The organism is Thiohalospira halophila DSM 15071, from assembly GCF_900112605.1.
Taxonomy (GTDB): domain Bacteria; phylum Pseudomonadota; class Gammaproteobacteria; order Thiohalospirales; family Thiohalospiraceae; genus Thiohalospira; species Thiohalospira halophila.
Window position 1 is genome coordinate 137,716 of sequence record NZ_FOMJ01000001.1, and the last position, 108,998, is coordinate 246,713.

The 108,998-nt window shown below is 68.2% G+C and carries 124 protein-coding genes and 1 pseudogene (2 of these 125 only partly in view); 85 read left to right on the forward strand and 40 right to left on the reverse strand.

What is annotated here, in order from left to right:
- On the forward strand, positions 1–731 hold the 3' portion of the coding sequence (locus BM272_RS00675) for a type IV pilus twitching motility protein PilT (protein ID WP_093426836.1). The gene continues 304 nt to the left of window position 1, outside the view; only the last 731 of its 1,035 coding nucleotides appear in the window; the start codon falls outside the window, past its left edge; the stop codon is at positions 729–731.
- A gap of 22 nt (positions 732–753) precedes the next feature.
- Here BM272_RS00675 and BM272_RS14140 read toward each other — a convergent pair whose 3' ends face one another.
- The 10 genes from BM272_RS14140 to BM272_RS00725 all read right to left on the reverse strand — a co-directional run bounded on the left by BM272_RS14140 (position 754) and on the right by BM272_RS00725 (position 10,401).
- Positions 754–1,179, reverse strand: coding sequence for a prepilin-type N-terminal cleavage/methylation domain-containing protein (locus BM272_RS14140; RefSeq protein ID WP_159432972.1), 426 nt, complete (start codon positions 1,177–1,179; stop codon positions 754–756).
- 428 nt (positions 1,180–1,607) lie between these two features.
- The gene (locus tag BM272_RS00685; protein WP_093426838.1) at positions 1,608–1,988 is read right to left on the reverse strand and encodes a type II secretion system protein; all 381 of its coding nucleotides are present in this window, start codon (positions 1,986–1,988) and stop codon (positions 1,608–1,610) included.
- Between the two features lie 110 nt (positions 1,989–2,098).
- Entirely contained in the window at positions 2,099–2,587 is a 489-nt protein-coding gene (locus tag BM272_RS00690; RefSeq protein ID WP_093426839.1) for a hypothetical protein, read from the reverse strand.
- 8 nt (positions 2,588–2,595) lie between these two features.
- Complete coding sequence (locus BM272_RS00695; protein ID WP_093426840.1) at positions 2,596–3,822, reverse strand: type II secretion system F family protein; 1,227 nt, start codon at positions 3,820–3,822, stop codon at positions 2,596–2,598.
- Between the two features lie 3 nt (positions 3,823–3,825).
- On the reverse strand, positions 3,826–5,682 hold the full coding sequence (locus tag BM272_RS00700; protein WP_093426841.1) for a GspE/PulE family protein: 1,857 nt from the start codon (positions 5,680–5,682) through the stop codon (positions 3,826–3,828).
- Complete coding sequence (locus tag BM272_RS00705; RefSeq protein ID WP_093426842.1) at positions 5,679–6,218, reverse strand: tetratricopeptide repeat protein; 540 nt, start codon at positions 6,216–6,218, stop codon at positions 5,679–5,681. The genes BM272_RS00700 and BM272_RS00705 overlap by 4 nt, the downstream gene beginning before the upstream one ends.
- A 2-nt stretch (positions 6,219–6,220) precedes the next feature.
- Positions 6,221–7,846, reverse strand: coding sequence for a pilus (MSHA type) biogenesis protein MshL (gene mshL / locus BM272_RS00710; protein ID WP_093426843.1), 1,626 nt, complete (start codon positions 7,844–7,846; stop codon positions 6,221–6,223).
- The gene (locus BM272_RS00715; RefSeq protein WP_093426844.1) at positions 7,843–8,199 is read right to left on the reverse strand and encodes a hypothetical protein; all 357 of its coding nucleotides are present in this window, start codon (positions 8,197–8,199) and stop codon (positions 7,843–7,845) included. Before BM272_RS00715 ends, mshL begins: the two co-directional genes overlap by 4 nt.
- Positions 8,192–8,848, reverse strand: coding sequence for a hypothetical protein (locus BM272_RS00720; RefSeq protein ID WP_093426845.1), 657 nt, complete (start codon positions 8,846–8,848; stop codon positions 8,192–8,194). The genes BM272_RS00715 and BM272_RS00720 overlap by 8 nt, the downstream gene beginning before the upstream one ends.
- Positions 8,845–10,401 carry a PilN domain-containing protein gene (locus tag BM272_RS00725; protein WP_093426846.1) on the reverse strand — a complete coding sequence of 519 codons (1,557 nt, stop codon included), beginning with the start codon at positions 10,399–10,401 and terminating at the stop codon, positions 8,845–8,847. Before BM272_RS00725 ends, BM272_RS00720 begins: the two co-directional genes overlap by 4 nt.
- Before the next feature lie 91 nt (positions 10,402–10,492).
- Between BM272_RS00725 and BM272_RS13925 the strand changes: the two genes are divergently transcribed.
- The 13 genes from BM272_RS13925 to BM272_RS00790 all read left to right on the forward strand — a co-directional run bounded on the left by BM272_RS13925 (position 10,493) and on the right by BM272_RS00790 (position 22,013).
- Positions 10,493–11,026: a prepilin-type N-terminal cleavage/methylation domain-containing protein gene (locus BM272_RS13925; protein WP_093426847.1), complete on the forward strand. Its 534-nt coding sequence runs from the start codon at positions 10,493–10,495 to the stop codon at positions 11,024–11,026.
- A 2-nt stretch (positions 11,027–11,028) separates the two neighbouring features.
- Positions 11,029–11,490, forward strand: coding sequence for a type II secretion system protein (locus BM272_RS00735; protein WP_093426848.1), 462 nt, complete (start codon positions 11,029–11,031; stop codon positions 11,488–11,490).
- A 2-nt stretch (positions 11,491–11,492) separates the two neighbouring features.
- Entirely contained in the window at positions 11,493–12,374 is an 882-nt protein-coding gene (locus BM272_RS00740) for a PulJ/GspJ family protein (protein WP_093426849.1), read from the forward strand.
- On the forward strand, positions 12,346–12,750 hold the full coding sequence (locus BM272_RS00745) for a hypothetical protein (RefSeq protein WP_093426850.1): 405 nt from the start codon (positions 12,346–12,348) through the stop codon (positions 12,748–12,750). Before BM272_RS00740 ends, BM272_RS00745 begins: the two co-directional genes overlap by 29 nt.
- 2 nt (positions 12,751–12,752) lie before the next feature.
- A complete protein-coding gene (locus BM272_RS13475) occupies positions 12,753–15,218 on the forward strand; it encodes a DUF6701 domain-containing protein (RefSeq protein WP_317622784.1) in 2,466 nt (821 codons plus the stop codon).
- Between the two features lie 69 nt (positions 15,219–15,287).
- Positions 15,288–15,749, forward strand: coding sequence for a Na+/H+ antiporter subunit E (locus BM272_RS00755; RefSeq protein WP_159432973.1), 462 nt, complete (start codon positions 15,288–15,290; stop codon positions 15,747–15,749).
- Positions 15,746–16,024: an MrpF/PhaF family protein gene (locus BM272_RS00760; RefSeq protein ID WP_317622781.1), complete on the forward strand. Its 279-nt coding sequence runs from the start codon at positions 15,746–15,748 to the stop codon at positions 16,022–16,024. Before BM272_RS00755 ends, BM272_RS00760 begins: the two co-directional genes overlap by 4 nt.
- Entirely contained in the window at positions 16,017–16,319 is a 303-nt protein-coding gene (mnhG, locus tag BM272_RS00765; RefSeq protein ID WP_093426853.1) for a monovalent cation/H(+) antiporter subunit G, read from the forward strand. Before BM272_RS00760 ends, mnhG begins: the two co-directional genes overlap by 8 nt.
- Entirely contained in the window at positions 16,307–17,230 is a 924-nt protein-coding gene (locus tag BM272_RS00770) for a hydrogenase subunit MbhD domain-containing protein (RefSeq protein WP_205407715.1), read from the forward strand. Before mnhG ends, BM272_RS00770 begins: the two co-directional genes overlap by 13 nt.
- Positions 17,227–17,502: an NADH-quinone oxidoreductase subunit K gene (locus tag BM272_RS00775; protein WP_093426854.1), complete on the forward strand. Its 276-nt coding sequence runs from the start codon at positions 17,227–17,229 to the stop codon at positions 17,500–17,502. The genes BM272_RS00770 and BM272_RS00775 overlap by 4 nt, the downstream gene beginning before the upstream one ends.
- Entirely contained in the window at positions 17,499–18,890 is a 1,392-nt protein-coding gene (locus BM272_RS00780) for a complex I subunit 5 family protein (protein ID WP_093426855.1), read from the forward strand. The genes BM272_RS00775 and BM272_RS00780 overlap by 4 nt, the downstream gene beginning before the upstream one ends.
- The gene (locus BM272_RS00785; protein WP_093426856.1) at positions 18,887–20,380 is read left to right on the forward strand and encodes a proton-conducting transporter transmembrane domain-containing protein; all 1,494 of its coding nucleotides are present in this window, start codon (positions 18,887–18,889) and stop codon (positions 20,378–20,380) included. Before BM272_RS00780 ends, BM272_RS00785 begins: the two co-directional genes overlap by 4 nt.
- The gene (locus BM272_RS00790) at positions 20,373–22,013 is read left to right on the forward strand and encodes a complex I subunit 5 family protein (RefSeq protein WP_093426857.1); all 1,641 of its coding nucleotides are present in this window, start codon (positions 20,373–20,375) and stop codon (positions 22,011–22,013) included. The genes BM272_RS00785 and BM272_RS00790 overlap by 8 nt, the downstream gene beginning before the upstream one ends.
- Positions 22,014–22,031: 18 nt before the next feature.
- Here the strand turns inward: BM272_RS00790 and BM272_RS00795 are convergent, their stop codons facing one another.
- The 4 genes from BM272_RS00795 to amrB are packed head-to-tail and all read right to left on the reverse strand — an operon-like array spanning position 22,032 to position 24,187.
- Complete coding sequence (locus tag BM272_RS00795) at positions 22,032–22,331, reverse strand: YciI family protein (protein WP_093426858.1); 300 nt, start codon at positions 22,329–22,331, stop codon at positions 22,032–22,034.
- Positions 22,332–22,341: 10 nt separating this feature from the next.
- On the reverse strand, positions 22,342–22,731 hold the full coding sequence (locus BM272_RS00800; RefSeq protein ID WP_093426859.1) for a DUF2237 family protein: 390 nt from the start codon (positions 22,729–22,731) through the stop codon (positions 22,342–22,344).
- Between the two features lie 30 nt (positions 22,732–22,761).
- Entirely contained in the window at positions 22,762–23,370 is a 609-nt protein-coding gene (amrA, locus tag BM272_RS00805; RefSeq protein WP_093426860.1) for an AmmeMemoRadiSam system protein A, read from the reverse strand.
- Complete coding sequence (gene amrB / locus BM272_RS00810) at positions 23,363–24,187, reverse strand: AmmeMemoRadiSam system protein B (RefSeq protein WP_093427417.1); 825 nt, start codon at positions 24,185–24,187, stop codon at positions 23,363–23,365. Before amrB ends, amrA begins: the two co-directional genes overlap by 8 nt.
- Positions 24,188–24,305: 118 nt before the next feature.
- Here amrB and amrS point away from each other — a divergent pair, with 118 nt between their 5' ends.
- The gene (gene amrS, locus BM272_RS00815; RefSeq protein WP_093426861.1) at positions 24,306–25,409 is read left to right on the forward strand and encodes an AmmeMemoRadiSam system radical SAM enzyme; all 1,104 of its coding nucleotides are present in this window, start codon (positions 24,306–24,308) and stop codon (positions 25,407–25,409) included.
- A gap of 6 nt (positions 25,410–25,415) precedes the next feature.
- Here the strand turns inward: amrS and BM272_RS00820 are convergent, their stop codons facing one another.
- From BM272_RS00820 to hpnD, 3 genes are read right to left on the reverse strand one after another with little or no spacing between them, the layout of a single operon-like run.
- Positions 25,416–26,159: a YciK family oxidoreductase gene (locus BM272_RS00820; RefSeq protein ID WP_093426862.1), complete on the reverse strand. Its 744-nt coding sequence runs from the start codon at positions 26,157–26,159 to the stop codon at positions 25,416–25,418.
- Positions 26,160–26,183: 24 nt separating this feature from the next.
- The gene (gene hpnE, locus BM272_RS00825) at positions 26,184–27,473 is read right to left on the reverse strand and encodes a hydroxysqualene dehydroxylase HpnE (RefSeq protein ID WP_093426863.1); all 1,290 of its coding nucleotides are present in this window, start codon (positions 27,471–27,473) and stop codon (positions 26,184–26,186) included.
- Positions 27,470–28,330 (reverse strand): presqualene diphosphate synthase HpnD, encoded by an 861-nt coding sequence (gene hpnD, locus BM272_RS00830; protein ID WP_093426864.1) that lies wholly within the window; start codon positions 28,328–28,330, stop codon positions 27,470–27,472. Before hpnD ends, hpnE begins: the two co-directional genes overlap by 4 nt.
- A 142-nt stretch (positions 28,331–28,472) precedes the next feature.
- On the opposite strand from hpnD, the gene gspC reads away from it, so the two are divergent.
- Genes gspC through BM272_RS00890 form a run of 12 tightly spaced genes read left to right on the forward strand, consistent with a single transcriptional unit; the run spans position 28,473 to position 39,643 of the window.
- Positions 28,473–29,336: a type II secretion system protein GspC gene (gene gspC, locus BM272_RS00835; protein ID WP_159432974.1), complete on the forward strand. Its 864-nt coding sequence runs from the start codon at positions 28,473–28,475 to the stop codon at positions 29,334–29,336.
- Positions 29,337–29,346: 10 nt separating this feature from the next.
- Entirely contained in the window at positions 29,347–31,434 is a 2,088-nt protein-coding gene (gspD, locus tag BM272_RS00840; protein ID WP_093426866.1) for a type II secretion system secretin GspD, read from the forward strand.
- Positions 31,431–32,969: a type II secretion system ATPase GspE gene (gspE, locus tag BM272_RS00845; RefSeq protein ID WP_399348299.1), complete on the forward strand. Its 1,539-nt coding sequence runs from the start codon at positions 31,431–31,433 to the stop codon at positions 32,967–32,969. Before gspD ends, gspE begins: the two co-directional genes overlap by 4 nt.
- 3 nt (positions 32,970–32,972) lie before the next feature.
- The gene (gene gspF / locus BM272_RS00850; RefSeq protein ID WP_093426867.1) at positions 32,973–34,193 is read left to right on the forward strand and encodes a type II secretion system inner membrane protein GspF; all 1,221 of its coding nucleotides are present in this window, start codon (positions 32,973–32,975) and stop codon (positions 34,191–34,193) included.
- 34 nt (positions 34,194–34,227) lie between these two features.
- Entirely contained in the window at positions 34,228–34,677 is a 450-nt protein-coding gene (gspG, locus tag BM272_RS00855; RefSeq protein WP_093426868.1) for a type II secretion system major pseudopilin GspG, read from the forward strand.
- On the forward strand, positions 34,643–35,194 hold the full coding sequence (gspH, locus tag BM272_RS00860; RefSeq protein WP_093426869.1) for a type II secretion system minor pseudopilin GspH: 552 nt from the start codon (positions 34,643–34,645) through the stop codon (positions 35,192–35,194). The genes gspG and gspH overlap by 35 nt, the downstream gene beginning before the upstream one ends.
- The gene (gspI, locus tag BM272_RS00865) at positions 35,188–35,556 is read left to right on the forward strand and encodes a type II secretion system minor pseudopilin GspI (RefSeq protein WP_093426870.1); all 369 of its coding nucleotides are present in this window, start codon (positions 35,188–35,190) and stop codon (positions 35,554–35,556) included. Before gspH ends, gspI begins: the two co-directional genes overlap by 7 nt.
- A complete protein-coding gene (gene gspJ, locus BM272_RS00870) occupies positions 35,553–36,170 on the forward strand; it encodes a type II secretion system minor pseudopilin GspJ (protein ID WP_093426871.1) in 618 nt (205 codons plus the stop codon). The genes gspI and gspJ overlap by 4 nt, the downstream gene beginning before the upstream one ends.
- Positions 36,171–36,189: 19 nt before the next feature.
- Positions 36,190–37,134 carry a type II secretion system minor pseudopilin GspK gene (gene gspK / locus BM272_RS00875; RefSeq protein ID WP_159432975.1) on the forward strand — a complete coding sequence of 315 codons (945 nt, stop codon included), beginning with the start codon at positions 36,190–36,192 and terminating at the stop codon, positions 37,132–37,134.
- Positions 37,135–37,147: 13 nt separating this feature from the next.
- The gene (gspL, locus tag BM272_RS00880) at positions 37,148–38,341 is read left to right on the forward strand and encodes a type II secretion system protein GspL (RefSeq protein WP_159432976.1); all 1,194 of its coding nucleotides are present in this window, start codon (positions 37,148–37,150) and stop codon (positions 38,339–38,341) included.
- A complete protein-coding gene (locus BM272_RS00885; RefSeq protein ID WP_093426874.1) occupies positions 38,338–38,841 on the forward strand; it encodes a type II secretion system protein M in 504 nt (167 codons plus the stop codon). Before gspL ends, BM272_RS00885 begins: the two co-directional genes overlap by 4 nt.
- A 1-nt stretch (position 38,842) precedes the next feature.
- On the forward strand, positions 38,843–39,643 hold the full coding sequence (locus BM272_RS00890) for a type II secretion system protein N (protein ID WP_093426875.1): 801 nt from the start codon (positions 38,843–38,845) through the stop codon (positions 39,641–39,643).
- Positions 39,644–39,658: 15 nt separating this feature from the next.
- On the opposite strand, the gene BM272_RS00895 is transcribed toward BM272_RS00890, so the two are convergent.
- From BM272_RS00895 to lon, 4 genes are all read right to left on the reverse strand, one after another.
- The gene (locus BM272_RS00895; protein ID WP_093426876.1) at positions 39,659–39,919 is read right to left on the reverse strand and encodes a Txe/YoeB family addiction module toxin; all 261 of its coding nucleotides are present in this window, start codon (positions 39,917–39,919) and stop codon (positions 39,659–39,661) included.
- Positions 39,916–40,179, reverse strand: coding sequence for a type II toxin-antitoxin system Phd/YefM family antitoxin (locus tag BM272_RS00900; RefSeq protein ID WP_093426877.1), 264 nt, complete (start codon positions 40,177–40,179; stop codon positions 39,916–39,918). Before BM272_RS00900 ends, BM272_RS00895 begins: the two co-directional genes overlap by 4 nt.
- Before the next feature lie 109 nt (positions 40,180–40,288).
- Entirely contained in the window at positions 40,289–41,167 is an 879-nt protein-coding gene (hpnC, locus tag BM272_RS00905; RefSeq protein WP_093426878.1) for a squalene synthase HpnC, read from the reverse strand.
- Positions 41,168–41,199: 32 nt separating this feature from the next.
- Positions 41,200–43,695, reverse strand: coding sequence for an endopeptidase La (gene lon / locus BM272_RS00910; protein ID WP_093427419.1), 2,496 nt, complete (start codon positions 43,693–43,695; stop codon positions 41,200–41,202).
- Positions 43,696–43,729: 34 nt separating this feature from the next.
- Here lon and nudF point away from each other — a divergent pair, with 34 nt between their 5' ends.
- Entirely contained in the window at positions 43,730–44,371 is a 642-nt protein-coding gene (gene nudF / locus BM272_RS00915; RefSeq protein WP_093426879.1) for an ADP-ribose diphosphatase, read from the forward strand.
- Between the two features lie 22 nt (positions 44,372–44,393).
- Here nudF and BM272_RS00920 read toward each other — a convergent pair whose 3' ends face one another.
- The 4 genes from BM272_RS00920 to queG all read right to left on the reverse strand — a co-directional run bounded on the left by BM272_RS00920 (position 44,394) and on the right by queG (position 46,982).
- Positions 44,394–44,684 (reverse strand): BrnA antitoxin family protein, encoded by a 291-nt coding sequence (locus tag BM272_RS00920; protein WP_093426880.1) that lies wholly within the window; start codon positions 44,682–44,684, stop codon positions 44,394–44,396.
- The gene (locus tag BM272_RS00925; protein WP_093426881.1) at positions 44,656–44,937 is read right to left on the reverse strand and encodes a BrnT family toxin; all 282 of its coding nucleotides are present in this window, start codon (positions 44,935–44,937) and stop codon (positions 44,656–44,658) included. The genes BM272_RS00920 and BM272_RS00925 overlap by 29 nt, the downstream gene beginning before the upstream one ends.
- A 78-nt stretch (positions 44,938–45,015) precedes the next feature.
- Positions 45,016–45,879: a PfkB family carbohydrate kinase gene (locus BM272_RS00930; protein ID WP_093426882.1), complete on the reverse strand. Its 864-nt coding sequence runs from the start codon at positions 45,877–45,879 to the stop codon at positions 45,016–45,018.
- A gap of 17 nt (positions 45,880–45,896) precedes the next feature.
- A complete protein-coding gene (gene queG, locus BM272_RS00935) occupies positions 45,897–46,982 on the reverse strand; it encodes a tRNA epoxyqueuosine(34) reductase QueG (RefSeq protein ID WP_093426883.1) in 1,086 nt (361 codons plus the stop codon).
- Between the two features lie 42 nt (positions 46,983–47,024).
- On the opposite strand from queG, the gene BM272_RS00940 reads away from it, so the two are divergent.
- The 6 genes from BM272_RS00940 to BM272_RS00965 all read left to right on the forward strand — a co-directional run bounded on the left by BM272_RS00940 (position 47,025) and on the right by BM272_RS00965 (position 52,726).
- Positions 47,025–48,527, forward strand: a complete 1,503-nt coding sequence (locus BM272_RS00940; protein ID WP_093426884.1) for an NAD(P)H-hydrate dehydratase — start codon at positions 47,025–47,027, stop codon at positions 48,525–48,527.
- On the forward strand, positions 48,524–49,012 hold the full coding sequence (tsaE, locus tag BM272_RS00945; protein ID WP_093426885.1) for a tRNA (adenosine(37)-N6)-threonylcarbamoyltransferase complex ATPase subunit type 1 TsaE: 489 nt from the start codon (positions 48,524–48,526) through the stop codon (positions 49,010–49,012). The genes BM272_RS00940 and tsaE overlap by 4 nt, the downstream gene beginning before the upstream one ends.
- An 85-nt stretch (positions 49,013–49,097) precedes the next feature.
- Positions 49,098–50,423: an N-acetylmuramoyl-L-alanine amidase gene (locus BM272_RS00950; RefSeq protein ID WP_275886920.1), complete on the forward strand. Its 1,326-nt coding sequence runs from the start codon at positions 49,098–49,100 to the stop codon at positions 50,421–50,423.
- A gap of 55 nt (positions 50,424–50,478) precedes the next feature.
- Positions 50,479–52,077 (forward strand): DNA mismatch repair endonuclease MutL, encoded by a 1,599-nt coding sequence (gene mutL, locus BM272_RS00955; RefSeq protein ID WP_093426887.1) that lies wholly within the window; start codon positions 50,479–50,481, stop codon positions 52,075–52,077.
- Between the two features lie 83 nt (positions 52,078–52,160).
- Positions 52,161–52,349: a hypothetical protein gene (locus BM272_RS00960; protein WP_093426888.1), complete on the forward strand. Its 189-nt coding sequence runs from the start codon at positions 52,161–52,163 to the stop codon at positions 52,347–52,349.
- Positions 52,346–52,726, forward strand: a complete 381-nt coding sequence (locus tag BM272_RS00965) for a type II toxin-antitoxin system VapC family toxin (protein WP_093426889.1) — start codon at positions 52,346–52,348, stop codon at positions 52,724–52,726. The genes BM272_RS00960 and BM272_RS00965 overlap by 4 nt, the downstream gene beginning before the upstream one ends.
- A gap of 167 nt (positions 52,727–52,893) precedes the next feature.
- Here BM272_RS00965 and acs read toward each other — a convergent pair whose 3' ends face one another.
- The 11 genes from acs to gluQRS all read right to left on the reverse strand — a co-directional run bounded on the left by acs (position 52,894) and on the right by gluQRS (position 68,025).
- Entirely contained in the window at positions 52,894–54,834 is a 1,941-nt protein-coding gene (acs, locus tag BM272_RS00970) for an acetate--CoA ligase (RefSeq protein ID WP_093426890.1), read from the reverse strand.
- Between the two features lie 73 nt (positions 54,835–54,907).
- The gene (locus tag BM272_RS00975) at positions 54,908–55,606 is read right to left on the reverse strand and encodes an exonuclease domain-containing protein (protein ID WP_093426891.1); all 699 of its coding nucleotides are present in this window, start codon (positions 55,604–55,606) and stop codon (positions 54,908–54,910) included.
- Entirely contained in the window at positions 55,603–57,468 is a 1,866-nt protein-coding gene (locus BM272_RS00980; RefSeq protein WP_093426892.1) for a DUF294 nucleotidyltransferase-like domain-containing protein, read from the reverse strand. Before BM272_RS00980 ends, BM272_RS00975 begins: the two co-directional genes overlap by 4 nt.
- A 19-nt stretch (positions 57,469–57,487) precedes the next feature.
- On the reverse strand, positions 57,488–59,302 hold the full coding sequence (locus tag BM272_RS00985; protein ID WP_093426893.1) for a sodium:solute symporter family protein: 1,815 nt from the start codon (positions 59,300–59,302) through the stop codon (positions 57,488–57,490).
- 64 nt (positions 59,303–59,366) lie between these two features.
- Positions 59,367–59,627 (reverse strand): DUF4212 domain-containing protein, encoded by a 261-nt coding sequence (locus BM272_RS00990; RefSeq protein WP_093426894.1) that lies wholly within the window; start codon positions 59,625–59,627, stop codon positions 59,367–59,369.
- A gap of 34 nt (positions 59,628–59,661) precedes the next feature.
- Positions 59,662–61,533 carry a putative nucleotidyltransferase substrate binding domain-containing protein gene (locus BM272_RS00995; RefSeq protein WP_093426895.1) on the reverse strand — a complete coding sequence of 624 codons (1,872 nt, stop codon included), beginning with the start codon at positions 61,531–61,533 and terminating at the stop codon, positions 59,662–59,664.
- 181 nt (positions 61,534–61,714) lie between these two features.
- Positions 61,715–62,461, reverse strand: a complete 747-nt coding sequence (locus tag BM272_RS01000; RefSeq protein ID WP_159432977.1) for a flagellar brake protein — start codon at positions 62,459–62,461, stop codon at positions 61,715–61,717.
- Positions 62,462–62,575: 114 nt separating this feature from the next.
- A complete protein-coding gene (locus BM272_RS01005; RefSeq protein WP_093426897.1) occupies positions 62,576–63,901 on the reverse strand; it encodes a sigma-54-dependent transcriptional regulator in 1,326 nt (441 codons plus the stop codon).
- Positions 63,898–66,849 carry an ATP-binding protein gene (locus BM272_RS01010; RefSeq protein ID WP_240307966.1) on the reverse strand — a complete coding sequence of 984 codons (2,952 nt, stop codon included), beginning with the start codon at positions 66,847–66,849 and terminating at the stop codon, positions 63,898–63,900. The genes BM272_RS01005 and BM272_RS01010 overlap by 4 nt, the downstream gene beginning before the upstream one ends.
- Complete coding sequence (locus tag BM272_RS01015) at positions 66,836–67,054, reverse strand: hypothetical protein (RefSeq protein ID WP_093426899.1); 219 nt, start codon at positions 67,052–67,054, stop codon at positions 66,836–66,838. The genes BM272_RS01010 and BM272_RS01015 overlap by 14 nt, the downstream gene beginning before the upstream one ends.
- A 35-nt stretch (positions 67,055–67,089) precedes the next feature.
- Positions 67,090–68,025: a tRNA glutamyl-Q(34) synthetase GluQRS gene (gene gluQRS / locus BM272_RS01020; RefSeq protein WP_093426900.1), complete on the reverse strand. Its 936-nt coding sequence runs from the start codon at positions 68,023–68,025 to the stop codon at positions 67,090–67,092.
- A gap of 125 nt (positions 68,026–68,150) precedes the next feature.
- Between gluQRS and dksA the strand changes: the two genes are divergently transcribed.
- From dksA to BM272_RS01045, 5 genes are all read left to right on the forward strand, one after another.
- Positions 68,151–68,591 (forward strand): RNA polymerase-binding protein DksA, encoded by a 441-nt coding sequence (gene dksA / locus BM272_RS01025; protein WP_093426901.1) that lies wholly within the window; start codon positions 68,151–68,153, stop codon positions 68,589–68,591.
- Positions 68,592–68,684: 93 nt separating this feature from the next.
- The gene (locus BM272_RS01030) at positions 68,685–69,458 is read left to right on the forward strand and encodes an HAD family hydrolase (protein WP_093426902.1); all 774 of its coding nucleotides are present in this window, start codon (positions 68,685–68,687) and stop codon (positions 69,456–69,458) included.
- 4 nt (positions 69,459–69,462) lie between these two features.
- A complete protein-coding gene (locus tag BM272_RS01035) occupies positions 69,463–70,638 on the forward strand; it encodes an HD-GYP domain-containing protein (RefSeq protein ID WP_093426903.1) in 1,176 nt (391 codons plus the stop codon).
- Between the two features lie 94 nt (positions 70,639–70,732).
- Positions 70,733–71,011: a type II toxin-antitoxin system TacA family antitoxin gene (locus BM272_RS01040; protein WP_093426904.1), complete on the forward strand. Its 279-nt coding sequence runs from the start codon at positions 70,733–70,735 to the stop codon at positions 71,009–71,011.
- An 11-nt stretch (positions 71,012–71,022) separates the two neighbouring features.
- Complete coding sequence (locus tag BM272_RS01045; protein ID WP_093426905.1) at positions 71,023–71,526, forward strand: GNAT family N-acetyltransferase; 504 nt, start codon at positions 71,023–71,025, stop codon at positions 71,524–71,526.
- A 12-nt stretch (positions 71,527–71,538) separates the two neighbouring features.
- On the opposite strand, the gene BM272_RS01050 is transcribed toward BM272_RS01045, so the two are convergent.
- Positions 71,539–73,203 (reverse strand): ABC-ATPase domain-containing protein, encoded by a 1,665-nt coding sequence (locus BM272_RS01050; RefSeq protein ID WP_093426906.1) that lies wholly within the window; start codon positions 73,201–73,203, stop codon positions 71,539–71,541.
- 117 nt (positions 73,204–73,320) lie between these two features.
- On the opposite strand from BM272_RS01050, the gene BM272_RS01055 reads away from it, so the two are divergent.
- The 6 genes from BM272_RS01055 to BM272_RS13730 all read left to right on the forward strand — a co-directional run bounded on the left by BM272_RS01055 (position 73,321) and on the right by BM272_RS13730 (position 79,521).
- Positions 73,321–73,548, forward strand: coding sequence for a type II toxin-antitoxin system HicB family antitoxin (locus BM272_RS01055; RefSeq protein ID WP_093426907.1), 228 nt, complete (start codon positions 73,321–73,323; stop codon positions 73,546–73,548).
- Between the two features lie 28 nt (positions 73,549–73,576).
- Entirely contained in the window at positions 73,577–73,765 is a 189-nt protein-coding gene (locus tag BM272_RS01060; protein WP_205407716.1) for a type II toxin-antitoxin system HicA family toxin, read from the forward strand.
- A 104-nt stretch (positions 73,766–73,869) separates the two neighbouring features.
- Positions 73,870–75,942 carry a bifunctional sulfate adenylyltransferase/adenylylsulfate kinase gene (locus BM272_RS01065; protein WP_205407717.1) on the forward strand — a complete coding sequence of 691 codons (2,073 nt, stop codon included), beginning with the start codon at positions 73,870–73,872 and terminating at the stop codon, positions 75,940–75,942.
- A gap of 374 nt (positions 75,943–76,316) precedes the next feature.
- Positions 76,317–77,663, forward strand: a complete 1,347-nt coding sequence (gene iscB / locus BM272_RS01070; RefSeq protein ID WP_093426910.1) for an RNA-guided endonuclease IscB — start codon at positions 76,317–76,319, stop codon at positions 77,661–77,663.
- Between the two features lie 186 nt (positions 77,664–77,849).
- On the forward strand, positions 77,850–79,280 hold the full coding sequence (locus BM272_RS01075) for a mannose-1-phosphate guanylyltransferase/mannose-6-phosphate isomerase (protein ID WP_399348686.1): 1,431 nt from the start codon (positions 77,850–77,852) through the stop codon (positions 79,278–79,280).
- Between the two features lie 76 nt (positions 79,281–79,356).
- Complete coding sequence (locus BM272_RS13730; RefSeq protein ID WP_159432979.1) at positions 79,357–79,521, forward strand: hypothetical protein; 165 nt, start codon at positions 79,357–79,359, stop codon at positions 79,519–79,521.
- Positions 79,522–79,543: 22 nt separating this feature from the next.
- Here the strand turns inward: BM272_RS13730 and BM272_RS01080 are convergent, their stop codons facing one another.
- On the reverse strand, positions 79,544–79,849 hold the full coding sequence (locus BM272_RS01080; RefSeq protein WP_093426912.1) for a hypothetical protein: 306 nt from the start codon (positions 79,847–79,849) through the stop codon (positions 79,544–79,546).
- Positions 79,850–80,016: 167 nt separating this feature from the next.
- On the opposite strand from BM272_RS01080, the gene BM272_RS01085 reads away from it, so the two are divergent.
- The 5 genes and pseudogenes from BM272_RS01085 to BM272_RS01105 all read left to right on the forward strand — a co-directional run.
- Positions 80,017–81,123, forward strand: a complete 1,107-nt coding sequence (locus tag BM272_RS01085) for an AAA family ATPase (protein ID WP_093426913.1) — start codon at positions 80,017–80,019, stop codon at positions 81,121–81,123.
- An 82-nt stretch (positions 81,124–81,205) separates the two neighbouring features.
- Complete coding sequence (locus BM272_RS01090) at positions 81,206–81,424, forward strand: DUF2281 domain-containing protein (RefSeq protein ID WP_093426914.1); 219 nt, start codon at positions 81,206–81,208, stop codon at positions 81,422–81,424.
- Positions 81,414–81,761, forward strand: coding sequence for a type II toxin-antitoxin system PemK/MazF family toxin (locus BM272_RS01095; RefSeq protein ID WP_093426915.1), 348 nt, complete (start codon positions 81,414–81,416; stop codon positions 81,759–81,761). The genes BM272_RS01090 and BM272_RS01095 overlap by 11 nt, the downstream gene beginning before the upstream one ends.
- Positions 81,762–81,910: 149 nt before the next feature.
- A complete protein-coding gene (locus BM272_RS01100; protein ID WP_093426916.1) occupies positions 81,911–82,198 on the forward strand; it encodes a DUF2442 domain-containing protein in 288 nt (95 codons plus the stop codon).
- A 38-nt stretch (positions 82,199–82,236) separates the two neighbouring features.
- Positions 82,237–82,380: pseudogene (locus tag BM272_RS01105) on the forward strand (AbrB/MazE/SpoVT family DNA-binding domain-containing protein); the annotation flags it as partial.
- Positions 82,381–82,431: 51 nt separating this feature from the next.
- Here the strand turns inward: BM272_RS01105 and BM272_RS01110 are convergent.
- Positions 82,432–83,493 (reverse strand): ERCC4 domain-containing protein, encoded by a 1,062-nt coding sequence (locus BM272_RS01110; RefSeq protein WP_093426917.1) that lies wholly within the window; start codon positions 83,491–83,493, stop codon positions 82,432–82,434.
- Between the two features lie 117 nt (positions 83,494–83,610).
- Here BM272_RS01110 and BM272_RS01115 point away from each other — a divergent pair, with 117 nt between their 5' ends.
- Entirely contained in the window at positions 83,611–83,886 is a 276-nt protein-coding gene (locus tag BM272_RS01115; RefSeq protein ID WP_093426918.1) for a CopG family ribbon-helix-helix protein, read from the forward strand.
- 2 nt (positions 83,887–83,888) lie between these two features.
- The gene (locus tag BM272_RS14220; protein ID WP_093426919.1) at positions 83,889–84,137 is read left to right on the forward strand and encodes a type II toxin-antitoxin system RelE/ParE family toxin; all 249 of its coding nucleotides are present in this window, start codon (positions 83,889–83,891) and stop codon (positions 84,135–84,137) included.
- On the opposite strand, the gene rfaH is transcribed toward BM272_RS14220, so the two are convergent.
- A complete protein-coding gene (rfaH, locus tag BM272_RS01125) occupies positions 84,091–84,615 on the reverse strand; it encodes a transcription/translation regulatory transformer protein RfaH (protein WP_093426920.1) in 525 nt (174 codons plus the stop codon). The two genes, BM272_RS14220 and rfaH, sit on opposite strands and share 47 nt — an antisense overlap.
- Positions 84,616–84,745: 130 nt before the next feature.
- Here rfaH and BM272_RS01130 point away from each other — a divergent pair, with 130 nt between their 5' ends.
- From BM272_RS01130 to BM272_RS01280, 33 genes are all read left to right on the forward strand, one after another.
- Positions 84,746–84,991: a DUF6364 family protein gene (locus BM272_RS01130; RefSeq protein WP_093427420.1), complete on the forward strand. Its 246-nt coding sequence runs from the start codon at positions 84,746–84,748 to the stop codon at positions 84,989–84,991.
- Between the two features lie 45 nt (positions 84,992–85,036).
- The gene (locus BM272_RS13930) at positions 85,037–85,210 is read left to right on the forward strand and encodes an AbrB/MazE/SpoVT family DNA-binding domain-containing protein (RefSeq protein ID WP_093427421.1); all 174 of its coding nucleotides are present in this window, start codon (positions 85,037–85,039) and stop codon (positions 85,208–85,210) included.
- A gap of 70 nt (positions 85,211–85,280) precedes the next feature.
- Positions 85,281–85,535 carry a type II toxin-antitoxin system Phd/YefM family antitoxin gene (locus tag BM272_RS01140; protein ID WP_093426921.1) on the forward strand — a complete coding sequence of 85 codons (255 nt, stop codon included), beginning with the start codon at positions 85,281–85,283 and terminating at the stop codon, positions 85,533–85,535.
- Positions 85,536–85,657: 122 nt separating this feature from the next.
- Positions 85,658–85,936 carry a helix-turn-helix domain-containing protein gene (locus tag BM272_RS01145; protein WP_093426922.1) on the forward strand — a complete coding sequence of 93 codons (279 nt, stop codon included), beginning with the start codon at positions 85,658–85,660 and terminating at the stop codon, positions 85,934–85,936.
- An 88-nt stretch (positions 85,937–86,024) separates the two neighbouring features.
- Positions 86,025–86,336 (forward strand): protein-export chaperone SecB, encoded by a 312-nt coding sequence (locus BM272_RS13735; RefSeq protein WP_159432980.1) that lies wholly within the window; start codon positions 86,025–86,027, stop codon positions 86,334–86,336.
- A 234-nt stretch (positions 86,337–86,570) separates the two neighbouring features.
- Positions 86,571–86,822, forward strand: a complete 252-nt coding sequence (locus tag BM272_RS01155; protein ID WP_093426924.1) for a type II toxin-antitoxin system ParD family antitoxin — start codon at positions 86,571–86,573, stop codon at positions 86,820–86,822.
- Between the two features lie 48 nt (positions 86,823–86,870).
- Complete coding sequence (locus tag BM272_RS01160; RefSeq protein ID WP_093426925.1) at positions 86,871–87,785, forward strand: DUF2235 domain-containing protein; 915 nt, start codon at positions 86,871–86,873, stop codon at positions 87,783–87,785.
- Between the two features lie 50 nt (positions 87,786–87,835).
- Complete coding sequence (locus BM272_RS01165; protein ID WP_093426926.1) at positions 87,836–88,051, forward strand: hypothetical protein; 216 nt, start codon at positions 87,836–87,838, stop codon at positions 88,049–88,051.
- Positions 88,052–88,132: 81 nt separating this feature from the next.
- Positions 88,133–88,381: a DUF4258 domain-containing protein gene (locus tag BM272_RS01170; RefSeq protein ID WP_093427422.1), complete on the forward strand. Its 249-nt coding sequence runs from the start codon at positions 88,133–88,135 to the stop codon at positions 88,379–88,381.
- A 5-nt stretch (positions 88,382–88,386) separates the two neighbouring features.
- The gene (locus BM272_RS01175) at positions 88,387–88,935 is read left to right on the forward strand and encodes a type II TA system antitoxin MqsA family protein (RefSeq protein WP_093426927.1); all 549 of its coding nucleotides are present in this window, start codon (positions 88,387–88,389) and stop codon (positions 88,933–88,935) included.
- Positions 88,932–89,408: a hypothetical protein gene (locus BM272_RS01180; RefSeq protein WP_093426928.1), complete on the forward strand. Its 477-nt coding sequence runs from the start codon at positions 88,932–88,934 to the stop codon at positions 89,406–89,408. The genes BM272_RS01175 and BM272_RS01180 overlap by 4 nt, the downstream gene beginning before the upstream one ends.
- Positions 89,409–89,523: 115 nt before the next feature.
- A complete protein-coding gene (locus BM272_RS01185) occupies positions 89,524–89,724 on the forward strand; it encodes a hypothetical protein (protein WP_093426929.1) in 201 nt (66 codons plus the stop codon).
- Between the two features lie 26 nt (positions 89,725–89,750).
- Positions 89,751–89,876 (forward strand): winged helix-turn-helix transcriptional regulator, encoded by a 126-nt coding sequence (locus BM272_RS13485; protein ID WP_143613084.1) that lies wholly within the window; start codon positions 89,751–89,753, stop codon positions 89,874–89,876.
- A gap of 132 nt (positions 89,877–90,008) precedes the next feature.
- Complete coding sequence (locus BM272_RS01190; protein WP_240307968.1) at positions 90,009–90,380, forward strand: toxin-antitoxin system HicB family antitoxin; 372 nt, start codon at positions 90,009–90,011, stop codon at positions 90,378–90,380.
- Between the two features lie 147 nt (positions 90,381–90,527).
- Complete coding sequence (locus tag BM272_RS01195; RefSeq protein ID WP_093426931.1) at positions 90,528–90,857, forward strand: MarR family EPS-associated transcriptional regulator; 330 nt, start codon at positions 90,528–90,530, stop codon at positions 90,855–90,857.
- Positions 90,858–90,967: 110 nt separating this feature from the next.
- Positions 90,968–92,260: a Vi polysaccharide biosynthesis UDP-N-acetylglucosamine C-6 dehydrogenase TviB gene (gene tviB, locus BM272_RS01200; protein WP_093426932.1), complete on the forward strand. Its 1,293-nt coding sequence runs from the start codon at positions 90,968–90,970 to the stop codon at positions 92,258–92,260.
- 27 nt (positions 92,261–92,287) lie between these two features.
- The gene (locus BM272_RS01205; RefSeq protein ID WP_205407718.1) at positions 92,288–94,096 is read left to right on the forward strand and encodes an ABC transporter ATP-binding protein; all 1,809 of its coding nucleotides are present in this window, start codon (positions 92,288–92,290) and stop codon (positions 94,094–94,096) included.
- 41 nt (positions 94,097–94,137) lie between these two features.
- Entirely contained in the window at positions 94,138–95,139 is a 1,002-nt protein-coding gene (gene pseB / locus BM272_RS01210; RefSeq protein WP_093426933.1) for a UDP-N-acetylglucosamine 4,6-dehydratase (inverting), read from the forward strand.
- 10 nt (positions 95,140–95,149) lie between these two features.
- The gene (gene pseC, locus BM272_RS01215) at positions 95,150–96,307 is read left to right on the forward strand and encodes a UDP-4-amino-4,6-dideoxy-N-acetyl-beta-L-altrosamine transaminase (protein ID WP_093426934.1); all 1,158 of its coding nucleotides are present in this window, start codon (positions 95,150–95,152) and stop codon (positions 96,305–96,307) included.
- Positions 96,304–96,999: a pseudaminic acid cytidylyltransferase gene (pseF, locus tag BM272_RS01220; RefSeq protein WP_093426935.1), complete on the forward strand. Its 696-nt coding sequence runs from the start codon at positions 96,304–96,306 to the stop codon at positions 96,997–96,999. Before pseC ends, pseF begins: the two co-directional genes overlap by 4 nt.
- Positions 97,000–97,008: 9 nt before the next feature.
- Positions 97,009–97,140 carry a hypothetical protein gene (locus BM272_RS14145; RefSeq protein WP_275886921.1) on the forward strand — a complete coding sequence of 44 codons (132 nt, stop codon included), beginning with the start codon at positions 97,009–97,011 and terminating at the stop codon, positions 97,138–97,140.
- Positions 97,137–97,655, forward strand: a complete 519-nt coding sequence (locus tag BM272_RS01225; protein ID WP_205407719.1) for a pseudaminic acid biosynthesis-associated methylase — start codon at positions 97,137–97,139, stop codon at positions 97,653–97,655. Before BM272_RS14145 ends, BM272_RS01225 begins: the two co-directional genes overlap by 4 nt.
- The gene (locus BM272_RS01230; RefSeq protein ID WP_093426936.1) at positions 97,652–98,332 is read left to right on the forward strand and encodes a PIG-L deacetylase family protein; all 681 of its coding nucleotides are present in this window, start codon (positions 97,652–97,654) and stop codon (positions 98,330–98,332) included. The genes BM272_RS01225 and BM272_RS01230 overlap by 4 nt, the downstream gene beginning before the upstream one ends.
- Positions 98,329–99,411 (forward strand): UDP-2,4-diacetamido-2,4,6-trideoxy-beta-L-altropyranose hydrolase, encoded by a 1,083-nt coding sequence (gene pseG / locus BM272_RS01235; protein WP_093426937.1) that lies wholly within the window; start codon positions 98,329–98,331, stop codon positions 99,409–99,411. The genes BM272_RS01230 and pseG overlap by 4 nt, the downstream gene beginning before the upstream one ends.
- Positions 99,412–99,426: 15 nt before the next feature.
- Positions 99,427–100,644: a UDP-4-amino-4,6-dideoxy-N-acetyl-beta-L-altrosamine N-acetyltransferase gene (pseH, locus tag BM272_RS13855; RefSeq protein ID WP_205407720.1), complete on the forward strand. Its 1,218-nt coding sequence runs from the start codon at positions 99,427–99,429 to the stop codon at positions 100,642–100,644.
- A complete protein-coding gene (locus tag BM272_RS13740) occupies positions 100,644–101,756 on the forward strand; it encodes a GNAT family N-acetyltransferase (RefSeq protein ID WP_159432981.1) in 1,113 nt (370 codons plus the stop codon). The genes pseH and BM272_RS13740 overlap by 1 nt, the downstream gene beginning before the upstream one ends.
- Complete coding sequence (gene pseI / locus BM272_RS01255) at positions 101,753–102,808, forward strand: pseudaminic acid synthase (protein ID WP_093426938.1); 1,056 nt, start codon at positions 101,753–101,755, stop codon at positions 102,806–102,808. Before BM272_RS13740 ends, pseI begins: the two co-directional genes overlap by 4 nt.
- A gap of 13 nt (positions 102,809–102,821) precedes the next feature.
- On the forward strand, positions 102,822–103,091 hold the full coding sequence (locus tag BM272_RS01260; protein ID WP_205407721.1) for a transposase: 270 nt from the start codon (positions 102,822–102,824) through the stop codon (positions 103,089–103,091).
- 302 nt (positions 103,092–103,393) lie between these two features.
- Positions 103,394–105,310: an adenine nucleotide alpha hydrolase family protein gene (locus BM272_RS13490; RefSeq protein ID WP_143613086.1), complete on the forward strand. Its 1,917-nt coding sequence runs from the start codon at positions 103,394–103,396 to the stop codon at positions 105,308–105,310.
- The gene (locus tag BM272_RS01270) at positions 105,307–106,689 is read left to right on the forward strand and encodes a surface carbohydrate biosynthesis protein (protein WP_093426940.1); all 1,383 of its coding nucleotides are present in this window, start codon (positions 105,307–105,309) and stop codon (positions 106,687–106,689) included. Before BM272_RS13490 ends, BM272_RS01270 begins: the two co-directional genes overlap by 4 nt.
- 248 nt (positions 106,690–106,937) lie before the next feature.
- Positions 106,938–107,717, forward strand: a complete 780-nt coding sequence (locus BM272_RS13495; RefSeq protein WP_143613088.1) for a sulfotransferase family 2 domain-containing protein — start codon at positions 106,938–106,940, stop codon at positions 107,715–107,717.
- A gap of 8 nt (positions 107,718–107,725) precedes the next feature.
- On the forward strand, positions 107,726–108,613 hold the full coding sequence (locus BM272_RS01275) for a sulfotransferase domain-containing protein (protein ID WP_159432982.1): 888 nt from the start codon (positions 107,726–107,728) through the stop codon (positions 108,611–108,613).
- Positions 108,614–108,665: 52 nt separating this feature from the next.
- Positions 108,666–108,998, forward strand: the start of a protein-coding gene (locus tag BM272_RS01280; RefSeq protein ID WP_093426942.1) for a sulfotransferase. It continues 498 nt past the right edge of the window; 333 of the gene's 831 nt are visible here — the first part of the coding sequence; its start codon is at positions 108,666–108,668; the stop codon falls past the right edge of the window.

A 108,998-nucleotide genomic window follows, 5' to 3' on the forward strand; every position in this document is an offset into this window, starting at 1 on the left:
AGGTGAGCACCCTGGAGGAGCTCAAGGCGCCGGAGGTCCTTTCGCGGGTGTCGGGCTATCCGCGCGGCCTGGTGCTGGTCACCGGTCCCACCGGCTCCGGCAAGTCCACCACCCTGGCGGCCATGGTGGACCACAAGAACCGCTCCGAGCGCGGCCACATCCTCACCATCGAGGACCCGGTGGAGTTCGTCCACCAGCCCCAGCGCTGCCTGGTGAACCAGCGCGAGGTCCATCGCGACACCCACGGCTTCAGCGAGGCACTGCGCTCGGCCCTGCGTGAGGACCCGGACACCATCCTGGTGGGGGAGCTGCGCGACCTGGAGACCATCCGCCTGGCGCTCACCGCCGCCGAGACCGGCCACCTGGTCTTCGGCACCCTGCACACTAGCTCCGCGGCCAAGACCATCGACCGGATCATCGACGTCTTCCCGGCGGGGGAGAAGGGCATGGTCCGCTCCATGCTGGCCGAATCCCTGCAGGCCGTGGTGGCCCAGACCCTGCTGCCGCGGGTCGTTGGGGGCCGGGTGGCGGCCCACGAGATCCTCACCGGGACCTCGGCGGTGCGCAACCTCATCCGCGAGGACAAGGTCGCCCAGCTCTACTCCACCATCCAGACCGGCCAGGCCCAGGGCATGCAGACCCTCGACCAGGCGCTGCAGCAGCTGGTCCAGCAGGGCGTGGTGGAGCGGGAGACGGCCCGTACCGTGGCGGCGGAGCCGGCGGCCTTCTAGTAGTGCGGGCGGAGCGATCGTTTCAGTCGCTGGGACCCAGGCAGCAGGGAGTGGGGTCGTCGAGGCCGCCGGCGGTGGCCGTGATGGTAAAGAAGAACTCGGTATCCGGGCGCTTGCAGCCCGGGCGACTGTTGGCGGGGAAGGCGACGTCGAAGCGTTCCGGATCGTACTCGGGCAGTAGTCGGGCCAGGGCGCCGTCGGGGCCGTCCAGGTCGCTGCAGTAGTTGAAATCGAGTTCGGTACAGTCGCCGCCGGCGGGATTGAGGCGGCAGTTGGCCACATTGACGGCGCTGGCGGCGCGGATGGCGCCGGCCTGGGTACGCGCGGCGGCGAGTTCGGCGGTTTCACCGGTTCCGGCCAGTTGTGGCACGGCTACGGCGGCCAGTATCCCCAGGATGACCAGGACAAGGACCAGCTCGACCAGTGTGAAACCGGGGCTCCTGCCCAAGGTGACCTCCGTGTGGGCCAGACTCCCTAGCCGCGAGAGAACAACTTGTGATTCTGCCACGCCACCCCGGTTTCGGGTGTTCTAGCTGCTCCAATTGGCTGCCATTTGAACAGCCGGATGTCTTTTTCCTAAATATCGAAGACCTGACCCCTTATCACCCCTTATCAAGGCGCGTGGGGAGGGGGCTTGGGCGCGACTGTTCGAAATTCGAACGGAGGGCTCGGTCAACGACTTATCAGCCAGCGGTTTCCGGGCGCTGTAACAAACTTGCAAGACTCGCCCCCTGTTCTCGACCCCTGTTGGTCGTACACCGCCCTCACAATTATGCGGAGGATCAATAAACAGCTTCAACTTACACTGCAGGGCTGTGCATGCGCTGAAGCTGTCTTTCCCGGAAAACCTAAATTCAAATGGTTGGGTTGGGCTTTCTAGTTCCGAGTGAGGCAGCACGTGGAAGTAGTGTATGGGTCTCCGCTTGTATCGGTGATTTCGAAGGTGCCACCACTGTTATCATCGCAAGCGCCATCGGCTACTCCCCAAGTGGTCGTGTCAAAATTGTCCATTAACGAGTTGACCTTTTCTGCATCACACGAGCTGAGGCCAGTCACACAATCAGTTTCGGAGAGTCGGCAATTCGCTACGTTCACTGAATTAGCCGAGGTGATCGCATTGGCTTGGGCGCGAACCGAGGTACTTTCCGCTTCCTCTCCAAGGTCACTGAATTGTGGTACAGCCACGGAGGCCAGGACGCCCAGGATGACCAGGACGATGACCAGTTCGATGAGGGTGAATCCGGAAGTGCGCTGCATGGTTTCTCCTGACGGGATGCTTGGGCCGCTTCCTGCGACAAGGGTGTTTAAGTGCCTCCTAATCTATGGGCTGCGTACCGGGCTGTAAAGCGCGGGATGTAAAACCTTCGTTACGATTCTTGTCCCCGGTCAGGGCGGCGCCAGGGGCCGACGGGGCGCAGCTGGAGCCGTCGCCCCTCGGGGGCCACAAGCCGCAGCTGCAGGTGGGGAACGGCCTCGGCCGGCGGTTCATCGACCGGGCGTAACAGTTCCGGATCCTTGGGGCGGTGGATCAGGACTCCCCGGGACGGATCGTAGTACCAGCTCCCCGGTGGCACCTCGGCGGGCTCCAGGCCGGGCTGTTCGCCGCGGTAGCCGGCGGGGGGCCGGTCGAGGAGGGCGACGGGGTTGTCGCCGGGGCCGACATCCGCCCGGTTACCCAGGGCCGTGGTGGCGGTGGCGGTCTGCAGCGCCGCCAGGGTCTCGTCCAGGCGGTAGCCCTCCAGGCGGGAGAGCAGGCGGTTGCCCTCCACCAGGTAGAGGCCGACGACGCTGGCCGCAATCAGGGCGACCAGGGCGAGTTCCAGGCGGTGGCGCGGGGTGGCGGGGCTGCGCGCCATGGGACCTCCTAGAGGGCCGCTCCGCCCATCTGCCACATGGGCAGGAAGATGGCCAGGGCGAGGATGAGGACCAGGAGGCCGATGGCGGTGATGACCACCGGCTCGATGTAGGAGGAGAGGCGCTTGAGGTCGGCCTCCACCTCGCGCTCGTAGAAGTCGGCCACCTCTTCCATCATCTCGTCCACCCGGCCGGTCTCCTCGCCCACCGAGAGCATCTGCAGCACCAGCGGGGTGAAGAGTTCGGTATTGGTCGCCGCTCGCAGCAGGCCCTCGCCCCGCTCCACGCCGGTGCGCATCTCCCGGATCCGGGCGGCGACGAAGGCGTTGTCGGTGGCGCCGGCCACCGCCTCCAGGGCGGTGAGCACCGGGACGCCGGCGCGCAGGGAGATGGCCAGGGTCCGGGCGAAGCGGGCCAGCAGGGCGCGGCGGACGATGGAGCCGATCCCGGGGATGGCCAGCTTCCAGCGGTCGAAGCGCAGGCGGCCGGCCTCGGTGCGCAGCCAGGCGAGGAAGGCGGCGGTTCCCGCCGCCGCCAGGGCCAGCAGCGCCGGCCACCAGTTCAGGAAGAGGGCGGAGGTGGTCAGCAGGATCCGGGTGGGCAGCGGCAGCTGCTGATCCATCCCCGCGAAGAGGTCGGCGAAGGCGGGGATGACGAAGATGTTGATGACCACGATGGCGATGACGATGGCCACCATGACGAAGCTGGGGTAGCGCAGGGCCCCCTTCACCTGCTCCCGGGTCTCGCGCTCCGATTCCAGGCTGCTGGCGATCCGCAGGAAGGACTCGTCCAACCGGCCGGCGTTCTCGCCCACCCGCAGCATGCTCACGAAGAGGTTGGGGAAGACCCCCTGGGCGCCGAAGGCGTCGGCCACGCCGCGCCCGCCCTCCAGCGCCTCGGCCACGTTGCGGATGGCCCGGGCCAGGCGGCGGTTGCGGGTGTTCTGGGCCAGGCCGGTGAGGGCGCGGATGATGGGGACGCCGGCCCGGGTCAGGGAGTACATCTGCCGGGAGAAGACGGCCAGGTCTCCCAGCTGGACGCGGGGCTCCAGCCAGCGCGCGATCCCCGTGGCGCTCCCCTCGTTACCGGTCTCGCGAGCCGGGGCCGCCTCGATGCGGGTGGGGGTGATCCCGTCGGCCTGGAGGCTGCGGGCCAGCGCCTCCCGGGAGGAGGCATCCATCTCGCCCTGGAGGGCGCGGCCGGTGCGATCCCGTCCCCGGTAACGGAAGGTCGGCATGGCCTAGTCGTCCTCCAGGGCGAGAGGGGGTGCGCCGCCCCCCCGGTCGCTGTGGCCGGTCCCATCGGGACCGCCGCCGTGCTCCAGGGTGTAGCCGCTACTGGCCGTCGCCACGGGGGGCGCCTCCTCGACTTCGGAAGTGCCCTCGACCTCCGCCTCTTCCTCCACTTCCCCGAGGACGCGGAAGACCTCCTCCAGGCTGGTGACCCCGTCCCGGGCGTAGTCCAGGGCGACCAGGCTCATGGGGCGGTAGTGGGGGTCGCGGCGGCAGGCGGCGGCGAAGTCGGACTGGTCGCCGCGCCGCAGGGCATCGGCCATCTCGGCGTTGATCTCCAGCAGCTCGAAGACGCCCATGCGGCCGCGGTAGCCGGTGTTGTTGCAGCGGTGGCAGCCGCGGCCCTGGTAGAAGGTGATCTCGTCCGCCCGTTCGCCCAGGGTGCCGCGCAGCCAGACACTTTCCTGGTCGTCGGGCTGGTAGGGCGTCTTGCAGTTGTCGCAGACCCGGCGCAGCAGGCGCTGGGCGAGGATCCCGCGCAGGGCGGCGGAGAGCATGTAGGACTCGGCGCCCATGTCCAGCAGCCGGATGGCGGTGGCCACGGCGTCGTTGGTGTGCAGCGTGGAGAAGACCAGGTGGCCGGTAACCGCCGCCCGCAGACCGATCATGGCGGTCTCCTCGTCGCGCATCTCGCCCACCATGAGGATGTCGGGGTCCTGGCGCAGGGCCGAGCGCAGCACCCGGGCGAAGGTGAAGCCGATGTCCTCGCGCACCTGGACCTGGTTCACCCGGGCCAGGCGGTACTCCACCGGGTCCTCGGCGGTAATGATCTTCACCTCCGCCTTGTTGATCTCCGAGAGGGCGCCGTAGAGGGTCGTGGTCTTGCCGGAGCCGGTGGGGCCGGTGACCAGGACCAGGCCGTGGGGCTGGTGGATGCGGCGGCGGAAGCGGCGCAGGACCTCCTCCGGCATGCCCAGGCTGTCCAGGGAGAGGATCCCCTGGGATTGATCGAGCAGGCGCATGACCACCGATTCGCCGTGCTGCATGGGCAGTGTGGACAGGCGCACGTCGATGCTGCGCCCGCGCACCCGGACCTGGAAGCGGCCATCCTGGGGCATGCGCCGCTCGGAGATGTTGAGTCCGCACATGATCTTCAGCCGGGAGATGAGGGCGGCGGCGACGTTCTTCTGCTGCATGATGTGCTCCTGCAGCACGCCGTCCACCCGCTGGCGGATGCGCAGGCCGCGCTCGTCCGGCTCGATATGGACGTCGGAGGCGCCCACCTGCACGGCATCCTCCATGATGGACTGCAGCAGCCGGACCACCGGGGCGTTGGCCTCGCCCTGATCATCGGCGAGGGTGGCCAGGTCGATGTCGTCCTCGCTGCCCACCTCCTCGCCGAGCTCCTCGGCGAGGTTGGCGATCTCGTCGGTGCGCCGGTAGGAGGTGTCGATGCCGTTGAGCAGGTCGTCCTCGCTGACCACCGCCAGGCGCACCGGCTTCTTGAGGACGCGGGAGAGCTCGTCGTAGGCGAAGATGTCGGTGGGATCGGCCAGGCCCACCAGGTAGTCCTCGCCGGTATCCTCCAGGACGATGGCGCGAAAGCGGCGGGCGTGGGTCTCCGGCAGCTTCTGGACGGTCTCGGGATCCAGGCGGTAGTGGCGCAGGTCCACCCGCGGGATCTTCAGCTGCTCGGAGAGGAGGTCGAGCATGTCCCCCTCGCTGACGAAGCCCATCTCGATGAGCTGGCGCCCGAGCTTGCGGCCGGTCTTCTTCTGTTCCGCCAGGGCCGACTTGAGCTGCTCGTCGGTGATCCGGCCCTTCTCTACCAGGAGATCGCCGATGCGGATGCGCTGCTGGGTCATGGGGTCTCCGGGACGGGGTGCTCGTTGGCGGTCAGCCGCCGCAGGTCGCTGGTGAGGCGCTGCCGCTGCCAGTAGTCGCGGGAGAGGCGCCGGGCGAGTTCCTCGGGGCCCCGCCGCCGGAGGGCGGCCACCGCTGCGGCCGGCCAGCGGGGCAGGGCGGCGAGCCGGCGCCGTAGCAGTCGACGGGCCGCTTCGGGGGCCTCCAGGGCGGCCAGGGCGCGGGCGTAGCGGCGCGCCGCGTGGGGCGCCATCTCGGTGTGGGTGCCGGCCCGCAGCAGACGGCGGGCGGCCCCGGGCCGGCCGGCGCGCTGCTCCAGGCGGGCCGCCGCCAGGCGCAGGCCGACGTGGCCGGGGTGCGCTTCCAGCCCCTCGTGCAGCAGCTCCAGGGCCCGCTGTGGCTGCTGGGGAGCCAGCCGCTGGGCCTGGTTGAGGGTGCGCTGGGCGGCCTGTTCGCCGTCGGAGCGCTGCCGCCAGTCGGGCCCGGCCTGGACGACGGCGGTGCTCAGTGCCAGTAGCAGGGTCACGGCCACGCGCACCGCTACCGCTCCCGCAGTTCCCCGGCCGCCCCCGAGAAGTCCTCCAGGGAGTCGCGCCAGGTGTCGGCGCCGACCACGTGGGGCTGGATGAGGATGACCAGCTCGCTCTTGGTGGTGGTGGTCTCCTGGTGGCGGAATAGACCGCCGATGAGCGGCAGGCTGCCGAGGACCGGGACCCGGGAGGTGGTGTCCTCCTCCCGGTCCTGGATGAGGCCGCCGATGACCACCATCTCGCCATCCCGGGCGCGGACGATGCTGTCCGAGCGCCGGGTGCTCGAGCGGGCGATGGGGATGGAGATCTCCTGGTCCTGGCCCAGGGAGAAGGAGCGTACCTCACCGGAGACCTCGCTCACCGAGGGCTGGACGTGGAGGGTGATGGTGCCCTCGGCATCGATGGAGGGCGTCACGTCCAGGGCGATCCCGGAGAAGAAGGGGGAGAGCTCGATGTCGCTGATCCGGGTATTGCTGGCGGTGGTACCGGTCGTGGTGTCCCGCTCGGTGGAGAAGTCGGTGACGTAGAAGCTGTCCGTGCCCACCTTGATGATGGCCTTCTGGTTGTTGACCGTGGAGACCCGGGGGCTGGACAGCACCTGGACGTCGCCCTGGGTGGAGAGGGCCTCGATGAAGGCGGAGAAGTCGCCGGCCTGGAAGCCGGCGGCGAACATCCCGCCCAGGCCGGTGGTCTCCAGGGTCCCCTGGGCGACGTCGCCGAGGGTGACGGTCTCACCCTCCAGCCCGCTGCCGTCGGTCTGCCCGACCTGGAACTCCCGCCCGCTGCTGGAGCCCACGGCGGACCAGTTGACCCCGGTCTGCTGCCCTTTGCTCAGCTCCACCTCCAGGATCCGCGCCTCCAGGATGACCTGCCGGTTGAGGCTGTTGCGCAGGCGCTGGAAAAAGGCCTCCACCTCGCGCAGGACCCGGCTGTGGGCGCGGACCACGACGGTCCCGGACTGGGGGCTGAAGGTGGCGGAGGCATCCTCGTCGGCGGCGATGAGGTTGTCGACTGCCGCCTCCACCTCCGCCCAGAGGTCGGAGGTGGATTCCGTCGAGACGCGGTTACCGCTGGCCGAGCCACCCTCTTCCTCGTCCCCTTCGCTCTCACTCCCCTCGCTGCGGCCGGAACTCACCCGGGTGGAGGAGGATCCGGTTCGGGTTATGTTGAGGTAGTTCAGGTGGAAGATCCGGGCATCCTCCCCCGGCGGGCGGACGGTGAAGCCCACCGGCGACTCCTCGAACTCGTAGCCGTAGACCTCGCGCACCGCCTCCAGGGTCCCGGGGACGGTGACGTCCTCGAGATTCAGGGAGAGGGTCCCGGTGACGTCGGGGTGGACGATGATGTTGTAGGGGGTGTCCTCCACCAGGCCGTGGAAGAAGTCCCGGGCGGGGACCTCCTCCACGGCGATATTGAAGCGCGGTTCGGGCTCGCCGGCGGGGCTCAGCGGGGGCAGGACCACCTCCGGTTCGTCCGGGCGGTCGTCCGCCTCCGGCCGGGATTCCGCCGGGGGCTCCTCCACGGTCATGGCCGCCTCCAGGCGCTGATCGCGCTCGGCGCTGCGCTCCTCCACGGTGCTGCAGCCGGCGGCGGTGACCAGCGCCAGGGCGATGACAGGAACGGGGGTGCGGGTCATGGGTGCTCCTTGTCGTCGACGGGCCGCTTGATGGCGGTCCGCCCTTGCAGGCTGAGTTCCCGGCGCTCGCCATCGTCGCGGACGATGACGCGGCGGCGCTCGATGCGGATCACGCGCAGTCCGGCGTGCTCCTCCCCGGCGCGCAGCCAGACGCCGTTGATGCGGGCCCGGGACGTCTCTCCGTGGAGGATGGACGAGACCCGGGGTGCGCCGGAGGAGGTGCCCGGCGACTCGCCGGCGCTAGCCCCCTCCTGTCCCGCCGGCGGCCGAGTGGGGTCACCCAGGGCGAAAGCGGGACCGGAAGCGGCCAGCAGCAGGCCGGCGATGAGCCAGGGGATCGTGGGGCTAGACACCGAGCCAGTCCTCGTGGCCGCTCAGGGTAAACAGGCGCAGAGTGACCCGCGCCCGGGGGTGGTCGATCACCTCGTACTCCAGCCGCTGCCAGCCGAAGCGCCAGGGGAGGTCCTCCACGCGCTCCAGCCACGCAGTAGTGGCGCCGTAATCGGCCTCGAAGACCAGCTCCACGCCGTGGCGGTAGATCCCCGGTCCCCGCTCGTCGGGCTCCAGTATGGTCTGGGTGGGCCGGGTGCGCAGGGCGATGAGTCGGGTCCCGGCATCAGTCCTCAGCAGGCGGCGCAGGACCTGCTTCATCCGGTCCGGCGGGATGAGATCGGCGGTGAGGTCGCGCAGTTCGGCGGTGAGTTCGTCGATGCGGGCGCGGATCTCGCGGATCTCGGTGCGTACGGCCTCGTCCGGATCCTGCTCCAGCCGGGTGGCCAGTTCGTTTACCTCCTCGGCTACCTGCGCCTGTGCCTCGCGGGCATCGGCGATCCGGACCTCGGCGGCCGCGGTGCGGTCGACCCAGGCGCTGCCCAGCATCAGCCACCAGATCCCGCCGGTGGCGGCCACCAGGGCCAGGAGGCCCAGGAGGCGCTCGCGCCGGCCACGACCCTCTACCCAGCCGGCGGCGCGCTCGCCCAGTGCGCGCAGGCGTTCCCTCACGGCGCGCCCTCCCCGTCGGCGTCCCGCTCGGCTTCCGTGAGCAGACTGCGGCTGACCAGGTGGAAGTCGAGGTAGTCGCCGTCCTCGCGCCGCTGGAGGTCCATCCGGGCGAAGCGGCTGGCGGTGAAGGCGCCGCTGGCCGCCAGCCCCTCCACGAAGGCGGGGACCTGTTCGGCGGCGGTGGCGCTGCCTTCGAAACGGGCAGCCCCCTCACCGGCGAGTACGAAGCGGCGCAGCCAGAGCCCTCGGGGCGGGGCATCTGCGAGCCCCGTCAGGAGCGGGGAGAAGCCGCCGTGGCCCATGCCCTCCAGATCGTCGAGGGCCTCGCGGAAGCGCTTCTGGCCGGCCAGCTCGGTGCGGGCCCGCTCCAGCTCCGCCTCCAGCTCGGGGTCCACCTCGCGCGCCTCCAGTCGCTGGTTCAGTTCATCCCTGCGCTCGCGGAGTGCGTTCAACTCCGCCTCCACGGCGACCGCCTGCGCCTCGGCCCGATGGGCCTGCCAGCCCAGGGTCCCGGAGAGGCCCGTCAGGACTATCAGCCAGAGGAGGAGGGCAGCGGCCAGCGCCCGGGGCGCGAGGTAGTCGCGCTGCTGGCGATGGCCGGTGTGGAGGTCGATGGTTTCACCGGTCTCTGCCCGGAGGGCGCCGCCGGCGGCCAGAGTGGCGCGGGAGAGGGTCTCGGCCTCCGCCTCGCACTCGATGTTGAGGACGTGGGAGAGTTCCAGGGCGCTGGCGGCGATGTTCAGGTTGGTGTTGATGTAGTCGATGAGCGGCCCCCGGTCCATGGGGGTGGGGGCGATGAGGGCGCGGGCCGCCGGGGCCGAGGCGAGCTGGCGTTCGTAGTAGTCCAGGGAGCGCTGCAGCTCCAGGGCGATCCCCTCCATCTCCAGGGTGCTGCCCTCGGCGAGGCGGCCGGTACCCGCCTCCAGCCGCCGGGCCAGGTAGAGCCCCTGGTCGTGGGTCAGCAGGATGACGCCGTCTTCCCGGCAGAGATGAAGGGTGGCGGTGCCGCCGGCCTCGTCGGGGATCCGGGCGGTGAGGTTACGCAGGGCCGATTCGCGCACCTCCACCGCCTCGGGCTGCAGTCCGGCCGATGCAATGGTGTCGATAACCCGCTGCACCACCGGCCGATGCACGACGAAGGCGAAGACCATGCGGCTGGCGCCCCGGTCGGAGTGCTGGGGCAGGGTGGCGATGACCGCCTCTTCCGGCGGGAAGTCGACGAGATCGCCCAGGCGCCAGCGCAGGGCGTCGGCCATCTCCTCGGGGGGGACCTCGGGCGCCTCCAGGTGGAGGAGCTGGTAGGCGCCGTCATCCAGGACCGCTACCGCCGGGCTGCCGCCCAGTCCCAGGCGCTCGACCTCGCGACCCAGCGCCGCGGACGGGGATTCCTCGGCGAAGTCCCCGGCGGCGCAGGCCACCAGGTTCTCGCCGGTCTCATCCACCGCGGCCAGGCTGAAGGTATCCTCTCCCAGAAAGACGCCCGTGCGCCCCTCATGGCGGGGTTGACGGTGCAGACGACGTTTCAGGGCCTCGAGGAAGCGAAGACGCGACATGGACGGGAACCTTTCCTTGGGGCCCCCATGTTACGGGGCCGGAGGTGGGCGAGGGAAGAACACGGTGCGAGGCGGGGATCAAGGTTAACAGGTGTTAAAGATCATCCAGATGGTGACCGTCGTCTCCGCCGGGTTCACAATCCCGGTCATGGGACGCGGATTCACGCTACTGGAACTGGTGCTGGTGCTGGTCATCCTCGGGGTGCTGGCCGCCGTTGCCGTGCCCCGGCTGAGCCTTAATACGGGCCTGGAGGCGCGCTCGGCGGCCACCGACCTGGTGGTGGCCCTGCGCGGGGCCCAGCTGCACGCCATGAACGGGGTGCCGGGGGTAGTGATGGGAGTGGACGGCGCCGGCTGGTCGGCCACTTCCGAAGGCGATGAGCTCCGTCTGCCCGGCGGTCTCGGCCAGGGCGAGTGGCCGGGCAGTGTTGCAGTGACCCTGGGGGGGTGCGCTCCCGGGCGATTGGGCTTTGATGGCCTGGGTCGGCCCGAGTGCGACGATACCTCCCTGTCGGACCCGGTCCGGATCCGGCTCCAGGCCGGCGGTTCGGGGCAGACCGTCTGTCTCCATCCCGAGACCGGCTACACCGAGCGCCGGCCGGGCGATGCGAGCTGCGGGGCGTGAGAATGCGGAAGCAGCGCGGCTTTACCCTCATCGAGATGGTCGTCTTCATCGTCGTCCTGGGGGTGGGGATCACCGGCACCCTGGCGGCCATCGTCCACGCCACCCGGGATGCCGCCGACCCCCTGATCCAACTGCGCGCCGCCGAACTGGGCAAGAGTTATCTCGACGAGGTGATGGCCGTGCCCTATGCGAAGAAAGGTGAGCCCTGTGATAACCCCGATGTTCGCGCCGATTTCGAGCACCTTGAGTGTTACAACGGCCTGAGTGATCAGCCGCCGCAACCCGCAACCGGAGACGAAGAGACCATGGATGAGGTCTATCGCGGTTGGACCGTGGAGGTGGCCGTTGACAACGAGGATAAGTGGGAAGGAGCGGACGGGCGCCGGGTCATCGTCACGGTGACACCGCCGGGCAATGGGGCTGGCCCCATCGAACTGTCCGCCTTTCGGGGCAAGGAGAATTGAGCGTGATCCGGCAGTCCGGCTTCACCCTGATCGAGGCAGTCCTGGTCCTGGTCCTGCTCGGCGTCCTGAGCATCGGCCTGGCCGCCTTTATCGACAACGCCACCGACCACTACGCCGATACCGCCGAGCGCACCCGGCTGCTGGGCGAGGCGCGGCTGGCCCTCACCCGGATGGGGCGGGAGATCGAGAGGGCGCTGCCCTACTCCCTGCGTACCGATTCCGACGGGGATGCCCGATGTCTGGAGTTCCTCCCGACCCGGGACGGGGGGCGCTATCAGGCCGAGGGTGGCCCGTATCCGGGAGGTGCGGAACGGGAGCCGCTGCCTGTCGGGGAAACGGCGACTTCCTTCCACGTCCTGGGCTTCGAGGGAGTGAGTGGGGATGGGGATCTGACCCACCTTCGACAGGCCGGGGTCGAGTACATTGCAGTCTATCCCGCTCCGCCGGCCGATACCCATATCTACGGGGAAGGAGCTGACCCGGCCGCGGGCGATGATGTGGCCCTGCGCCGTTTTGCCAGTGCGGCTGCGACGAGTATCGGGGGTGTCGTGCAGGTGAACCTGGCGAATGATACGCGCTTCCCGCGCCACGCTCCGCAGCCGCATCGCTTCTTCCTTGTCGGCTCACCGGTGAGCTTCTGTGTGGAGGGTGGCGACCTGCTCCGCTACGAAGGCTATGGCTTGCAGGTCGATCAGCCCCTGCCGCCTGGCGGGACCGGCCGCCCGCTGGCGCGGGGATTGGGCGCCGGTTCGACCTTCGAACTGGAGCCGGCGGGCCTGGAGCGGCGCGGCCTGGTCCGCGCCCGCCTGGAACTGGAGCCGCAGAGCGACGGCGGCGGACCTCTAACGGTGGAACATGCCTTCAGTACCCGCAACCATCCGTGAGCAGACGGGCCTGGGGCTGCCCCTGGCCATCTCCGTCCTACTGCTGCTGGCGGTGGTGGCCGCCGGCGTGACCCAATGGATGGGCGCCGCCCATGAGGAGGTGGCCGCCGAGGTCACCTCCCTGCGTGCCGAAGCCGCCGCTCGGAGCGGGCTGGAGTGGGCCCGGTACCGGATCGTAACGGACGACAGTTGCCCGAACAGCACGACCCTGGATCTGGACAGGGGTTCGGGATGTACCGTCGAGCTGGAAGACGAGGGTTGCCAGGAGGTCTCCGTTGGAGGGGACTCGATCTACGCCGTGGAGATGGTAGGCCGGTGCCCCCTCTGGGGTGACCTGGAGAGCAAACGGACCCTGCGGATGCGAGTGAGACCGTGAAGATGAGAGCGAAAAGAGGTCGTTTTACCAGCAGTTTCGCGGTCGTTCTCTGCTGGTTTTTTGGGGTTTTTCTCTTCGCTTTACCGGCGGTAGCCAGCGCCGAATGCTCAGATCGTAGGGGGGAGGCAACAATCAATGAGGTGAGCCACTCCGGGAGCGAGTATTTTATTGAGGTTAAGATTCTCGATTCCAACTTGGAAGAAAGTACCTACGAGAATTGGGAGGTTGTGTTTGAAGGCGGTAAAAATAAATGCGGGGAAGCAGCCAAGGTAGGCCTTTCTGAGTTTGATGATACAGGCGCCCCTTGGCTGGTTCACAAACCCTTGAGCAAAAGTGAACAGGACTGTGTCGAGTTCAAAAGTAGTCAGGGAGGGATGGATATAAGGCTCTCGGATGGGGAAGGGCGGACCATTGATTATCTTTCTGTAGCCGGTCGTGAGGGTGTCGGGGCGGGGCAGGGATGTAGTGCACCAGGAGATTTCCCCCACGATACGGAAATGAGTGGCACAAATAGCCATTCGATCATGCGTATTCCCGATGGGACCGGAGATTGGTCGGATGCCGATGCGCCTGGGAACAGTGGCGACACGACGCCCGGTGGAAGCAATGATGGAAGTGGCGACGGTGGGGATGAAACTGGAGCGCAGGCAATCGAGGTAAGCAGCCCGCAGTACAAGGGCGACGGAGTGGCGCTCTATACCCGGGTGGTCGACCAGGCCTTCGGGGTGACCGTGCGGTTCGATGCCGATGACTCGGAAATCGATAAGGTGGGACTGGATCTGGTTCGTAGTGATGGGGGTGACTGTGGTGAGGTTCTTCAGGAAGATTGGGGCAGTGCCAATGCTGAAGAATTCGAAGAGACTGATGATGGGTACGAGGTAACGCTGACTGATCTGGATTATGGCGAGGCGGTGGCTCGGGCGCGTCTGCGGGCACGTCTTGTGGTGGACGGCACTAGCCAGTGGTGTGAATGGTTCCCCTTCCTGCCTTGGTGTGGTGGCGGGGGGCAGGTAGAAAACGAGGGGTGCAGCAGCGATGCGTTCACCATCCGCCCGGCCAAACTCTCGCTGAGTGCCACGACCAATCCTGCCGAGGAAGATCTTACCGAGGAAGATCTGACTCGCTCTGACTGGTCCAATTACACCCCCAAGACGTGTAACAATGAGGTATGCCAGGCAGCCGGGGATAATTTCAACCTGGGAATCGAGGCGCTGCCCACGGGGCAGGGGTTCGATGCCGAAATCCTGTTGCAGCCCAGCGATCACCCCCAGGCGCCGGCGTGGATGGCGCTGGGTACTCTCTCACTGCCCACCTCCCTTTCCTTCGAACGGGACGCCAATAAGGTAACGACGGATCAGGCCGCTTATACCGAGGCCGGGCTGGTGGCCGTCGATGCCCACGACGACGGGGCTTTTGCCGCCGTCGACCGTGATAAGGGCCACTGCGTAACCGGGGCGGCCGACAATACCGTCAATGCGGACGGCCTTGTGGGCTGCCGCACGGCCTTGCCGGAACCGGAGCCCCTGGGCCGTTTCATCCCGGACCACTTCGCGGTGGTCGATACCGACGACATCGATCCCGACTACATCACGAATCGCTCAGCGCTCAGTTGCGATGGAGAGGAGCGCGATGAGTTTACCTACCTTGGCGAGACTCTGGCCGCCGATGTGACCCTGGAGGCGCGGAATGTTGCCGAGGCGGCTACCGAGAACTACCGGGGTGAATACGCGCCCCTGTCGGCCCTGGACTGGAGCGTGGTCGCACCGGAGGCGGAGGATGGCCATCTCGATGACCGTCTGGAACTCGTCCGCGACACCTCCGGATGGGAGCAGGGGCAGGCCAGCTTCACCCCCGAGGTGACGGTTGCTCGGGCCGATGAGCCGGATGGCCCCTTCACGGCCGATGTCGCCTTCGTGGCTACCGATGCCGACGGCGTGGCCCTGCGCGAGGCAACCCTCGATGTCGACAGGGACGGGGATGAGGACAATGACCATCGCTTGGCCGGTGAGACGATCCTGCGTTACGGCCGCCTGGCCATCGAACGGCTGACGGCGGCGACCTTCAGCGAGGTGGATCTCCCGCTCCGGGCGGAGTACTGGGACGGGGACCGCTTCGTAGAGAACGAACTCGATGATTGCACGCCGGTGGAGCTACGCTATCGGAGCCTGGCCCGGGGCGGCGATCCCGAAGCAGCGGAATGGGAGGGCCAGCCAGCGTTGGGGGATCTCGCGCTTCGGGAGCCGCTCCCGCCCCGCCTGGAAGAGGGTGAAGTGGTGGTCCCTTTCGAGGCACCGGAAGAGCGAGGCGAGGTCGCCGTGTGCGCCGATCTGGAGAATCACGCCTACCTCCATCGAGGAGCGAATGAGGATCTCCCCGATGTATGCCAGGGCAGCCCTCGCGGTTCCGTCTGGTACGGGATCTCCTCAGGCAATGAGAACGTCCTCTATACTCGCGAGGTCTTCGATTAACTAGCGCCCGTATCGACGCGGCTCGCCGTACCCTGTCGACGCGTCCCGGCCGGTGTGGAGGTCTTTCGCGTGTTCCAGCTCCTGAGGAAGGCGGGTCTGCTGTTCGGCCTCTGGCTCCTGCTCACCGATGCCGAACCGGACGGGCTCCCCTTTGGCGCGGTGGCCGCCGTGGCCGGGGCGCTGGCGGTGCCCGGTGGCGGCGCCTGGCCCATCTCGCCCGCCGGCTGGTTGCGCTTCGTGCCCTGGTTCGTGGGGCGCTCCGTGGCCGGCGGGGTCGATGTCCTCCGCCGTGCCGTGAGCCCCGGCCGGCCTCTGGACCCTGACTGGGTCACCTTCGAGACCACCCTGAATACCCCGCCGGCGCGCCATCTGCTGGCGGCGACGGTGAGCCTGCTGCCCGGCACCCTGGTAGCCAGGCTGGACGGTCAGCGGCTGACCATCCATGTCCTCGATCGCAAGCTCCCCATCCGGAGGGACCTGCATGCCCTGGAGGCGCGTATCGCCGGGCTCTACGCCGGGGAGGGGCAATGATGGAGACCCTCTTCATGGCCATTGCGATTGCCATCCTGCTCAGCCTGATTCTGGGTCTGGTGCGGGTGGTGGGTGGTGACGAGCCGGTGGACCGGATGATGGCCGCCCAGCTCCTGGGCACGGCCGGCGTTGGCATTCTGGTGGCCCTGGCCGCGGCCACCGGCGAGGCGGTGCTGGTGGATGTGGCCCTGGTCTTCGCCGCCCTGGCGGCGGTGGCGGTGGTCGCCTTCGTCCACCGGATCGGGCGGGCCGGGGAGGGGCCCCGGGATGACTGAGGTCGTGGACGGTCTGGCCGCCCTGCTCGCCGTCGCCGGGGCGGTCTTCTTCCTCGGCGGCAGTCTGGGGCTGCTGCGCTTCCCCGATGTCTACACCCGCCTGCACGCCCTGACCAAGGCGGACAATGTCGGCCTGGGTTTGCTGGCCCTGGGGGTTGCGCTCCATCTGGGCGATCCCTGGCTCGCCGGCCGTCTGGCCCTGGTCTGGGTGCTGGTCATGGCCGCCGGGACGGTGAGCTGCCACCTCCTGGCGCGCGAGGCGCATCGGGAGGGGAGGGCGCCGTGGCGGCGCTGACGGCGGCCCTGGACGGCCTGCTTGCCCTGGCTCTGGCAGGCGTGGCGGTGGCCGCCCTGGGCGGAAAGCGGCGCTTCCGGTCAGTGATCCTCTTCGTGGTCTTCGGCCTCTTTCTGGCGCTGGCCTGGGCGCGGCTGGGGGCGGTGGATCTGGCCCTGGCGGAGGCGGCCATCGGCGCCGGGGTTACCGGGGCTCTGCTCATGGCGGCTCTGGATCGACTGCGCCGGACGGAGGTCGGGGCCGAGCCGCCGCCGCGCCCGCGGCTGTGGCCGGCGGTGGTCGTGAGCCTGCCGGTGGCCGCGGCCGGGACCTGGACGCTTCTCTCCATGGAGCCGGCCGTGCGGCCACCCGTGGCCGCTCACCTGGAAGCCAGCGGTGTCGACCATCCGGTGACCGCGGTACTCCTCGCCTTCCGCGCCTGGGATACCCTGCTGGAGGTGGCGGTGCTGGTGGCCGCCGGCCTGGCAGTGCGGGCAGCCGGGCCGGTGCCACGGCCCCCCACCACCGAGGCCGGTCCCCTGCAGCGCGGACTGCTGCGGCTGGTGGTCCCGGTGATGGTGGTCCTGGCGGTCTACCTCCTCTGGCGCGGCAGCCACGCCCCCGGCGGCGCCTTCCAGGCGGGGGCGCTACTGGCCGCTGCCGGGGTGCTCATTCAGCTTACCCATTTCCCCGGGCCGCTGGACCGCACCCGGGCCTGGCAACGTCCGGCCGGGATGGTGGGGCTGGCGGTCTTTACCGCGGCTGCCCTGGGCACCCTGGCCCTGACCGCGCCGCTGGCCTGGCCCGCCGCTTGGGCCAAGGTCTGGATCCTGACCATCGAGGCCGCGGCGGCGCTCTCCATCGGGGTGCTCCTGACCCGGCTCTTTACCGGTGGCGCGCCGGTGGCCGCATCCGGGGAGGAGCGGTCATGATGGCGGCGATCTTCGTCTTCCTGGGGATCTTCCTGGCGGTGCTGGGCGGGGTCGCCGCCTTCCTCCACCGCGATGGTATCCACCGGATCATCGCCCTGAACATTGCCGGCAGCGGCGTCTTCCTCCTGCTCGTGGCCGTCCCGGATGGCGAGAGCGGTGTCGACCCGGTGGCCCAGGCCCTGGTCCTCACCGGGATCGTGGTGGCGGTGGCCATTACCGGCGTTGCGCTGGTCCTCCTGGCCCGACTGGCGGAACTCGGAGGGCGGCCGTGAGCCCGCTACTGCCCGGCCTGCTGGCGGTGCTGCTGCCCCTGGCCGGGGCGGTGGTCGCCTGGCTCGCGCCCGCGGCGAGCCGAATCGTCGCCATGGTTACGGCGGCCGCGGTGCTGGCGGTGGTTCTGATGGCCGTCAACGGGGTGGCCATCGGGGGCCCGGCCGCCATGACCCTGGGCGGCTGGCCGGGGACGCTGGGGATCGGTATCGCGGTGGACGGCGTGGCGGTGCTCTTCCTGCTGGCCAGCGCCGCGGTGGGGCTGGCGGCCACGGCCCACGGCTACGGCTACTTCCCCGCGCACCACCCCTTCTGGGCGCTTTGGCTGCTGCTCTGGGCGGCGATCAACGCCGTCTTCATTACTGCCGATATCTTCAATGCCTACGTCGCCCTGGAACTGGTGGGGCTTACTGCTGCCATACTGGTGACCCTGAGCGGGGAGCGGGATGCGCTGGCCGCCGGGCTGCGCTATCTGCTCGTCTCCCTGGTGGGGGCGACCCTCTATCTGGCCGGTGTGGCGTTGGTCTACACCGCCACCGGGACCCTCTCCCTCGCCGCCCTGGCATCGGGGCCAGTGCCCGCGGTGGCCGGCGTCCTGGCGCTGGCGGGGCTGGCGCTCAAGGCAGCCCTCTTTCCCCTGCACGGCTGGCTGCCGCCGGCCCACGCCCGCGCCCCGGGGCCGGTGAGCGCCATCCTCTCGGCGCTGGTGGTCAAGGCGGCCCTCTATCTCGCCTGGCGCTGGCTGGAGGTGGCGCCGGCGGCATCCGGGGCGTTCGCCCTGCTGGGGGTGGGTGCCGTGGTCTGGGGCTCCGTGCAGGCGCTACGGGTGGGCCGGCTCAAAGCCATCATCGCCTGGTCGACGGTGGCCCAGATGGGGTATCTCGCGGTCGGTGTATCCCTGGCGGTGGAAGGGGCGGCGGGGGCCGCGATGGGCGTGGCCTGGCTGGCCCTGACCCATGCCCTGGCCAAGGGGGCCGCCTTCCTGGGGGCGGCCAGCGTGGTCCGCGCCGCCGGTCACGACCGCTGGCCCTCGGCCGCCGCCCACCTGCGCGGACGGCCGGTGCTCGTGCTCGCCTTCGGCCTGGCGGCGGCGAGCCTGGCGGGGCTGCCACCGTCCGGCGGTTTCGTCGCCAAGTGGTATCTGCTGCAGGCGGCGGCGGGGGCGGGGCAATGGCTGCTGATGGCGCTCATCGCCGGCGGTGGCCTGCTGGCGGCCGCCTACCTCTACCGGATCCTCCACCCGGCCCTGGATCCACGCCCGGGGGCTGAGCCGACCCGTCCCGTTCCGCCGGTGCTGGAGTGGTCGGCCCTGGGGCTGGCGCTGCTGGTGACCACCTTCGGTGTGGTGGTGCCCTGGGCCCATGCCCTCGTCATCGGGGGGGCGGCATGAGCGTGTCGTTGCTACCGCTGGTAGCGGTGCTCATTCCGCTGCTGGCGGGCCTGATCATCTTTCACGTTCCCGAGGAGCGCCACGGCCTGCGGACCGCCATCAATCTGGGGGCGGCCCTGGCCAAGATCGCCCTGGTAGTGGTCATGCTTCGCGGGGTGGCCGGTGGGGCGACCTACGAAGCCGCTCTGGCCTGGCTGCCGGGCCGCGACCTGGTCCTGCGAGTGGACGCCCTGGCGCTGCTCTTCCTGACGCTGTCATCACTGCTGTGGCTGCTGACCACCGTCTACGCCATCGCCTACCTGGAGGGTGGGCACCACCGCAGCCGCTTCTTCGGCTTCTTCAGCCTCTGCGTGGCGGCGACTGCCGGGATCGCCCTGGCGGGGAACCTGCTCACCTTCCTCTTCTTCTACGAGCTGCTGACCCTGGCCACCTGGCCGCTGGTCATCCACCGGGGCACCGCCGAGGCGCGCCGGGCCGGGGCGGTCTATCTGCGTTATACCCTGTCCGGCGGCGTGGTTCTGCTGGTGGGGATCGTCCTGCTGGAGTCGGTGACCGGGCCGGTGGACTTTGCTGTCGGGGCCGGGCTGCCGGCGGAGGCGGGGCCGGTGGTGGTGGCCGCCTTCGCCCTGATGCTGGCGGGGCTGGGGGTGAAGGCGGCGCTGGTGCCGCTGCACGGCTGGCTGCCGCGGGCCATGGTTGCCCCGGCGCCGGTGAGTGCACTGCTCCACGCCGTGGCGGTGGTCAAGGCCGGGGCCTTCGGGATCATCCGTCTGGTCCACGATGTGTTCCACCCCGGCTACCTGGCGGCCTTCGGGGGGCTGCAGGTGCTCATGGTGTTCGCCGTGGCCACCATCCTGTGGGGCTCCTGGCGGGCGCTGGCCCAGGACGATCTCAAGCGCCGGCTGGCCTACTCCACGGTGAGCCAGGTGGCCTATATCACCCTGGGGCTGGCGATGGCGGGGCCGGTGGCGCTGGTAGGCGGGCTGGTCCACCTGGTCCACCAGGGGCTGATGAAGATCACCCTCTTCTTCGCCGCCGGCAACCTGGCCGAGACCCTGGAGATCCACCGGATCTCCCGGATGGACGGGGTGGGGCGGCGCATGCCGTTGACCATGGGTGCCTTCACCATCGGGGCCCTGGGAATGATCGGGATCCCCCCGGTGGCCGGCTTCGTGAGCAAGTGGTATCTGGGCGCCGGGGCGCTGGCGGTGGATCGACCGGAGGTCATCGGGGTCCTGGTACTCAGCAGCCTGCTGAATGCCGCCTATTTCCTGCCTATCCTCCAGCGCGCCTGGTTCCGTCCGGCGCGGGCGGGGCAGTGGCACGACCACGGGCGGGCGGGGCGACTGGAGACCCACTGGATGCTGTTGCTGCCGCCGGTGATGACCGCCGGCGCCGCCGTGGGCGCGGGCCTGCTCGCCGGCAGCGAAATGAGCCCATTGGCCTGGGCCGAGCGGGTCGCCGGGATCCTCGGGGGGCAGGATGGCTGAAGAGCTCCTCTTCGTCCTGATTCCGGCCCTGCCTCTGGCCTGGGGGCTCCTGGCCCTGTGGCCGCCGGTCCGCCGCCTGGTGGCCGCTGGCGGGGCGCTGCCCGCCTTCCCCGCCCTGGTGGCCGCCGCGGTCCTGCCGGCCGGTGCGGGGGCGGAGAGTCCCTGGCTGCTGCTGGGCACCGAATGGGGGCTGGAGCCGGGCATGCGTGCCCTCCTCGCCGTCTCGGCGCTGGTCTGGGCGGCAGCGGGGCTTTACGCCCGGGGGTATCTGGTGGGGCAGCCCGGGCGCTGGCGCTTCGATGCCTTCTTCCACCTCGCCATGGCGGGGAACCTCGGCCTCATCGTCGCCACCGATCCGGCCGCCTTCTATACCCTCTTCGCCCTCATGAGCCTGGCCAGTTACGGCCTGGTGGTCCATACCCGGACCGGGGCGGCGCGCCGGGCCGGTCGGATCTATCTGGTCATGGCCATGGTGGGGGAGGTGGCGCTACTGGCGGGGCTGGTGGGCGTGGCGACCAACCATCAAGGGCTCTGGCCGGCGCTGGCCCTGGGGCTGGCCATCAAGGCGGGAGTGATACCGCTGCACGTCTGGCTGCCCCTGGCCCATCCGGTGGCGCCGGTGCCGGCGAGCGCGGTCCTCAGTGCCGCCATGATCAAGGCGGGGCTGGTGGGGTGGCTGCGGTTCCCGCCGCCGGCCGATGAGACGGTCTTATGGGGAATGGTCCTCCTCACCCTGGGCATCGTCGGCGCCCTGGTGGCGGCCGCGGTCGGTCTGACCCAGCGCCGGCCCAAGGAGGTCCTGGCCTACTCCTCGGTGAGCCAGATGGGGGTGATGGTCGCCGCCCTGGGGACGGCGTGGGCCCATCCGGCGCTGGCCGGGCCGCTGCAGGCGGCGGTGATCGCCTATGCCGTCCACCATGCCCTGACCAAGGGCACGCTCTTCCTCGCTGTGGGCTGGCTGGACCGCGGTGGTGGCGGCGCGGCCCGGATCGCCCTGGCGGTCGCTGCCCTGGCCATGGCCGGGCTCCCGGCCACCGGCGGGGCGGCGGCCAAGGCGCTGCTCAAGGAGCCGCTGAAGGCCCTTCCGGAGGCGGCGGGGCTGGGGGCGACCCTGCTGGCCCTCAGCGCCCTGGCCACTGCGACGCTGATGGTCCGCCTCTGGGTGGTGACACGCCCCATGGCCGGCTCGGAGGTCGGTCCGGCACCGCGCCCGATGGCCGTGGCCACGACGGCGGTGGCCGCCGCGATGCTCGCCGTGCCCCTCTTGTGGGGGCCGTTGGCCGCGGGGCTGGCAGCCTCGGTGAACAAGGGCCTCTTCCAGACGCTCGCCCCCCTGTTGCTGGCGGGGGTCCTCGGGGCCTGGCTGCTCCGTTGGCGCGGCGATGCCCCCTGGGGCCCGGCGATTCCGGCGGGGGACCTGCTGGCGCTGGGGTCGCGCTGGCGGAGACGGGCCGGCCCCCGCCGGCACCGAGTCGGGCGAGGTGTAGAACCTCGACCCTGGTTGCCGCACGGGCTCGGGGCGGTCTCCAGCGGGCTTCGACGCGCCGAGGGGGGGCTGGCCGCGTGGGGTGGTCTGGGGCTCGCCCTGGGCGTCGTGCTCGGCCTGCTAGCGGTTACCCTTCTGGGTGGCTGAGGACGCCCGGAAACGGGGTCAGGGCAGGACGTGGAGGAAGGGTTCGATCTCCACCCGGTCATAGACGCCGGCGGCTACGTAGGGGTCGGCGTCCGCCCAGGCGCGGGCCGCCTCCAGGGAGTCGAACTCCGCCACCACCAGGCTGCCGGTGAAACCGGCCGGACCCGGGTCGGGGCTGTCGATGGCTGGCAGGGGACCGGCCAGGACCAGGCGGCCCTCCTCCTTGAGCGCCTCCAGGCGGGCTAGGTGGTCGGTCCGGGCCGCCTTGCGCCCCTCCAGGCTGTCCTCGTTGTCGATGCCGCGGATGGCGTAGAGCATGGTCTCTCCCTCAGCGGTCGGTGGCATCGCCGGCAGTGGCGTGGGCCTGGAGGTCCTGCATCCGGACCACCTCCAGGGCGATGTCCTCAGTGGCCTCCAGGACCACCGGCGGTGCCACACCGGCCTCCAGCGCCTCCTGCCAGCGCGCCGCGCAGAGGCACCAGCGATCCCCCGCCGCCAGGCCGGGGAAGGCGAGCTGCGGCACCGGTGCCCGCAGCTCGTTGCCGCGGGAGGCGCTGAAGCGCAGGAATTCGTCGGTCATCTCTGCGCAGACGGAGTGGTTGCCGGGATCGCCATCCCGGGTCTCGCAGCGGCCGGTGCGGTAGAAGCCGGCCGACAGCGCCGGGTTGCACGGCTCCAGCGGCGTTCCCAGGACGTTGCGGAAGGGGTTCTCGGACATGGGGGCTCCCCTTTTCGAATGGGTCGGGGTTCAGGCGCTGTCCGGGCGGACTTCGCCAGTCATGTCGCGGATGATACCGCCGAAGGCGTGGGTGGTATACCGCCACAGTCTTGTCTCCGTCAGGGGATAGTCCGACGGCAGGCCGGCCTTGCGCCGCAGCTCGGTCAGGAAGGTCCGCGGCTCCGGTAGGCTCTCCCATACCGCCGGCAGGAAGGTGCCCCGATGGCGGGCCCCTGCCTCCAGGATGAGGCCGTCCACCCCGGGCTGCAGTCGGTTCAGGAGGTCGGCCTCGTCGGTGAAGGGGAAGGGTTCCGGCGCCGTGAGAACCGAGACCTCCACGTGCAGCCCCGGCAGCTCGGGCGACTGCAGCGGCGGGAAGCGCGGATCGCGGAAGGCGGCCGCCCGGGCGTTGGCGATGACATCCTCGCCCAGGGGGTGATGGGCCTCCAGGGAGCCGATGCAGCCCCGGAGCTGCCCCTCGCGCTGCAGGGTGACGAAGGCCGCCCCGGGTGCGGTCAGGGCTGGCGGTTCCGAGGGCGCGGTCGGGAGCGCTTCACCGGCAGTGGCGGCGGCCAGCGTCCGGCCGGCCAGCTCCACCAGGGCCTGGCCGGTGGCGGCGTCGATGGTCTCTTCAGCCATGGGCAGGCTCCGGTTCGTGGAAGGCGAAGGCGCCGTAGCCGACGACCTGGTCGCGCGGTCCAGCGGTGTCGCCGGAGTTGCGCCGGTCCAGGACCTCGCCGGTGAGGCCGTGGTTCCGGGCACTGGTGAGCAGGCCGCGCACCGGGTGGAAGCCGCAGGCCCCCTCGTGGTCCACCCGCTCCGGGTGGAGGGTGGCGATGGCCTGCGCCGTGGCCTCGTCGATGCGGTTGGCGGTGGCGTAGTCGTGGAAGTGGGAGAGGTCGGAGCTGATGACGATGAGCGTCTCCGGCCCGCCCCACAGCCGCTCCAGGACGGCGGCTACCGTGTCGGGGTCGGCATCACCCACCACCAGCGGCACGATCCGGAAGTCCCCCAGAACCTCCTGCAGGAAGGGGAGCTGGACCTCCAGGCTGTGCTCGGCGGCGTGGGCGGCGTCCAGCATGCCGACATCGGGCAGCTCGGCGATCTCGGCCAGGGCGTCGGTATCCACCGGGATGTCGCCCAGCGGGGTGCGCAATTGTTCGGCATCCGGCGCCGCCAGGCCGCGGAAGGGGACGCGGTGGGACGGCCCCAGCAGGACCACCCGACGGACGGTCTCCTTGAGGGGCGCCACCGTGCGATAGGCGGTGGCGGCTACCGGCCCGGAGTAGGGGAGCCCGGCATGGGGGGCGATGATCGCCTTGGGGGGCTCGCCGGTGGGCGCTGAAGCCTCGGCCAGGTAGTCCCGGACCATCGAGCGCAGCGCGTCGGCATCGTCGGGGTAGAACATGCCGGCGACGGCCGGTTGCCGGATCCGGGGTTCCGTACCCTTGTCCATCATGGGTTGATCCTCCATATGTTCGGTAGCGGCGATCGAAGCGTCGATCGCGATACCGGAAATATGGGATCGCCGACCGGCCCGGCCAAGGGGATCCCCGGAACCCGAGGAGAAAATCATGACCGACGTGGGACTGGAAGGCGAGGAGACGGTACCGACCAAGTACTGGCATACCCTGGACGACGGCCGGGTGCAGTGCGATCTCTGCCCCCGTTTCTGCAAGCTGCACGAGGGCCAGCGCGGGCTGTGCTTCGTGCGCGCCAATCAGGGCGGCGAGGTGGTGCTGACCACCTACGGCCGCTCCAGCGGCTTCTGCATCGATCCCATCGAGAAGAAGCCGCTCAACCACTTCCTGCCGGGGACCTCGGTGCTCTCCTTCGGCACCGCTGGCTGCAACCTGGCCTGCAAGTACTGCCAGAACTGGGACATCAGCAAGTCCCGGGAGATCGACACCCTGGCCGATCGCGCCGATCCGGAGACGGTGGCGCGCACGGCCGAGGCCTACGGCTGCCGCAGTATCGCCTACACGTACAACGACCCCATCATCTTCCACGAGTACGCCATCGACATCGCCGCCGCCTGCGCCGAGCGGGGGATCAAGTCGGTGGCCGTGACCTCGGGCTATGTCTCGCCCGAGCCGCGGGCGGAGTTCTACCGCTACATGGATGCGGCCAACGTGGACCTGAAGTCCTTCTCCGAGGACTTCTACCGCAAGCTAACCGGCGGCCATCTGGAGCCGGTGCTCGACACCCTGCGCTATCTCTACCACGAGACCGATGTCTGGCTGGAGCTGACCACCCTGGTCATCCCGGGCCACAACGACAGTGACGAGGAGATCGTGGCGATGTCGAACTGGATCCGGGATGAGCTGGGACCGGAGGTGCCCCTGCATCTCACGGCCTTCCACCCCGACTGGAAGATGAGCGATGTCCCGCCAACGCCGCCGGAGACCCTGCGCCATGCCCGGCAGCTTGCACGGGATGCAGGCCTGCAGTACGTCTACATCGGCAATGTGATCGATGACGAGGGGGGCACCACCTGGTGTCCCGGCTGCGGGGCGGCGCTTATCGGCCGCCACGGCTACACCATCACCGCCTGGAACCTGGACGAGCACGGCCACTGCGCCCAGTGCGGCACTTCCATCCCCGGCGTCTTCGAGGCCGAGCCGGGCCACTGGGGCTCCCGCCGCCAGCCGGTGCGGCTGCAGCGGATGGCCGTCTAGCGGGGGTCAGTCGCCCTGGGCGCTGAAGGCCTGGCCGGTCTGGCCGCGGCTGTCGGGGCCCAGGAGGTAGAGGTGGGCCGGGGTGATGTCCGCCGGCTGCAGGAGTTCGGTGGGGTCCTCGCCGGGATAGGCGCGCTGGCGCAGGCCGGTGTTCACCGGGCCCGGGTCCAGGCTGTTGCAGCGGATCCCCTCGCCCTCCAGCTCCTCGGCGAAGATCTCCATGAGCCGTTCGGTACCGGCCAGGCTGACGGCGAATGGTCCCCAGTAGGCCTTGCCCTTGCGGGCGACATCGGCGGTGGTGAAGACCACGGAGGGGTCCTCGCTGGCCTGGAGCAGGGGCAGGCAGGCGCGGGTGAGCAGGTAGGGGGCGTTGAGGTTCACCTGCATCACCTTGGGCCACATCTCCATGCTGTAGAGGTGCAGCGGCGTCAGCGAGCCGAGGTTGGCGGCGTTGTGGAGCAGGCCATCCAGCCGGCCGAAGGCCTCGTCCACCTTGGTGGCGAGTTCGTCGTAGTCCTTGGCGGCGGCCCCCTCCAGGTTCATGGGGAAGATGGCGGGTTGCGGCCCGCCGGCCTGCTCGATCCGGTCGTAGACCTCTTCCAGCTTGCGGATGGTGCGGCCCAGCAGGACCACGGTGGCGCCGTGGGCAGCCAGGGTCTCTGCGGCGGCGGCGCCGATGCCGTCACCGGCGCCGGTGACCAGGATTACGCGGTCCCGGAGCAGGTCGGGAGCGGCCTGATAGTCGAGCATGGAAGGGTTCCTCCTGAAATGGGGTTAGGCCGGAGCGGCCAGCAGGTTCCGGGCGCATTCTACGCCACTGCGAACCGCCCCTTCGAGGGTAGCCGGCAGACCGGTACTGGTGTAATCGCCGGCCAGCCACAGACCGGGGGGGCCGGCATCCACGGCGGGGCGGTGATCGTCCACACCCGGAGCCGGATGGAAGGTGGCGCGACGCTCACGGATCACCCGGCTCTCCAGCGCCGGCGGCCAGTCCGGGCGCAGGGCGGCCAGGGTAGTGGCGGCCTCCCGCGCGCAGGCGGCCCGGTTTCGCCCGGAATCGTCGGCGCTGGTCACCACGGCCATCCAGCCCGGCTCACCGGCGGTGCGGCGATCCACGATCCAGGGGCTCGGTGTCTCGGCACTGGCCCACAGCGGTGGGTCCAGGTGGACGTGGCGCGGGTAGCGCAGATAGACGGTGGTGATGGCGCCGTGGCCGAGGCCGCGTAGCCGGTCGGCCAGCTCGTGGCCCCCGGGCACGGGCTCCAGCAGCCTGGCGGCGTGCCAGGGCGCGGTGGCCAGGAGGACGGGCCCGGTCCGCCGTTCCCCCCGGGTCGCGATGCCGGTGACGGCCCCCTCGCTTGTCGTCAGGGCGCGGACGCGCTCGCCGGTGTGGACCTCGCCACCCCGGTCGCGGATGAAGGCGGCCGCCGGCTCCGGGAGGAGGGCGCCCAGGCCGGTCCGCGGGAACCAGAGCTCGGCGTTCCGGCGGCCTCCGCCGAAGGCGTCGGCGAGGACCCGCAGGAAGAGCCGGGCCGAGGCGTGCTCGGGGCGGGCATTGAGGGTGGCCAGGCACAGCGGCGTCCAGAGCCGGCGCAGGGCGGTGGCCCCCTGCCGGTGGCGGGCGAGGAGTTCGGCCACGGTCCGGTCCCGGCGCAGGCGGAAGCCGCGCATCGCCATGGCCGCAGCGAAGGCCAGCGCCCGACGGCGCCCCCCCGGTCCCAGGCCGCGGGCTCCGGCCAGGGCGCCCACGGCGTGGAGCGGGCCCGGCAGGCGGCTCCCGGTCAGCGCCAGGGCCTCGTCGCCGTCGGCGACATGGAGGGCCAGGGGCTCGCGGTGGAAGGCGGTGTCGATGTCCACGCCGATCCGTCCGAGGAGCCGTTCCACCCCGGTGTAGGCCCCGATGAGCAGGTGCTGGCCGTTGTCGCGCCCCTCGGCCAGGCTCCGCGCACGGCCGCCGGGGCGGGGGGCCGCCTCCAGAACAACGGGGGCGCGGCCGGCGGCGGCCAGCTCCACGCCGGCGGCGAGCCCGGCCCAGCCGGCCCCGACGATAAGCGGTGCGGTCATTGCCCCGCCTTGCGCGCCCGCTTCGCCTCCCGCCGGGCCGTGCGCCAGGCCACCCAGAGCTTGCGCCAGGCCGGGAGGCGGTAGCGCCGGGTCATGGCGTGGTAGCCATCGGCGTCCATGCGGTCGAGGAGCCGTTGGTAGATGGCCGCCATGATGACCCCGCTGCGCTGGGCGTAGCGGTCCTCCTCGGGCAGCCCCTCCAGGGCGCGGCGGTAGTAGTCCCGGGCGCGGTCGGCCTCGAAGGCGAAGAGTGAACGCATATCCTCGGTCTCCCGCCCCATGAGCAGGTCCTGGCGGCTGACGCCATGGGCCTCGCGATCCTCGGCGGGGAGGTAGATCCGTCCGCGCTGGGCATCTTCGTGCACGTCCCGGAGGATGTTGGTGAGCTGGAAGGCCATGCCCAGGTCGTTGGCGTACTGCCGGGTCTGGCGGCTCTGATAGCCGAAGATCTCGGCGGCCATGAGGCCCACCACCGACGCCACGCGATAGCAGTAGAGGGAGAGGGTCCGGAAATCCGGGTAGTCGTGGATGTCCAGATCCATCTCCATGCCATCGATGACCTCATGGAAATGCTCGCGGGGGAGGTCGAAGCGCTCCAGCCACGGCGCCAGGGCCTGGGCCACCGGGTGCTGCGGCTGGCCGTCGAAGAGCCGCTCCACCTCCTGGCGCCACCACTCCAGCTTCATCCGGGCAACGCTGGGCTCACTGCACTCGTCCACGACGTCGTCCACCTCGCGGCAGAAGGCGTACAGCGCGGTGATGGCCCGGCGCCGGTCGGGATCGAGGAAGAGGAAGCTGTAGTAGAAGGAGGAGCCGCTGGCGGCCGTCTTCTCCTGGCAGTACTCGTCGGGGGTCATGGATCCCTCAACTGGGGGTGGGAGCATGGGATTGTGCCGTGTAAACACTTATCATACCAATGAACGAAAAAGCGGATTGTCACTTCGCGGTAACCGGATTGTCATAGAGTGCGGAGGCCTTGCGAGGGTCGGAAGGGGGTTCATGAATCCACCCAATATTCTTGCCGGTGTCGACCCGGCCCGCCTGGTAGCGCTGTCCAGGGCGGTGGCCGAGGCGCTACTGGTGGTGGCCATCGCAGCGGCCGCGGCGGATATTGCCTGGCGCCTGATGCCCGCTGCCGGTCAAGGGCCGGCCCCGGCTGCCGCACCGCAGGCCGCCAGCGTGAGCGACGAACGCGGGCCCGATGTCGCCCGCCACGCCCTCTTCGGGGAACCGGACGAGACGGCCGACGGCGAGGCCGGGATCACCGAGGCACCGGAGACCACCCTGCAGCTGGTCCTGCGCGGCGTTATCGCCACCGGCGATCCGGCGACCTCCCGGGCCATCATCGCCGGCCGGGAGGGGGAAGAGGGGTACAGCCCCGGTGACAACCTCCCGGGCGGCGCGGTACTCGAGCGGGTCTTCGAGAACCGCGTGTTGCTGCGGCGTGACGGGCGTTTCGAGGAACTCCGCATGCCGCGCACCGACCTGGCCCGGCCGGCGCAGCGGGAGGATGATCTGGTCTCCACCGGCGATATTGAACCCGACCTCTCGGAGTCCGAGGTGCGGGACTTCCGGGACCGGTTGCGCAACGACCCCGGCAGCCTGGCGGGGATCTTCCGCGCCAGCCCCGTCCGGGAGAACGGCGAGGTCCGCGGTTATCGCGTGCGTCCCGGCAGCGAGGGGGAGCTCTTCCGCCGTTTCGGCTTCGAGGCGGGGGACATCATCACCGAGGTCAACGGTACTCCTCTGGACAGCCCGCGGCGCGGGATGGAACTGATGAACCAACTGGGCGAGGCCGATACGCTGTCCGTAGTAGTGGAGCGGGATGGTCAGCGCCGGCGGATCGAGATGAGACTGCAATGAGGAGCACGGGATGAGTCAGTCGAGGGGAAGGATTCGCCGGAGCCTGCTGGGGCTGGCCCTGTGGACGCTCCTCCCCGGCGGGGCCGCGGCGGAGCCGGTGACCCTGAATTTCCAGGAAGCCGATCTGCGGGCGGTGGTGGAAACCGTCTCCGAGGCGACAGGCAGGAACTTCGTCGTGGACCCCCGGGTGAAGGGGCAGGTGACCCTGGTCTCCTCTCAGCCACTGGAGGGGGAAGCGGTCTACGAGGCCTTCCTCTCCGTCCTCGACGTCCACGGCTTCACCGCCGTCCCCGACGGCGACACCACCCAGATCGTCCCCGCCTCCCGGGCCAAGCAGGGGGCCATCCCCACGAACGGCGCGGGGGCCGGGGGCGAATTCGTCACCCGGGTGGTCACCGTGGAACACGTCCCGGCTGCCCAGCTGGTGCCCATCCTGCGCCCCCTGGTGGCCCAGGAGGGTCACATGGCCGCCTACCAGCCCACCAATACCCTTATTCTCTCCGACCGCGCCCGCAATGCGGACCGTCTCGTCGGCATCGTGGACAGCCTGGATCGCCCGGATCAGGGCCGCTCCAAGGTCATCGAACTGGAGCAGGCGGCGGCCGAGGAGGTCGTCCGCATCGTGGAGCAGATGGAGCAGGCCGGCCAGGAGAATGACCAGGGCGCGCGCATCGTGGCGGACTCCCGCACCAACAGCGTCATTCTCCGCGGCGACCCGGCGGATCGCATGCGGATGGAGGCGCTGGTCCACCATCTGGATACGCCGGTCTCCACCGACGAGGGCAACACCCACGTCATCTACCTGCGCTATGCCCGGGCGGAGGAGATCATCAAGGTCCTTCAGGGGCTGCCCGAGGGCGAGACCGGTGATGACAATGAGGGCGAGGCCCGCGTTCGAAGCCCCTTTTCCGGCGTGCGGATGCAGGCCGACGAGGGGACGAACGCCCTGGTCATCACCGCGCCGCCGAACCGCATGCGTGCCATCCGCTCGGTGATCAACCGGCTGGACATCCGCCGCGCCCAGGTCATGGTGGAGGCCATCATCGCCGAGGTCTCCGCCGATACCAGCCGGGAGTTCGGGATCCAGTGGCTGGTGGACGGGACCAACGGCGGCGGCGTCAGCCCTGCCGGGGCGGTGAACTTCTCCACCGGCAACAGCGGCATCGTCCCCCTGGCCTCCAGCATCGCCCAGGGCGGGGGTGCCAACCTCGGTGACGGCATGTCCGCCGCCTTCGGGCAGATCGGGGCAGCGGAAACGGACTTCGCCGGCCTGGTTCGGGCGCTCTCCTCGGACAGCAACGTCAACGTCCTCTCCACGCCCAGCCTCGTCACCCTGGACAACGAGGAGGCGGAGATCGTGGTGGGGCAGAATCAGCCCTTCGTGACGGGCCAGTACACCAGCACCGGTAGCGGTAGCACGCCGAACAACCCCTTCCAGACCATCCAGCGCGAGGATGTCGGTCTGACCCTGAAGGTCTCGCCGCAGATCAACGAGGGCAGTGCCGTGCGCCTGGCCATCGAGCAGGAGGTCTCCAGTGTGCTGGAGAACACCGACACCGGGCCGGTGACCAACAAGCGCGAGATCAAGACCAACGTCATCGTCGACGATGGTCGGATCCTGGTGCTCGGCGGCCTCATCGACGAGGAGGAGCAGGTCAACGAGCAGCGCGTGCCGCTGCTCGGCGACATCCCGGTCCTCGGCTGGCTGTTTCGCTACAACAAGACCAGTACCGTCAAGCGCAACCTCATGATCTTCCTGCGGCCCACCATCCTCCGGGACGGCCAGGATGCCCAGCGGGTCTCCAGCGCCAAGTACTCGGCCCTGCGCCAGCGCCAGCTGGACACGCGGGACAGCCTCCGCCGCCTGGGAGACAGCGATGCCAGCCCGGTGATGGAGGACCTGGATGAGTTCCTGGAGCTGCCCGCGCCCTATCCGGGGAACCGCCCCGGCGATGACGGGAACGGGGCGGACGAGGTGTCGACGGAGGAGGTCCCTCGTTCGACCGGGGAGCCCCGAGCCCGCAATCCCGACATCGATCCGGCGCCGGTCGCGCCGCCGCCGTCCGCTGCCCGGAGCGCCGGGAGGTTGCCGCGGTGAGCATCGCGGAGTTCGAGGCCGCCGCGGAGGCGGCCCCGGCCCCGCTGGTGGACGCCGAGGCGTCCATCCACCAGGTGCCCTTTGCCTGGGCGCGGCGCCACGGCCTTCTGGTACGCGGGGTGGAGGAGGACGGCCGCGTGCGCCTGGCCTGTCGGCGCGGCGCCGATGCCGGGGCGCTGGCCGAGCTGCGCCGCTGGATGGGTCGCCCCCTCGTTCCCGAGATGGTGGAGGCCGAGGCCTTCGAGCAGGAGCTCCAGGCGGCCTACGAGGGCAGCAGTGCCGACGCCATGCAGGAGATGGGGGCGCTGGGGGAGGACCTGGACCTGGCCAGCGTCGCCGAGGAGCTGGCCGAGCCCCAGGACCTGCTGGACAGCGAGGATGATGCCCCCATCATCCGGCTGATCAACGCCCTGTTCACCGAGGCGGTGAAGATCGGCGCCTCGGATATCCACATCGAGCCCTACGAGGCGCGGCTGCGGGTGCGCTTCCGCGTGGATGGCGTCCTGCGCGAGGTCCTCCAGCCCAATCGCGCCCTGGCGCCGCTACTGGTCTCGCGTATCAAGGTCATGGCGCAGATGGATATCGCCGAGAAGCGGGTCCCGCAAGATGGCCGGATCTCCCTGCGTATCGCCGGCCGGGCGGTGGACGTCCGCGTCTCCACGCTCCCCGGCGGCGCCGGGGAGCGGGTGGTCATGCGCCTGCTGGACAAGCAGGCCGGCAAGCTCGACCTGGAGCACCTGGGCATGCCGGAGGATACCCGGGACCGGGTGGATCGCCTCATCCACCACCCCCACGGGATCCTGCTGGTCACCGGCCCCACCGGCTCCGGCAAGACCACCACCCTCTACGCCGCGCTGACCCGGCTCAACGAGTCCAGCCGTAATATCCTCACGGTGGAGGACCCCATCGAGTACTACCTGGACGGCATCGGCCAGACCCAGGTGAACGCCAAGGTGGAGATGACCTTCGCCCGGGGGCTGCGCGCCATCCTCCGGCAGGACCCGGATGTCGTCATGGTCGGCGAGGTCCGGGACCTGGAGACGGCGCAGATCGCCGTGCAGGCGTCGCTCACCGGCCACATGGTGCTCTCCACCCTGCATACCAATACCGCCGTGGGGGCGGTGACCCGGTTGCGGGACATGGGAGTGGAGCGCTTCCTGCTCGCCTCCAGCCTCATCGGGGTGCTGGCCCAGCGCCTGGTGCGCCGCCTCTGCCACGAGTGCCGCCGGCCCTATACCGCCGATGAGGCCGAGTGCCGGGCGCTGGGGCTGGACCCCGCCGACCCGCCCACCCTCTATCACCCCGGCGGCTGCGAGGCGTGCAACGGCCAGGGGTACAACGGCCGCAAGGGGCTCTACGAGCTGGTGACCATCGATGACGCCATGCTCGGCCTCATCCACGAGGGCGCCGGCGAGCAGGCCCTGGAGGCCGAAGCCCGGCGGAACTCCCGCAGTATCCGGCAGGAGGGGATCCACGCCGTCCTGGCCGGGGAGACCAGCATGGAAGAGGTCATTCGCGTGACCCAGGAGGACTAGGTCGTGGCGGCCTTCGAGTACACCGCCCTGGACCCCCGCGGTCGCGAGAAGAAGGGCGTTCTGGAGGGGGATACCGCCCGCCAGATCCGGGGTCGTCTGCGGGATCAGGGCTGGTCGCCGGTGACCGTGGAGGCCGTCGAGGAGAGCCGGAGCAGCTCGAGCCGCCGGCCGCGTCTGCAGTTCCAGCGCGGCTTGAGCGGCAACGACCTGGCGGTGATTACCCGGCAGCTGGCCACCCTGGTCTCTTCCGGCATGCCGGTGGAGTCGGCCCTGGCCACGGTGGGCGAGCAGAGCGAACGCATGCGGGTACGCCGGGTGGTGCTGGGGGTCCGTTCGCGGATCCTGGAGGGATACGGGCTGGCCGAGGCGTTGGCCGCCTTCCCCCGGGTCTTCCCCGACCTCTACCGCGCCACCGTGGCCGCCGGCGAGCATGCCGGCCACCTGGACGCCATCCTGGAGCGGCTGGCCGACTACACCGAGAACAGCCAGGCCGTGGGCCAGAAGCTCATGGTGGCCCTCATCTACCCGGTGCTGGTCTCCCTGGTCGCCGTGGGAGTGGTCGTGGTGCTGCTGGCCTACGTGGTGCCGGAGGTGGTCCGCGTCTTCGAGGGCATGGACCAGCAGCTGCCGCTTCTGACCCGGCTGCTCATCGGCCTCTCCGACGGGGTGCGCGCCTGGGGGCCGCTGGCCGGCCTGCTGCTGGCCGTGGGCGCCGCTGGCGCCGCCTGGGCCCTGCGCCGGGAGGGGCCGCGCATGCGCTTCGACCGGAGCCTCCTGCGGCTGCCGCTGGCCGGTCGGATCATCCGTGCGCTCAATGCCGCCCGTTTCGCCCGGACCCTGGCCATCCTCGCCGGGGCCGGCGTGCCGGTGCTGGACGGCCTGCGCATCGCCGCCGAGGTGGTGCGCAACCGGGCCATGCGCGCCGCCGTCGAGGAGGCGGCGCGCCGGGTGCGGGAGGGGAGCGCCATCAACAAGGCCCTGGCGGCCAGCGGCTTCTTCCCGCCGCTGACCATCCACCTGGTGGCCAGCGGCGAGGCCAGTGGCCGGCTGGAAGCCATGCTCGAGCGCGCCGCCGATGCCCAGGAGAAGGAGCTGGAGGGCTTCACGGCGGCGCTCATGGGGCTCCTGGAGCCCATCCTCATCCTGGTGATGGGCGGGGTGGTGCTGGTCATCGTCCTCGCCATCCTGCTGCCCATCTTCGACATGAACCAGCTGGTGGGATAGCCCCATCGGCCCTTTGCAACGAGGCGACGACGACATGCAGCGAATCAACCGCACTAACCGCCGGCAGGGCGGCTTCACCCTCATCGAGGTCATGGTGGTGGTGGTGATCCTCGGGATCCTCGCCGCCTTCGTGGTCCCCAACATCATGGGTGAGCCGGACAAGGCCCGGATCCTCAAGGCCAAGAGCGATATCCGCTCCCTCGAGAACGCCCTGGACATGTACCGGCTGGACAACCACCGCTATCCCACCACCGACCAGGGGCTGGAGGCGCTGGCGGAGCGCCCGGATACCGGGCCGGAACCGGCGGACTACAAGCAGGGGGGCTACATGGACCGGATCCCCGAGGACCCGTGGGGCAACGAGTATCGCTACCTCCAGCCCGGCGAGCACGGCGAGGTGGATATCTGGACCCTGGGAGCCGACGGCGAATCCGGCGGCGAGGACGTGAATGCCGACATCGGCAACTGGAACCTGGAGAACTAGCGGGGGCTTCACCCTGATCGAACTGCTCGTGGTCATGGCGATCATGGGCATCGTTCTGGGCATGAGCACCCTCTCCATCGACCTGGCCGGGGCGGACCGCCACGCCCGGGAAGAGGCCCAGCGGCTGGTGGTCCTGGGCCGGCTGGCACGCCAGGAGGCGATCCTGGACAGCGCCAGCCGGCGCCTGTTGCCGGCCGAGGACGGCTACCGCTTCGAGGCCCGGGGGCCGGGTCGATGGAATGCCCTGGAGGGCCCCTTCCGTCCCCGGGAACTCCCGGGCGGCCTCCGGCTGGAGCTGGCCCGGCTGGACCAGGGTCTTTCCGGGACTTCGGCCGAGCGAGAGGCGGATCGTGAGGAGGCGGGCCCGACGGCGATCCACTTCCTGGCCAGCGGGGAGGTCACCCCCTTCGAGCTGCGCCTGGTAAGCGCCGAGGGCGAGCCCCTGCGCCGGATCACCGGTGACCGGGCGGGGCGGCTGGAGCACGGCGCCATCCAGGCGGAGGCGGCGGCATGGTAGGCGGCCAGCGCGGCTTTACCCTGCTGGAGGTGCTGGTGGCCACCGCCATCCTCGGCATCGCCCTGGGGGCGCTGGTCTCCAGCGCCGGCAGCACCATTCGCGGGACGGCGGAGCTGCGGGACCGGACCGAGGCCGGCTGGGTGGCCATGAACGTCCTCGCCGAGCAGCGGCTGGAGGAGCCCTGGCCGGAGCCGGATACCTGGCGCGGAGAGAGTACCAACGGGGGGCGGACCTGGTTCTGGGAGGCCCAGGTCCGCACCACCGAGATGGCCGCCATGCGCCGGCTGGAGGTGCGCGTGCACGCCAGCAGCGACCGGGACGATGCCATTGTCGAGCGCGTCGGCTTCCTGGAGGAGCCATGACGGGGCGGGGCGAGGGCGGCTTCACCCTGGTGGAGCTGCTGGTGGCGCTGGCCATCTTCGCCATCCTCTCGGCCCTGGCCTACGGCGGCCTGCGCGGGGTCCTGGCCAACCACGAGGCGGTCCGGGAGGAGGCCGAGGAGCTGGAGCAGCTGCAGACCGCCTTCCTCCTCATGGAGCGGGATATCCAGCAGGCGGTGCCGCGGCCGGTGCGTGACGAGCTGGGGGATCCGGTGACGGCCTTTCGCACGCCGCCGGAACGCCAGCGCGCCGTGGCCTTCACGCGCACGGGGTACGCCAACCCGGCGGGGGAGCGCCGCAGCCACCTGCAGCGGGTGGGCTACGGGGTGCGCGACGGGGAACTGGTCCGCTACGCCTGGCCGCAGCTCGACCGGGTGCAGGGGATGGAGCCGGTGGTCATGCCGCTGCTGGGCGAGGTGGAGGGGATCACCTTCCGCTTCATGGACGAGCAGGGGGAGTGGCGGCCCCAGTGGCCGCCGCCGGGGCAAGGAGCGGAGGCCGCGGCCCTGCCGCGCGGCGTGGAGCTGGAACTCCGCCGTCGCGGGGAGGAAGGGACCGTCTGGCGGCGCGTCTGGGAGGTTCCCGCGGATGGCTGAGGGGCGCAGGGCGGAACGAATGGCCGGACAGCGCGGCGTGGCGCTCATCACGGCCTTGCTGATCACCGCCGTGGTGGCGATCCTGGCGACCAGCATGAGCAGCCGGTTCAGCATCGACCTGCGGCGCACCGGCAACGTCCTGGAGCGCCAGCAGGCCGGGCTGCTGGCCGACGGGGCGGCCCGCTTCGCCGGTCGGGTGCTCCGGCAGGATGCCCGGCAGTCCGAGGTGGACCATGCCGGGGAGGGCTGGGCGCGGCCGCTGCCGCCCATGGAGGTCGCCGGCGGAACGGTGAGCGGCCGGATCCGGGATGCCCAGGGGCGGTTCAACCTGAACAACCTGACGGCCCCGAATGGGGCCCCCTCGGACGGCGATATCGCCTATTTTCGCCGCCTGCTCGACTATCTGGAGCTGGATCCCGCCATCGCCGGGGCCGCGGTGGACTGGGTGGATACCGACGATCGGCCGCAGCCGCGGGGCGGGGCCGAGGACAGCTACTACACCGGCCTCACCCAGCCGTACCGCACAGCCGGGCGGCCCTTTTTCAGCGCCAGTGAACTACGGCTGGTGCGGGGTGTGGACGATGCTACCTGGCGGGTGCTGGAGCCCCTGGTCATCGCCCTGCCCCGGCGCACCAGGGTGAACATCAATACGGCGGAACCGGCGCTGCTGGCCGCCATCGCCCCGACGGTGGGCGAGACCGGGGCGCAGGAGCTGGTGGCCGCCCGGGAGGAGAGCGGCTTCGCCGAACTCGAGGCAGCCGCGGCGGAGCCGGCGCTGGCCACCGCGCTGGATCGCGATCCGGACCTGGAGGAGTGGTTCCTCCAGGGCTTCGGTGTCACCAGCGACCATTTCCTCGTCGAGGCGCGCGGCGATGTGGGGCGACGGCGCGTCACCCTGTTCAGCCTGCTCCAACGCACCGGCAACGGGATACGGACCATCCAGCAGGCCCAGGGGGCCTTCTAGGGGACATGCAGACGTGAGCGAGATCTTCATCCTCCGACTCCGCGAAGACGGCCAGGCCGAGGGCGTGGCCGTGGCCGCCGATGGCTCCCCGGGCGGTCGGATCCACACCGGCGACCTGGAGGCCGTGGCCCGCCGACTCGAGGGGCGGCCGGTCCGTGTCCTGGTGCCCACCGACGATGTCTGGCTGGCCCGGGCGGAGCTGCCGGCCGTGAGCCGCATCCGCCTGGCTCGGGCCGTCCCCTACGCCCTGGAGGACTGGCTGGTGGACGAGGTGGAGGATCTCCACTTCGCCCTGGGGGAGCGCAGCGATGCCGGCGTGGCCTGCGCCGTGGTCACCCGGGAACGCATGGATGGCTGGCTGGAGAGCCTCGTCGGAGCCGGGATCCGGCCCCGGGCGCTGATCCCGGATGCCCTGGCCCTGCCGGAACCGGGGCCCGGTGAGTGGACCGCACTGGCGGCGGGTGCGCAGGGCCCGGTGGTGGTGCGCACCGGTCCCGAGGACGGCTTCACCCTGGAGGCGGAAGCGCTGGCGGCCGTCCTGTCGGGGGCGCTGGCTCCTCCGGGGGGGAACGAGCTGCCCCGGCGACTTCGCCTCTGGACCGACGGTGAGACCGCCCCTTCCCTGGGCGAAGACGTGGAGGTGGAAGTGGAGGCGGCCCGGGAAGGGGCCATGGGCCTCCTGGCGCGACGGGCGACCAGCGGCCTCAACCTCCTCCAGGGGGATTACAGCCCCCGCGAGGACTGGATGCGGCGACTGCGGCGCTGGCGTCTGCCGGCGGCCCTGGCCGGGGTCGCGCTCCTCCTCCACGGCGGCCTGCTGATCTGGGACTACCTGGCCCTGCAGGCGGAGAGCCGGGCCCTGAAGGCGGAGGCGGAGACCCTCATCGAGGAGGAATTCCCGGAGATCGGTCGCGTGGTGGACCCGCGCGTCCAGGTGCGGCGGGTGCTGGAGAACCTGCGCGGCAGCGGCGAGATCAGCCCCTTCCGGAGGCTGGTGTCCACCTGGGGCGAGGTCGCCGCCAAACGCGAGGGGATCGAGCTGCAACGGCTGGATTACGGCGACGGTGTTCTGGAGCTGCGGGCGACCCTCGCGGACGGGGCGCAGCTGGAGGAGTTGCGCCGCGATCTCCGGGAGGCCGGCGTCGAGACGCAGGTCGCCGGCGAACGGGCGGACGAGATCCAGCTGCGGCTGCGGGAGGCGACATGAACACCACGGCGATCCGGGACGGAGTCAACGAATTCTGGATGGCGCGGGAGCCGCGGGAGCAGTGGATCCTCGGCATCGGTGGCCTGGTGCTTCTGGTGACCCTGCTCTACGCGGGCCTTTGGCAGCCGACGGCGAAGGCGCTGGCGGAACTGGAAACGGAGGTGGAATCGCGGCAGGAGCTGGTGACCTGGCTGCGCAGCTCCGCCGCCGAGGCCGAGGCACTGAGGGAGTCCCGGGGAGGGGAAGTCCCCTCGGGTCCGCTACAGGACCGGGTGGAGGCGGCGGCGAAGGAGTCCGGCGTCAGTGACGGCCTGGTCCGCCTGACCGGCGAGGGGGAGGGCCGACTCCGCGCCGACCTGGAAGGGGCCGACTTCCGCCGCGCCATGATCTGGCTCCAGGGCCTGGAGCGTCGGCAGATGATCCGGCCGGTGCGGGTCCGCCTGGACCGCACCGACCAGCCCGGCCGCGTGAACGGCAGCCTGATCCTGGAGGAGCGCTGAGATGGAGAAGGAGGCAGGCCGCCGGGGCGGCAAGTGGCGCGTGGCGGGGCTGGTCCTGCTGGGGCTGGTCGCCTTTCTCGCCTTCCTCCTGGCCCGGGCGCCGGCGGACCGGATCTACGGCCTGGCGGAACCCTACCTCCCCGGTGATGTGGGCCTGTACGGGCTCAGTGGCAGCCTCTGGGAGGGCCGGGCCACCGCCGTGGAGGCGGGGGGAGTTCGACTCCACGGCCTCTCCTGGGAGCTCCACGCGGCGGCACTGCTCACCGGGGGCGTGAGCCTGGACCTTGCCGTGGAGGATCGCCACCTGGAGATGCAGGCGCTCGTCGAGCGCGAGTTCGATGGCACTCTGCACCTCACGGTGCCCCGGGGGCGGCTGGCCATCCCGCCCCTGCAGGGCCAGACCCGCTGGCGCCATCCGGCCGTCGAGGGCGAGGTCTTCCTCCGCGAGCTGGAGGCGACCCTCGCCGATGGCGGCCTCCAGCGGGCCGATGGCGGGATCACCTGGCGGGGTGCGGCCGTCACCGTCGCCCAGCGCGCCGAGCTCGGGGACCTGGAGGTCACCCTGGAGACGCCGGAGGGGGGCGGGACCCGGGGGCAGGTCACCGAACTCGGCGAGGGCCCCCTGGAGGCGGACGGTACCGTGAGCCTCTCCCCGGCGGGGCGCTGGCAGGTGGACGCCCGGGTCGCCGCACGCGACCCCGAGGGGGTGCTGGGCCGCAGCCTGGCCATGATGGCCGAGGAGTCCGGGCAAGGGGGCTACCGTCTGCGCTACAGCGGGCGGATCACCCTGCCGTCCTTCTAGAGGTGAGAGAGGGGACTATCGGTAGTGGAAGCGGCAGGAGAGAACCCGCAGGATATCTTCGCCGACCTCGTATACCAGGCGGTGTTCAAGGTTGATACGTCGGGACCAGCAGCCGGATAGCTCGAATTTCAGGGCCTCGGGACGGCCTCGTCCCTGAAAGGGATCACGGGCTGCTTCCTCGATCAGGCCCAGGATCTTGGTGGCAGTGCGGCGGTCCTTCTGGAGCCACCACTGCAGGTCTTCCAGTGCAGCCGGGTCCAGGAGGACCTGCCTCATTGGGTCAGCTTTTCTCGAGCTTCTTCCAGCGAGAGCGCATCATCCTCGCCCCGAGCACGAGCCTGGAGCAGGCGTTCTGCATTCGCCGGATTCCCGAGCAGGTAGAGAGTCTCCTGCAGGCCATTGAAGTCTTCCTCGGCCATGATGACCGCGGCGCTTCCGCCCCGGCGTTCGATTCGCACCGGGGCATGGTCGGTTTCGACTCTGTCGAGGAGTTCCTTCAGGCGGTTGCGCGCCTCGGTATAGCTAATGGTATCCATGGCTTCTTGTCTCAGTGACAGGTTTCCTGTCAGGTTAGGGCGCAGGCAACTCGACGTCAATCCGGACCCCTTGAAGGCGCGTTGGGCGTTGCCGTGATTCGAGCGCCGGTCAGCGGGGCCGCAGGGCGCGCCAGAAGACCCAGGCCTTGTCCCGGAGTCGCAGCCGGGGACGGCTGAAGAGGTCGTCCTTCTGATCATGCAGGCGGCCCAGGGTCCGCACGCCGCCGTAGAGGATGAGTCGCGCCTCGAAGCCGGCCCGGCCGGGCAGGCGCTTGCCCAGCTGGGCCCCGCCCCGGAGCAGCCGCCGGGCGCGCTCGATCTGCTCCCGCAACAGGCCACGCATGGCCGGGTCGCTTATTCCCTCGCGCAGGTGGCGCTCGGTGACGCCGTGGCGCTCCATATCGGCGGCCGGCAGGTAGATCCGGTCGCTCTCGTCGATGTCCTGGCGGATATCCTGGAGGAAGTTCACCAGCTGCAGTCCGCTGCACAGGGCGTCGGAGTGGGCGATGGTCCGCTCGTCCTCCACACCGTAGAGCGCCAGTAACAGCCGCCCCACCGGATTGGCCGAGCGCCGGCAGTAGTCCATGACCTCGCCGAAGTCGGCGTAGCGGCTCTTGGTCACGTCCTGGCGAAAGGCGGAGAGCAGGTCGCGGAAGGGCTGGACCGGGAGCCGGTAGCGCGGGATGGCATCGGCCAGCGCCACCTGGACCGGGTCCTCCGGGTCCGGGGTGCCGGCCACCGCCGCTTCCAGACGCCGCTCCCGCTCGTCCAGCGCGGCCAGGCGCTCCTCGGCGGCCATCTCCCCCTCGTCGGCCAGGTCGTCCGCCTCCCGGGCGAAGGCGTAGATGGCGGCCACCGGATCCCGCAGCCGCCGGGGCAGGGCCAGGCTCGCCACGGGGAAGTTCTCGTAGTGCCGCCGTGCTCGTCGGCGGCATTCGCGGTAGGCGGTGCGCGGGTTCAAGCTCGTTCCTCCGTTGCCGGGGGCCATTGTACCAGTCCCCGAAGCGGGATCCGGCGACTCTAGCCGCTGGAACGGCGACGCTTCGGCCGCTCGTCGAAGACCACCCGGAAGACGTCCTGGTAGCGCTCGGCGAAGTGGACGGTGATCCCCTTGCGGACGTGGTCCGGGAGTTCGTCGAAGTCCCGCCGATTGCCCTCCGGGAGGATGACCTCGGTGACTCGTGCCCGCTTGGCGGCGATGACCTTCTCCCGGATCCCGCCCACCGGGTAGACGTGGCCGGAGAGGGTCAGCTCGCCGGTCATCGCTAGGGGGCGGGCCGGGGCCTGGTCGCGGGCCAGGGAGAGCAGGGCGGTGGCCATGGTGACCCCGGCGCTGGGGCCGTCCTTGGGCGTCGCCCCCTCCGGCACGTGGAGGTGGATGAAGGACTCGTCGAAGAAGCTCGGGTCACCGCGGTACTCGTCCAGGTGGGACGAGATGTAGCTGTGGGCGATGCTGGCCGACTCCTGCATCACCTCGCCGAGCTGGCCGGTGAGCTTGAAGCCGCGCTGCTGGGTGTGGACCCGAGTGGCCTCCACCGAGAGGGTGGTCCCGCCCATGGCGGTCCAGGCCAGGCCGGTGACCACGCCGATACCGGCCAGCGGCTTCTCACGCTGGAAGGGGGGCTTGCCCAGGTAGTCCTCCACCTGTTTCTGGTTCAGGCGAATGGGCGCCTCGTGCCCCTCCAGGAGGTCCACGGCGGCCTTGCGCACCAGGCGGCCCAGCTGTTTCTCCAGGTTGCGGACCCCGGACTCCCGGGCGTAGCCGTCGATGACGTGGCGCAGGGCGGCGTCGGTAAGCGGGAGCTGGCCGCGCTTGAGGCCGGCCCGCTCCACCTGCCGGGGCCAGAGGTGGTGCTTGGCGATGGCGACCTTCTCCTCGGTGATGTAGCCGGCGAGGTGGATGACCTCCATGCGGTCGAGCAGTGCGGACGGGATGGTGTCCAGCTGATTCGCGGTGCAGATGAACAGGCTCCGGGAGAGGTCGAAGCGCACGTCCAGGTAGTGGTCGAGGAAGTCGCTGTTCTGCTCCGGATCCAGGACCTCCAGCAGGGCGGAGGCGGGGTCGCCCTGGAAGGACATGCCGATCTTGTCCACCTCGTCGAGCATGATCACCGGGTTGGCGGTACCCACGTCCTTCACCGCCTGGATGAACTTGCCGGGCATGGCGCCGACGTAGGTGCGCCGATGGCCCTTGATCTCGGCCTCGTCGCGCATGCCGCCCACGGAGAAGCGGTAGAACTCCCGGCCCACCGCCTCGGCCACGGAGCGGCCGATGGAGGTCTTGCCCACCCCGGGCGGGCCCACCAGGAGCAGGATGGAGCCGCCGATATCGCCGCGGGTCGCCCCCACCGCCAGGAACTCGATGATCCGGCGCTTCACGTCCTCCAGGCCGTCGTGGTCGCGGTCGAGGATCCTGCGCGCCCGGGGGATGTCCAGCTGGTCCTCGGAGTGGACGCCCCAGGGGAGGCTGGTGATCCAGTCCAGGTAGTTGCGGGTCACCGAGTACTCCGGCGAGCCCGACTCCAGGACCTGCATCTTCTGGATCTCCTCGTCGATGCGGGTCTGCGCCTCCTCCGGCACCGTGAGCCCCTCGAGCCGGGACTGGAAGCGCTCGATGTCGGCGGTGCGATCGTCCTTGGCGATCCCCAGCTCCTTCTGGATCTCCTTGAGCTGCTCCTTGAGGAAGAACTGGCGCTGCTGCTCCGACATGCGCTCCTCCACCTGCTGGTGGATCTGCGCCTGGAGCTGGGCCACCTCCACCTCCTTCTTCACCAGGACCAGGACCTTCTCCATGCGCTGGCGCAGGTCCACGGTGGCCAGGATGTCCTGCAGGGACTCCCGATCGGCGGTGGTCAGCGCCGCGGCGAAGTCCGAGAGCGGGGAGGGCTCGTTGGGGCTGAAGCGGTTGAGGAAGAACTTCAGCTCCTCGTTGTAGAGGGGATTCAGCGGCATCAGCTCCTTGAGGGAGTTGATGATGGCCACCGCGTAGGCCTTGATCTCGTCGGCCTGGTCCAGGGCCGGGGTGTCCGACGGATAGCTCACCTCCACCTCGTAGGGCGGCTCCCGCGTGATCCAGCGCTTGATGTGGAAGCGCTGCACCCCCTCGGCGATGAACTGGATCTTCTCCTGGCTCCGGGTGGGGTGGTGGATGCGGGCTACCGAGCCGGTCTCGAAGAAGTCCTCCGGGTCCGCCGACGTGGAGTCGTCGGTATCGGCCATGAGCAGGCCCACCAGATGGTGGGGGGACTGGCCCACGCGGTGGACGGTCTCCAGCCACGGACCCTCGTCCATGACCACCGGCATGGTCTGGGCCGGGAAGAAGGGCCGATCGGTGACCGGCAGCAGCAGGATCCGGGTGGGCAACATGCGCGAGGCGACCTCCAGGCCGCTGCCGGTCCCCGCATCCAGGCTCTCCTCTCCGGTCTCGATCTCCTCAACGCCGGAGGTATCCGGCTCGGGATGTTCCGCTTCGGCCAATGCTCTCTCCTCACAGGTGGAATCCGGTGTAGGATCCATGGGGTCGATAACCGCCGCCTGCAAGGCCCGAGACATGGATGAATCCTCCGCACCCGCCGATGCCCGCCCCACCCTGGGTCCTGACGACGTGGAGATCCTCGACCAGGAGGTGACCCACGAGGGCTTTTTCCGCCTGACGCGCTACCACGTCCGCCACCGCCTCTTCGCCGGCGGTTGGACCCCGACGCTCAAGCGCGAGCGCTTCGAACGGGGCCACGCCGTGGTCCTCATCCCCTGGGATCCGGTGAACGACCGGGTGGTCCTCATCGAACAGTTCCGCGTGGGGGCGCTGGAGGATCCCTCCGGCCCGTGGCTCCTGGAGTTCGTCGCCGGCATGGTCGAGACCGGGGAGGCGCCGGAGGAGGTGGCCCGCCGGGAGGCGATGGAGGAGGCGGGCCTCTCCGTGGGGCGCATGGCCTTCGTGCGGGACTACTACGTCAGCCCCGGCGGCAATTCCGAGACCATCCACGTCTACTGCGGCGAGGTGGACAGCAGCGGCGCCGGCGGCATCCACGGCCTGGATGCCGAGGACGAGGACATCCGCGTCTTCAGCTGCTCCTTCGACGAGGCCTGGGCCCTGCTGGAGGCCGGCCGCATCGACTCCGCCGCCCCCATCATCGGCCTCCAGTGGCTGGCCCTGAACCGGGAGCGCCTGAAGCGGGAATGGGCGGGGTAGCGGACTGCTACCCCTGAGGGGGTCAGTTCCGCCCGGCCTCGTCGGCGGAGTGCTCGGTCAGCCAGTCATTGAGGGCCGCATCGAGACGGGATTGCCAACCCTTGCCAGTGGCGCGGAAGGCCGAGACCACCTCGGGGGAGAGCCGGATGGTCACCCGTTCCTTGGTCGGGCGACGCTGAGGGCCCCGCACGCCGAGCTTGCGCTGGAGCGAGGAGGGTAGCGCCTCTTCGGCCGGACGAAGTTCGCTGGCCTCCTCCTCGGTCAGCTCCCGGAGCTCGCCATCTTCATCGATCAAGGGTTTGCGGTCTGCCATAGCGTCGCGCCTCTCTGCGGTTGGCCTTCCGGAAGCTGATCACCCGGATGCCGCTGGTTGTCTCGGAAAAACAGAGGATGTGGAGCCGTCGTTCCAGGTAGCAGACGGCGATATAGCGAGTCTCCCCGTAATCCGCCCGGTCATCGACGTAGAACAGGGCATCATTGAAGTCGACCTCGGCGGCCCGGCGGAAGCTCAGGCCGCGCTCCCGGATGTTCCGCTCGTCCTTGGCGGGGTCGAAGGTAACCTCCATCTCCTGATTGTATGCACAATTCGCCGAGAGCTGAAGGGTATGTGCCCGCCGTCCCGCTTCCGGAACAATCGACCCGGATCAATGAACAGGGGGTAGCTCGAACCCCTCGACCCCGCACTTGAGCCCGGCGATCCGGTTGCCCGACCGGGCGGCGGCGTGGATGTCGCCGCCCCCGGCCAGGGCGTGGAGGGCGCCGGCGTTGAAGGCGTCCCCCGCACCGATGGTGTCCACCACCGATTCCGGCGGGGCCGCCGGGTGGTGGTGCGGGGCCTCCTCCGGGCCGGCGGCGTGGGCACCCTCGGCGCCCCAGGTCACCGTCCGCGCCCGGTGGGGCAGGGTGGCCGCCAGGAAGGCCGCCGGGTCGGTATAACCGGCGGCCTCCGCCCAGGGGCGGCTGAAGAAGACCACGTCCCCCCGTTCCAGCACCGCCTCCAGCCCCGGCCGCGGCTTCTCCGCCTCGATGGAGAGGGGCAGTCCCGGCCGCTGCTGGCGGGCGTGGTCGATCATGGCGGTCAGTGCCTCGACGTTGCGCCCCTCGAAGTGGAGCCAGTCCAGGTCGGCGAGGTCCAGGCGGGCGAAGTGGGCGGCATCCAGCTCCGGCAGGTCGCGGTGGTGGACGATGGTCCGCGAGCCGGTGGCGCGGCTGGCGGTGATATACGAAGTGGGGACGCGGCCGCCGGGTACGGTCCGGGCACCGGCGATATCCACGCCGGCGGCCCGGAAGCTCGCGCGGATCCGCTCGCTGTCGGCGTCGTCGCCCAGGGTGCCGGCCCAGCGGGTGGTGTGGCCCAGCCGCGCCAGCACCTCGGCGGTATTCGCCGCGTTGCCCCCGCGGGCGATGCGCTGATCCGTGGCGCGGACCTCGTCATCCTCCGCCGGGTAGTGCTCCACGGTGTTGATGATGTCCAGGGCGGCGATGCCCACGGTGAGGATGGTCGCCATGCTCGCTCCTTGCCGGTTCAGCCGGGGTCGTGGCGGGCCAGGGCCCAGGCCACGTGCTCGCGGACCAGGGGCTCGGGGTGGTCGGCCCGGGCGCGCAGGGCCGCCACGACCTCGCCGGTGGTGGGCGCGTTGCCCAGGGCCACGGCGAGGTTGCGCAGCCAGCGCGCGTGGCCGATGCGCCGGATGGCGCTGCCCTCGGTGCGCGCCAGGAACTCGTCCTCGTCCCAGGCGAACAGCTCCACCAGCCGCGGCGCGTCCAGCCCCTGGCGGGGGTGGAAGTCCGCCTCGGCGGTGGCATTCGCCTCGCGGTTGAAGGGGCAGACCAGCTGGCAGTCGTCGCAGCCGTAGATCCGGTTGCCCATGAGGGCCCGTAATTCCTCGGGGATGGGGCCGGGGTGCTCGATGGTCAGGTAGCTGATGCACAGCCGGGCATCCAGCTCCCCCTCGGCGGTGATGGCGCCGGTGGGGCAGGCGTCGATGCAGGCGCGGCAGCTGCCGCAATGGGCGGTGGCCGGCTCGTCCACGGGCAAAGGCAGGTCGGTGTAGATCTCCCCCAGGAAGAACCAGGAGCCCCCCTCCCGGGAGAGGAGATTGGTGTGCTTGCCGATCCAGCCCAGGCCCGCCTTCTCCGCCAGGGGCTTCTCCATCACCGGTGCCGAATCGGTGAAGACGCGATAGCCCAGGGGGCCGGCCTCCGCCTCCAGCCAGCGCGCCAGGTGCTGCAGCCGCCTGCGCATGAGGCGGTGGTAGTCCCGGCCCAGGGCGTAGCGGGAGACGTAGCCCAGCGCGCCGTCGGCCAGGACCGACCAGGGCTCCGCCGCCGGCTCGGGGAGGTAGTCCATGCGGGCGCTGATCACCCGGACCGTCCCCGGCTCCAGCTCCGCCGGCCGGGAGCGCAGCGTCCCGTGGCGGGCCATCCACTCCATCTCGCCGTGGCGGCCGTCGGCCAGCCAGTCGAAGAGGTAGGTCTCGGCGGCGGTGAGGTCGGTGTCGGTCACCCCCACGGCGGCGAAGCCCAGCTCCCGGGCCCGGGCGCGCAGGCGGTGCAGCAGGGCGTCGGTGTCCGCGGTCGTCGCGTCGGGATGATTCTGTCGGGCCGCCATGGGGCCTATCATACAGGGGTGATGTCGGAGGACGGGAGCACCATGACCGAATTGCCAGCCGAGCTCTGGCGGGCCGAGCAGGTCCGCGAGTTCGATCGCATCGCCATCGAGGAGGAGGGGATCCCCGGCTTCCGGCTCATGAGCTGGGCCGGCCGCGCCACCTGGGCCGCGGCGGCGGCGCGCTGGCCCCGCGCCCGGCGCGTGGCGGTGATCTGCGGCGGCGGTAACAACGGCGGTGATGGCTACGTCGTGGCCCGCCTGGCCCAGGAGGCCGGCCTGGAGGTGACCCTCTTCCACGTCGGCGATCCGACCCGCTTGACCGGCGATGCCTTCACAGCGGCCCAGGCGGCGCGCAAGGCGGGGCTGGAGCCGCGTCCCTACGAGGGGGACGACCTTGGCGAGTTCGACCTCCTGGTGGATGCCCTGCTCGGCACGGGCCTCAATGGGGAGGTCCACGGCTCGGCGCGGGCGGCCATCGAGGCCATGAACAAGGCCGGGCGGCCCGTGGTAGCGGTGGATATCCCCTCCGGCCTCCACGCCGACACCGGGGCGGTGCTCGGGGTGGCCGTGGGATCGTCGGTGACGGTGACCTTCATCGGGCTGAAGGTAGGGCTCTTCACGGGCGAGGGACCGGATCGCGCCGGCGAGGTGGTCTTCCACGACCTGGAGGTTCCCGCGCGGGTCCACGCGATGGCCCGGCCCGCGGCCACGCGGCTGTCGGCCGACCGGGAACTCCCGGAACGGCTACCACCCCGAGCGCGAACGCTGCACAAGGGCGGCGCCGGCCATGTCCTGGTCATCGGCGGGGATACCGGCCTGCTGGGAGCGGTCCGCATGGCCGGGGAGGCGGCGGCCCGCACCGGTGCGGGCCTGGTCAGTCTGGCCACGCGGCACACCCATGCCCCCCTCATCGCCGCTGCCTGTCCCTTCCTCATGGCCCATGGGGTGGAGCGGGGCGAAGACCTGGCCGAACTGGTGGAGCGGGCCGACGTGGTCGCGGTGGGGCCGGGCCTGGGGCAGGAGCTCTGGGGGCGGGCCCTGCTGGAGGTGGTGATGACGGCCGGGCGCCCCCTGGTAGTGGATGCCGACGCCCTGAATCTCCTCGCCGAGGCGCCGAGGCAGCGCGCCGACTGGGTCCTTACCCCCCACCCGGGGGAGGCGGCGCGGCTGCTGGATACCGAGGTGGGCGTGATCCAGTCGGACCGCACCGCGGCCGCCGCCGGGATCCAGGAACGCTACCAGGGGGTCTGCGTCCTCAAGGGGGCCGGGACCGTGGTCCAGGGGGCGGCCGAGGAGCCTCCCGCCATCGCGGTGGACGGCAATCCCGGCATGGCGGTGGGCGGCATGGGGGATCTGCTCACCGGGATCATCGCCGCCCTCATGGCCCAGGGGCTGTCGCCGGAGGCTGCGGCACGCACCGGCGTGGCGCTCCACGCGGCGGCTGGCGACGCGGCGGCTGGCGAGGGGGGCGAGCGCGGCCTGGTCCCCACGGATCTGCTGCCGTGGCTGCGACGGCTCGCCAATCCGGAAGGGGGTGCCCCATGAGCGCGACGACGGAGCGGCTGGACCGGGAGCTGGCCGACGAGGCGGCGACTCTGGCACTGGGGGCCGAGCTGGCAGCGGCAGCGCCGTCGGCCGCCGTGGTGGCGCTGCACGGTGAACTGGGGGCCGGCAAGACCACCCTGGTGCGCGGTCTGCTACGCGGGCTGGGTTACGCCGGCGCGGTGACCAGCCCCACCTATACCCTCATGGAGCCCTATGAGGCCGGCGACCGCCGGGTGGTCCACTTCGATCTCTACCGCCTCGGCGACCCGGAGGAGCTGGAGATGCTGGGGGCGCGGGAGGAGCTGGATGGCGGCGCCCTGGCCCTGGTGGAGTGGCCGGAGCGCGGCGAGGGCGTTCTGCCGTCGCCGGACCTGGTGCTGGAGCTGGTGCACCACGGTGCGGGGCGATATGCCCACCTGGTCGCCGGGACTCATGCTGGCCACCAGTGGCTGGCGAGACTTGATCGCGGAGCAGTTACGGCCTAATAATTACAACAAGCTCTAACTCGTGGCCGTATCTCGTTCATTTTTCGGTCGTATCGTAAATCAACATCTAGGGGTCGAGCGGTCCGTGAGACGCTGGCTGGCACTAATGCTGCTACTTCTCGCCTCCACCGGGCAGGCGATGGCGGCCAATGTCGAGGGGCTCCGGCTCTGGCAGGCGCCGGACAGCCTGCGCCTGGTCTTCGACCTCAGCGGTCCGGTGGAGCACAAGCTCTTCCAGCTCGACGACCCCGAGCGCGTGGTCATCGACCTCCACGGCGCCGAACTCGAACAGGCGCTGGAGGCGGGGACCGGAGATACCTGGGTGCGCAAGGTCCGTAGCGGTCGTCACAGTGACGGCAAGCTGCGTGTGGTGCTCGATATGCAGCGCTCGGTCTCCAGCAACACCTTCCTGCTTGAACCCAACGAGAAGTACGGCCACCGACTGGTGGTGGACCTCACCAGCGAATCGGCGCGGCAGGCGGAGCAGGACTCCCTCATGGAGGTGGTCCGCGAGGCCGAGCGCAACCAGAAGGGCGAGCTGCGCGACCTCATTATCGCCATCGACGCCGGCCACGGCGGGGAAGATCCGGGGGCCCTGGGGGCCTCCGGGACCCAGGAGAAGGATGTGGTCCTCGAAGTCGCCCGCCGCCTGGAGCGCCGGGTCGCCGAGGCGGAGGGGATGACGCCGCTGATGATCCGGGACGGGGACTACTACGTGGCCCTGCGCGACCGGATCCGCAAGGCGCGCGAGGGCGAGGCCGATCTCTTCGTCTCCATCCACGCCGACGCCTTCCACGATGCCCGCGCCCACGGTTCCTCGGTCTACGCCCTCTCCCAGAACGGCGCTACCTCCGAGGCGGCGCGCCGCCTCGCGCGCTCCGAGAACGAGGCCGACCTGGTGGGCGGAGTCCGGCTGGGCGACAAGAATGACACCCTGGCCTCGGTCCTCCTGGACCTCTCCCAGACCGGCGCCATCGAGGCGAGCCTGGCCGTGGGGCGGGAGGTCCTCCAGCGCATGGGGCGGGTGAACGACCTGCACAAGTCCCATGTGGAGCAGGCGGCCTTCGTCGTGCTCAAGTCCCCGGACATCCCCTCCATCCTGGTGGAGACCGCCTTCATCTCCAATCCCTCCGAGGAGCGGCGACTGAACAGCGCCGGCCATCAGCGGCGGCTGGCCGACTCCATGATGGCGGGGATCCGCAGCTACTTCCGGGAGAACGCCCCGCCCGGCACGGTCTGGGCCGAGCGCGATTTCGGACCGGACGAGCACGTGGTCAGCCGCGGGGAGACCCTCTCCTCCATTGCCCGGGAGTACCGGGTGAGCCCCCAGCGCCTGCGCACCGCCAACGGCCTCAACGGCGACATGGTCCGTGCCGGCGTTACCCTGGATATCCCCGCCGGCGGCTCCTGAGCCAGCGTACGTACGGGTATGACGTGGGCCCCGCGTCGGGGCGTACAATGGCCCCATGAGTGAATCCCCCCGGATCCGGCCCCTGTCGGAAGCCCTGGCCAACCAGATTGCCGCCGGCGAGGTGGTCGAGCGCCCGGCCTCCGTGGCCAAGGAACTACTGGAGAATGCCCTGGACGCGGGTGCTCGCCGGGTGGATATCGCCTGCGAGGAGGGCGGGGTCCGCTCCATCCGGATCACCGATGACGGGGTCGGGGTCCATCCGGAAGACCTGGCCCTCGCCCTGCAGCGCCACGCCACCAGCAAGGTCGCTACCCTGGCCGAGCTGGAGACCGTGGCCAGTCTCGGTTTCCGGGGCGAGGCCCTGGCGAGCATCGCCTCGGTGGCCCGGGTCCGGCTGATCTCGCGCCGTGCCGGGGCCGAGGAGGCGTGGAGCGTGGCCGCCGAGGGGGGCGAGCCGGGGGCACCGGAGCCTGCCGGCCACCCCGTTGGGACCACCGTCGAGGTCCGTGACCTCTTCTTCAATACGCCGGGCCGGCGCAAGTTCCTCCGTGCCGAACGGACCGAACTGGCCCACCTGGAGACCGTGGTCCGGCGACTGGCCATGGCGCGGCCCGATCTCACCCTGAGTCTGCGCCACAATGGCCGTCAGCGTCTGCACTTCCCGGCTACGGAGGACCGCGCCCGGCGGCTTCGGGATGTCCTCGGTCGCGACTTCGGCGAGGCAGCCCACCCGGTGGCACTGGAGGCCGAGGGGCTGGCGATCCACGGCTGGACCCGGGCCGAGGCCGGGGAGCTGCATACCTTCGTCAACGGCCGCGCCGTGCGCGACCGGCTGCTCCAGACCGCCCTGCGCCGGGCCGGGGAGGACCTCGGCCTGGAGGGGGCGCCGGCGGCGGTCCTCCACCTGAGCCTTCCGCCCGACGAGGTGGACTGCAACGTCCACCCCGCCAAGGCGGAGGTCCGCTTCCGCCGGGGGCGGGACGTCCACGATGCCCTGGTCCACGCCGTGGGCGAGGCGCTGTCCGGCGCTTTTGTAGCCGATTCCGGTGGTTCCGCCGCCGCGGTGGCCGAGTCGGTGCCCGAGTGGCGCCCGGAGCCGGCGGCCTCCGGTGCCATGGCCGGCACGCCTTCCCCCGAGGGCGGGGGAGCCAGGGTCCTGGCCGTCTGGCCCGAGGGCTACGCCCTCCTGGCCGGCGAGCCGCCCCGTATCCTGGATCTCCACGCCGCGCGGACCGCCCTCTACCGGCGCCGGCTGGGCGCTCCCGGCAAGGTGGCGGCCCGGCGCCTGCTGGTCCCCCTGGACCTCACTGACCACCGCGTACCGCACCTCTGGCCACGCCAGGGGGATGCCCTGGCGACCCTGGGCCTGGTGGCCATGGCCGAGGGGGAGCGGCTACGGGTGGAACGGCTGCCCGATGTCATCGCCGATACGGAGCCGGCCGGCTGGATCCCCGAACTCCTGGCCCGCCTGGAGGCCGGAGAGGACTCGGGAGAGGCGCTGGTGGCCGCGGCGGCCAACCACCCCGCCGCCCCGCCGACGGCCCAGGGGGTGGCCGAACTGGTCCGGGTACTGGAGGCGGGCGAGGGGATGCCGGAAGACGCCACCCGGGCGCTGGAGGCGGCCACCCTGCGGGGGCTAATGGATCGGAAATAGCGGTCCACGGCGGCGCTTCCCCGACTGGCACGTATTGGGTGCTCGTGCCATGCTCTCTGGGGAAGTGGCACAGGAGAGGGGTGATGGCCGATCAACATTCGGGTAATCATTCGGGTAATGAGGTTCAGCTAGGCGCGCAGGGGCGTGTGATGAGTCCCGCCGAGCAGCGCCTCCAGGACCGCTTCCGCTCTATCCCCGAAGACGTGAACCTCGTTCAGGAACTCCTTGATGAGCGCGATGAGGAGGCTGGCCGTGAGGCAGCGGAGGACTGATAGCAGTCCTGGATGCCTCGGCGCTGCTCGCCTTCCTGCATGATGAGCCCGGCGCCGCGAGAGTTCGCGAGGCGCTGGAAGGGGCGATGGTCTCGGCCGTGAACTGGGCCGAAGTCGTCCAGAAGGCCTCTCGTCACGGCGTCGACGTGACTGGGATGCGTGAGGAGTTCGAGGACATCGGCGTGGCCTTTGAACCCTTTTCCCCCGAGCAGGCCGAAGTCGCTGCCCGGCTCTGGCACCGGACTCGACCCGGGGGACTCTCCCTGGCCGATCGGGCCTGCCTGGCACTGGGCATGGAGTCCCGGGCGGCAGTCCTTACTGCGGACCGGGACTGGGCCCGATTCGAACTCGGTATCCGGATCGTCCTGGTGCGGTAGGGAGCGGGGACCTCGATGGGAAGTTTGAAGCTGTGATGCGGGATGCGGATCCTGGATCGCACGATTCCCGTACATCCAGAATTAACTTAACAAGACCTGACCCCTAATGGAGGCGATGAGTAGGCCGGCCCGCAGGCCGGCCCGAGCCCGAGCGTGTCCGGCGGCGGTTAGCCGGTGACGCGGTTGTTGATGAGCTCGTCCACCACGGCCGGGTCGGCGAGGGTGGAGGTGTCGCCCAGGCTGTCCAGCTCGTTGGCGGCGATCTTGCGCAGGATCCGGCGCATGATCTTGCCCGAGCGGGTCTTGGGCAGGCCCGGGGCCCACTGGATGGCATCCGGGCTGGCGATGGGGCCGATCTCCGAGCGGACCAGGTTCACCAGCTCCTTGCGCAGGGCGTCGGAGGGCTCGGCGTCCTTGACCAGGATGACGTAGGCGTAGATCCCCTGACCCTTCACGTCATGGGGATAGCCCACCACGGCGGCCTCGGCCACGGCGTCGTGGAGCACCAGCGCCGACTCGATCTCGGCGGTACCCATGCGGTGGCCGGAGACGTTGAGGACGTCGTCCATGCGGCCGGTGATCCAGTAGTCCCCGTTGCCGTCCCGCCGGGCGCCGTCGCCGGAGAAGTAGCAGCCCTTGAAGGCGCTGAAGTAGGTCTCCACGAAGCGCTGGTGGTTGCCGTAGATGGTCCGCATCTGGCCGGGCCAGGGGCGGGTGATGACCAGCGCCCCTTCGCCCTCGCCCTCGACCACGTGGCCGTCGGTATCCATGAGCGCCGGCACGATGCCGAAGAAGGGGCGGGTGGCGGAGCCGGGCTTGAGCTCCGTGGCGCCCGGCAGCGGGGTGATCAGGTGACCACCGGTCTCGGTCTGCCACCAGGTGTCCACGATGGGGCACTGCTCCTTGCCCACCACGTGGTAGTACCACTCCCACGCCTCGGGATTGATGGGCTCGCCCACCGTGCCGAGGATGCGCAGGCTGGAGCGGTCGGTCTTCGTGACCGGCTCGTCGCCCTCGCGCATGAGGGCGCGGATGGCGGTGGGGGCGGTGTAGAAGACGCTGACCTGGTGCTTATCCACCACCTCCCAGAAGCGCGAGGCGTCGGGGTAGCTGGGAACGCCCTCGAAGACCACGCTGGTGGTGGCGTTGGCCAGCGGACCGTAGACCAGGTAGCTGTGGCCGGTGATCCAGCCGACGTCGGCGGTGCACCAGTAGACGTCGTCGGGCTGGAGGTCGAAGGTGTACCAGGTGGTGATGGCGGCGTAGAGGAGGTAGCCGCCGGTGGTATGGAGCACGCCCTTGGGCTTGCCGGTGGAGCCGGAGGTATAGAGGATGAACAGCGGGTCCTCGGCATCCATGGGCTCGGCGGGGCAGTCGGCGCTGGCCGCCTCCACCGCCTCGTGGTACCAGACGTCGCGGCTGTCGTTCCAGCCGATGTCACCGCCGGTGCGCCGCACGGTGAGCACGGTGTGGACGGAGGGGCACTGGTCCACGGCCTTGTCGGTATTGGCCTTGAGGCCCACCTTGCGGCCGCCGCGCACGCCCTCGTCGGCGGTGATGACCACGCTGGCCTCGGCGTCCTGGATCCGGTCCTTGAGCGCCTCCGGGGAGAAGCCGCCGAAGACCACGGAGTGGACGGCGCCGATCCGGGCGCAGGCGAGCATGGCGTAGACCGCCTCGGGGATCATGGGCATGTAGAGGCAGACCCGGTCCCCCTTGGAGACGCCGCGCTCCTTGAGGACGTTGCCCAGCCGACTCACCTGCTCGTGGAGTTCGCGGAAGGTGATGTGCTGGTCCTGGTCGGGCTCGTCGCCCTCCCAGATCAGGGCGGTCTTCTCGGCATGCTCGGCCAGGTGGCGGTCGATGCAGTTATGGGCGACATTGAGCTTGCCCCCCTTGAACCACTCCACGTGGACGTCGCCCTCGAAACTCCAGTCCAGGGTGGTATCCCACTTCTCGAACCAGTCCAGGAAGCGGTCGGCCTGCTCGGCCCAGAAGCCCTCGGGATCATCCACCGAGCGGCGGTACATCGCCTCGTACTCGGCCTGGGTGACGTGCGCCCGGGCGGCCACGGATTCCGGAACCGGATAGACCTTGTGCTCCGACATGCCTCTACTCTCCCGCTTGGGTTGCCTGATTGGGGTTTTGCGGCCCGGGGATCATCCCGGGTCGCCCTGTTTGTCAGCGTCGGGCCGCTCGGGCGGGCGACAGGACCGCCTTCAGCGGCAGCCGGCCGCCACCGGCCCGGTCGGCCCACTGGGCCAGGAAGAGCTCGCCGGCGGCGACGGCGTCCGCCAGGGCGTCGTGGGCGCGATGGGGCGGGAGGCCCCAGGCCCCGCGCACCGCGTCCAGTCGCAGGTCGGCGGCGCGCACGGGCTGTCCCCGGCGCTGCCGGTGGCGGTGCTCCAGCCACTGGGTATCCACCACCGCCGCCGCAAAGCGGCCACCGTACACCGCCCGGCAGGCCCGATCCAGAAAGGCCAGCTCGAAGGGGGCGTAGTGGGCCAGCAGGACCCGACCGGCCAGCCGCTCCAGGAGCTCTCCCATCGCCGAGGCCAGGGATTCCCCCCCGGCCACGGCGGTGTCGGTGAGGCCGTGGATGGCGACGCTGTCCGCCCCCACGGCCCCTTCGGGCCGTACCGGCAGGCCGAGCCCCTGGCCCAGCTCCAGCCGTCCGCCCCGCAAGGGTACCAGCCCCATGCTGATGATCTCATCCCGGGCCGGATCGAGCCCGGTGGTCTCCAGATCCAGGGCCAGGAATTCCACCTCGCGGCAGTCGCTTCCCGGCGCCGGAAAGGGAATGGCCAGGTAGTCGGCCAGCGGCCCCGGCGGCGCCCGCCGGGCCAGCCAGCGCCGCCGCCACTGACCGCCGGCCATCATCCGAAGCGCCCCGCCTCGTAGCGCTGGGCCAGCGCGGATTGATGGGTCTGGATGATCCGGAAGGCGTCCTTGAGGTGGTGGCGCTGCAGCCTTGAGAGGGAGGCCGGATCCAGGTGGTTGTCCGGGCGCTCGCCGGCGCGCAGCGCCTCGGTCTGGTGGCGGATGCGCAGGTCGCCGAGCAGGGCGAAGGCATCCGCGAGTTCGGCGGCATCCCCGGCGTTCATTGAGTCCGTGCCCAGGGCCCGAAGCCGGTCCAGCGTGGCATTCTCCCGGAGGCCCGCGCCCAGGGCGTGGATCCGGGCGAGATCCACGATGGGGATGAGGCCGTCGCGCTTCAGGTCCAGGGTATGGGCATGGTCCCCGCTGCGGTCGACCACGAACTGGCGGAAGAAGCCCAGGGGCGGCCGGCGGCTGAGGGCATTGCCGGCCAGCGCCGCCCGGAAGGCGGAGTGGTCGGCGGTCCAGGCCAGGAACTCCGTGCGCAGTTCCTCCACCGCCTCCCGCGCGGCAGGGGTGCCGGCGGTGACCGAGAGGTCGAAGAAGATGCTGGCATGCATCAGCGCCTGCGGCTCCGGCTCGTGGGTCCAGCGCCGGAAGTATTCCCGCCACGTGGCCAGCGGCTGGCACCAGTCCGGGTTGGTGGCCATGACGTTGCCGGGGCAGTAGGGGAAGCCGGCGGCATCCAGGCCGTCGGAGACCCGCCGGGCGAACTCGGCGAACCAATCCCACCCCTCGGCATCCGGCTCTTCCAGGAGGACCAGGCCGTTGTCCTGATCCGAACCCGCCGTGGCCTCCCCCCGGGCCACGGAGCCGCAGGTGATCCAGGCCCAGCCCACCGGGGGCGGGCCCCGCTCGGCGGTCAGCTCCGTCTCGGCCAGCTCGGTGAGCCGCCGGGTCACGGCCTCGGCCACGGCGGTCACCGCGCGGGTAACGTGGCTGGCATCGGCGCCGGCGGCGACCATCTGGGGCTGGAGTTCCCGCAGGCGCTCTCCCACGCCCGCCAGCGCGGTTCGATCTTCGGCGCGGCGGATGTCGCCCACCAGGTAGAGGGCATCCCCGGCGCGCAGGCGCAGCAGATCGCCGCTGGAGATGACCCCGGCCGGGTGCCGGTTACGGACCACCGGCAGGTGGTGGACACCCAGCCGGGTCATGGCCATCAGCGCCTCCAGGGCGCTCTCCGTCGCCTCCACGGTGGCCGGCTCGGGGGTGGCGATGGTCCCCACCGGCTCACCCGGATCGCGGCCGGCTGCCAGGCAGCGGTTGCGCAGGTCGCGGTCGGTGACGATGCCGGTCAGGGCCCCGTCGGCGTCGGTAACTAGCAGGGAGGAGACGCCGGCGCGCGCCATGGCGGCGGCGGCCTCCCGGATGGGGGCGTCGGCGGCAATGGTCGCCGCCGGACGCTTGAGCAGATCCCCCACGGCCAGGCCGGCGAGGTCGCCGCCCGGGCCGGGGGTCTGGTGGGCCGCGCTCAGCGCGGCCCGGAGTCGATCACGCTCGCCGGCGGCCAGGGCGCCGGCGAGTTCGGTATGGTCCGTGGCGAGGTGTTGGACCTCCACGCACGGCAGGCCGTAGATGAGGGCATCCTCGACCACGCGACCCTGGAGCGCGGCGCCGTCGCAGGCGCCGGCCAGGGCCCCCTCATCCAGGCGGTCGAGGAGGTGGCCGTGGTTGTCCGTGAGTTCCACCGCCCCGGTCCGGAGGAGGTAGAGCGTCTCCCCCTCCGGCTCGGCCGGCGGGAAGGCCGCCCCGGCCCGCAGGTAGCGGGCGTGGAGTCGGCCGGCCACCGCCGCCAGGGTCGCCTCGGGGAGGTCGGCCAGGGCGGGGATGGTGGCCAGGAAGGCACGGACGTCGGCCGGTTCCATGGGGCTACCCGGTCCCCGCCTAGTGGCCGGTGGCCCCGCCGGCGCCGCGGGGCACCCGGATGCTGGCGACCAGCTCCTGGATGGACTGCGGCGGGGCGGCGGTCACCTTGGAGACGGTCCAGGCCACGGCGAAGTTCAGCAGCATGGCCAGGCCGCCGATCCCCTCGGGGGAGATCCCGAACAGCCAGTTCTCCGGCACGTCCGCGGCGAAGGGCTCCACGAAGACGCCCTTGAAGTAGATGATGTAGGCCAGCGTGAAGACCAGGCCCACCACCATGCCGGCGATGGCCCCCTCGCGGTTCATGCGCTTGTTGAAGATGCCCATGATGATCACCGGGAAGAGGCTGGCCGCCGCCAGGCCGAAGGCGAAGGCCACCACCTGGGCCACGAAGGCGGGTGGGTTGGCCCCCAGGTAACCGGCGATGAGGATGGCCGTGGCGGCTGCGATCCGGCCGGCGGCCAGCTCGCCCCGCTCGCTGATCTGCGGCCGGAAGGTCCGCTTGAGAAGGTCGTGGGAGATGGCCGAGGAGATCACCAGCAGCAGGCCGGCCGCGGTGGACAGCGCCGCGGCCACGCCGCCGGCGGCCACCAGGGCGATCACCCAGTTGGGCAGGTCGGCGATCTCGGGGTTGGCCAGGACCATGATGTCGCGGTCCACGTAGACCTCGTTGGCGAAGGGCGCCCCCTCCACCGGCTCGCCGTCGCCGGGGTTGGCGACCAGTCGCTGGCCGTGCTCGCCGGTCTGGTCGGTGAACTGCGGCTTGCCGTCCAGGGCGGAGCCGGCGGCGTACTGCAGCTTGCCGTCGCCGTTGTGGTCGTGCCAGGCGATGAGGCCGGAGTGCTCCCAGGTGGAGAACCACTCGGGCATGGCCTCGTACTCGGTGCCCTGCTCCTCGGGACCGTTCACGGTGTTGATGAAGTTCCAGTGGGAGAGGGCGCCCACCGCCGGGGCGGTGGTGTAGAGAAGGGCGATGAACAGCAGCGCCCAGCCGGCGGAGCGGCGGGCATCGCGGACCTTGGGCACGGTGAAGAAGCGCACGATGACGTGGGGCAGGCCGGCGGTGCCGACCATCAGCGCCAGGGTGATGAAGAAGACGTCCACCGTCGGCTTGCTGCCCTCGGTGTAGGGCCCGAAGCCCAGGTCCACCAGGGTCTGGTCCAGCTTGGCCAGCAGGTCGGTGCTGGTGCCGGCCAGGTCGGCGCCCAGGGCCACCTGCGGGATGGGGTTGCCGGTCACCTGCAGAGCGATGAAGACTGCCGGGACGGTGTAGGCGAAGATCATCACCACGTACTGGGCGACCTGGGTGTAGGTGATGCCCTTCATGCCGCCGAGGACGGCGTAGACGAAGACCACGCCCATGCCGATGATGAGGCCGGTGAGCAGCTCCACCTCCAGGAAGCGGGAGAAGACGATGCCGACACCGCGCATCTGCCCCGCCACGTAGGTGAAGGAGATGAAGATCAGGCAGATCACCGCCACCACGCGGGCGGTATCGGAGTAGTACCGGTCGCCGATGAACTCCGGCACCGTGAACTTCCCGAACTTGCGCAGGTAGGGCGCCAGCAGCAGGGCGAGCAGCACGTAGCCGCCGGTCCAGCCCATGAGGTAGACCGAGCCGTCATACCCCAGGAAGGCGATGAGGCCGGCCATGGAGATGAAGGAGGCGGCGGACATCCAGTCGGCGGCGGTAGCGGCGCCGTTGGCCACCGGATGAACGCCCCCACCGGCGATATAGAATTCGCCGGTGCTGCCGGCCTTCGCCCAGAAGGCGATGCCGAGGTAGAGGGCGAAGGTCGCGCCCACCACCAGATAGATCAGTGTCTGCAGTTCCATGAGGTCGATTCCCCGTTATCGTTGTCGTCGGTCGAATGGGCGGTGATTCCGCGTTCGGACGGCGCTACTCCTCGTGGAAGTCGTGCTCCCGGTCCAGCCGGTTCATGCGCCAGGCGTAGTAGAAGATGATGAGCAGGAAGGTGTAGATGGAGCCCTGCTGGGCGAACCAGAAGCCCAGCTTGTAGCCGCCGAGCTGGATCTGGTTGAGCGGCTCCACCAGCAGGATCCCGAAGCCGAAGGAGACGATGAACCAGACCGCCAGGCAGCCGGCCAGGATCCGTAGATTCGCCTTCCAGTAGTTATCTGCACGTTGCTCGTCGTTCATGCTTCCTCCCCGGTTGGTTGTCACACCTTGGTTGTTACAGCTGATAGTCCAGCGCCAGGCGCGCCTGGAGCTTGCGGGCCTGGCGGAAGGCCTCCTTGAGGATCCGGCGGTGGAGCTCGTTGAGCCCGTCCGGATCCACGCGGTTGTCCAGTGGCTCGCCGGCGGCCGCCTGCCGCCGGTGCTGCTCCATGCGCAGCCACTGGATGAATTCGTAGGCGTCGCGCCAGGCGGAGGCGTCGTCGGGATCCAGGCCGCCGGCGGTCACCACGGCTTCCAGCCGGTCCAGGGTGTGGGTGGCCGCCACGCCGTGGGCCAGGGCCAGCAGCCGGGCGGCATCCACGAAGGGGGCGAGCCCCTGGACCTTGAGGTCGACGCCGGGGCGGCCGTCGTCGCCGGCGGAGCGCTTGATCTCGCCGAACAGCCCCAGGGGCGGACGGTTGCGCAGGGCGTTCTCGGCCATCTGGCGGCGGAAGCGCGAATTGGCCGCCACCGCCTCGCCCAGCCAGCCGCGCAGGGCCGCCGCCGGCTCCGGATCCCCCCAGAGGGGACGGAAGTCGAAGAAGACGGTGGCGTTCAGCAGGTGCTGGGGCGTGCCCTGGTCGATCCAGCGGGCGAAGCGCTCGCGCCACTCTCCGGCGGTGAGGCAGCAGTCGGGGTTGCTGGCCATGATGTTGCCGGGGCACAGCGGGAATCCCACCCGGGCCAGCCCGTCGTTGATGGTCCCGGCCAGGGAGAGCAGTTCGGCGCGGGCGGCCTCCACATCGCCGTCGGCCGGCTCGAAGAGGATGCCGTTGTCCTGGTCGGTCTTGAGGGTCTGCTCCCCGCGGCCCTCGCTGCCGAAGGCGAGCCAGGTGAAGGCGGTCCGCGGCCGGCCGTGCTCGGCGAGGATGTGATGGATCACGGCCCGGGTCAGGCGGTCGTTGAGGGTCGCCACCACGCGGGTGATGGCGTCGGCCCCGGCCCCCTGGGCCAGGAGGCGACCGATAAAGGCGTGGACGTCGGCCTGCAGGGCGGCCAGGGCGGCGATATCCGGCGCGTCGGCGATGGCGCGGGCCAGGGCGACCAGGCCGGCGTCGCCACCCACCACGGCGGCCTCGCTTACTACCCCGGCCACCGCCCCGTCGCGGGTAAGGAGAAGATGGCGGCGGCCGGACTCGGCCAGGGCGCGGGCCGCCGCCCAGGCGGGGGCGGTGATGTCCAGGGCGGGGGCTTCGGCGTCGGCCAGCTCGCCCACGGGGGTGGCCAGGTCCCGGCCGGCGAGGGTGACCCGGGTGGCGATGTCCCGCAGGGTGATGATCCCTGCCGGGTGACCGGCGGCGTCGGTGACCGCGATGGCCTCGCCCTCGTCGCGCTCCAGCTCGGTGAGGGCATCGCGCAGCGCCGTACTGGCCGGGGCGATGACGGCCGGGGTCGGGGTCAGCTCGCCCAGGGGGGTGCCCAGGGGCGAGGAGGCCGGGGTCCCGGAGGCGGGGGCGCCGCGGCGCAGGGCCTGATCCAGCAGGCTGGCCAGGCGGCGGGCGCAGAAGTCGCCGAAGACCGGGCTCGCCTCGCGCAGTCGGTCGAACTCCGAGCGCGGCAGCTCGAAGCAGAAGGTGTCCTCCACCGCCCGGTGGCGGGTGCGTACCGGCCGGTGGCCCAGCAGGGCGCCGATGGGGAAGCTCTCGCCGGTGACCAGCTCCCACGCCTCGCCGTCACCGCCGGTCTCCCCGCGTACCCGGCCCTGTTTGATGATGTAGAAGTACTCCGCTGGTCCCTGCTCCGGGGCGGTGATCACCTCGCCCCGGGCGAAGAAGGCCAGCTTGGCCCGCGCCGCCAGGCTCTGCAGCTCCGCCGTCCCCATCTGGGCAAAGGGGGCGTGGCGGCGCAGGAAGTCGACGGTGGGCTGGAGGGCGTCGGTGTCACTCATGGGGGTCCGGTCGGCATTGCCCGTGGGACGGCCTGCGGCCGCTGTATTCCCTGGAGGGAAAGCAGATGTCGTGCCAGCGCCGGGAGGGCGCCATGGCGGGGAGAGGAGGGAGGTTGGTCGTGGGCCCGTTACCGGCCGTAACGGGCAGTGTTACGCAAGGTAACGTCGAGGCGGGGCGGTCTCAGGAGCGGGCCTCGGTCTCCAGCCGATGGATGAAGCGCTGGAGGGTGGCCTCGGTGGCGTTATTGAGCCGGGTAAAGCGGCAGCCGATGCGACGGACCTCGCGTCCGTTCATCAGGGTGGTGTCGAAGGAGTTTCGCACCTCCAGCTCCAGGGTCACCTCGCCCATTTCCTGGAGGTGCAGGGTGGCCTCCGGGATGGTGGTATGAGGCTCCACCTCGATCTCGCACTGATCATCCAGCATGCCCAGGCCGCCGATGGAGATGTCCTGGACCGGCAGGGTCTGGATGTCCCCGTGGCGGTCGGTGAAGGAGCAGGTGACCGGGTCTTCCGAGGCGCGCGGGACCGGGGCGCGGAAGGCCTGGCGTCGCTGCAGTCGCAACAGCTCCCTGGGCATGGGGATGAGAAAGACCGGCTCCCCCTGCATCCGGGCCGGCTGGATGGAATCGGCGGTGAACTGGAGGGTGACGTTGTTGTGCTTGGTATCGAACAGGACCTCCGAGGCGTCGAGCATGCGGTCATCGGCGGATCCGTTCTCGCGGCGCTCCAGGAGCACCATGTTCTTCTTGGGGTCGACGTGGACGATGGTGGTGGCCAGGAAGCCGCTGGGGGAGTCGTCGAAATAAGCGCTGATCTGCCGCGCGCCCTTCTGCAGGCTGCGCAGGACCGAGGTGATCTCCACCGGCGATTTCACCAGGTAGTCGGCGTAGGCGTTGAGGCCGATGAGACGGACGGCCTGACGCCCCATGGCTTTCTCCTGCGCGGATTCGGACGAGGAATCGGTCATAGCGGGCCTTAGCCACCACCCTGGGAGTATTCAACTCGATAATTTATCGAAAATGGTTCCCGCTGGATAGAGCCGCTATCCCGGTCGCCGAGGGATTCCCAGCCGCTGCCGCCGTTCCCAGAGGGTCTTGCGGCTGACCCCCAGCCGCCGGGCCAGCTCCGTCTCCGTGAGCTCACCCTCATGGCTGCGGACGAAGTGGATAAAGTACTCGTCCAGGGAGAGGTCATCGGTGGGGCCCTCGGGCCGGGCCGGGGTCGGCTCCAGCCCCAGGGCGGCGGTGTCGATGGCCTCGCTGTCGGCGAGGATTACCGCCCGCTCGATGGCGTTCTCCAGTTCCCGGACGTTGCCGGGCCAGTCGTGTTCGCGTACGGCGCGGCGGGCTGCCTCGGTAAGGGCCAGGGGCGGGCGGTTGAGCCGGTGGCAGGCGCGTTCCAGCAGCGCCTCGGCCAGCGCCTCCACGTCGCCGCCCCGCTCGCGCAGGGGCGGCAGGCGGATCTCCATGACCTGCAGGCGGTAGTAGAGGTCCTCGCGGAAGTCGCCCTTGGCTACCAGCGTGCGCAGGTCGCGGTGGGTGGCGGCCACCAGCCGGACATCCACGTGGCGCGCGCCCGTGGCGCCGACCCGGCGCACCTCGCCGGCCTGGAGGACGCGCAGCAGCCGCGCCTGGGCCTCGGCGGGGAGCTCGCCGATCTCGTCCAGGAAGAGGGTACCGCCCTCGGCGGCCTCCACCAGCCCGCGGTGCTGGCGGTCGGCCCCGGTGAAGGCGCCCTTCTCGTGGCCGAAGAGCTCCGACTCGATGAGGCCGGCGGGGATGGCGGCGCAGTTGACGGTGATGAAGGGGCCGTCCTTGCGGGGGCTGGCGTCGTGGATGGCGCGGGCAGCCAGTTCCTTGCCGGTGCCCGATTCGCCCAGGACCAGAACGGTGGCACTGGTGGGGGCGACCCGCTGGAGGCGATCGAAGACCGCCTGCATGGCCGGGCTCTCCCCGATCATGCCGCCCACCGGGTAATGGGCCTCCACCTGGGACTTCAGGGCGGCGTTCTGGCGCTCCAGGTCGGCGGTGCGCAGGGTCCGATCCACCAGAAGGACCAGCTCGTCGTGGTCGAAGGGCTTGGCCAGGTAGTCCACCGCCCCCTGCTTCATGGAGTCCACCGCCGAGCGCACCGAGGCGTAGCTGGTGAGCACGATGACCGGGGTCGGCTCGGCGATGGCGATGAGGTCGGTGCCCGCCGCCCCGGGCAGGCGCAGATCGGTGAGGACGAGGTCGAAGGTGCTCGGGTCGGCGGTGCGCGCCGCCTCGGCGGAGTCCACGGCGGTAACCCGGTGGCCGGCGCGTTCCAGCACGCCGGTGAGGGTGTCGCGGGTAATGGCCTCGTCCTCGACGACCAGGAGGGTGCTCATATCGGTTCCTCGTGACGGGTTTCGGGGGCCGGCGCGGCGGGCAGGCGCAGGTTGACCCGGGTGCCTTCCCCGGCGCGGCTCTCGATATCGATGCGGCCGTAGTGGGCCTGGACGATGTGGTAGACCACGGCGAGCCCCAGGCCGGTCCCCTCACCGGGGGCCTTGGTGGTGAAGAAGGGCTCGAAGAGCCGCTCCAGGTGATCGGGTTCGATCCCGCCCCCCTCGTCGATGAGGTCGAGGACGATGGCATCCCCCTCGGCCTCGGCGGAGATCTCCACCGTCCCCCCGGCGGGGGAGGCATCGGCGGCATTGCCCAGCAGGTTGACCAGGACCTGGAGCAGGCGCGGCTCGTCACCGAGGACGGCGAGGTCCGTGGCGATGTGGCGCTCGAAGGCGGCTCGTTTGCCGCTGCCGGAGACGGCCACCAGGCGGATGGCCTCCTCCACCAGCGGCGCCACCGCCACCGGCTCGCTGGCGCGGGTATCGGCATCCCCGCCGTGGCTGAAGCGCATGAGCGCCTGGAGGATGTCGCTGATCCGCCGGGTCTGGGTGCGGATCTGGCCCAGGCCGGTGGTCACCGCCTGCGGGTCGGCCGGGTCCAGGGCCTGGGCCAGGCCGTCGATGTTGGTGACCGGGTTGCCGATCTCGTGGGCGACGCCGGCGGCCAGCCGGCCCACCGAGGCGAGCCGCTCGCTGTGGGCCAGCTCGGCCTCCAGCCGCTGGAGGTCGGTGAGGTCCTCCACCAGGACGACGGTGCCGGCGGCGTCGCGATCCGCCTCGATGGCGGCCTTGTGGAGGTTGAGCCAGCGGGTGGCTTCGCCCTGGCCCACCTGGACCTTGCGCAGCCGGCGGTCGTCGGTGCGCAGGAAGCCGGCCAGCAGCCCACCCCACGGGGCCGGCAGCTCGGCCACCGGTCGCCCGGTGGCCGCCTCCTCGTCGATCCCGGTGAGGGTGACCAGGGACTGGTTCCAGTGGATGACCTCGCCGTCCAGCGCCACCGTGGCCGCCCCCAGCGGGAGGTCGTGGAGGACCTGGCGGTGATAGCGGCGCAGGGAGTCGAGCTCCCGGGAGAGGCCGTGGAGCTCGATGGTGGAATCGGCCAGGCGTGCCTCCACGTGGCGGACCGTGTCGGCCAGCGCCTGGCGGGTGTGAGGCTCCAGCCGCAGTCGCTCGTCCACGATCATCCGGGCCAGCAGGGGGCCCATGAGACCGGAGAGATTGCGCTCGATCTGCTCCCGCAGCCGGGTGAGCTCGCCGGGGCGGTCCTCGTCCGGGGCCAGGTCCAGGTCCTTGAGGGCGCGGCGGACCTCCCGCCGGGCCACCTCCGGCCCCACGGCCTCGGCCAGCCGCTCGCTGAACTGTTCCGCCGAGCCGGCCGCCACCACCCCGGTGGCCGGCGGGGTCGCCTGCACGCAGGCCCGGGCCGCCCGGGCCTCCGCCTCGGTGGGGCGGGTGGCCAGGCTGACGGCCAGGAAGAGCGCCCCGTTCACCGCCAGGGAGGCGGTGGTGGCGGTGAACCAGGGGGACTCCGTGGCCACCGTGCCGAGGAGGGCCGCGGGATCGAGGCCGAACGCCAGGAAGCCGGCGCGCTCCAGCAGGGGAAGCAGCAGCAGTCCGGCCCAGACGGTGCCGCCGCCCAGCAGGCCGGCGACGAAGCCCTGGCGGGTGGCCCGCGGCCAGAGGAGCAGCCCCACGATCCCGGGCAGAAACTGGGCCACGGCGACGAAGGAGATGAGCCCCATCTCCACCAGCCCGGCGCGCTGCTGAAGGAGCAGGTGGAAGGCATAGCCGGCGAGGATGATGAGCGCCACCAGCCCCCGCCGGCTCCACAGCAGCCAGCGATAGAGGTTGCCACCCTCCGGCGGGCGTCGGGTGAGGCTCGCCGGTAGCAGCAGGTGGTTCATGGCCATGGCGGCCAGGGCCAGGGTGGTGACGATGACCATGGCGCTGGCGGCGGAGACGCCCCCCAGGAAGGCGGCGATGGTCAGCAGGGCGTTCCCCTCTGCCTGGGGCAGGGCGAGGACGAAGTAGTCCGGCGCCCCGGCCAGCCCGCGCTCCTGGCCGGCCCAGAGGATGGGCGGGATGGCCAGGTTGAGCAGCAGCAGGAAGAGGGGGAAGCCCCAGGCGGCGATCCGTAGCCCCCGCGCATCCGTGGCCTCGGTAAAGGCCATGTGGAACTGCCGCGGCAGCAGGAAGGCGGCGGCGAAGGCGAGCAGCAGCAGGGTCGTCCAGGAGCCGGAGTGGACCGGCTCGTACATCCGCTCCAGGGCCGCCGGGTTCGCGGCCAGCCACTCGTTCAATCCGCCCGGCCCGCCGAAGACGCCGAACAGGGCCAGGGCGCCCACGGCCAGCAGGGCGGCGAGCTTCACCAGGGACTCGAACGCCACCGCCGCCACCAGCCCCTCGTGGCGCTCCCCCGGGGCGGCGTGGCGGGCGCCGAAGAGGGTGGCGAAGAGGATGAGCAGGGCGCAGAAGGCCAGGGCCAGCAGGTGGGGCGGCGTCTGGCGGGTGAGGACCTGGGCCGATTCGGTCACCGCCCGGATCTGGAGGGCGATGTAGGGGAGGCTGCCCACCAGCATGAAGAGCGTCACCGCCACCCCCGCCGCCTGGCTGCGGTAGCGGAAGGTGAACAGGTCCGCCAGGGAGGTGAGCTGGTGCTCCCGCGCCAGGCGCAGGATGGGGGCGAGCAGCACCGGCGCCAGGAGGAAGGCCAGGGTCGGCCCCAGGTAGATGGTCAGGAACTGGTAGCCATCGCTGGCGGCGAAGCCGACGCTGCCGTAGAAGCTCCAGGAGGTGGCAAAGACCCCCAGGGAGAGGACGTAGACCGCCGGGTGGCGCAGGAGCCGGTCGGGTAGCCAGCCGCGCTCCGCCGCCAGGGCGATGAGGAAGAGCAGGGAGAGGTAGCCCGTGGCCGCTGCCAGGAGCCAGCCGGCCTCAAGCGTCATCATCCCCCCCGGCGCGATCCCCCAGGTGGAGGAGGGCGGCGGCGATGGCCAGGACCGCCGCCCAGACGGCGTAAGGGGCCAGCCAGCCCCAGGCCGGTCGCGCCCAGACGGCCAGCAGCGGCGAGGCCAGGAGGGCGACGGCGATGACGGCGGCGATGATGGGTCGATCTCCCCCGCTACCCCGCTCGCTGCTAGTGCCGTTGGCCATGGACTCCCCCGCCCCCCGGAAACCTTCTGGAAACGTTACGTAGCGTAACATCCAGGATCGGTGCCGGGTACGGTGGGGGCGGGGCTCGCGAGGGTCGTGGGGATCCCGGCCGGATCCCAGTGGGCCTCGGCCCAGGCCAGTAGTTCCGGGCCCGGGGCGCCGAAGAGTTCCGCTGGTGGTGTCTGGCCCAGGAAGGCCAGCGCCTGCCACAGGGCCCGCGGCCCGGACTCGCCGCCGACAGGGGTGGCCCCGGTCTGTTTGCTGAGTTTGTCGCCAGCCGCGGTAACGGCGATGGGGAGGTGGTACCAGGCCGGCGCCGGCAGGCCGAGCTGGCGGAAGAGGTGGATCTGGCGGGGCGTGGAGTCCAGCAGGTCGCTACCGCGGACCACCTCGGTGATCCCGGCGGCGGCGTCGTCCACCACCACGGCGAGCTGGTAGGCGAACAGCCCGTCGGCGCGGCGGATCACGAAATCCCCGACTTCCGCCGCCACATCCTGCTCCCGGGCCCCCAGTAGACCGTCGGTGAAGGCGATCCGGGCGCTGCGGGTGTCCAGGCGGACCGAGCGTTCCGGCCGGCCCCCGGTGCCGTTGCGGCAGGTGCCCGGGTAGACGCCGGCGGGCAGGCCGGTGGCCGTGGCGGCGGCGCGGACCTCGGCCCGGGAGCAGGCGCAGGGGTAGGCGAGCCCGTCCGAGCGCAGCCCGGCCAGCGCGTCGGCGTAGGCCTCCAGGCAGTCGCTCTGGTGGACCACCGGCCCGTCCCATTCGAAGCCCAGATTCTCGAGGTCGCGCAGGATCCCGTCCGCGGCACCGGGGACGTTGCGCGGGGTGTCGATGTCGTCCATGCGCAGCAGCCACTCGCCCCCGGCGGCGCGGGCGCGCAGGTAGCTCCCGGCGGCCGCCACCAGGGAGCCGAAGTGGAGCGGGCCGGTGGGGGAGGGGGCGAAGCGGCCGCGGTACTGGTCCTCCGGCATGCCACTATTCTAGCGCTTCGGTTCCCGTTGGTGGTGACGCCGTGAATATTTCGGTTGCGCCTGTAATGTCGGTTCTGGTATTACATGCCGGCTTTGCAAACTGCGTCCCATCAGGGAGGGGACTCATGCCGGAAACCGAGAAGAAGACCACCGTCGCCGACCACCAGGGGATCGAGCCCTATCAGCCGGAGGAAGGCGAGGAGTACATGAATCCGGAGCAGGAAGAGCACTTCCGCCGGATTCTGCGCGCCTGGCGCCAGGAGCTCATGGAGGAGGTGGACCGGACCGTCCACCACATGCAGGACGAGGCGGCCAATTTCCCCGACCCCAACGACCGCGCCAGTCAGGAGTCGGAGTTCACCATGGAGCTGCGCACCCGGGACCGGGAGCGCAAGCTGCTCAAGAAGATCGACGAGGCGCTCAACGCCATCGACGAGGGCGAGTACGGCTTCTGCGAGGCCTGCGGTGTCGAGATCGGGATCCGGCGCCTGGAGGCGCGGCCCACCGCGACGCTGTGCATCGACTGCAAGACCCTGGACGAGATCCGGGAGCGCCAGCGCGGCTGAGATTCCGCCCGCCGGGTGACACAGTCGTAAAAGAATTGTCCAGAGGGGTGCCGTCCACGGTATGCTTTTGCCTCCTGCACCAAGGAGGCATTGATGGCGGAACTCAAGGCACTACTCTTCGACGTGGACGGCACCCTGGCCGATACCGAACGGGACGGCCACCGGGTTGCCTTCAATCGGGCCTTTGCGGATGCGGGGCTCGACTGGCACTGGGATGAACCCCTCTACGGCGAACTCCTGGCCATCACCGGCGGCAAGGAGCGGATCCGCCACTACCTGGCGCAGCACCGGCCGGATGAGGACCTCCCGGCGGATCTCGACGGCCTCATCGCCGACCTCCACGCCGCCAAGACCCGCCACTACACCGAACTGCTGGCCACCGGCGCCATCCCCCTGCGCCCCGGAGTCGAGCGGCTCCTGCGCGAGGCCCGGGAGGCCGGCCTGCGCCTGGGAGTTGCGACCACCACCACCCCGGCCAATGTCACGGCCCTGCTGGAATCCACCCTGGGGCCGGAGTCGGTGGAGTGGTTCGAGGTCATCGCCGCCGGCGACATCGTCCCGGCCAAGAAGCCGGCCCCCGACATCTACCACTACGCCCTGGAGCACATGGGGCTCGGCCCCGGTGAGGCGCTGGCCTTCGAGGACTCGGCCAACGGCGTCCGCTCCAGCGTGGCGGCGAGCCTGCCCACCGTGGTCACCGTCAACGACTACACCCGGGATCACGACTTCACCGGTGCCGTGACCGTGCTGGACAGCCTGGGCGAGCCGGGCGCGCCGGCCTTCACCCTGGCCGGTGCCGCCCTGGAGGAGGGAGTCCTGGATCGGGCCGCGGCCGCCGCCCTCCATCGCGCCGGAACCGAGGACTAGGACCATGGCGGCCCAGAGCATTGGCAGCCTCGCCGGCGAGGACGAACGCTATATCAAGGTGCGCCAGGGAGAGGTGCGCGTGGGCGAGCCCCTGCCCTGGGACGTCTTCGATCCCAACGACAATCTCCTCTTGAGCGAGGGGACCGTGGTCTCCACGGAAAAGCAGTTGGAACGCCTGCTGGCGGAGGGGCTCTACCGGCGGCTGCGGCGAACCAATCGCGAGAGCGTCGCCAGCGCCGGCCGGGATCCCATTACCGGCAACGCCACCAACCCCTTCGGCCGGGTTTCGGAACTCATGCAGCGGTTGCACGGCTTTCTGAACCGGCTGGCCAGCGGCGAGGTGGACGACGCCGAGGTCCGCGGCCTGCGGCTGGCGGGGGCCCTGCGCAATCTGGTGGAGCGGGATGCCGATGCGACCCTGGGGGCGAGCCACCTGGATCGCGACTACCACTACGTCTACAGCCACGCCCTCTACTCGGCACTGCTCACCGACCTGGTCGGCCGTCGTCTGGGGTTGGACGAGGAGCGGCGGGATACCATGCTGGCGGCCGCGATCACCGCCAACATCGGCATGCATCGGCTCCAGCAGGAGCTGGTGAGCCAGTCGGCGCCGCTGACCCAGGAGCAGCGCAAGGCCATCCAGGGCCATCCGCTGGTGAGTACCGAGATCCTGCGCCGTTCCGGCGTGACCAGTGACCCGTGGCTGGAGATCGTCCTCCAGCACCACGAGCGCCTGGACGGTGAGGGCTATCCGCGCGGGATCGCCGGCGACGACTTCCTGGTGGAGGCGCGGATCGTCGCCATCGCCGACCGCTACCACGCCATGGTCTCCGGGCGGGAATATCGGCAGGGGCTGGTGCCGCGCTCGGCGCTGAAGAAGCTCTTCATGGAGGATGGCGGCGCCATCGACAACGAACTCGCCCAGATCTTCATCAAGGAGCTGGGCTTCTTCCCGCCGGGCTCCTTCGTCACCCTGGCCAGCGGCGAGTGCGGCCTGGTGGTCCGCCGGACCGGCGACGTCTCCGCCCCGGAGGTCGCCGTGATCCGGGGTGCTGACGGCCAGCCCTACATGGAGCCCCTGCTGCGACCCACCAATACCGAGCGCCACGCCATCAAGGGGCTGCAGAGTACGCCCACCAAGCTGCCGTTCCACCTGGGGCACATCTGGGGCTACGACTAGGGCGGGCCCTGGTGCGGGGTGCATGCTATTCCGTTGTCCGGACAAGGTCCGGACGCTAGACTGGAAGGGGTTGGAAAGATAGCCAGAGGTGGGTATGGCGACCGCTGAAAAGGGCAAGAGCGAACGGATCGACGTCCGGACCAGCGCCGAGGTCAAGGAGCTCCTCCGCGAGGCGGCGCGAGGGGGGCACAAGAGTGTCAGCGAGTTCCTCCTGGATGCCGGCATCGCGGCGGCCAATCAGGCGCTGGCCGAGCGCCGACACTTCCAGCTATCCGAGGAACAATGGGAGGCCTTCGAGCAGGCGCTGGACCGGCCCGTTTCGGAGAAACCCGGCCTGCGCCGACTCCTGACTGAGTCCGGGGTGCTCGACTAGGGCCCTGCGGGATGGAGCTGGATGGGGCGGCCCGGCGACTGGCGCGCGATGACAAGGTCGAGGACTTTGATTGTGGCGAGGCAGCGCTGAATGACTATCTACATCGCTTCGCCTGGCAGAATCAGCAGGCCCATGCTGCTACCAGCTATGTGGTGACTCGGGAGAGCAGGGTGGTGGGCTACTACAGCCTGGCTGTCGGTAGCGTAAACCCCGAAGAGGCAACGCCTCGAAGTCGGCAAGGGATGGCCCGCCACCCCGTTCCACTCATGATCCTGGCCCGGCTGGCGGTGGACCGGTCCTGCCAGGGACAGGGTCTGGGTCGCGCCCTGCTGAAGGATGCGCTCCTGCGCACCCGCCAGGCAGCGGATATCGCCGGGATCCGCTGCCTGGTCGTCCATGCCAGGGGGCATTCGGCCCGAGGATGGTACGAACAGTTCGATTTCGAGCCCTCCCCGACGGACCCCTACCACCTTTTCCTGTTGATGAAGGACATCGATGCCGCGCTCCGGGGCTGAGCCGGGGACGCGTCATCGAACAACGGCCAGGCCGCGCAGGCGGGAGAGGGCGGCAGCCACTTCCTGCAGGCGCGGGCGGGCCAGGTCGCCGTCGGGGCGCTCCGTGATCGCCTCCCAGTCCGCCTCCAGCCACTTGGCGATGGCCGCCGGGGCGGCCTCGAGGGTCCCGCCCTGCTGGCCCAGGCGCGCCAGGACCTGGCCGATGGCGCGCAGCTGGGCCCGGTCCGCCAGGGGCTCCACCGCCGAGAGATCCAGGGTGTGCTCTCCCACGCTCAGGGTGTCGTCGTCCCGGACCTTGATCCGGACCCGGCCCTTGCGCTCCCGGGGATCCAGGGAGTCGGCCCGGATCCGGCGCGGCGTGGGCCGGGTCAGCGGGCGGTCGGGCAGGGCGCGCTCCCCGGCCGGGTGGTCCGCCGTGACCTGCCGGGCGCGCGCCGTGGCGTCCAGGGGCCGGTAGGCCTGCATCTGGATCACCGTGTCGGCGTGGTCCAGGTAGTCCCCGGAGCCGCCCATGACCAGCACGGTGGAGACGCCGTGGACGTCGCGCAGCTCCCGGATCCGGTCGAGGAAGGGGGTGATGGGCTCATCGGCCGGGGCCACCAGCGCCTGCATGCGCCGGTCCCGGATCATGAAGTTGGTGGCGGAGGTGTCCTCGTCCACCAGGAGCGTGGAGGTGCCCGCCTCCAGCGCCTCCATGACCGCCGCCGCCTGGCTGGTGGAGCCGGAGGCCAGGTCGGTGGAGAAGTCCTCGGTGGGCTTGTCCAGCGGCAGGTCGTGGATGAAGGGGGAGAGGTCGACGCCGGTGACCGCGCGACCGTCCTCGGCGCGGATGCAGGCGGCATCGGGGTTGGTGACCACTTGTTCCCGGCCATCGCCGGGACGGTGGTCGAAGACCCCGACCTTCAGGGCGTTGAGCAGGGTCGACTTGCCGTGGAAGCCGCCGCCCACCAGCAGGGTGATCCCCTTCGCGATCCCGAGGCCGCGCACCGGCCCGGCGTTCGGTGCCGCCAGGGTGACCGCCAGGCTCTCCGGCGGTTCGAAGGGGATGGCCCCCTGCAGCGGCCGGTCATCGATCCCGGAGGCGCGCGGCAGCACCGCGCCCTCGGCCACGAAGGCCACCAGGCCGCGCTCGGCCAGGGCCGCGCGCAGGGCCACCTGGTCCTCCACCGCGTCGCAGTGGGCCCGAAGGGCCGCCTCGTCCCGCTGGCCCGGCTCCACGGCGGTGGCCACCCGCTCCGGGAGCTTCTCGGTGAGCAGGGTCGCCGCCTGGCGGCCCAGGATCTTGCGCCCCGCCGCCGGCAGGTGGACGGTGAAGCGCAGCTCCACCCCGGCCTCCGTAAAAAGGCAGGCCGTGCGGTCCAGCACCGTCTGTGCCCCGGCATCGATGGCGAGATCGCGCTCGTCCCTCACCGCCCGGCGGAAGTTGCGCGCCAGCCAGTCCCGCGCGGCGCGCGCACGGACCGGGGTTGCCGTGGCGTGTTCCGGCAACCCGGCGACCGCCCACGGTACGACGACCCGCGCCCGGGAAGGGGCGGCAAAGGGATCCGCCTGGACGTGGTCGATGGACAGGGTGAAGCGGTCGAAGGCGTGGCGGCCGGCGATGTCCTTGTAGGCCTTGTAGCCCTTGCCGTCGATGCGGTGGAGCGTGTTCTCGAGTTCGTGCGGATTGTTTCCCATGGGATCACCGTAACCTTCAGGGATATCAGCCGGAAAGCACTCGCTGTTCCAGCCGCTGATGCCCCTCTATACTGGCGGAGTTCGGATGAGTCTTACCGTGCCCGGAGAGAGAGCGGAATGAGTACTAACAGGCAGCTAACCGCAGTGATCGAGAAAGAAGATGACGTCTACGTGGCATTCTGTCCCGAAGTCGATATCGTCAGCCAGGGGGAGAGCATCGAGTCTGCCCGAGCCAATCTGCGAGAGGCGCTGGAGCTGTTTTTCGAGGGGGCTCCCGAAGAAGAGGTCCGGGGGCGGTTTCACGAGGATATCTTCGTGACCAGCGTAGGCGTGGCTGTTGGGTAAGCTCAGGCCGCTGTCGGGGAAACAGGTCATGGCGATCCTGGCCAAGCACGGGTTCGAGGAGGTGCGTCGGCGAGGAAGCCATGTACTCATGCAGAAACAGGACGAAGGAGGGACGACAACCATCCCCGTGCCGGACCACAAGGAACTCAAGATCGGGACGATGCAGTCCATCGTGCGACAGTCCGGGCTGCCCCGAGCCGAGTTCGAGCAGGATTGATAGCAAGAACTCTGTTGTTCACGCCGTGAACATATGCTCCAATACCCCCTCGACGGCCCCGGTACAGCCGGGGCCGGTTGCTTGGTAACCAACGGGAATCGGCCTTGGCGCTGGACGAGATCGCCTACAAGCTCCTGGTGCGGCTGGCCGAGCGGCCGGCGCTGACCCAGCGGCAGCTGGCGGGAGAGGTGGGGCTGTCGGTGGGCAAGACCCACAACGTCCTGCGCGAACTGGTGGCTGCGGGGCTGGTGGAGGCCGGCGACGCGCGCCGGCGCACCGGCACCGCCGGCTACCGCCTGACCCCGCAGGGGCGGCAGGAGAAGAGCCGGCAGACGCTGGGCTTCCTCCGCCGCAAGCGCGCCGAGTTCGAGGCCCTGCGCGCCGAGATCCACGACCTCTGGTCCCAGGCACCCGATTCCCCCGACCCATTCACCGGATTACCCACACGGACGGCAAGCACCATGGCACATTCCCTCATCGCTCCCCACGGCGGCTCCCTGGTGGACCGCATGCTCGACGACGCGGCGGCCGAGACCGAGCGGCGCGGCTCCCAGGACTACCCGGGCTGGACGCTGACCCACCGGCAGGCCTGCGACCTGGAGCTGCTCATCACCGGCGCCTTCTCGCCGCTCATCGGCTTCATGACCCGCGCCGACTACGAGACGGTGCGCGATGACATGCGCCTGGCCGACGGCACCCTGTGGCCCATGCCCATCACCCTGGACGTGTCCGAGGCTTTCGCCGAGAAGCTGAGCGAGGGCGACCGCATCGCCCTGCGGGACGAGGAGGGCGCCCCGGTGGCGGTGATGGATGTCCACGACATCTACCGCCCCCGCAAGGACCGCGAGGCGGAGGCCATCTTCGGCGCCGACGACCGCGCCCACCCGGCGGTGGCCTACCTCCACGACGAGGCCGGCCCGGTCTATCTCGGTGGCCCGGTCTACGGGGTGGAGCCGCCGGTCCACTACGACTTCAAGCACCTGCGCTACACCCCGGCGGAGATGCGCGCCCACTTCCAGAAGCTGGGCTGGTCCCGCGTGGTCGCCTTCCAGACCCGCAACCCCATGCACCGCGCCCACCAGGAGCTCACCTACCGGGCGGCGCAGCAGGTGGAGGCCAACCTCCTCATCCACCCCGTGGTGGGCATGACCAAGCCCGGCGACATCGACCACTACACCCGGGTGCGCTGCTACGAACACCTGCTGGAGCGCTACCCGGAGCAGACCACCGCCCTGGCGCTGCTGCCCCTGGCCATGCGCATGGGCGGCCCGCGCGAGGCGCTGTGGCACGCCATCATCCGCAAGAACTACGGCTGCACCCACCTCATCGTCGGCCGCGACCATGCCGGGCCGGGCAAGAACTCCGCCGGCGAGGACTTCTACGGCGCCTACGACGCCCAGGACCTGGTGACACGCCACGCCGACGAGCTGGGCATCGAGATGGTGCCCTTCCAGATGATGGTCTTCGTGGAGGAGCGCGGGCAGTACTTCCCCGCCGACGAGGTGGGCGAGGACGAGAACGTCCTCTCCCTCTCCGGCACCGAGCTGCGCCGCCGCCTCAAGGAGGGCGTGGATATCCCCGAGTGGTTCTCCTACCCCGAGGTGGTCAAGGAGCTGCGCCGGACCTACCCGCCGCGCCACCGCCAGGGGCTCACGCTCTTCTTCACCGGCCTCTCCGGCTCCGGCAAGTCCACCGTCGCCCGGGCCATCCAGGCCAAGCTCATGGAGATGGGCGACCGCCCCGTGACCCTGCTGGACGGCGACATCGTCCGCCGCAACCTCTCCAGCGAGCTGACCTTCTCCAAGGAGCACCGCGATCTCAACATCCAGCGGATCGGCTTCGTGGCCTCGGAGATCACCAAGAACGGCGGCATCGCCATCTGCGCCCCCATCGCCCCCTACGCCGCCACGCGGCAGAAGGTCCGGCGGATGATCGAGGCCGAGGGCGGCTTCCTGGAGGTCCACGTGGCCACGCCGCTGGAGGTCTGCGAGCAGCGCGACCGCAAGGGCCTCTACGCCAAGGCCCGCACCGGCGAGATCCCCGAGTTCACCGGGATCTCCGACCCCTACGAGGCGCCGGAAGAGCCGGAGCTGCGCATCGACACCGCGACCATGACCCCGGACGAGGCGGCCCACAAGGCCATCCTCAAGCTGGAGAGCCTGGGCTTTATCCGCTAAAAGTTCTTTGAGTGGAGAGAGCAGTGATGCGTACCACCTACGATGAAGCCGACGACATCCTTACGGTGCATCTCTCGGAGAAGCCGATAGCCCGTGAGTGTTCGCAGGAGTTGTGTCGCGGTCTACGAGGGCTTCCCCCGTCCTCCGTGACGGTTGAAGCCCTCGGACACAACCAGCCCGAGTCCCGATAGGGGCTATGGTCGATCGGAATACATAGGCACTCCGGGGTGCTCTTCCAGCTCCGGACCCTGCGGGCAGGGATCATGAGACCGAAGGACCGTGAGGGTCGAAGGTCTCTGCCGAAAACCCGGTCGGCCCTGGGCGAGGAAGCCTGAACCGGCTCTTTGGAGCCGAGACGATGAGGTAACTCATCCATGCAGCAACAGCGCGTGTTCGTGCAGGGCCGAGAGGGCTCACCCCTCATGCCCTGCCATCCGGCTCGGGCCAGACGCCTCCTCCGAGTGGGTCGGGCGAAGGTGGTCCGGCGCGTCCCTTTCACGGTCCGCCTGATCGACCGGGACCAGAAAGACTCCGCCGTCCAGCCGGTGAGTCTGCGCCTCGACCCGGGGGCAAGGACGACCGGGGTGGCCCTGGTCGCCGAAGGCGGCCGGGGCGCCCGGGCCGTCTGGGCAGCGGAGCTCACCCACCGGAGCCAGAGCATCCGGTCAAGGCTCACCGACCGGCGGATGTACCGCCGGGGCCGGCGCAGCCGCAAGACCCGGCACCGGCCACCACGGCTCCAGAACCGCGCCCGGCCCAAGGGATGGCTCCCGCCTTCGCTCCAGTCCCGGGTGGACAACACCCGGACCTGGGCCGAGCGGCTGGCCTGTCGAGCGCCGGTCAGCACCGTGGTCGTGGAGACCACCCGCTTCGATGTCCACGCCCTGTCGGCGGGGAAACCGCTGGCCGGGGTGGAGTACCAGCAGGGCACCCTCCAGGGTTGGGAGCTGCGGGAATACCTGCTCCACCGTCACGGGCACACCTGCGCCTACTGCCAGGGCGAGAGTCGGGACCCGGTGCTTGAAGTCGAACATGTCCACCCCCGGTCCCGGGGCGGCTCTAACCGGGTCGCCAACCTCGTCATCGCCTGCCAGACCTGCAACACCGCCAAGGGGAACCGCACCCCCGGCGAGTGGGCGGTTGCCCTGGGTAGAACGAAGTTCGACCAGGCCCGGGCGAAGACCGCCCCGGCCATCGAGGCCGGAAAGCCATCCAGCTTGCGGGACGCCGCCGCCATGAATGCCTCCCGGTATGCCGTGGGCCGGGCCGTAAAGACCCTGGGCCTGCCCGTGACCTTCACCAGCGGCGGCCGGACCAAGGCCAACCGGAGTAGTCAGGGCTACCGCAAGGCCCACTGGATCGATGCGGCCTGCGTCGGCCCGGCCGGCGACTCGGTCCATCTGGATCCGAACGCCCCGGTCCTGTCCATCACGGCCACCGGCCGAGGACAGCGACGGGTCACCAAGCCCGACCGCTATGGCTTTCCTCGCGGGGCCGCCGGGCGCGTGAAGCGTGTCCAGGGGCTGCAGACCGGCGACCGGGTGCGGGCCGTGGTGCCCACCGGGAAGTATCGAGGAAGCCATGTGGGTCGCGTGGCCGGCGTCCGGGCCGATGGCCGAATGGACGTAGCCACGACCCGCCAGAAGTTCACGACCACGGCGGCCCGGCTGGCCCGCCTCCAGGCCGCCGATGGCTACCACTACGAAGGCGCTGGCTTGTGACCGACCGCGACGAGACACCCCCCAGCGAACGACCTCCTGCGCCGCAACGCTTGCCGATCGGTCGGCGGGTCCGCCGACTTCCTTGTCGGCGTCCGAGGTCGTCATCCTCGAGGCCTCCAAGCAGGGGGCATGGCCGCTTCTGCGCTCCGAAGTTGCTTGAATCGCGATTCAGATAGAGGCCCGGATATCGCGCACACCACCGCCCTCCAGCCGGTGATCCTCGCCGGCGGTGCCGGCACCCGGCTGTGGCCGCTCTCCCGGGCGGACCATCCCAAGCTCTTCCTGCGGCTGGACGGGGCCCAGAGCCCCTTCCAGGCCACGGTGCGCCGACTGGAGGGGCTGGATGCCGCCCCGCCGATTGTCGTCTGCAATGCCGCCCACCGCTTCCTGGTGGCCGAGCAGCTGGAGGCCATCGGGGTTACCGCCGCGGCCGTCCTGCTGGAGCCGGAGGGGCGGAACACGGCCCCGGCTGTCGCCCTGGCGGCCCTGCACGCCCGTGCAGACGGGGTGGATCCCGTTCTCCTGGCCCTGCCCGCCGACCATCGCATGGACCATCCCGCCGGCTTCCGGGCCGCGGTCCCAGCGGCGGGACGAGCGGCGGCGGAGGGCGGCTTGGTGACCTTCGGCGTCCCGCCCACCCGGCCGGAGCCCGGTTTCGGGTATATCCGCCCCGGGCTGGATGAGGGCGGGGCGGTGCGGTCGGTGGCCGAATTCCGGGAGAAGCCCGACCCGGCCACGGCCGCCGCCCTGGTGGAGGCCGGCGGCTGGTACTGGAACAGCGGGATCTTCGCCTTCCGCGCCAGCGCCTATCTCGTCGAGCTGGACCGCCACGCCCCGGCGGTGGCCCGCGCCTGCCGCGCCGCCATGGCCGGTTCCCGGGCCGATTTCGGCTTCCTGCGGCCCGAGGAGGGTGCCTTCCGCGATGGCCCCACGGCCTCGGTGGACCGTGCCCTCATGGAGCGCACCGACCGGGCCCGGATGATCCCGCTGGAAGGGCCGTGGTCCGCCGGCTGGGGCGACATCGGCTCCTGGGAGGCCCTGACGGGGCTCAATCAACCGGATGGGGCGGACAATGTCGCCACCGGCGACACCCGGCTCCGGGACTGCCGGGGGAGCCGGGTCCACGCCGAGAGCCGCCTGGTGGCCGCCATCGGCATCGAAGGGCTGGTGGTGGCCGAGACCGCCGACGCCGTGCTGGTGGCCCCCCGGGCGCGGGCCGAGGAGGCCGCGGCCATCGTGGCCGGGCTCCGAGCGGAGGGGCGCCCCGAGGCCGACCACCACCCGCGGGTCCACCGCCCCTGGGGCCGGGCCGAGACCCTGGCGGCCGGGGAGCGCTTCCGGGTCAAGCGGCTGGAGGTCCGGCCGGGGGCCGCGCTGTCCCTCCAGCGCCACCACCACCGCGCCGAGCACTGGACCGTGGTCCACGGAACCGCCCGCGTCCACCTGGACGGCGCGACCTTCGACCTGGGCGAGGACCAGTCCACCTACATCCCCGTGGGCGCCACGCACCGGCTGGAGAATCCCGGCCCCGACCCCCTGGAGGTGGTGGAGACCCAGACCGGCAGCTACCTGGACGAGGACGACATCATCCGGCTGGAAGCGGGGCTTCCCGGCTGAAGAAGGTTATCGGAGTGTACAGGCCGACCGGTAGATGGGGTGCTATTATCGGGAACATACGGAGTGCCGGAGGGTGATGATGGATAGCCAGAAGCAAGTCCATCAGGAACTGGTGCAGAACCGGGAGGCGGAGAGCGCCTTGTGGGACAGGCTGATGGCTGCCAAGTCGGCATCCGCTGGCCGTAGCAAGGAAGCCATTGATGCGGGCCTGTCAGATGAACGCGAGAGCTGGGACTGTTAACCGGGATGAGAGCTGAACATCCTCATTCCTCGTGCTGAGGAACGGGTTTTTCGGCCGACAGGTCCTTTAAGCCCCCCGAGACGTATTTGTGAAGGATGCTCGCCACCAGGGTCTGATAGGGGAGCCCTTCCTCCAGCGCCCGGCGCTGGAGAGCATTCAGATCGCGGCTGGACAGCCGGATGTTGATACGCCGGTCCTTGCGGAAGGTCGCTTCAGCGTCCGCGGCCAGAGAACGCCGACGATCTTCGTCCAGATCGGACTGTAGTTCCTCGTTCTCGAAGGCCTCCAGCAAGGCCTGCTCTTCCTGATCCAGGTTTGGCTCGCTCATATTACCTCCTGAGATACCGTCGCGTGGCCTTTTAGTCCGAATGATGGACGCCGGGAAGTTATCTGTCATGGGACATAGCGATAGCAGATGCGTGCCTGGCAGCGACCGGGTTCTCACGGCGCGCCCAGCGGGGTGATAATGACCGCTTTCCCCAACGGACACCGAGCATGAGCGAAGAGAGCGGCCCCCATCCCCGGATCACCCGTCTGCGCCTGGCGGGCTTCCGCTCCATCGGCGAGGCGGAGCTGGAGCTGCGGCCCATCAACGTCCTCATCGGGCCCAACGGCTCCGGCAAGTCCAACCTGGTGGGCTTCTTCCGCATGCTCAGCCACATGATGACCCGGGAGCCGCGGCTGCAGGAGTACGTGGGCCGCACCGGCGGCGCCTCGGCCCTGCTCACCGATGGCCCGGCGGCCACGCCGCAGCTCTCCGCCGAGCTGGTCCTGCGCACCGAGAAGGGGGCCAACGAGTACGCCTTCCGCCTCTTCCACGCCGCGCCGGACCGGCTGGTCTTCGCCGAGGAGCGCTTCCGCTACCTCCCGGAAGACCACCCGCCGGAGGAGCGCAAGTGGTTCCAGATCGAGGCCGCCGGTCGCACGGAGCCGCAGATCCAGCGCATCGGTGAAGAGGGCAACCGCACCGCCCGGGTCATCCACGGCCTGCTGGGGCGATGCAAGGTCTTCCAGTTCCACGACACCTCGCCCCAGGCGCGGATCCGGCAGTACTGCCCGGCCCACGACAACCACTACCTGCGCGAGGACGGCGCCAACCTGGCCGCCTTCCTCCTGCGCATGGCCGGCGAGCACCCCGCCCACTACCGCGAGGTCATCGCCAACCTGCGCACCATCCTGCCGTTTTTCGACGACTTCGAGCTGGAGCCCGAGGCCAGCGGCGCCATCATGCTCAAGTGGCGGGAGCAGGGGGCCGACACCCTCTTCGCCGCCCACCAGGCCAGCGACGGCATGCTCCGCGCCATGGCCCTGGTGGCGCTGCTCTGCCAGCCGGCGGAGTGGCTGCCCGGCGTGGTGATCATCGACGAGCCGGAGCTGGGCCTGCACCCCGGCGCCCTGGACCGCATTGCCGACCTGGCCGCCACCGCCTCCCGGGACTGCCAGATCCTCATGGCCACCCAGTCCCCGGACCTGCTGGCCACCTTCGAGGCGGAGGATATCCTCATCGCCGAGCGCCAGGGCCGCCACAGCCACTTCCGCCGTGTCGGCGAGGACGAGCTGGAGCAGTGGCTGGGGGATTACAGCGCGGAAGGGGAGGGGTGAACCCGGCCTTTTCTGGCTTAGCAGGCTCCAGGCAGCCAGAATAGACGGGTAGAAGAGTCACCGGAGCCGGGAGACCTCGATCATGAGTACGCCCAACGAGGCGGAAAACTCCGCTGAAGCCATCTATCAGCAGGCGCGGTTATTGCCGCCCGACCTACGCAAGGAAGTACTGGATTTCATCGGTTACCTGGAGAGTCGCTACCAGGAGAGTGACGAGTCGAGGGCATACCGAGAGGCGCAGATTCCGGCCATGGAAGCGGTCTGGGATAATGCCGAGGACGAGGTCTGGGATGACTGGTGAGCCGGGTTCGCTGGTTGCCATTCCCTTCCCCTACACGGATCTGAGTACCTCGAAGCGTAGACCGGCCCTTGTGCTTACATCACCGGATGAGCGGGAAGATTTCCTGGTGCTGGCAGTCACCTCCCGGGAGACAGAGGGAGCGGCCGAAGTCCTTGAGACACCGGATCTTGAGGAAGGTCGCTTGCCGCGGAGAAGCTGGGTGCGCGTGGACAAGGCATTTACCGTCAATTCAAGCCTTGTGCAGAAGGAGTACGGAAGGCTTACGGACGTGACCTTCAAGAGGGTGCACAAGGCCTTCTGCTACCAGATGGGGTGTGAGCGCATCGCGGTAGTGTGATGATAGAGGTCGCCTCTCACTCCATCCGCTGTACCTGCCCCTCCGGCAGCATCAGGGAGGTGCATTGGCCGCCATCGCATCGAACTAATGCAGATGTGTGAGTCCAAAGAGTTCCACAAACTGCAGCCGCTAGTTTGACGGAGGCGGACATGATTGCCGTTGATGAGGCGAAACACGTCGAAGGCTACAAGATCTGGCTGCGGTTCTCCGACGGTGAAGAAGGCATTGTGGACTTCTCGGACATCATCGAGCGCTTTGCAGCGGCGCAGCCGCTCAAGGATCCGTCCGAGTTTCTCAGCTTCTACCTGGATGGCTGGCCAACGCTGGCCTGGCCCTGCGGATTCGATTACTCGCCGCAGGCGCTGTATTCCCTGGCTACCGGGAAAAACGCCTGGGATCAAGCGGAAAACGAGGCCGAACCGGCTTCGGTGGAGTAGTCGAACCTGGCGCTCGCGATCGGACCTCACTCCATCCGCTGCACCTGCGTGCGGGCCAGCAGATCCGGGTGATTACCTACGATGACCGGATCGAACTCATACCGCAGCGGCCCATGAGCGAGATGCGGGGCTTCCTCAAGGGTATCGATACGGACATCCCACGGGAGGAGGACCGCGTTTGAACGTTGTCGATTCCTCGGGGTGGCTGGAATACTTCGCCGAACCAGTCTGGGTTAAGTCCGTTTCACCCACACCGCCCCGCGCCCCTGCCCCTCACGCTGCAGCACCCCCTCATCGCGCATCCGCGTGAGGACGCTGCGTAGCTCCCGGGCCTGCCGGTCCGGGAAGCGCTTGCGCAGCATGGCCATGGTAAAGCGCTCCGGCAGCTCCTGGAGCACCTCCCGGCGCACCGTCAGCGCCCAGCCGCCTTCCCCTCCGGATCGGGTATGCCGTCCCTGCACCTCGGCCACCGCCTCCGGCGCCGGCTCGGCGAGCCGCGCCGCCACCGCCCGGAAAAGGCCATGACACCACTCGTTGGCCTGCTTGCGGTTGCCGGCGAAGATCACCGGCAGGGTGGGGTGCAGGGCCTGGATCTCCGCGATGAGCCGGGCGGTGTGGGTGGCGGGCCACGGCGCCACCCGCTTGGGATCCAGGAAGTCGCCGTACTCCGCCTCGATCACCAGGGCCGGATGGGGGTAGGTGGCCAGCTCGGCCAGCTGTTGATGGAGGATCTGGATCTGGCCGAAATCACTCAGGAGGTTGTCGAAGGTCTTGCGCTCCACCAGCGCCTGGATCCGGCCGTCCACCTCCAGGGCGTAGTCCCCGGCCGGTAGCGGCTCCCGCCGAGTCTCCGCCCCCGAGAAGCGCCAGGGATAGCGCTCGGCGCGGTCGATGAGCGCCGTGACCGGGTGGTCCCCGAAGAGCTGGGTCCGCCCCCGGGTCTTGTGCGCCTTCACCGCCCCCTGGGTGCGAAAGAAGATCTGCTCGTACTCGCCGGGCTTGTTCTTGTACGCCCGGGTGAGGAAGAGGAAGTCGCAGCGGCGCTGACGCCGGCGATCCAGGGTCACGGCCAGTTTCTTGCCGAAGCGGTTGAGCGAGGTCACCGGGACGTACTCCAGCTCCTCCACCGGTCCCTCCGGCGGCTCCTGCTCCCGCAGACAGAAGACATTGCCCTGCGGCCCCGGCCAGCGGTCCTTCGCCCGCAGCGCCAGGGTCACCTCGCCGTCGCTCTCCAGAGTGATCCGGTAGGGGAACTTGTCGTCGCCAGTGCGCTGGAGTCGCCAGTAGGTGCTCAAGGGCGTTTCCTGAACCGGTGAAAGGGGCCGATCGTAACCCTGGAGGCCACGGTTGCCCATGTAATGACGAAGTCTATACTACGTTCGTACTACAGGCCCGATGAGCTGGGAGATAGTATGTCGAAGGACGCCGTCTTCACGATGAAGCTGGATGCCGATCTTCGCGATGAGTTCATGGCTGTTGCAGCGGGGGAGGACCGGCCCGCTTCCCAGGTCATGCGCGAACTCATGCGGAGCTATGTCGAGCAGCAGCGGCAGGCTCGCGAGTACGATGACTACCTACGTCAAAAGGTCGAGAACGCTCGCGCCTCCATGCGGACAGGGCAGGGGCGGACGAATGAAGAGGTCGAGGCTTCATTCAGTGCGCTTCGTGACAAGGTGACCCGGCAATAGACGTGATCGTCTTCTGGACGCCTGAGGCCCAACGGGACCGCGCCGAGATATGGGAATTCATCTCGGCGGATGATCCGCTCGCGGCTATCGATATGGACGAGCGATTCAGCCGTGCTACTGCTCGTCTCGAGGACCATCCCGATATGGGTCGCACGGGCCAGGTGTCCGGCACGCTGGAATGGATACCGCACGAGAATTACCGCCTCACTCCACCCGCTGCACCTGCCCCTCCGGCAGCATCAGGGAGGTGAACTGGCCGGCGGCGTTGAGCATGATGGTCACCCGCTCGCCGCTGTTGCGGGCCTGGCATATCCCCTCGTAACCGGCCATGACCCCCTCGGTGATCCGGATCCGGTCGCCAGGGGCCACCGGCGGGGCGTCCAGGTCGCAGATCCCGGTCTCGTCCATGGTGGCGCGGAAGGCCTCCACCAGCTCGTCCGGCACCCGCGCCGGCCAGGTGCCGAAGCGCACCAGCGTGCTCACCCCCAGGGTGGAGCGGATGGGGCTCCAGTCCTCCAGCCCCGCGGAGAGCCGCACGAAGAGATAGCGCGGGAAGAGCGGCTCCACCACCGTCTTGTAGCGCCCCTTCACCCGCTTGCGCTCGCGTACGAAGGGCAGCCAGGTGCGGTAGCCCTGACGCGTCAGGTTCTCCCGCGCCTGCTCCTCCGCCTGGGGCTTGGTGTAGACCAGATACCAGCCCTCGCCGCCGAAAACCGGCTCCTCGCTCATGGCTCCCTCCCTGACTCTCTCTACTCATTATCGCCCAGGGGGGGCAGGGCTTGGAACCGGCATCCATTGGTTGAGGGCGGTCCGTGCCCTATTCTGTCAGCGGGGTAGCGAGACGATGGGCGAGGCTCTCATGGCCGAGGAAACGACCAGGATCACCATTCGCCTGCCCAGGCAGGATGTGGAGTTCGCCAAGGCGTATGCCAAGGCGCACGGGCTCAGCATGACCGAGGTCATCGCTCGGCACCTGCGCCAGCTCAGGTCGCTGGAACGGCATTCGCCGAGCGCCGAGCTGGAGGCGATCACCGGCCTTTTGCCCCCTGAGCTGGATGCCGAGCAGGCCAACCGGGATCACCTTGTCGAGAAGCACGGCAAGTGATCATCCTCGACCTACAGGTGTCGGGGCTCAACCGGCGGTTTCCTCATTCCCAGGGCGGTACGCGAGGCCCTGCACCTGCATGCGGGACAGCCGTTCCAGGTTGTCGTCTACGAGGACCGGATCGAACTCATACCGCAGTGGGCAATGAGCGAGATGCGGGGTTTCCTCAAGGGCATTGATACAGAGGTCCGCCGGGAGGACGGCGGCATCGCCGACTGATTACCCGGCCATGGCGGGCGAGCAACGCAACCAGCGCGTATACTATCCCGGATAAAGGCTAGGGGATCTCATGACAGAAACCATCGACATCGACGAAGCTAAGACCCATCTCGCGCGCCTCCTGGACAAGGTCAGCCAGGGTGAGCCGGTGATCATCGCCCGGGCCGGGAAGCCGGTGGCCCGTCTGACCCAGTTTGACTCCCCTGAGCCGGACCGGGCTCGCCGGATCGGCTTCCTCAAGGGGCAGATCGAGGTGCCGGACGACTTCGACCGAATGGGAGAAGAGCCCAATGATGGGGGTGGCCAAGGGGTTGTCACTCCTTAACCTGAAAGTTAATGATACGCATCAGGCGCCCGCTGCCGAAATCCGCAAGGCAGCGACACGGCGGGAGGCCTACTTGAAGGCGCGTGCGGATCACACTCTGAAGATCGAAGAGGACGGGCACGATGAGTGACTTCAAAGCGCTATTTCAGGAGTCCCGCAGTGGGGATGAACACTGGATGGCCCGTGCCACCCAGGAGTTTACCGAAGACCTGCACCGACTGATGCAGCGGCGAGCGATCAGCAAAGCCGAACTCGCTCGCCGTTTAGGGAGCAGCCCGGCCTACATCACCAAGGTTCTGCGCGGTGATGCCAACTTCACGGTCCGCTCCATGGTCCGGTTGGCCCGGGCGCTGGATGGGCGCCTCGTCCTCCACCTCGAGGCGGAAGAAGATACCGTTTGAGGACTCCTTCCTCACGACGCTCTCGATCCAGGCCAATCCCGATTACCGTCCGCCAGGGGCAGGGCAGCCAGTCCCGGGGCTGCGCGTGGTGCCCCGCGTCCAACTGGCAGCCCACGAGTCGGATGCCCATCACTATCAGCTCACGTTGACCGTGCAGGATGACCCGGACGCGGAGGATGAGCAGCCGTACGCACTGGACCTGCGGATGGTGGGGCAGTTCGTCGTGGACGAAGGTCTGGAGCATGATCGGGTGGAACACCTGGTCGCCGTCAACGGCGCTTCGCTGCTCTATTCCGCCCTCCGGGAGATCGTACTCATGGCCACTGGTCGAAGTGCCTGGGGGTCAGTCCAGCTCCCCACCATGAACTTCAATCGCCTTACCACGGAGCCGGTTGAATAGAACGGCCTGCGGAGGGCACAACGGAAACCCCCCGCAAGGAAGCCGTCGCATGCCCCACCAGCCCCCGCAACCTCGTCTTCTGCTGCGACGGCACCGGCAACATCGCCGACTGACTACCCGGTTATGTCGACGATCGTTGGTGGAGTGCCGAGCGATCCCTTTACGGACCCATTCGGCCGGCCTATCGTGAAAGCTATATGGCAACCTTTGCCATAAATCTAAGGAGGTAAGGGCATGGCCACAATGAATGTATCGCTTCCAGACCGGATGAAGGAGTGGGTGGAGGAGCAGGCGGAGACGGGTCGTTACAGCAATGCCAGCGATTACGTCCGGGACCTCATCCGCCACGACCAGGAGCGGGCGGAAAAGATTGAGAAAATGCAGCAACGGGTCACGGAGGGCCTGCAGAGTGGAACCGGCGAACAGAGCATGGATGAGCTGCGCGAGGACTGGGAGGGACAGGAGAGGCCCCCTGGAGCTGAGTAGGACCCCACAAACGGACAAACAGGTCATCCCCGGCAAGGAAGCCGTCCCATGCCCCCACCAGCCCCCCGCAACCTCGTCTTCTGCTGCGACGGCACCGGTAACATCGCCGAGGCCCCGGCGACCAACGTCGTCCACCTCCATCGCCGCCTGCGGGACGCCCCTGCCACCCAGATCAGCCGCTACGAGCCCGGCGTGGGTACCTTCTCCGTGCTCACCCCCTGGCGGGGCGGGCCGGTGGGCCGCGCCCTGGGCCTGCTCTTCGGCTACGGCCTCCGCCGGAATATCGACAACGGCTATCGCTTTCTCACCGAGCTCTACCGCGAGGGGGACCGGATCTTCCTATTCGGCTTCAGCCGCGGCGCCTACGCCGTCCGCGCCCTGGCCGGCCGGCTGGAGGCGGAGCGCCGCCCCGTCCACTTCCTGGGCGCGTGGGACACCGTCGCCTCCCTGGGCTATCTCACCCGCCAGCGCACCTTTGACGCCCGCGCCACTCCCGGCGCGACCCCCAGCGCGACCCATCTCCGCCATGCCCTGGCGATCGATGAGAAGCGACCGAAGTTCGAGCCCCTGCGCTGGACCGAGCCGCCCCTGGCAGATCACCAGACCCGGGAAGAGGTCTGGTTCCCCGGTGCCCACGCCGACGTCGGCGGCGGCTACCCCGAGCGCGGCCTGGCCGAGATCGCCCTGCAATGGATGCTGGACCAGGCCCGCGCCGCCGGCCTGCACCTGCGCGAGGACGGGCAACCGCGCCAGCCGCCGGACCCCGCCGGCCGCCTCCACCAACCCTGGAACACCTGGCAGGGCCGGGCGCTCAAGGCCCTCTTCGGCGGCCCCAGCCCCCGCACCATCCCCGAGGGCGCGGCCATCCACGCCAGCGCCCTCCAGCGCCGGGAGCAGACCGACTACGAACCCGACCTGCCCGAGGCGTACCGGGTGGATGCCACCCCGCACGTACAGGAGTAGGGGAAACGCCGCTCCATTGCTAGGCTAGGCGAGGAAAGGAGGGAGCCAACATGCGGAAGGCGGTCAAGCGAGTGGTTCTGGCCATGGGTTCCATCATGGAGATACGGCCGACCGGGGCGTACGCGGAGTACATGCCCAAGGGAACGGCAAGGCAGCGCATCGGCCAGCACTGGAAGGCGACCGGAGACTACCTCAAGGAAGCGGTGCAGCACTATGAGCGGGACTGTAAGCCGGACCGGGCTTCTCAGGAAGTGCGGAAGAATTAACAGTGTGTTAAGTTTCCAATGACCAAGGAAGGTATAGAACATCCGCTGGAACAGGGCGCTGCCACCAGCCTGATCCGTGAAATGGCACAGGATGCCAGCGCTACGCGTGTTTTTACTGGACACGCCCGACAGCGTATGGAGGAGCGGCAAGTCCCTGCAGACTGGGTGGACCACGTGCTTCGAGAAGGCAGTGTGGACCAGGTCCGCCATGAGAATGGTAGTTGGCGCTACCGGGTCTCCCATGTCGACCAGTGGGGGCGCACGGCCGTGGTCACAGCGATCCCCGCGCCCAGGAAGCTGGTTATCGTAACCGTTACTCGTTCGGAGTGAATGCCATGGAACAGTGCATGATCTGCGGATCCACCGAGGTCGAACGGGACACCGTCACGCATCATGCGACGGAGTTCGGCGTGCGCTCGGTCTATCTCCTCAATACGCCGGTTACGCGCTGTCGGGAGTGCGGCGACGAGGCGATTACCATCCCACACTACGGCCGCGTAGCCCGACAGATCCGGGATCGGCTCTGTGCTCTCAACCGCGTTCTGGAGGGCAATGAATTCGCCCTGCTGCGGCGGGAGCTGGGGCTGACCGCTACCGAACTGGCACGGCGCATCAATGTTCACGCGGTCACCATCTCCCGCTGGGAACATGGGCACGTCTCACTCAGCCAGAGTGCGGACCGCCTCCTGCGCACCTGGACGCTGGCCGCACTGGGATACAAATGGATGGATATGGATCGCCTGCTGGGCAGCCTCCCGGAAGGCGGCATTGACCATGTCGAGATTGACCTGGCTACGGGCCCTGATGGCGAATTCTGGATGGAAACCCACTACCGCTTTGGCGGTACGCAGTCCGCATGGAAGATGGTGCGAGGACGGAAATGACCGAGAACCAATCCGTTACACCGCCCGCGTGGACATCCCGGGCCGAACTGGTCGACGTCTACCTTGATGGCCTTCGGTATGACCGTGGCAACGCCCCCGTTCCCGAGGAGGGGCCCGGCATGCTGACGGTCCGTCTGCACGCTACTGACGAGAGTGCCCCCGGTAGTCCGCATCTGCATCTGCACCTTGAGCTCACACTGCACGGCCTGCCGGCCGACGCGGAGCCGAGCTCCGGGGAAGGTGAGGGCGAGACCGTTTTCGAAGCGTCCTTGGCCTACCGAGCGGATTACCAGCTCTCGGGCGAGGAGCATCTGCCGCCGGCAGAGGAACGGCGGCAATTCATCAGCCATACCGCGATCCCGGGGATCTGGCTGCAGTTGCGTCAGATGGCGGATATCGTCACCTCCCAGACCCTCGCCGGACGTGTGCTTCTTCCCACGACGCCGCCACCGGTTGTGGAAAATCCTTCCTAAGCACTTCCCGCCCGCCCGGTCAGCCCCCAATCTTGTTCAACGATTGAACCCGCGGTCCAATACCCCGCTCCATGACAGGGCCACCGGCCGGACGGCGCTTAGAAAAGAGAGAGACATGATCGAACCCAAAGACGAGCGTGAGGACCTGACGAGCACGGCCTCCATCCAGCGCGCTCTGGAAAACGCCGTGGACAAGGCGCTCGAGCGCAAGCGCCGACTCGGGCAATACGCCGTCGTCTACCGCAATGGTCGTACTGTGCGCCTCGGCATCGATCTCCCCTGGGACCAGGGGAGTAGTCCCGGGGAAGGGTCCTGAACGGCTGCGTGCCCAGAGCCATCCCCATGCCCACCGACGAATTCCACTACCAGCTCATGGAGCGCCTCGAGGCTGACCCCGAGGCCAGCCATCGGCAACTGACCGAGGAGCTGGGTGTGTCGGTGGGCAAGACCCACTACACCTGGCCCTGAACCGCCCCCTGAGCCCCCTTCCCGGGATTCCACGTCCTCGAGAATGACAGGGTCACGAGCCATGGAGGGGTATATGGAAAGTTACAAGGAACGTGAGGACGAGCTGCGGGCCTGGCTGAAGGGAGGTACGTCATGAATGCCCAGGATTACGGGATCACGGTGCGCCGTGTCATCGAAGAGGGTGAGCCCTGTTTCGAGGCGCGCGTGAGAGAGCTGCCGGATGTCGTCGAGTATGCCGACACATTCGAAGAGGCTTACGAACTCGCCATCGACACCATCGAAACAACGGCAGAAGCACTGGCCGAGCAGGGACGGGCCATGCCCGGGCCACAGCCGCCGGCGGACGACTTCAGCGGCCGTATCACGCTCAGGGTGCCAAAGACGCTCCACCGAGCGTTGGCCCATCTGGCGGAGGACGAAGGGGTCAGCCTCAACCAGCACATCGTGACCGTGCTGAGCTATTGCCAAAACGCGCCGTACGGAGCAGGGACCCCCGAGTCCTAGCTCCCGCCCACCCGGTCAGCTCCCAATCTTGTTCAACGATTGAACCCGTGGTCCAATACCCCGCTCCATGACAGGGCCACCGGCCGGACGGCGCTTAGAAAAGAGTGCGCACCGTCCTGGCGGTAGCGTGCCCGGAGCCCCAGCCCCATGCCCTCCGACGAATTCCACTACCAGCTCATGAAGCGCCTCGAGGCCGACCCCGAGGCCAGCCATCGGCAACTGGCCGAGGAGCTGGGTGTGTCCGTGGGCAAGACCCACTACAGCCTCAAGGCGCTCATCGAGCGCGGCTGGGTCAAGGCCGGCAACTTCCGCCGCAGCGACAACAAGCTCGCCTACGCCTACTACCTCACGCCCCAGGGCATGAACGAGAAGGCGCGCCTGGCCCTGCGCTACCTCCGCACCAAGCAGGCGGAGTACGAGCGCCTGCACGCCGAGATCGAGGCGCTGAAGCAGGAAGTGGAGCAGGGCGGGGAGTAACCTCCGGCTCCAACCCCCGTCGTTCCGGATGGCGCGCAGCGCCAGTCCGGAACCTCGAGAACGAAGCCCCAGAAGCAAAACAACTAAAGAACAACGATTAAGGAAGACTCGTGACCGACCCCTTCACCCCCCCGGAACAACCGCGCCTGGCCGTCATCGGCCTCGGCTACGTCGGCCTGCCGCTGGCTGCCGAGTTCGGTCGCCACCTCGACGTGGTGGGCTTCGACGTCAACGCCGCCCGCGTGGCCGAGCTGCGCGCCGGCCGCGACTCCACCCGGGAGGTGGAGCCGGCCGAGCTGGCCGCGGCCACCGGCCTCACGGTGACCGACGACCCCGCCGCCCTGGCCGACTGCAACACCTTCATCGTCACCGTCCCCACCCCGGTGGACGAGTACAAGACCCCGGACCTCACCCCGCTCATCCGCGCCAGCGAGACCGTGGGCCCGCGCCTGGCCGCCGGGGACGTGGTCATCTACGAGTCCACCGTCTACCCCGGCGCCACCGAAGAGGCCTGCATCCCCGTGCTCGAGCGCACCTCCGGCCTCACCTACAACCAGGACCTCTTCGCCGGCTACAGCCCCGAGCGCATCAATCCCGGGGACAAGGAGCACCGCTTCACCACCATTACCAAGGTCACCGCCGGCTCCACCCCCGCCGTGGCCGATTATGTGGATGGCCTCTACGCCTCCGTGGTCACCGCCGGCACCCACAAGGCCAGCTCCATCGCCGTGGCCGAGGCGGCCAAGGTCATCGAGAACACCCAGCGGGACGTGAACATCGCCCTGGTCAACGAGCTGGCGATCATCTTCAACCGCCTGGGCATCGATACCGAAGAGGTCCTCAAGGCCGCCGGCACCAAGTGGAACTTCCTCCCCTTCCGGCCCGGCCTGGTGGGCGGCCACTGCATCGGCGTGGACCCCTACTACCTCACCCACAAGGCCCAGGCCATCGGCCACCACCCGGAGATGGTTCTCGCCGGCCGCCGCATCAATGACGGCATGGGCCCCTACATCGCGGACCGCCTGGTCAAGCGCATGGTCAAGACCGGCTTCCCCGTGGTGGGCTCCCGGGTCCTGGTCATGGGGCTCACCTTCAAGGAGAACTGCCCCGACCTGCGCAACACCCGCGTGGTGGACATCATCGAAGACCTCACCGACTACAACGCCCAGGTCACCGTCTGGGACCCGTGGGTGGACCCGCAGGAGGCCGAGCACGAATACGGCATCACCCCGGAGACCACCGTACCGGCCCCCGGCACCTTCGACGCCATCGTCCTCGCCGTGCCCCACCGGGAATTCCTGGAGATGGGCCCGGAGGCCATCCGCGAGCTGGGGCGGGAGAATGCCGTCCTGTTCGACGTGAAATCGACGCTACCAGCCGGCAGTGCCACCCTCCGCCTGTGAAAGGCGACACCTCTGTAAAAGGTTTGAATGATTAAGATCTACCGCAAACTCCGCGACCTTCTGGATGCCCGGGAGCGCCGTAATGCTGTGCTGCTGTTCGGCATGATGCTGGTCATGGGCCTGTTGGAGGCTGTCGGTATCGCCTCAGTGATGCCGTTCATCTCCGTTGTCTCGAATCCGGGGGTGGTGGAGACCAACGAATATCTCAATGCTGTTTACACCAGCCTCGGCTTTACCAGCACCGATGCCTTCCTGCTCTTCCTCGGTGGTGGTGTCTTCGTGCTGGTGGTCGGCAGTCTAGCCTTCAAGGCGTTGACCAACTGGGCCATGGCGCGTTTCACCCACATGCGCAACTACACCCTGAGTAGCCGACTGCTGCGTGGGTATCTCGGGCAGCCCTACAGCTTCTTCCTTAACCGCCACAGTTCCGATCTCGGCAAGTCGGTTCTCTCCGAGGTTGGCCAGGTCATCGGCAATGCGTTGATGCCCGCCATGAATCTCATGGCCCACGGTATTGTCGCAATCTTTCTCGTGGCACTGGTGGTGGCGGTCAACCCGGTGGTAGCCGTGGTCGCTGTACTGGTCCTGGGCGGTGCTTACAGTCTCATCTACGGTGTTCTGCGCCGCTATATCGGGCGCCTCGGCATCGAGCGGGTTAAGGCGAATCAGGAGCGTTTCCAGATCGCCCAGGAAGCATTGGGCGGTATCAAGGACGTCAAGGTGCTTGGGCTCGAGAATGGCTACATTCGTGGCTTCGCCGGCCCGGCTAGCCGCTTTGCCCGGGTGCAGGCCACGAACCAGATCATCAATCAGGTGCCGCAGTTCGCTCTGCAGGGGCTGGTTCTGGGCGGCATGATCGTCCTGCTACTCGTCCTGCTGGCGGCAGAAGGGGGCGAACTCGCCAACGTACTTCCCGTCATCGCGCTTTACGCCTTTGCCGGTATGCGGCTGATGCCGGCCCTGCAACAGGTCTACGGCGCCCTCGCCAAACTGCGTTTCGGCCAGCCCGCCTTGGAGGCTTTGCACCGCGACCTAGTGGAAACGGAGCAGGCCGGTGCCTCCGCCACCGCCAGGGTGCGCGCCGAGACCGACGAGGTGCTGCCGCTGAAGGAGAGTATCGAGCTGGACGGGATTGTCTATGCCTACCCGGAGGCCGAACAGCCCGCGCTGAATAACCTCAGCCTTATCATCCCGGCGCGCACGACCGTCGGCCTCGTGGGCAGCACCGGCGCCGGCAAGACCACCGCGGTCGATCTCATCCTTGGCCTGCTGGAGCCGCAACAGGGCCACCTGAAGGTCGATGGCCAGCCGGTCAACGGAGAAGGCCTGCGCGCCTGGCAGCGCAACATCGGCTACGTACCCCAGAGCATCTTCCTCACCGACGACACCGTGGCGGCCAACATCGCCTTCGGCGTATCGCCGGAGCAGATCGACCTAACCGCCGTTGAGCGCGCCGCGCGCATCGCCGAGCTGCACGATTTCGTGGTCAGTGAGATGCCGCAGGGGTACGAAACCCTGGTGGGAGAGCGCGGTGTGCGTCTCTCCGGCGGCCAGCGCCAGCGCATCGGCATCGCCCGCGCCCTCTACCACGACCCGGAAGTGCTAGTGCTGGACGAGGCCACCAGCGCCCTAGACAACCTGACCGAAAAGGCGGTGATGGATGCGGTGCACAACCTTGGCCACCGCAAGACCATCATCATGATTGCCCACCGGCTCAGCACTGTACGTGAGTGCGATCGGATCTATGTACTGAACCACGGTGAACTGGAAGCCCAGGGTACCTACGACGAACTGGTCGAGAGTCACGAAAACTTTCGCGCTATGGCCACCCACTGAGTCACCTCGGGGCCTGTCCCCTCAAGCCAGATGGAAAACCCATGTTCAACGACAAAACCATCCTGATAACCGGAGGAACCGGCTCCTTCGGTAAGCGCTATGTCCAGACCATTCTTGAGCGCTACAGTCCGAAGAAGCTCATTATCTTCTCCCGCGACGAACTCAAGCAGTTCGAGATGGCCCAGGAGTATGATGACCCCTGCATGCGCTATTTCCTCGGCGACGTGCGCGATGCGGACCGCCTGATCCAGGCGATGCGCGGTGTCGACTACGTAATCCATGCCGCTGCCCTCAAGCAGGTCCCGGCCGCGGAATACAACCCCATGGAGTGCGTGAAGACCAATATCCACGGGGCGGAGAACGTGATCCGCGCTGCGCTGGACAACGAAGTCCGCAAGGTCATCGCGCTCTCGACGGATAAGGCCACCAACCCCATCAACCTCTACGGCGCCACCAAGCTTTCGTCTGATAAGCTCTTCGTCGCTGCCAACAATGTCGCCGGCGGTCACGAGACGACCTTCTCAGTGGTTCGCTATGGAAACGTGGTCGGCTCGCGTGGCTCTGTGGTGCCGTTCTTCGAGAAGCTTATTCGTGATGGCGCCACCGAGCTGCCTATTACTCACGCGGACATGACCCGTTTCTGGATCACCCTGCAGCAGGGTGTGGACTTCGTGCTGAAGAACTTCGAGCGCATGCGCGGCGGGGAGATCTTCGTCCCGAAGATCCCGTCGGTTCGGATCACCGACTTGGCTGCGGCCATGGCGCCGGACCTGAAACAGGCCGTCGTCGGCATTCGCCCGGGCGAGAAGCTGCACGAGGTCATGTGCCCGGCGGACGACTCCCACCTTACGCTGGAGTTCGATGACCACTTCGTCATCCGTCCCACTATCACTTTCGCCTCGCGCGACAACACCTTCTCCCCGAACGCCCTGGGCGAGAAGGGGGCGCCCGTGACGCAGGGCTTCGAGTACAATTCGGGCGACAATCCCGATTTCCTCGACATCGAGGGGATCCGCGCCTTCAACGAGATCGCGAAGCAGTAGGGCTGACCCTGTGATTCCGTACGGACGCCAAGAAGTCATCGAAGACGACATCCAGGCCGTTGTCGATGTCCTGCGCTCCGACTTCCTGACGCAGGGCCCAGTGGTGCCGCGCTTCGAGCAGGCGGTAGCGGAAAAAGTGGGCGCAGCGCACGGTGTCGCCACCAACAGCGCCACCTCGGCCCTGCACATCGCCTGCCTTGCCTTGGACCTGGGCCCCGGCGATTGGCTCTGGACCAGCCCCATTACTTTCGTCGCCTCGGCCAACTGCGGGCTGTACTGTGGCGCCCGGGTCGACTTCGTCGACATCGACCCGCGCACCTACAACATGAGCCACGAGGCGCTGGCCGATAAGCTGGCCGTGGCCGAACGTGAAGGGCGGCTGCCCAAGGTCGTGGTGCCCGTCCACTTCGCTGGCCAATCCTGTGACATGGCCGCCATCCATGCGCTGAGTGAGCGGTACGGTTTTCGCATCATTGAGGACGCCTCCCACGCCATCGGCGGGCGCTACCACGGCGAACCCGTGGGCTGTGGTCGCTATAGCGATATCACCGTTTTCAGCTTCCACCCGGTGAAGATCATCACCACCGGCGAGGGCGGCATGGCCGTGACCAACGAGCCCGCACTTGCCGAGCGCATGACGCGCCTGCGCTCCCACGGCATCACCCGCGATCCGGCGCAGATGACCCACGAACCGGATGGCCCGTGGTACTACCAGCAGATCGAGCTGGGCTTCAACTACCGGATGACGGAGATGCAGGCTGCACTGGGTATCAGCCAGCTGGGCCGGCTGGATGCGTTCATCGCGCGGCGACGGGAGCTGGTCGCCCGATACAATCGGGAGCTCGATTCACTGCCCGTGACCCGACCCTGGCAGGATCCGGACGCGGAATCGGCCTGGCACCTCTACGTTATCTGCTTGGGTGAGGGGGCCGGCCCCAATGACCGCGAGGAGGTCTTCAGGTCCCTTTGGGAAGCTGGCATCGGGGTGAACGTGCACTACATCCCCGTTCATACCCAGCCCCAGTACCAGGCGATGGGGTTCCGGGAAGGGGATTATCCGGTGGCCGAGAAGTACTATGCCACGGCCCTCAGTCTGCCGCTCTATCCCGCGCTCGAAGAGCCAGATCAGGAATACGTCCTGTCAGAACTACGAGGGGTTCTCCAGTGAAGATCGCCGTTATCCCCGCGCGCGGCGGGAGCAAGCGGATCCCGCGCAAGAACATACGTCCCTTCTGCGGTAAGCCCATGATTGCCCGTTCGATTGATGCGGCTCGTGAAAGCGGTGTCTTCGACCGGATCATCGTCTCGACGGATGACGACGAAATATCCGAAGTCGGTGAGGCCTGGGGAGCGGAAGTGCCGTTCCGGCGCCCTGCGAGTCTCGCGGACGATCACGCCGGCACCATGGAGGTGATTGCCCATGCTACGGAGTGGGCGCAAGCGCAGGGATGGCCGCTTGAGGCGGTCTGTTGTCTCTACGCGACGGCCCCGTTCGTCCGCTCGGAGGATATCCGGACCGGTCTCGAACAGCTCGGTGAAGGCGACTGGGATTACTGCTTTACCGCCACCGAGTACCCCTCGCCCATTTTCCGCGCCTTCCGGGAGACGCCGGAGGGGGGCGTGGAGATGTTCTTTCCCGATCAGTTCACGGCGCGCTCCCAGGACCTCCCGGAGGCCCTGCATGACGCCGGGCAGTTCTACTGGGGCCGGCCGGCCGCTTGGCTTGAGCAGGCCCCGCTGTTTGGCCCGCGCAGCCGCCCGCTACACTTGCCACGCTGGCGCGTCCAAGATATCGATAGTGAAGACGATTGGAAAAGAGCTGAATTGATAATGAATTCATTAGGAATCTCTAAAAAATAGGAGCAAAGAATGTCAGAACGCAAAAGTTTTGAGACAGAACAAGAAGGCTTCTGGGCTGGCGATTTCGGTTCCGAGTATATTGGGAGGAATAAAAGCCAAGATATTGTTGCTTCAAATATATCTTTTTTTCGCGCATATTGAATTCCGTTTCCGGGGATATTTCGAGCCTCTTAGAGGTTGGTGCTAATATAGGCCTTAATCTCAGGGCGCTCCATCAGTTGCTGCCAGAAGCATTGCTCTCTGGGATTGAGATAAATCCCGATGCGGCTCAGACGTTACGAGAATGGCTGAGTGGTGTGGATAACGATGGTTGGGTTTTTGAAGGATCCATTTTGGACTGGTCGCCAGAAAAGCCTGTCGATTTAGCTTTTACCAAGGGCGTTCTCATTCATATATCGCCAGACCACCTTTCGGTTGTCTATGACAAGTTATATCAGGCATCTAAGCGTTATATTCTTGTTTCAGAGTATTATAACCCGACCCCGATGGCGGTTCCCTATCGTGGCCACTCAGATCGTCTGTTCAAGCGTGATTTTGCCGGTGAAATGCTTGACTTATATCCGGATCTGAAGTTGATTGATTATGGCTTTGTTTACAAGCGAGACCCCTTGTTTCCGCTAGATGACGAAACGTGGTTCTTGCTAGAAAAACGATGAAACGCGTTCTTGTGTTCAGTGCACATCCCGATGACGAGGCCCTAGGTTGCGGCGGCAGCATCGCCCGCTGGGCCGAGGAGGGTGTCGCCATCCACCTCGCGTTCATCGCCGATGGTATCGGCGCTCGGAACGAACACTCCGCTGCCGAGAAAACGGCGCTGCAAAACCGCCGGGCGGCCGCCGAGTCGGCGGCCGGCATTCTCGGCGCTACTTCGGTGCATTTTGATGATCTGCCCGATAACCAGCTCGACAGCGTACCGCTGCTGGAGATCACGCAGCGAGTCGAGGCGCTAATCGTGGCCCACCAGCCCGACACCGTGGTAACCCATCACGCTGGCGATCTGAACATCGACCACCGCCGCGTCCATCAGGCCGTAATGACGGCCTGTCGGCCGCAGCGTGGCCATCCCGTGCGGACCATTCTCTGCTTCGAGGTGGCATCCAGCACAGAGTGGCAACCGCCGGGCTCGGGGGCAGCCTTTGAGCCCGACTGGTTCGTGGATATCAGCGCTACGCTCCCGCGCAAGCTGGCGGCGCTGGATGCCTACGCCGCCGAGATGCGCGACTGGCCCCACCCGCGCTCGCGCGAGGGCGTCGAGCACCTGGCCCGGTGGCGCGGCGCCACTGTCGGCTGCGATGCCGCCGAGGCCTTCATGCTGGCGCGTGCACTGCGATGAAGGTCGCCATCCGCGTTGATGCCTCGGCCACGATCGGCACTGGCCACCTGGTGCGCTGCCGGACACTGGCAAACGCGCTTCAGGCACGAGGAGCCTCGGTCCAGTTCATCGGCCGCGCCCATGCCGGCCACGGTCTCGATGGGCTGCAAGAAGAGGGCTTTACGGCGGCCGCGCTTCCAGCACCGAATAAGGCGGCCGCGGCAGCAGCAAGCGAGGACTACGCCCACTGGCTGGGTGTCTCCCAGGAACAGGATGCCAAGGAGACCATTGCCGCCCTGGAAGGCTCGCCAGACTGGCTGGTGGTTGACCATTACGGTCTGGATGCCGAATGGGAAAAGCGGCTTCGACCGCATACCGGCCAAATCCTCGCCATCGACGATCTGGCTAACCGCGCCCACGACTGCGATGCCCTGGTGGACCAGAACTATAGCCCGACGGCGGGGAACCGATACACCGACCTTGTGCCACCCGATACTACGCAGCTCCTCGGCCCGACTTACGCACTGCTGAGGCCCGAGTACGCCGAAGAAAGGCAAAAGCGCAGGCCCCACGGTGGCGTCATGGAGCGCATTTTTGTCTTCTTTGGCGGCACCGACCCGGACAACCTTACCGGCCGGGCCCTCTCGGCGTTGAGCGACCCGGTATTCACGGACGTAGCGGTGGATGTCGTCGTCGGTCCCAACAATCCCCACCGCGAAGAGCTGGAGGCGCAGGCCGGGGCCCGTCCGGGGATCACGCTTCATCCCCCGCGTCCGCATCTGGCCGACCTGATGGCCGCCGCGGATCTGGCCATCGGCGCCGGCGGGACCACGACCTGGGAGCGCTTCTGTGTAGGCTTACCGGCCCTGGTGGTGAGTATCGCCGACAACCAGCGCCCGGCTTGCGAGGCGCTGGCCGCCGATGACCTGATTGCCTATCTCGGTCATCACGACCAGGTAACGGCAGCCGGCCTGCGGGAGGCGGTACAGGCGCTGCGCGGTAACCCCGAACACCTGCGCCAACTGGCTGAAGCTGGCAGGCGGACGGTGGACGGGGCCGGTACACAGCGGGTTGTCGACCACCTCACGCGGACCCTGTAGTTTGGAATCATATTGATGCTGGAACCGCTCACCGAAGCCACTCGCGATCTCATCCTGCCCTGGCGCAACGCCCCCGAGGTGCGCCGGCAGATGTACACCCGGCACGAGATCCCCCTGGAGGAGCATCGCGCCTGGTTCGAGCGCATGCAGGCCGACCCGACCCGTTGCTGGTACCTCTGCCGCGATGCCAGCGACGACCCCGCGGGCGTGGTCTACTTCACCGACATCGAGCCGGAGGGGGGCAGCGCCTTCTGGGGCTTCTACGCCCGCCCGGATGCGCCAGCAGGAATCGGCATGCGGATGGAATATTCCGCCCTGGACCATGCCTTCCACGAACTGGGCCTGCACAAGCTCAATTGTGAGGTGCTGGCTACCAATACCGCCGTGGTCAATCTTCACAAGAAGTGCGGCTTCACCCGTGAGGGCACCTTCCGCGAACAGCACTTCGACGGTGAACAGTACGTGGATATCATTCGCCTAGGCCTGCTGGCCCGGGAATGGCCGAAGCACCGCGAGCGCCTGCACGAGCGCATTGCGCAGCTGGATGCCCTCGCAGCGCGGAAGGCAGAAGGCGATACCCCCCCCCGCCGGATCGCGGTCCTCAGTGATGCGAACAGCTGGATTAACGAACATCTACTGGAGCTGGTCGAAGACTGGGAAGAGCTGGGCCATACCGTTCACTGGACCCACGAACCAGCCGACGCCGAGGAGGCCGACTTCTGCTTCTGCCTCGGCTTCGGTCGCCTGCTGCCCGAGACCGTGCGTGCGCGCTTCCGCCACACCCTGGTGGTCCACGAGAGTGACCTGCCGCGCGGCAAGGGCTGGTCGCCGCTTACCTGGCAGATCCTAGACGGGGAGGACCGCATCCCCGTCACCCTCATTGAGGCGGCGGAGAAGGTGGACAGCGGCACGATCTACGCCCAGCGCTGGGTCGAGTTCGAGGGTCACGAACTAGTGGATGAGTTACGGACCGCCCAGGCCGAGGCGACCCGCGCGCTGTGCCGCGAGTTTGTCGACGACTATCCCGTCTCCGCCGAGCGAGGCCGGGAGCAGCATGGCGAGGAGAGCTTCTATCCGCGCCGTGGCCCCGAGGATAGTCGGCTCGACCCGGAGCGGTCGCTGGCCGAGCAATTCAACCTGCTACGGGTAGTGGACAATGAGCGCTATCCCGCCTTCTTCGAGTGGCGGGGCAGACGATTCCAGTTGCACATTATCGGAACACGGGACACCTGATGGATTACGTTCTCGCCACCTCACGCCCCTGGAACGAAATCATGGCCCGACGGCTGGAGGAGAAGACCGGCCACACCTTCCATCTCATCACCGGGAAGGAGGAACTGACCCCGGAGCGCCTGGCGGACATCGCGCCGCGCTATGTCTTCTTCCCCCACTGGTCGCACATCATCCCGGAGGCGGTACACACCGCCTACGAGTGTGTCGTCTTCCACATGACTGACCTGCCCTACGGGCGTGGCGGTAGCCCGCTACAGAACCTGATCCAGCGCGGCCACCATGAAACCCAGCTCACGGCGCTACGCTGCGTCGCCGAACTCGACGCTGGGCCGGTCTACATGAAGCGGCCGCTCTGTCTGGAAGGGGCTGCCTCGGAGATCTTCCTGCGGGCCGCCGGCGAGATCGAGTCAATGATCGAGGCCATTATCCGAGAAGAGCCCGAGCCGCAGGCCCAGGAGGGTGAAACGGTGAACTTCCGGCGCCGCACGCCGGGGGAGAGCGACCTGGCTCAGGCGCCGATACAGGACCTGAACGACTTCTTCGACTTCATCCGCATGCTCGACGCCGAGGGCTATCCACGCGCCTTTCTCGAACTGCACGGCCACCGCATGGAGCTCTCCCGCGTGCAACTGGAGCAGGACCGGTTGGTGGGCACTTTCGTGATCCATCGCCAGCACGCAATACCTGACAAGAATGGGGGGGGTATTAAGATGCTGCTGGACCGCTGCTACCCAAAACCGCCCCGCGATGTCTTCGAGCGTATGCAGGGTCTCTACAAACCGGGTGACCCGCTCTACACCGTCGAGCACGAGGGGCAGGCCGTGGGCATGGTCTACTGCGCCCACCACAGCAAGGGCGGCCATCTGGAGAACCTGGCCGTCGACCCCGACTACCGGGGCCTCGGCCTCGCCGACAAACTGGTCGAGACCCTGATGCAGGACAACCCCGAAGTCATCACCCTGACTACGCGCATACCGGCCTACTTCGAGCGCTTCGGCTTCAAGGCCGTGGAGCAGTTGACGGACCAGTCAGTCTTCATGGCGGCCAAAAGCCCTGCAAGCACAGCAATCGGCACGAACACAGCAACCGCATCCGGGAATCAGCAACCATGACAACGCCATTCCAGATCGCCGACCGGCCCATTGGCTCCGAGCATCCCCCGTTCATAATCGCCGAGATGTCCGGCAACCATAACCAGTCGCTGAACCGCGCCCTGGAGATCGTCGATGCAGCCGCCGACAGCGGTGCCCACGCCCTCAAGATCCAGACCTACACGCCGGATACCATGACCCTGGATATCAGCGAGGGCGATTTCTTCATCTCCGACGACAGCACTCCCTGGAAGGGCACCAGCCTCTATGACCTCTACAAGGTCGCCATGACAACGTGGGAATGGCACGCGCCCATCATGGAGCGCGCTCGAGAAAGGGGCCTCATCTGTTTCAGCAGCCCTTTTGATGCTACAGCGGTGGATTTCCTGGAAGAGCTGGATGTCCCGGCCTACAAGATCGCCTCTTTCGAGAATGCCGACATCCCGCTCATCCGCAAGGTGGCCGCCACGGGAAAGCCGATAATTCTCTCCACCGGCATGGCTACCCTGGCCGAACTCGACGAAACCGTGCGCACCCTGCGCGAGTTTGGCTGCGAACAGTTCGTCCTGCTCAAGTGCACCAGTACCTACCCGGCGACGCCGGAGAACAGCAACGTGCTGACCGTGCCGCATATGCAGGAGTTGTTCGGCTGCCAGGTCGGGCTCTCGGACCATACCCTGGGCGTTGGCGCTGCCGTGGCCGCAGTGGCGCATGGGGCGACTGTGGTGGAGAAGCACTTCACCCTTGACCGGGCGGAAGGCGGCGTTGATTCCACCTTTTCCCTTGAGCCGGAGGAAATGCGCCAGCTCGTGATCGAGACCGAGCGGGCCTGGCAGTCACTGGGCTGTGTGCGGTATGGGCCCGGGGAGGCGGAGAAGCCGTCCATGCGGTTTCGGCGGTCGTTGTACATCGCCCAGGATATGAAGGCGGGAGATGTGCTGACGGAGGAGAACCTGCGGAGTGTGCGGCCGGGGATGGGGTTGGCGCCGAAGTATCTGGATCACTTGTTGGGACGGCGGGTCAAAGATCATGTGGTAGCGGGGACGCCGATGAGTTGGGAGCTGTTGGGCTGAGGCGTAGCGGCTGTTGTACAAGTGCAGCTACAGCCGACCGAAGATTCAGCCCAAGGAGCCGCCCCTGGGCGTGCTGTCGATAAAGGAGCAGGACCGCAACCAGCGCATTGCCAGGACCCGCGCCCGGGTCGAGCACGTCTTCGGCGGCATGGGGCAGATGGGCGCCCAGGTGCTGAAGACCATCGGCCTTGGCCGGGCGCGCTTTCAACTGACTCTGCGTTGCGCGGTGTACAACATGCGCCGCGTGACGCAGCTCGAGGCGGCCGGGGTGAGGCCGTTCTAGACGGTTTCGAGGGTCTCGTGTGTCCGGAAGTCGGGCACACGAGCCGGAAACCGGGGAGAACGGCCTGATTCAGGCCGAAATCAGGGGCACCGAGGCACAAATCGGAGTCGGTGCGCCGGCCTCTGCGACGACGATAGCCTGACCTGCTGTTTATTGAGGTTCCCCTTAGCTGGGCGGGCTCACTTGCCCACAGGGTTCCGAACACAGTTTCATTGACTTTCCTCGGTCAACTCCCAAGTGCCAGGCGTTTTCCTGGCGCACCACACAGATTTGGATAGCGCCGAGTAATCGAAGGGATCATTATGCACAAGACTGTATATTCAGGATCAAAGCTGAAAGGTGAACAGCGGGTCGAGTTGTCCGTTCACGGTATGTTGATGGGCTGGACAGACGGCGACACCTCTATCAAATCGCGGCGCATACAGTCCACTGTAGAGAAAGAGTGGGAACGTGGAGGTGCGGATGCACTGGCCACTTTTATGAGGGGGGTCGTTGGTCCCTGTATGATTGAGGTGTCGACCGCTGATGCGGTTTGGCTCTTTGCTTCTTGTGCGAGTAGCGGATTTTATTGGATGCCGGTGGTTGGAGAAGGTGAGGAGCAGCACGAATACCTCGTGTCCAATCAAGAGGGTCGTTTTCTTCGAGCTGCGCTTCGCATGGGAGGTGAGCTGTCCGAGGGGGCGGTCATGAACGCTGTTCTCTCGCATCAGTCGGTGATCCGACCTCCATTTTCCGGGCTTGTCAAGGGAACGCATCGGTGCCCACCTGGATTCTATGTGGAATTCTCTTCAGGAGAGGCCAGGCCTCAGACCTTTTTGATAAACAAGGAACCCAAAACGAGAAGGCGGCAGGATGCCGATCTGGGGAAAAAATGCCGGGCCGTTGCGGAAATTTACGAGTCTTATTGTAAAGACATTGGCGCGAATGCGACGATATCGTTTTCGGGCGGCGTGGACTCAACTGCACTCCTGCTTCTGCACAAGAGTGGATTGGATAGGAAGACGCAAGGATATTACATCGATCGAGGAAAAGTCTCAGAAAAGAAAATGGCATCCGATATAGCAAGACGTGCCGGGTGTGAAATCGATTTTATCAAGCCCCTCGAAGGCTTTTCATCTGCGGACGTAAGAAAAAGAGCGGGGACCGGATTGGCCGTATTGAACGGCGTTGGCTACATGAAACATAGCTTTCGATATTGTCCGATTGAAGGCGATAATGAAATACAACGACTGGTACTGACGGGACAGAACTCGGACATGATGTTCCATATTGACCATTATGCGCCGAGCTCCTTTACGACCGGTCTGGTGCGTAACGTAAAGATGGCAGCGGGGATCCCTCGGCGATTTCGTAAAACCGTGGCGTATTACGCATTCCTTTACTTATCAAATGAAAGTAATTTGAGCAGTGGGCTGCCGCCCGGTGTGGAGGAAAGCTTTATCGGTCTTAGTGAGCATGGTGCTGAAGGGGGGGGGCTTGAACACCGGGTTAAACATGTAGTAATGGACTACAAGCATGAGCATTATGTGGTGCCGACTTCCCGCTGGTTTCAGAGCGCAGTCTATCCGGAATTGAGCAACAGCCGTCTCCATTCCGGGCTGAAGGTAAACCATGCCGCAAGGCTTGCGCGTTGGTTGAGGACAATCGGTAGTATTCATCAGCAGTTTCTCAACAACGGCACCCACGAGAATCTTGTAATTTGCACCCCGTTCTCGGAGGGACCCCTGGCCGTTGAGTTGCTGTCTTACCGCCTCGGTCTACGGGATGTCCTGATGCCCAAACGTTTTTTACACGGCGTTATCCGCAGTCAATTGGGAGTATCCTACAGCAGGATCCGGCATCAGGTTCTGGGTGGCGGTTGGATTGATCTTCCATCGCAGGTGGCGAGGTATAGTGCGCGATCGATAAAGCGTCTGGCAAAACGGTTTCTGAAAATACAGCACAATGAACAGGCCAAATCATCAACGACACGCCATGCCATAGGAATTGATGATCTACGTAACCTGAGAGAGATCCTTGGTCATCAGGATGGGGTGGTGGAGCGTACCCTGTTGAATTATGTCAATGACGACGAGTGCCGGACGTACCTGAATCGTCTTTATGACTGCCTTGAACTAAGGGTCGACCCCGATAGCTTGAGCAAGACAGATGGGATGCAGTTGTGCCGGCTGGTCAATCTTCAGGTCATGCTTGAGGCAGAAGAGACTTTTTCAGTATGAATATCTATCAGCACGTTGAAATCGCCGCACGAGAGCTGGACAGCAAGTTGTTACTGGCGGTTATTGCCGCCTCGAGGGACCATGATGTACTAGTCTCCGAGATGAGCGCGATTATGAAAGGGGTTCAGAGCGGATCCCTGCCGCCGGGTGTGTTCCACACCAAGTCCTTGACGCCCAAGAATAAGAAGATCACTCGTCATCAAATCCTCGTAGATAATGGATTCCCGATCACGAGCATTGATGAAGAGGGTGGCCTTATCGATCACGGATACGACAAATTCGCTGAAGTTCGGTATTCGGAAGAGACCATAGCCCAGGCTTCGGCGGTCTTCGGGTGGGGAGCGGAGGATACGGAAACGCTTGAGCGTGTCTACCCGAACTATTCGTCGAGGATGCACCAGACGGGCTCACCGCGAGCTGATCTGTGGAGGCCTTGTTTTAATCAGTACTGGGGTGCTCCAGGAGCGATGCCGGAGAAACCATACCTTCTGGTTTCGTCCAATATGGGCACAGCTAATAACATGCGCCCTTTTCATGAAAGCATTCGACTGGAAAGGCGTGCGGGATATTATCAGCGTGACCCGGAGATGTTCTTGAGGCGATTTGGTCTTATTGCGGAAGATTACCGTATGACGCTGGCCTTCATTGAGGCAGTTCGTCATTTGGCCGAATCCAATGACGAATATGACATTGTATTGCGGCCTCACCCGGTTGAAAGCATCGAGGCGTGGAAGGTCTATCTCGAAGGGATTCCCAACGTGCATGTCATCAGGGAAGGCTCGATTACCGCATGGGTCAACAACGCCTTCGCCGTAATGCACAACGGCTGCACTACTGCGCTTGAAGCGACCGTTTTCGGAAAGCCTGTGGTGACGTATCTGCCCTTTGAGCAGGAGTATGCCCGGGAGCTTCCGAATGAACTGGGCGTGCGTGTCGAATCGCTAGAGGCGTTGTCGGATACGGTCAATGGACTTTTTCATGCCTCCCAGTCTGGTGTAGGCAGTGAAAAGGAGGAGGCGCTGCCCGTTTCGGTAGCCAAAAAGGTTCATCTGGATGACGCGGAACTGGCCGCCGAAAAAATCGTCAAGGTGTGGGAAAGCCTCGACAATGGTGAGTTATCTAGTCCGTGCAACTGGACGAAGTTTCATGCGCATCTGAAACTGGCCAAGCTAAGGAGTGTGGTCGGCACGGCACTCCGGAATGCTCTTCCAGGCAGGTTCGGGCCGGCCAAGGAGAACTACAAGTTCCCACCCATGGATGCCGCTGATATCCGTGGGCGTATCAGCCGCCTCCAGCGTGTCCTTGGTCTTGATGAGGAGCTGGAGTGCAAGCTTCTTTCCGAGCGGACTGTTCTGATCCGACCCCGACGCCTGCTATAACGCCGCCCTGGTCGCCGCCTACCGTCACTGGCGGAGGCTGGCCCCCGGACCTGCCGTGGGAGGCCCCCCCGCTGTTCGGGGTGATGCCGGACTGGAACCGGCCGAGTTCATCGGTACCGCCTCGGGGGCGCTGGCCGGGCGACTGCTCAATTTCTATCTTAACTGGCCCCGAGCGCGTCCGAGCATGCAGTTCCCCTGACGGGAAGCAAAAATAACAGGAATAGGAAAGTCGATCACGGGACGTGCTAATGATTATTAGTCATAAAAACCATTACATTTTTATTCACTGCCGAAAAACAGCAGGTAGTTCGATATCATTGATGTTGTCAGAAACACTCGGGCCTTGGGATGTGCAGCTCAGTGCAGTTTCTGAGACACTGCAAGCAGGAGGCACGATACCAGTCAGGATGTGGGCAGAAGCCATTGGCAGATCCGGAAGCTCGCTACTATTCCACTTGATGCGCGGAAAGGGCAAGAAAAAAGCAACTGATGCTTTGGCGGCAGGAGTTAAACGGGCGTATCAGCAGCGACTTGGGAGAAAGCCGCAGCACGCGGATGCCGAGAAGATAAAACTCGCATTCCCGCGCGAGTGGGATTCCTACTCCAAATTCTGTGTTGTCAGGAATCCGTTTTCACTAGCTGTATCAGACTATATATGGCGCACGCGGAACCTTTCGATGAGACCAAGTTTTCCTGAGTATATAAAAGCGCTTGCGGCAGGAGATGATCTTGGCGGAGTCGTTCCAGTTGGTTTCTACAACAATTGGCGTCAGTATACGATTGACAACCGTATTGTGGTTGACCATGTGATTAAGTTTGAGAATCTGTCGCATGATCTCGGCAAGGTTCTGTCCACCTTGGGTGTACCCTTTTCTGGCCAACTTCCGCGGGTGAAAGATGTAAAGTCGAAAAACCGAGAGAACCCGCCCCTCACTAGTTATCGTGACTACTATACCAGAGAAGCTGTCGAGATCGTTTCCAATCTCTACCGTTATGAAATTGACGCGTTTGGGTACACCTTCGCATGAGGGAAAATATGCAGGCTACACCGATTTTGCTTATTGGTGCACAGAAATCCGGAAGCAGTTATCTGTTCCGTCTGATCGCGCAGGAGCCGTGCATTGCCCGAGCGCCGCTGAAGGAGCCGAAAATCCTGTCCAAGCCCATGCACGACGGCAGTGACTTCCTGTCGCATTTCAGCATCAGTCCCGATGATCGCTTCGCTCTCGATGGCTCTACTTCTTACTTACACGTGGCCGGGACCGCCGAACGGGCAGCAGCGCAATTAGGTACCGATATTCCGGTTCTTGTTGTTCTCCGAGACCCTGCTGAACGGGCAATTTCGGGCTATCTCCACGAAGTTAAGCACGGTCGGGAATTACGCGCGCCGGATGAGGTTTTCGATCTGCCGCTTGATCCGGCAGCTGCGATTGCCGCCGAGGACGAAGGGATAGAAGCTGCGTGGCGGCGTGGCTTGGTTCAGCCGCATAACACGGCAAGCGAGCGTTATCGCGATCCGGTCTTTGGGTTCCGCTACGTGGCGAATTCATGGTATCGGCACCAACTCGCCCCCTGGCTGGCTGCGTTTGACGACCTGCGACTTGTCGATTTTGAGGAGCTGCGTTCCGATCCGGGTGGCATTACAGCACAGGTGCGTGCTTGGCTGGGTCTGCCCGCTGCAGCAACCCTCAGCATCATTCAGGGCACTAACCCGACAGAGCTACACCCCTGGGTGGCCCTGCGCGAGAACCGGGCGCTTGCCCATGACCATATCCGCCCCGGTCTGCTGGACGTATGGCGACGGCAGCGGGCGCTCTTTCGCAGTCTCAAGGCCGAGAAACCGAGGCTCCAAGCAGAGCTTGCCGAAGCGCTGCGCCGGGAATTCGATATTCTGAAACAGGAGGAGTTCGCTAGATGGCTCTGACACAGTTTAGATTTTACTGTAATGCTTTGTTTTTTGTGATTTAGGGGTAATTATGGAAAAGCCGGTTTTGGTTCTGATAAGAGGGTTGGGCCATAGTGGAACGACCATTCTAGATATGGCGCTAAGTTCACACCCGAAAATTGCGGGCGTTGGTGAAGGATTCAGAGTTCTGTGCGGTGGAGATGGCGGACCACAGCGCGCCCGTTCTAAAACGCGACGTCATGAACAAGAGTGTTCATGTGGAGATAATGCCGCAACATGTGAGCTCTGGGGTGAGTTGATGAACTGGCTTGAAGCCAATGATTCTTTGCCTTTTCCGGATAAGCTCAACAAACTTGTTGACCAGTTCGGTTTTGTGAATAGTGACAAAGAATTTCTTGTGGAT

Excerpts from the sequence above, each read along its gene's own strand:
- BM272_RS01115 (WP_093426918.1), top strand. The coding sequence starts at position 83,611 with ATGTCGAAGGACGCCGTCTTCACGATGAAGCTGGATGCCGATCTTCGC.
- hpnD (WP_093426864.1), bottom strand. The coding sequence starts at position 28,330 with ATGACCCCCGACGAGTACTGCCAGGAGAAGACGGCCGCCAGCGGCTCC.
- pseH (WP_205407720.1), top strand. The coding sequence starts at position 99,427 with ATGCTGGAACCGCTCACCGAAGCCACTCGCGATCTCATCCTGCCCTGG.
- BM272_RS00930 (WP_093426882.1), bottom strand. The coding sequence starts at position 45,879 with ATGGCGACCATCCTCACCGTGGGCATCGCCGCCCTGGACATCATCAAC.
- BM272_RS01080 (WP_093426912.1), bottom strand. The coding sequence starts at position 79,849 with ATGAGCGAGCCAAACCTGGATCAGGAAGAGCAGGCCTTGCTGGAGGCC.
- BM272_RS01060 (WP_205407716.1), top strand. The coding sequence starts at position 73,577 with ATGGCGATCCTGGCCAAGCACGGGTTCGAGGAGGTGCGTCGGCGAGGA.
- BM272_RS01145 (WP_093426922.1), top strand. The coding sequence starts at position 85,658 with ATGAGTGACTTCAAAGCGCTATTTCAGGAGTCCCGCAGTGGGGATGAA.
- amrB (WP_093427417.1), bottom strand. The coding sequence starts at position 24,187 with ATGGACAAGGGTACGGAACCCCGGATCCGGCAACCGGCCGTCGCCGGC.
- BM272_RS01190 (WP_240307968.1), top strand. The coding sequence starts at position 90,009 with ATGAATGCCCAGGATTACGGGATCACGGTGCGCCGTGTCATCGAAGAG.
- mnhG (WP_093426853.1), top strand. The coding sequence starts at position 16,017 with ATGACTGAGGTCGTGGACGGTCTGGCCGCCCTGCTCGCCGTCGCCGGG.
- BM272_RS01180 (WP_093426928.1), top strand. The coding sequence starts at position 88,932 with ATGACCGAGAACCAATCCGTTACACCGCCCGCGTGGACATCCCGGGCC.
- BM272_RS00980 (WP_093426892.1), bottom strand. The coding sequence starts at position 57,468 with ATGGAACCGGCCGACGTCCGTGCCTTCCTGGCCACCATCCCCGCCCTG.
- BM272_RS01015 (WP_093426899.1), bottom strand. The coding sequence starts at position 67,054 with ATGGCCAACGGCACTAGCAGCGAGCGGGGTAGCGGGGGAGATCGACCC.
- BM272_RS13485 (WP_143613084.1), top strand. The coding sequence starts at position 89,751 with ATGCCCACCGACGAATTCCACTACCAGCTCATGGAGCGCCTCGAGGCT.
- BM272_RS01030 (WP_093426902.1), top strand. The coding sequence starts at position 68,685 with ATGGCGGAACTCAAGGCACTACTCTTCGACGTGGACGGCACCCTGGCC.
- gspJ (WP_093426871.1), top strand. The coding sequence starts at position 35,553 with ATGACGGGGCGGGGCGAGGGCGGCTTCACCCTGGTGGAGCTGCTGGTG.
- gspC (WP_159432974.1), top strand. The coding sequence starts at position 28,473 with ATGAATCCACCCAATATTCTTGCCGGTGTCGACCCGGCCCGCCTGGTA.
- BM272_RS00920 (WP_093426880.1), bottom strand. The coding sequence starts at position 44,684 with ATGGCAGACCGCAAACCCTTGATCGATGAAGATGGCGAGCTCCGGGAG.
- BM272_RS00890 (WP_093426875.1), top strand. The coding sequence starts at position 38,843 with ATGGAGAAGGAGGCAGGCCGCCGGGGCGGCAAGTGGCGCGTGGCGGGG.
- BM272_RS14145 (WP_275886921.1), top strand. The coding sequence starts at position 97,009 with ATGTCAGAACGCAAAAGTTTTGAGACAGAACAAGAAGGCTTCTGGGCT.
- amrA (WP_093426860.1), bottom strand. The coding sequence starts at position 23,370 with ATGGCTGAAGAGACCATCGACGCCGCCACCGGCCAGGCCCTGGTGGAG.
- BM272_RS00735 (WP_093426848.1), top strand. The coding sequence starts at position 11,029 with ATGCGGAAGCAGCGCGGCTTTACCCTCATCGAGATGGTCGTCTTCATC.
- BM272_RS00800 (WP_093426859.1), bottom strand. The coding sequence starts at position 22,731 with ATGTCCGAGAACCCCTTCCGCAACGTCCTGGGAACGCCGCTGGAGCCG.
- BM272_RS01035 (WP_093426903.1), top strand. The coding sequence starts at position 69,463 with ATGGCGGCCCAGAGCATTGGCAGCCTCGCCGGCGAGGACGAACGCTAT.
- pseB (WP_093426933.1), top strand. The coding sequence starts at position 94,138 with ATGTTCAACGACAAAACCATCCTGATAACCGGAGGAACCGGCTCCTTC.
- hpnE (WP_093426863.1), bottom strand. The coding sequence starts at position 27,473 with ATGACCGCACCGCTTATCGTCGGGGCCGGCTGGGCCGGGCTCGCCGCC.
- BM272_RS01130 (WP_093427420.1), top strand. The coding sequence starts at position 84,746 with ATGGCCGAGGAAACGACCAGGATCACCATTCGCCTGCCCAGGCAGGAT.
- BM272_RS00760 (WP_317622781.1), top strand. The coding sequence starts at position 15,746 with ATGATGGAGACCCTCTTCATGGCCATTGCGATTGCCATCCTGCTCAGC.
- gspH (WP_093426869.1), top strand. The coding sequence starts at position 34,643 with ATGCCGACATCGGCAACTGGAACCTGGAGAACTAGCGGGGGCTTCACC.
- BM272_RS01275 (WP_159432982.1), top strand. The coding sequence starts at position 107,726 with ATGCAGGCTACACCGATTTTGCTTATTGGTGCACAGAAATCCGGAAGC.
- BM272_RS00895 (WP_093426876.1), bottom strand. The coding sequence starts at position 39,919 with ATGAGGCAGGTCCTCCTGGACCCGGCTGCACTGGAAGACCTGCAGTGG.
- BM272_RS01170 (WP_093427422.1), top strand. The coding sequence starts at position 88,133 with ATGGCACAGGATGCCAGCGCTACGCGTGTTTTTACTGGACACGCCCGA.
- BM272_RS01195 (WP_093426931.1), top strand. The coding sequence starts at position 90,528 with ATGCCCTCCGACGAATTCCACTACCAGCTCATGAAGCGCCTCGAGGCC.
- BM272_RS13490 (WP_143613086.1), top strand. The coding sequence starts at position 103,394 with ATGCACAAGACTGTATATTCAGGATCAAAGCTGAAAGGTGAACAGCGG.
- acs (WP_093426890.1), bottom strand. The coding sequence starts at position 54,834 with ATGTCGGAGCACAAGGTCTATCCGGTTCCGGAATCCGTGGCCGCCCGG.
- BM272_RS01085 (WP_093426913.1), top strand. The coding sequence starts at position 80,017 with ATGAGCGAAGAGAGCGGCCCCCATCCCCGGATCACCCGTCTGCGCCTG.
- BM272_RS00745 (WP_093426850.1), top strand. The coding sequence starts at position 12,346 with ATGCCTTCAGTACCCGCAACCATCCGTGAGCAGACGGGCCTGGGGCTG.
- BM272_RS00940 (WP_093426884.1), top strand. The coding sequence starts at position 47,025 with ATGACCGAATTGCCAGCCGAGCTCTGGCGGGCCGAGCAGGTCCGCGAG.
- mutL (WP_093426887.1), top strand. The coding sequence starts at position 50,479 with ATGAGTGAATCCCCCCGGATCCGGCCCCTGTCGGAAGCCCTGGCCAAC.
- nudF (WP_093426879.1), top strand. The coding sequence starts at position 43,730 with ATGGATGAATCCTCCGCACCCGCCGATGCCCGCCCCACCCTGGGTCCT.
- BM272_RS01205 (WP_205407718.1), top strand. The coding sequence starts at position 92,288 with ATGATTAAGATCTACCGCAAACTCCGCGACCTTCTGGATGCCCGGGAG.
- hpnC (WP_093426878.1), bottom strand. The coding sequence starts at position 41,167 with ATGGCCCCCGGCAACGGAGGAACGAGCTTGAACCCGCGCACCGCCTAC.
- iscB (WP_093426910.1), top strand. The coding sequence starts at position 76,317 with ATGCAGCAACAGCGCGTGTTCGTGCAGGGCCGAGAGGGCTCACCCCTC.
- gspI (WP_093426870.1), top strand. The coding sequence starts at position 35,188 with ATGGTAGGCGGCCAGCGCGGCTTTACCCTGCTGGAGGTGCTGGTGGCC.
- BM272_RS00685 (WP_093426838.1), bottom strand. The coding sequence starts at position 1,988 with ATGCAGCGCACTTCCGGATTCACCCTCATCGAACTGGTCATCGTCCTG.
- BM272_RS01155 (WP_093426924.1), top strand. The coding sequence starts at position 86,571 with ATGGCCACAATGAATGTATCGCTTCCAGACCGGATGAAGGAGTGGGTG.
- BM272_RS00885 (WP_093426874.1), top strand. The coding sequence starts at position 38,338 with ATGAACACCACGGCGATCCGGGACGGAGTCAACGAATTCTGGATGGCG.
- BM272_RS00990 (WP_093426894.1), bottom strand. The coding sequence starts at position 59,627 with ATGAACGACGAGCAACGTGCAGATAACTACTGGAAGGCGAATCTACGG.
- gspG (WP_093426868.1), top strand. The coding sequence starts at position 34,228 with ATGCAGCGAATCAACCGCACTAACCGCCGGCAGGGCGGCTTCACCCTC.
- tsaE (WP_093426885.1), top strand. The coding sequence starts at position 48,524 with ATGAGCGCGACGACGGAGCGGCTGGACCGGGAGCTGGCCGACGAGGCG.
- pseI (WP_093426938.1), top strand. The coding sequence starts at position 101,753 with ATGACAACGCCATTCCAGATCGCCGACCGGCCCATTGGCTCCGAGCAT.
- BM272_RS00975 (WP_093426891.1), bottom strand. The coding sequence starts at position 55,606 with ATGATGGCCGGCGGTCAGTGGCGGCGGCGCTGGCTGGCCCGGCGGGCG.
- BM272_RS01050 (WP_093426906.1), bottom strand. The coding sequence starts at position 73,203 with ATGGGAAACAATCCGCACGAACTCGAGAACACGCTCCACCGCATCGAC.
- BM272_RS00795 (WP_093426858.1), bottom strand. The coding sequence starts at position 22,331 with ATGCTCTACGCCATCCGCGGCATCGACAACGAGGACAGCCTGGAGGGG.
- BM272_RS00725 (WP_093426846.1), bottom strand. The coding sequence starts at position 10,401 with ATGTCGCGTCTTCGCTTCCTCGAGGCCCTGAAACGTCGTCTGCACCGT.
- BM272_RS01165 (WP_093426926.1), top strand. The coding sequence starts at position 87,836 with ATGCGGAAGGCGGTCAAGCGAGTGGTTCTGGCCATGGGTTCCATCATG.
- BM272_RS00985 (WP_093426893.1), bottom strand. The coding sequence starts at position 59,302 with ATGGAACTGCAGACACTGATCTATCTGGTGGTGGGCGCGACCTTCGCC.
- gluQRS (WP_093426900.1), bottom strand. The coding sequence starts at position 68,025 with ATGCCGGAGGACCAGTACCGCGGCCGCTTCGCCCCCTCCCCCACCGGC.
- mshL (WP_093426843.1), bottom strand. The coding sequence starts at position 7,846 with ATGACCCGCACCCCCGTTCCTGTCATCGCCCTGGCGCTGGTCACCGCC.
- dksA (WP_093426901.1), top strand. The coding sequence starts at position 68,151 with ATGCCGGAAACCGAGAAGAAGACCACCGTCGCCGACCACCAGGGGATC.
- BM272_RS00790 (WP_093426857.1), top strand. The coding sequence starts at position 20,373 with ATGGCTGAAGAGCTCCTCTTCGTCCTGATTCCGGCCCTGCCTCTGGCC.
- queG (WP_093426883.1), bottom strand. The coding sequence starts at position 46,982 with ATGGCGGCCCGACAGAATCATCCCGACGCGACGACCGCGGACACCGAC.
- BM272_RS13730 (WP_159432979.1), top strand. The coding sequence starts at position 79,357 with ATGATGGATAGCCAGAAGCAAGTCCATCAGGAACTGGTGCAGAACCGG.
- BM272_RS00690 (WP_093426839.1), bottom strand. The coding sequence starts at position 2,587 with ATGGCGCGCAGCCCCGCCACCCCGCGCCACCGCCTGGAACTCGCCCTG.
- lon (WP_093427419.1), bottom strand. The coding sequence starts at position 43,695 with ATGGATCCTACACCGGATTCCACCTGTGAGGAGAGAGCATTGGCCGAA.
- BM272_RS00695 (WP_093426840.1), bottom strand. The coding sequence starts at position 3,822 with ATGCCGACCTTCCGTTACCGGGGACGGGATCGCACCGGCCGCGCCCTC.
- BM272_RS00700 (WP_093426841.1), bottom strand. The coding sequence starts at position 5,682 with ATGACCCAGCAGCGCATCCGCATCGGCGATCTCCTGGTAGAGAAGGGC.
- BM272_RS00775 (WP_093426854.1), top strand. The coding sequence starts at position 17,227 with ATGATGGCGGCGATCTTCGTCTTCCTGGGGATCTTCCTGGCGGTGCTG.
- BM272_RS01100 (WP_093426916.1), top strand. The coding sequence starts at position 81,911 with ATGATTGCCGTTGATGAGGCGAAACACGTCGAAGGCTACAAGATCTGG.
- BM272_RS13475 (WP_317622784.1), top strand. The coding sequence starts at position 12,753 with ATGAGAGCGAAAAGAGGTCGTTTTACCAGCAGTTTCGCGGTCGTTCTC.
- pseG (WP_093426937.1), top strand. The coding sequence starts at position 98,329 with ATGAAGGTCGCCATCCGCGTTGATGCCTCGGCCACGATCGGCACTGGC.
- BM272_RS01175 (WP_093426927.1), top strand. The coding sequence starts at position 88,387 with ATGGAACAGTGCATGATCTGCGGATCCACCGAGGTCGAACGGGACACC.
- BM272_RS01160 (WP_093426925.1), top strand. The coding sequence starts at position 86,871 with ATGCCCCCACCAGCCCCCCGCAACCTCGTCTTCTGCTGCGACGGCACC.
- rfaH (WP_093426920.1), bottom strand. The coding sequence starts at position 84,615 with ATGAGCGAGGAGCCGGTTTTCGGCGGCGAGGGCTGGTATCTGGTCTAC.
- BM272_RS01040 (WP_093426904.1), top strand. The coding sequence starts at position 70,733 with ATGGCGACCGCTGAAAAGGGCAAGAGCGAACGGATCGACGTCCGGACC.
- BM272_RS01005 (WP_093426897.1), bottom strand. The coding sequence starts at position 63,901 with ATGAGCACCCTCCTGGTCGTCGAGGACGAGGCCATTACCCGCGACACC.
- gspD (WP_093426866.1), top strand. The coding sequence starts at position 29,347 with ATGAGTCAGTCGAGGGGAAGGATTCGCCGGAGCCTGCTGGGGCTGGCC.
- BM272_RS01055 (WP_093426907.1), top strand. The coding sequence starts at position 73,321 with ATGAGTACTAACAGGCAGCTAACCGCAGTGATCGAGAAAGAAGATGAC.
- BM272_RS01000 (WP_159432977.1), bottom strand. The coding sequence starts at position 62,461 with ATGGGGCGTCAGGCCGTCCGTCTCATCGGCCTCAACGCCTACGCCGAC.
- BM272_RS01095 (WP_093426915.1), top strand. The coding sequence starts at position 81,414 with ATGACTGGTGAGCCGGGTTCGCTGGTTGCCATTCCCTTCCCCTACACG.
- gspK (WP_159432975.1), top strand. The coding sequence starts at position 36,190 with ATGGCCGGACAGCGCGGCGTGGCGCTCATCACGGCCTTGCTGATCACC.
- BM272_RS00925 (WP_093426881.1), bottom strand. The coding sequence starts at position 44,937 with ATGGAGGTTACCTTCGACCCCGCCAAGGACGAGCGGAACATCCGGGAG.
- BM272_RS01230 (WP_093426936.1), top strand. The coding sequence starts at position 97,652 with ATGAAACGCGTTCTTGTGTTCAGTGCACATCCCGATGACGAGGCCCTA.
- BM272_RS00960 (WP_093426888.1), top strand. The coding sequence starts at position 52,161 with ATGGCCGATCAACATTCGGGTAATCATTCGGGTAATGAGGTTCAGCTA.
- BM272_RS13495 (WP_143613088.1), top strand. The coding sequence starts at position 106,938 with ATGATTATTAGTCATAAAAACCATTACATTTTTATTCACTGCCGAAAA.
- BM272_RS01270 (WP_093426940.1), top strand. The coding sequence starts at position 105,307 with ATGAATATCTATCAGCACGTTGAAATCGCCGCACGAGAGCTGGACAGC.
- BM272_RS01185 (WP_093426929.1), top strand. The coding sequence starts at position 89,524 with ATGATCGAACCCAAAGACGAGCGTGAGGACCTGACGAGCACGGCCTCC.
- BM272_RS00900 (WP_093426877.1), bottom strand. The coding sequence starts at position 40,179 with ATGGATACCATTAGCTATACCGAGGCGCGCAACCGCCTGAAGGAACTC.
- BM272_RS01010 (WP_240307966.1), bottom strand. The coding sequence starts at position 66,849 with ATGATGACGCTTGAGGCCGGCTGGCTCCTGGCAGCGGCCACGGGCTAC.
- BM272_RS13740 (WP_159432981.1), top strand. The coding sequence starts at position 100,644 with ATGGATTACGTTCTCGCCACCTCACGCCCCTGGAACGAAATCATGGCC.
- BM272_RS00995 (WP_093426895.1), bottom strand. The coding sequence starts at position 61,533 with ATGAGTGACACCGACGCCCTCCAGCCCACCGTCGACTTCCTGCGCCGC.
- BM272_RS00785 (WP_093426856.1), top strand. The coding sequence starts at position 18,887 with ATGAGCGTGTCGTTGCTACCGCTGGTAGCGGTGCTCATTCCGCTGCTG.
- BM272_RS00820 (WP_093426862.1), bottom strand. The coding sequence starts at position 26,159 with ATGCTCGACTATCAGGCCGCTCCCGACCTGCTCCGGGACCGCGTAATC.
- BM272_RS01140 (WP_093426921.1), top strand. The coding sequence starts at position 85,281 with ATGACAGAAACCATCGACATCGACGAAGCTAAGACCCATCTCGCGCGC.
- BM272_RS01045 (WP_093426905.1), top strand. The coding sequence starts at position 71,023 with ATGGAGCTGGATGGGGCGGCCCGGCGACTGGCGCGCGATGACAAGGTC.
- amrS (WP_093426861.1), top strand. The coding sequence starts at position 24,306 with ATGACCGACGTGGGACTGGAAGGCGAGGAGACGGTACCGACCAAGTAC.
- BM272_RS01090 (WP_093426914.1), top strand. The coding sequence starts at position 81,206 with ATGAGTACGCCCAACGAGGCGGAAAACTCCGCTGAAGCCATCTATCAG.